Origin of the sequence: Pseudoduganella sp. R-31, assembly GCF_049913235.1 — a bacterium.
Lineage (GTDB): Bacteria > Pseudomonadota > Gammaproteobacteria > Burkholderiales > Burkholderiaceae_D > Rugamonas.
The window spans coordinates 1,980,485-2,095,827 of the sequence record NZ_CP183986.1; the positions used below are offsets into that span (position 1 = coordinate 1,980,485).

Genomic DNA, 115,343 nt, shown 5'->3' on the forward strand with positions numbered 1-115,343 from the left:
TGGAGGAAACCACCCTGGAGATCTGGCAGCGCAACCAGGACATCCTGGTCAAGGGCTACTTCCTGGTCAGCCGCGGCGCCTTCCGCGTCATGAAGCAGCAAAAGCTGGGCGGCAGCATGGTCTTCGTCGCCAGCAAAAACGGCTTGGTGGCTTCGGCCGGCGCGTCGGCCTACTGCACCGCCAAGGCGGCGGAAATCCATCTGGCGCGCTGCGTGGCGCTGGAGGGTGCCCCGCACGGCATCCGTGTCAACGTGGTCAATCCGGATGCGGTGATCCGCGGCTCGCGCATCTGGGATGGAAAATGGAAGCAGGAACGGGCACAATCGAACAAGATCGATGCGGACGACGTGGAGGCCTTCTACCGCGACCGCAGCATGCTGAAACGCAGCGTGCTGCCGGAAGACATTGCGGAAGCGGTGTATTTCCTGGCTAGCGACAAGGCTGGCAAGAGCACCGGCAACGTGCTCAATGTCGATGCCGGCAACGCGGCAGCCTTCACACGATAAGCAGCGCAACAAGGAGACATGATGACGGCAGTAGTCAAGCAGGACCAGGTGGCGGAACATAACGCCACCCAGCAGGCGGGACTGGATGCGGATTACGCAGCCCTGGGCGGCATGCTGGGACGGCGCGGCGTGGATATCGAGCAGCTCACCGCCGTGGCGCAAACCTTTGCGGTGGCCTTGCCCAGCTGGGGCGCCGGCACCGGCGGCACGCGCTTCGCGCGTTTCGCGGGCAAAGGCGAGCCGCGCAATGTGGTCGAGAAGATGGAAGACTGCGGCGTGATCCACCAGCTGACGCGCGCAACGCCGACCGTTTCGCTGCATTTCCCCTGGGACCGTACCGACGACCCTAAAGCGCTGCGCGAGCAGGCCGCGTCATATGGCCTGGGCTTCGATGCGGTCAACTCCAATACTTTCCAGGACCAGCCGGGCCAGCAGCATACCTACAAGTACGGCAGCCTGACTGCGCAAAGCGCTGAAGCGCGCGCGCAGGCAGTTGCGCACAATATCGAGTGCATTGAGCTTGGCAAGGCGCTGGGCTCGAAGGCGCTGACGGTATGGGTGGGCGATGGCGCCAACTTCCCGGGGCAGCATAACCTGCGCGGGGCGCTGGAGCGTTACCTGGACAGCATGCGCGACATCTACGGCGCGCTGCCGGCGGATTGGCAGGTATTCATCGAGCACAAGCTGTTCGAGCCGGCCTTCTACGCCACCACCATCGCCGACTGGGGTACCAGTTTCGCCTGCGCGCAGCAACTGGGCGAGAAGGCGAAATGCCTGGTCGACCTGGGGCACCACGCGCCCAATACCAATATCGAAATGATCGTGGCGCGGCTGGCGCAGTTCGGCAAGCTGGGCGGATTCCACTTCAACGACAGCAAGTACGGCGACGACGACCTGGATTCGGGCAGCATCAACCCGTTCCAGCTGTTCCTGGTGTTTAACGAGCTGGCCGATGCTGCGCAGCGCGATGCGGCATTGCAGCCCGCCTATATGCTGGACCAGTCGCACAATGTCACCGATCCGATCGAAAGCCTGATGAATAGCGCGGCCGAAGTGCAGCGCGCCTTCGTGCAGGCGGCCCTGGTCGACCGCGCGGCGCTGCGCCGCTACCAGGAAGCGAACGACGTGCTGCAGTCCGCGCAGACGCTGAAGCAGGCCTACCGCACGGACGTCAGCCCGATCCTGGCCATGGCAAGGCTGCGCTCCGGCGGCGCAATCGATCCGGTTGCGGTATACCGTGCTTCCGGCTATCGCGAACAGGCGGCGGTGCGTCGCCCGGCCAAGGCCGGCGCCAGCAGCAGCGGCATCGTTTAAGGCGTGCTGCGCTACCTTGCCGCCGTACTGCTGGCCTTGGCCCAGGCCTGTGGCGCTGCGCACGCGGCAAGTGCCGCCACGGTGGCCGAATTTGGTGCGAAAGGCGACGGTGTCACGCTGGATACGGTCGCTATCCAGCGCGCTATCGATGCTGCCGCGTCGAAGGGCGGCGGCACCGTCAGCTTCCGGCCCGGCACTTACCTGACCGGCTCGATCTTCGTCAAATCCGGCGTCACGCTGTACATCGGCAAGGGCGTGACCTTGCTCGGGTCCCAGCGCATCGAGGACTATCCCGTCATGCCGACCCGCATTGCCGGAATCGAAATGAGCTGGCCGGCCGCGCTGGTCAACCTCTATGGGCAGAAGGGCGCGGCGATTGAAGGCGAGGGCACGATCGATGGCGACGGCAAGGTTTTCTGGGACAGCTACTGGACGCTGCGCAAGCAATATGAGCCGCGCGGCCTGCGCTGGGCATCGGATTACGATGCCCGGCGCCCGCGCCTGGTGCAGGTTTTCAACAGCAATGACGTCAGGGTGGGCGGCGGCCTGCTTCTGCGCCGTTCCGGCTTCTGGACCCTGCATATCTGCTATTCGGAGAACGTGACGGTGGACGGCGTCACCATCCGTAACAATGAGGGCGGGCGCGGGCCGTCGACGGACGGCATCGACATCGATTCGTCGCGCAAGGTGTTGGTGCAGAACGCTGATATCGCCGTCAACGACGATGCACTCTGCATGAAGGCTGGCCGCGACGCGGACGGCCAGCGTGTGGCGCGGCCGACGGAAGACGTGATCATTCGCAATTCCATCGTGCGCGACGGCGCCGCCGGCATCACGTTCGGCAGCGAGACTGCCGGAGGCTTCCGCAATGTGGAGGCCTACAACATCACCGTGGAGCGCGCGGTACCCGTCGGCATCCTGTTCAAGTCGGCCCACACACGCGGAGGCTTCGGCGAGAACCTGCGCCTGCACGACTTCACGATGAAGGACGTTGCGGTGGTTCTGCGCATTACGATGAACTGGAACCCCAGCTACAGTTACGCCGCCATACCGCCCGGGATGAAAGACGTGCCGCCGTACTGGAAAGTGCTGGCGACGCCGGTGCCGCGCGAAAAAGGCATCGCGCATTTCCACGACGTGGAGGTCAGGAAGATCAAGGCAACCGGCGCTGCCACGGCCTTTGAAGTCAGTGGCTACAAGGAGGCGCCCCTGCAGCGCTTTACCCTCGACAAGCTGGAAATTCAGGCTGCCAAAGGCGGCCATCTGTACGACATCGACGGCTGGCGCATCACCAACAGCCGGCTGGAACTGGGTGCGCCGCTCGAGATGGAAGACGCCCGCGGCGTGCAAGGCCTGCCGCAAGGGAGCTTCATCGTGCGTCCGGCTGCGCCGAGGGTGGATCCATCGAAAAGGAGTTTTGAGGAACAGGACAAGACATGACGACGACCCGAGCATTCCGCATGAAGCTGAAACCCGGCATGGTGGAAGAATACCGCCGCCGCCACGATGAACTGTGGCCAGACCTGGCGCAGGCGCTGGAAGAGGCTGGGATCTACGACTATTCGATCTTCCTCGACGAAGAGACGCTGCACCTGTTTGCGGTCCTCAAACTCAGGCCGGATCACAGCATCGATGCACTGCCGCAGCAGCCGGTCATGCGCAAATGGTGGGATTACATGGCGGACCTGATGGAGACGGTGCCCGGCAACCGTCCCCGCGAATGGCCCCTGCAGCCGATGTTCTACTTCGCTTGAGGCGTCGCCAGCAGGCCGCGTGCGCGCAGCCACTCCTCGGCGCGCCTTGGCCAGGCCGAAGCCGTGCCAAGGTTGTCGCGCATGCCCATGCCGTGCGAGCCCTGTTCGAACAAATACATTTCAGTCGGCACCTTGTGGCGGGTCAGGGCCTGGTAGAACAGGACGCTGTTCTCGACCGGCACCGACTGGTCAGCCTGGGTGTGGATCAGCAGTGTCGGCGGCGTGCGCGGGTTGACCTGCTTCTCAAGCGACATCAGCTCGATCAGGTCCGGCGACGGTGCCGCGCCAAGCAAGGCTTTGCGCGAACCCTGGTGGGCGGCTGGGCCGTCCAGCGTGATCACCGGGTACATCAGGACCAGGAAGTCGGGCCGCGCGCTGACGGCGTCGAGCGCTGCGCCGGTGCGGCCGGCGGGATGGTCGAACAGGGTGCCGGCGCTGGCCGCCAGGTGGCCACCGGCGGAACTGCCCATGACGCCGATGCGGTTCGGGTCGATGCCGAATTCGGCTGCGCGCGAGCGCACTAGGCGGACTGCGCGCAGCACGTCCTGCAGCGGGGCCGGGTGGCCGAACTCCTGCATCCGGTAATTCAGTACGAAGCTGGTGACGCCGAGGGTGCTGAGCCAGTTGGCATATTGGTAGCCTTCGCGCATGGCGGACTGCCGCACGTAGCCCCCGCCCGGCGCGATGATGACGGCGGTGCCGTTGGGGCGGTCGATCGCGGCGGGAACGACGGTCAGCGTCGGCACGCTGGTATTGGAGATATAGCCGTCCTTGCGCACTTCGGCGCCGATATTGCGTGCACCCGGCACGCCTTCGGGCCACAATGGCAGTTCGGCGGCTTGCGCGAGCAGGGCGCCGGCGGACAGGATCAGGAACAGCAGTGTTTTCTTCATAGGGAGTCCAGGTGGTGAATCGACGAATTCTTGTTGCGGCTTTGGCGCTGGCCCTGGCCGGCGACGCGGCGGCAGCCGATATGTTCAATGGCCGCGATTTCAGCGGATGGGAACTGCGCACGGAGCCCGCGGCGGCAATCGATAGTGTATTCAGCGTCCAGCCGGGCGGTGTCATTGCGGCCAGCGGTTCGCCGCTCGGTTTCCTGGCGACGAAAGCCAGCTACCGCAACTACAAGCTGCACGTGGAATGGCGCTGGCCGGGAAAGACCGGCAATGGCGGCGTGCTGCTGCACATCAGCGAAGGCCCGTTGGACCGCGTCTGGCCTCTGAGCCAGCAGGTCCAGACCAAGTTCGGCGCTGTGGGCGACCTGCTGCCGATGGCGGGCGCCAGCTTCGCCGAACCACTGACCGGCGACAAGCCGGCGCTCAAGGCACATATTGCGCCAGCAAGCGAGAAGCCGGCAGGGGAGTGGAATGCCGCCGATATCGTCAGCCGCGACGGCGTGATCGAAGTGGCCATCAACGGCGTGCTGCAGAACCGCATCAGCGGCGCGGCGCCGCGCGAGGGACGCATCGGCTTCCAGCTGGAGGGCACGCCGTACGAGCTGCGTGCGGTGACGGTGACGCCTCTCGACTGAGGCGGCGCCACGCCTCATTTCCGCTTCAGCCATTCCTCGGGCACCGGCACCACCACGATATTCATCGAGCGTCCGTTGGGTGACAGCATGGCCGACTGGATCTCGATCTTCGTCCCGTCGGCATTGAAGGTCGGATGGGGATGATCCTGGGCGGTGTCCTTGTGGCCGGTGGTCAGCATGATCATCTCGCGCGTACGGCGGTCGATCAGGTAAAGGCTGCGGCTGAAATCGTCGCCGACGGCAAAGCGGCCGTCGGGCGAGCCATGCACGTGCCACAGGCCGCTGCCTGAAGGGGTTTGGCCGGCGATGGTCATTTCACGGGTGCGCAGGTTGACGATGGCAAGGCCGGTTGGTTTTTCGCGCGTGCCGCTGTTGCCCCAGCCGGCATCCTGGCCAGGATTTGCGCCATACACACCGGTGGCCGGCGCCGCGACACCGCCTCCGCCGCCCGCCACGGGCCGATGGCCCATGATGGCCATCGCCACCTCGTCCTTGCCGATCACCGCCTCGTGCGTTACCCATTCATACGGCGCTTCCGGATACAGCGGGCGCAAGCCGCTGCCGTCGGCCTGCACGGTCCAGGTGCGCTGCGGCGACTTGCCGCCGGTCTCCCAGCAGAAGACGATCTCGCCCGCCTGCCACAGGTTGGCCTGGATATGGCCGATCTGGAAGGGGACCGACACTACGTGGCGGATTTCTCCCGTCTGCAGGTTCATGCGCGCGATGCCGTTCGGCCCGGCGCCCATATTGCGCGGGCCGAAATTGGGTTCGATCCTGGTGCCTGGCTTCAGGTGGGGGGCTGCAGCCTCTTTGCCGACCCTGAAATAGACCCATTCCTCGTCCGCATCCAAGGCCATGTCGCCGCCGGCCTCCAGCTCTGCGGGCGTGATCCCTGCCACGCGCTGGTAGCTGGCTGCAGGCTGCATGGCGCCTGCCTGGCTGTCGGCCAGGACCCGTCCCAGGTCGACTTCAACGATCTGCACCCGGCCCGGCGTGCCGTCCTTGCGCATGAAATACAGCTTCATCGCCTTGCGGGCCAGGTTCAGCATGCCGAGGTAGCCGCCTTCGGTCACCTGCACCAGGTCCCCGGTCGCTTCGTTGACGGCCATCGCTTCGCCGTGCACACGGTTGGAACGGAACACCAGCCATTTGCCGTCGGACGTCCATTGAGGGTGCGTCGGGTAGATCTTGGCGTCGCCATGCGGCTGGCTGGTGAGGAAGGTCAGCATGGTGCCGGTAACCGGGTCCTTGACGACCTTGCGCTCGGAAGCGAAGCGCTTGCCGATCTGCGCCTGCGCAGTGGTGGAGAGGAAAAACGCCACGCACAGCATGGCGCAGGTGGTCAATCGTTTCATCTTGGTCTGGTTCGCCTGTTGAAGGAATTTGATTGTCGGCGCTTTCTTTTGATCATATTGCTCATTTTCTTGATTCTTTAAACCGGGGGCGTTTTGGCCGAAACGCGCTCGCTTAGAATTGGCCGCATGAACAGCTTCCAGAAGGCGCTTGCCAGCGCCGCCGCCTACATCCTCCTGCTGGCGGGCTGCGCCCAGCAGCCTCCCGCTGCCGTCAACACCGACCCGGCGCGGGCTCAGGTCACGCTGCCGGAACCTGCCAACCCGGCATTGCCGTCGCTGATCCTGATCGGGGATTCTACCGTGCGCAATGGCCGCGACGATGGCCAGGGCAAGGGACCGCAAGGGCAGTGGGGCTGGGGCAATCCGATTGCCGCCTATTTCGATCCCGCCAGGGTGAATGTGGTGAACCGCGCTGTTGGTGGGTTAAGCAGCCGCACCTACCTGACGAGCGGTCACTGGGCGAACACGCTGGCGCTGGTCAAGCCGGGCGACGTGGTGATCATGCAGTTCGGGCACAACGACAGTTCGGCCATCAACGATACCTCGCGTGCGCGCGGCACCATCCGCGGATTTGGCGACGAAAGCCAGGAGATCGACAACCTGTTGACCGGCAAGCACGAAACGGTGCGCAGCTACGGCTGGTACCTGCGCATGTACATCGCCGCCATCCGCGAGCGTGGTGCGACGCCGGTGGTGGCGTCACCGATCCCGCGCAAAGCCTGGGATGCGGAAGGCCGCGTGGTGCGGGCGCGCGGCGATTACGCCGGCTGGGCGGAGGCTGTGGCGCGCCAGCTGAATGTCGGTTTCATCGACCTGAACGAACTTGTGGCGCGCCAGTACGATGCACTGGGCCGCGACGAGGTGACGAAGCTGTTCCCTCAGGTGACGCCGGATGAGCGGGTGCACACCAACCTTGCCGGCGCCGAACTGAATGCGCGCACCGTGGTGGCAGGCATCAAGGCGCTGCGGCTGCCGGTACTGCTTGCCGCGCTGTCGAACCGCGCGGACAGCATCGCCGCCGCCGAGGACGAGCGTCCGGTGGTGGATGCCGCCAGGATCAAGGGCGAGCAGCCGCGCGATCCGCGCCTGCCCAGCATTTTCATTGTGGGCGATTCCACCGTCAGGAGCGGCGGCCAGAACGGCGCTATCGGCTGGGGTGAACGCATCGCGGCTTACTTCGATACTTCGCGTGTGAACGTCGTGAACCATGCGATAGGTGGGCGTAGCAGCCGCACCTTTTTCACCGAAGGGCGCTGGGAGCGCGTGCTGGGCCAGTTGAAGACGGGCGATGTGGTGCTGATCCAGTTCGGCCACAACGATGGCGGCCGCATCGGCGACCCGGCCAACAAGAACAGGGCATCGGCTACCGGTACCGGGCCGGAAACCGTCACCGATACACGTCCGGACGGCAGCCAGGAACAAGTGCATACCTTCGGCTGGTATATGTCGCGCTACGTGCAGGACGCGAAGGCACGCGGAGCGCGCGTGGTGCTGCTGTCGCCTGTGCCGCACCGGGATGCCTGGGAGCAGGGACGCGACTTTGCCAATTTTGCCGAATGGGACCGCGAAGTCGCTGCGCGCGAAGGCGCATTGTTCGCAGACCTCACCATGACGGTCAGCGACGGCTACCGGCGCCTGGGGGCTGCAGCGGTCAATACCTTCTTCTCCGACGCCCGTACGCATACCAATGACGCCGGCGCGCGCTTCAATGCCGAAAGCGTGGTCGCGGCCCTGAAGTCCTTGCCCGAAAATCCGGTTGCCGCCTGGCTCTCCCAGCGGGAACCGCAAGTCTGCACCTTTTCCGGCGAGCGCGGGAAGCTGCTGTATGCCGACGATTTCACTAGGGGACTGGCGCAGTGGCAGGCGGAGTACAGGCGCGGCGCATCCGGGGCGCCGGCGGCTCGCATCGGCGCCGCCAAGGGCCTGTTGGTCATGGACCTGCCGGGCGACGCCACGCTGTGGTTCAAGCCAAAGCTGAAGGGCGATATCCTGGTCAGCTACAAGCGCAAGGTGGTCATGGCCGGTGGGACGAACGACCGCCTGTCCGACATGAACCAGTTCTGGATGGCCAGCGATCCCGCCAACCGCAAGCTATTTACCCGCGACGGCACGTTCGCGCAATACGACAACCTGTCCCTCTACTACGCTGGCATTGGCGGCAACGGCAATACCACAACACGTTTTCGTAAATATGACGGCAAGGGCGAACGCGTCTTGCTGGCGGAGCGCAACGATGCCGCGCACCTGCTGCAGCCGAACAGGGAATATGCCATCGAGATCGCGGTGCGCGATGGCTGCACCCGCATGACGGTGGACGGCGAAGAATACTTCAACTGGCGCGATGCCGAGCCGCTGCGCGAGGGCCACTTCGGCTTCCGCAGCACGCATTCGCACCAGCAGATCCGCGATTTCAAGGTTTACCTGCTGAAGTGATAACAACGAGAGACAAACGAATGAACCGAAAGAACCACCTGCTGACCGCTATCCTGGTTGCGCTGGCGTTGCCGGCGTATGCTGCCCCGCAAGCTCCGCTCAACGACGTGACAGCGCCGCTGCACCTGATGAAGCCGGACTACCCGACCCCGTACGGTGCGCCGTCCGTGGCGGACGTGAGCAAAGTGCTGGACCGCGTCTTCACCTACCTCGACGCGGTGACCCCGGCCAAGGTGATCGACCAGAACACCAAGCAGGAGATCAGGGATTTCAGCAAGATCGACGACAATACGGTATTCGCCCAGGGCGATTACCGGCTCACCAGCTACGAGTGGGGCGTCACCTACGCGGGCATGCTGGCAGCCGGCGCCGCCACCGGCGAACAGCGCTACGTGGATTACACCAATAAGCGCGTGGCCCTGCTGGCCGGCCTGGCCAGGCCGACCCTGGCGCGCCTGAAGGCTAATCCGCAAGCCAAGTCCCCGGTGCTGCGCACGCTGGAACCGCACGCACTGGACGATATCGGGGCGCTGTGCGCAGCCTTCGTCAAGGCCAAGCGCAACGGCCTGCAAGCTGATGTAACGCCGCTGCTCGATGCCTGCCGTAATTTCATCGGCAGCAAGGAGCATCGACTGGCCGACGGTACGCTGGCACGTTTGCGCCCACAGCCAGATACCCTTTGGCTGGACGATATGTTCATGGGCGTGCCGGCTTGGGCGCAGTTGGGCAAGCTGACCGGCGAGCGCAAATACTTCGACGAGTCGGTCAAGCAGATCCTGCAGTTTTCGCAGCGCATGTTCAATCCCCAGAAGGGTATCTACATGCACGGCTGGGTGCAAGGCATGGAGGTACATCCGGAATTCCACTGGGCCCGCGCCAACGGCTGGGCGGTGATGACGATGGTGGAAGTGCTGGACGTTCTGCCGGAAGACCATCCGGGACGCGAGGCGGTACTCAAGCAATTGCGCGCGCACGTCAAGGGCCTGACGTCATACCAAGATGGCACCGGCTTCTGGCACCAGCTGCTGGACCGCCCGGACAGCTATCTCGAAACCTCCGCCACCGCCATCTACGCCTATTCGATGGCGCGCGCCATCAACAAGGGCTATGTCGACCGCATGGCTTACGCTCCGGCCGTCATGCTGGCCTGGAATGCTGTCGCCACCAAAGTCAACGCCAAGGGTCAGGTGGAGGGCACTTGCGTCGGTACCGGCATGGGATTCGATCCTGCCTTTTATTATTACCGCCCGATCAATGTGTTCGCTGCTCACGGGTATGGGCCGGTGCTGCTGGCCGGTGCGGAAGTCATCAACATGCTGAAATCGCACAAGTTCGAAATCAACGACAGCTCGCTGCAGCTGGTCACCCGCAAGTAAGCGGGGAAAGCACTGCGGCCGCGAGCCGCAGTGCTTATTTCCTCGATTTTTCGTAGAACTCTGCCTCGATAATCGACAGCACGCCGCGTGGCGCGCGATTGGCGCCGGTATCCGGCACGGCGTTCGCGTCGACTTCGATCAATTTCAGGGCGTCGCTGTCCACCGTGGGCCCGGTCAGTTCGATTTTTACGCTGGAGCCGTGGACCGGCCGCAATGGCAAGGTGACGTAGCCCAGGCTTTTCGGCGTGTCGCCGGCAAACACTTCTTGACCATCGACCGTGATGCGGATCGGGTAGCTGCGCTCGCGCCAGCCGGACAGGCGCAGGCTGGCTGCCGTCAGCGTGGCAGGATTTTCCAGCTCATAAGCGATCCAGCGTTTGCCCGCCTCCTGGCTGCTGGTCCAGCCGGTGGTCTCGTCGTCGTCGATGGTCCTGGCGGCGGCCGCGTCGTTGCTGCCTGCCGTGGTGCTGGCCACGCCGACCGATACGCGCGACACCTTGAACGATGGACCGGCCGGCGTCGGGCCGCGTTCCAGGTAGGAGGGCAGGCCGTCAGCGGCGCTGCCGACAACCAGCCCGCCTTGCTGTGGAACCGCATGCGATTGCAGTGTGACGGCTGCTGGCTGCATTCCCTGGGCGCTGGCGCGCAGGGTGATGGCGCCGGGCCGGGTCGTGCTGCGCACCAGGACTCGGTTGACGCCGCCCTCGACGGGGAGGCTGGTCTTGAGGATGTAATTGTCCGGACCTTGCGCGATGCCGCCGCGCCATTCGGCCGGCCCTTCCAGCCTGAAGTCGACCATGTCCAGCGCGACCGGGTTGCGGCGGCCTTCGGCGTCGATGGCTTCCACTTCGAACAGGGCCATGTCTGCCCCGTCGGCGCGCATGCCGCCAGGACCGGTGACGGCCTTCAGGCGCAGCGCGACCGGCGCTCCGGCTGTGTGCAAAGTCGCCTCGGCGACCGGCCTGCCGTCGGTCGAGTAACCGATGGCTTTCAGCTCGCCCGCTTCGTAGGCCACGGAAGGGAAGGTATGCAGGAAGCCGGCGCTGCGCTGGCCCCTGCCAAGGGAGCGTCCGTTCAGCAGCAGTTCGACTTCCGCCGCGCTGGAGACGACCGTGACGTCCTTCTTTGTCGCAGGGGCGTAGTTCCAGTGACCGATGATATGGAGCCGCGGCTTCTCGACATCGACCCAGCCATCCCACATGACCTGGTGGGCAAAGTAGCCGTCCTTCGGAATGCGCATGGCGTCGACCTCGCCGCTGCGGCGGTAGTTCTCCGCGCCCCGATGATGGGTATTGGTGTCCGAGAACACGATATTCACGCCGCCGCTGTTGACGCGGCGCCCGGTGCCAGGACGTTCGGCGTAATAGTCGTACCAGCGCAGTACGTCCTCGATGGCGTGCGTGTCCTGGTTTCGGTTGTAGGCGCTGGCGTCTTTCCCTTTGTGCAGGGGACCGTCGCCATTCTTGTGGAAAGGCGGAGAAAAATCGTCCCAGTACTTGCGCAGCGCTTCGTCGCGCGAATACTCCATCGACCAGAAAGGCTGGCGCGCGCTCTTGTTCACGTAGAGCATTTCGCCGCCGTATTCGTTGAAGCGGCTGCCCAGCATGTCGCGGCTACCGGAAGCGCGGCCGCCGTGCGGATCGAACTGGTTGCGCAGCGCCTTCATCTCCTGCATATGCTCGTCCGAAACACCGCGGTTACCGGATTCATAGAAGACGATGCTGGGATTGTTGCGGTTGTAGATGATGGCGTCGCGCATGAGAGCGATGCGCTGTTCCCAGCGGCGCCCCGTCACGTCGGCTTCGGAATCGCCAGCCGGCATGGCCTGCATGATGCCGAGGCGGTCGAGCGATTCAACGTCCTGCTTCCACGGCGTGGTGTGCATCCAGCGCACCAGGTTGCCGTTGCCTTCGACGATCAGGCGGTTGCTGTAGTCGCTCAGCCAGGGCGGCACGGACATGCCCACCGCCGGCCATTCATTGGAGGTGCGCTGGGCGTATCCCTTGAGCTGGATTACGCGGTCGTTCAGCTTGACTACACCGAAGTCGAATTCGGTCTTGCGAAAGCCGGTGCGGGTGCGCACCGTGTCGACCGCCTTGCCGTTGACCTTGAGCGTCGTATCGACGTCGTACAGGTAGCCGTAGCCCCAGCCCCACAGGTTCAGTTGTTCGACACGACCTCCGGCGCTGACGGTGCCGGTGGCGCCGGCGGCAAGCGTCTGCACCGGGCCGTTGAAGCTGGCTACCTGCCTGCCGTCACGGTCGCGCACTTTCACCTCATAGGCGAAAGTGCGCGGCCGTCCCGTTTCATTGCGGACCTGTGATTCGGCGTGGATATTGGCCGTGCGCGCCGCGACGTTGATGCCCTTGGCATAGACATACACGCCAGTGGTGCCGAGCGACGAGTAGAGGGGCAAGGTCTGGTAAAGCTTGCCCGCCACGTGCAGGCGGACGTTCTTCGGGATGCCGCCGTAGTTGGCGTTGAAGTTCTTGTCCGACCACTGGAAGCGCTGGTTGCTGGCCTTCTCTCGATAATCCCAGGCGTTGTCCGTGCGGACGGCGATCACATTGTCGCCAGGCCGGATGGCATCGCTGATGTCGACGCCAAACGCCATCACGCCATTTTCATGCAGAATCAACTGCTTGCCATTGACATACACCTCCGCCGCCTGCCGCACGCCTTCGAACTCGAGGAAGATCTTGCCGCCGGCAGATCCGGGCGGAAGGCGGAAAGACTTGCGGTACCAGGCGATGCCGGTGGAAAGGTCGGCGATGTCCTTCTTGAAGGCGTCATCCTCATTCCAGGCGCGCGGCAGCGTAACCGGCTTCCATGCCTGGTCGTCGAAGCCGGGCTGGCTGGCGCCGGCAGGGTCGCCCACCAGCAGGCGCCATCCGGGATTGAAGTCGTAGACGCTGCGCTGTGACGGCGCCGCCTGCGCGACAGCTGCCGCCACGCAGGCGGCCATCAGGGTAAGGTAGGGGAGTGTGCGGAATGTCATGGCTTGGCGGCGGCAATGGTGGAGAGCAGGGATTCCAGTTCGGCCGCCCACGTGGCGTAGCCTTCGGTGGTCAGGTGCAGCTTGTCGCGGCTCAGGCCTTTCCAGTTGTCGCCTTCGGGCGTGAATTTCGATGCGAGGTCGAGGTAGAGCACATTGCGCCCGTCGGCCATTGGCACCAGAAGCTTGTTGGCGGCGGCCATCTTGTCGTTGGCGCGCGCATTGGGCAGGATGCTGCACAGGACTACTTTCACGCCGGGGAATTTGTCCTGGATCGCTGCAATCACGGCGCGCACACCGGCGGCAATGTCTTCCGGCGAATCGCCAACATTATTGGTGCCGATCATGAGCACGGCAATTTTCGGCTTCAGGAAGGACAGGTCGAAGTTCTGCAGGCGCCACAGCACGTGCTGGGTTTTGTCGGCGCCAAGGCCGAAATCAAAGGCGCGGTCTTCGAAGCGCTGCTTCCAGACCGGAGCGCCCGCGCCCCAGCGCCATTGCTCGGTGATCGAATCGCCGATGAAGATCAGCTCCGCCGGCCGGCCCTTGCACAGCGCCAGGTAGTCGGCGAAATAGCTCTGGTAAGGCACGCGCGCTTCGTAATTCTGGGCGCTCGCGACCGTGGTAGCCGGTCCGGCTGCCGCGTTGAGCGCCGCGATGGCGCTGGCCGGTGCGGCGAATACGGTACCGTGGCGCATGCGCTGCAGCGTGCCCTCGTCGGGGAAGTGCATGCGATCGCTGACGTCCTCCCAGTTGACCAGGTCGCGCGAGCGCATGCCGCCATAGCGCTTGGCCTGGTAGGCGTCGTAGTAGACCAGGTATTCGCCGTTGGCCTTGATGGCGGTTGGTCCCTCGACCCAGAGGCCGGGCGGGGTGAAGGGCTTGCCGAGCGTGCCAAAGGGCCCTTGCAGGTCGGGCGCATCGGCCAGTTGAAGGTATTTGTGGGCCGGGACACTGGTTTCATCCTTCACCAGCAGCAGGTTGCGGCCGTCCGCACGCAGGAAGGTCGCGTCGATCACGCTGAAACCGGGATCGTAGAACAACCGGGTGGGCGTAAAGGTGACGAAGTCCTTCGTAGTGGTGGCGTACATGCGGTGGTTGTACTTGCCTTCCGGCGAGGCTGCCGGCGCAGGGAACTTGCCCGGCACGGTGGAAGCCCAGAACAGCAGGAACTCGCTGCGCTTTGCGTCCCACACGATTTCCGGCGCCCAGGTATTCAGAACGCCGGGTTCGTGAGCCATCACCGGCAGCTCCTTCTGCGCCGACCAGTTGACCAGGTCTTTCGAAGAGGCGTAGCCGATATTGTTTTCGTTCCAGCCGCTGGTCCAGACCATGTGGTAAGTGCCGTCCGGACCGCGCACGATGCACGGGTCGCGCATCAGTTTTGCCTTGCCCACCTTCGGCGCCAGGTAGCTGCGCCCGAAGCCGACTTTCTCCCAACGGTAGCCGTCAGTACTGCTGGCGAAGTGCAGGCCGTCTACTCCATTGCCGGTGAAATAGGCGAACAGCCAGGCGTCGCCGGCATTGGCATCGTCGCCAGGTGGCCGTTCTGTGGCCCGGTTCGGGCTGGCCGGGACGGCAAAGCGTTCGGGCGGCGCAGGATGGGCTGGGTCGATGACCGCGACATCGGAAGCGATATCGGTTTGCAGAGGAAGCCGGTTGTCGCGAATGCCCTTGATCACCAGCCTGGCCAGCTCGTAACTGCCGTAGTTATTGTGGTGGGTGTTGTCGATCTTGCCGGGAGCAGGGGAAGCAAAGGCCGCCTTCGAACCTTCAGGGCCGAGCGCTTCGTAAAACACCTTGCTCATCGCGTTCAGGTCGATGAAGGGCGTCTTCAGTTCCGTCGCGGACTGGCGCGCCGCCTCGGCATAGTCGGCGAGGGAAGGGACGATCTTGCCGCTGGCGTCGAAGTTGCGGCGCTCCATCGGCGAAATGATGACGGGCAGGCCGCCACGCTTGCGGATGGCTTGCACGTACTCGCGGATCTCTTCCTTGTAGGTAGTGAAAGGAGCGCCCTTGCCATCCTTGATCTGCTTCTGGTCGTTGTGCCCGAACTGCATCAGCACCACGTCGCCCGGATGGAGCTGGCTCAGGACCTTGTCGAGCCGGCGCCGCGCCAGCGAATCGCGGTAGGTTTCGCCCGACTCGGCATAGTTGGCGACTGCGACGCTGCCCGGCTTGAAGAAGCGGGGCAACATCTGGCCCCAGCTGCTATACGGCTCCTGCGGCTGGTCGCTGACCGTCGAATCTCCAAGCAGGAAAACCGTGCGGCCGTTTGCCGGCTCGATATCCAGCGATTGCAGCGATGGGTTGTTGCCATTGAATTCAAGCGTCAGGCGGTTATCCCAGGCCCAGGCCTCCTGCACGGTCTCGCGCGGGACTTTCAACTGGACTTCGCCGGCGGCGACATCGTTTGCTGCGGCGATGGGGGGAGTGCGGATATTGACGGCGAAAGTCTTGACCTGAGACTGGCCGGGGGCCGTCTGCACGTTCTCCAGCATCAGGCGGCGCAGCTCGGCCTTGACCGTGGTGCTGGCGGCAGCGGCGCCGCCAAGCCTGACGGTGACCTTGTAGCTGCCTTCGGGCAGGTCGACTGAAAAGTAGAACGGCTTGCCGCCGCCGGGCGCCGCACCGGGTTCGAAGCCGTAGCCGTGCGCAGCGGTGTAGGCCATATCGGGAGTAACGGCAATGACAGCGGCGCTCCTGGCGGCAACGGGGGCGTCGCCGAAAGCGAAGTGCCGGGGCTGCGGCGCAGCGGCGCTTGCAGCCTGTGCGAACGTGCCGGCGGCAAGCAGGATGGTGGCAGCAAGGCGTGGCGCGGGCATCATTTCCTCCCCGCCGCGATGCTGACGGACCCCGCTGCGATGCCCGGAGCGGAAGCCCGCAGCGTGATGGCACCGTTGGCGGCGCTGGCTTTCACTACCGCCAGGCAGCGGCCAAACTGCGGTTTGCACTGGTTGGACTGGTAGGAATCGTGGCTCGTGTTATCGCCATTATCGACGGCAGCCAACATGCCGGGACCGTCAATGCTGAAGGTGATGGCGGCCGTGGCATTCGGATGGGGGACGCCTTTGGCATCGACAACCTGCGCCCAGACGAAGGCCGCGTCGTCGAAACCATCGCCCAACTCGCTGCGGCTGGTGGTGAGCTCGATGCGCGTAGGCGCGTCGGCGGTCTGCAGCTCGTCCGAGGCCACTTCCTTGCCGCCGTTCCGCGCCACGGCGCGCAGTTTGCCGGGGGCGAACGTGACGTCCCTCTGGCGCGGGGAATCGTTCTTCGGTTTGGCTTTCACGCCCAGCGAAGCGTCGTTGAGGAACAGTTCGACCTCCTCGGCATTGCTGTAGACCTGGACCTTGGCATCGTCGTAGGTATGGATGTCGGTCGGGGTCCAGTCAGCGCGCAGCGGCCCGACGCCGCTGTTATCCTGGCTGCGCACAATATGCACCACCGGCTTGCCGGACCACCAGCTGCGGCGCTGCAGGCCGCGCGGCTTCCAGTTGCCTGCGCGGTCGAACAGGCCCTGGTCGTAGGTCGTCATCGGCCAATCGGCTTCGCCCAGGTAGTCGAAGCCGACCCACAGGAACTGGCCTGCCATGAAAGGATTGTCGCGCAACGCCAGCCAGGCCGAAAGCGCATGGTTGTTTTCGGTGCCGATCACCTTGCGCGCCGGCTTGGCCTTGTGCGCCGCCACCAGTTCGTTCTCGCGATAGTTCTGACCGACGATATCCATCATGTCGGCAAAGCCGTTCTCATACACCTTGGAGAGGCCGGGGCGGAACAACGCCATGGTGACGGGGCGGGTCGGGTCCAGCTGGTGCACCAGGTCCTGCTGTTGCTTGTATTTGCGGAAGCCTTCCGGATTGTCCAGGTTGTCGTGGATCTCGTTGCCCACGCTGTACAGGATGATGCTCGGGTGGTTGCGGTCGCGCAGGACCATGGCGCGCGTATCGGCTTCCCACCAGTCGGTGAAGAAGCGGTTGTAGCCTTGCTCGCCGTTGTGCTTTGCCTCGTTCCAGGTGTCGAAGGTCTCGTCCATGACCAGGAAGCCCATCTGGTCGGCCAGGTCCAGGAATTCCGGCGCCACGGGATTGTGCGAAGTGCGGATGGCGTTGACGCCCGCCTCGCGCAGCAGCTCGAAACGGCGCCGCCACGCATCCAGCGGCACGGCAGCGCCCAGAGCGCCGGCATCATGGTGCAGGCAAACGCCTTTGATTTTGAGGTTGACGCCGTTCAGCCAGAATCCGGTATCGGCATCGAACCTGAAATCGCGGATGCCGAGGGTGCTGGTGTGCTGGTCCAGCACCGTGCCGCCATTGCGCAGCGTGGCCACGGCGCGGTACAGCTTTGGCGATTCGAGCGACCAGCGCTGCGGCGCGGCCACTGGGAGGTCCAGCGCGATGTCGGCGGAGGCGCCGGCAGCGATTTGCCGGCGCACCTCGCCGTCCTGCACCGCCTTGCCATCGGGGTCGTAGATGGTTACCTGCAGCGTGTATTCGCCGGCGGCGCTGCCGGTGTTCCGGACGTCGGAACGCAGACCGAGCGTCGCGCCGGCGGCACTGATTTCAGGCGTGGTGACATACACGCCGCCGTCGCCGAATTGCACGGCCTCGGTGCTGACCAGCCGTACGTGCCGGTATATGCCGGCGCCAGTGTAGTAGCGCGAGGCCGGCTGGGCGGAGTTGTCGGCACGTACGGCGATGGTGTTGGACTGGCCTTTGCCGAACCTGAGGTGGGGCGTCAGGTCGTAGCTAAAGCTGCTATAGCCGTAAGGACGCTTTCCAAGCAGTTTGCCGTTGATCCAGACTTCGCTGTTGGACATGACGCCATCGAATTCGATGCGCACGCGGCGCTTCGCTTCCGATTGGGGGAGCGTGAATGTCTTGCGGTACCAGCCGACGCCGGCGGGCAGGTAGCCGCCGCCACGGCCGCTGGGATTGGCCTGGTCGTACGGACCTTCGATGCTCCAGTCATGCGGCACAGCCAGGGTGCGCCATTTGCCGTCGTTGAAGGCCTGCTTCTCCGCCCCTTTGGCGTCCGCCTTCAGGAAACGCCAGCCGGCGTCGAAGTTGACGGTGGAACGGCCGTCGGCCAGGGCGTGGCCGGAAAGCGCAGCTGCCAGCAGCGCTGCAAGTAATCTGGTCTTCATGTCTCGTTGGCTTGTTATGATTTGGTTGGAAGCTGTGCGCCAGCGAGCGCCAGGTTCTGGATAGCCGCGAGGCCCCATTGCGCGGTGTCGTTGGTGGTCATCCATGGCACTTCGCTGACCGGCACCAGCACGTCGGGACCCTTGATCGTGGTGCAGCGCAGCGCTGGCGTGCGGCCGCTGAAGAACTCCTGCCACGCCCTGCGCGCAAGTTCCGCATCGTTGCGGCGCCAGGCCGCGTAGGCAGTCAGGCGCGAATGGCCGACCCGCAAGGCATTGGTGCCGCCATGCGGCCCGCCAAGTTCGCGTTGCTGCTCCGCAGGATTTGCGTTGTAGAGGGCGCAGTAGCGCAGCCACGCTTGCTCGAAGCGCGGCTGGTCGAGCATTGCAATCAGTTCGGCGAAGATTTCCGGCGCGCCGAAGGCGACGTTCAGGTGGCTGGCGGTGACTTTGCCGCCCTGGGTGTTGTGCAGATGGCCGCTGCTGCGGTCGTAGCCCATGGCATTGGCGCTGAAAAAGCCTTGCGGCATGGCGGCGATGTCGCGCATCCCGGCCAGCAGCATGTCGCGCCAGCGCTTGTCGCCGGTGCGCTCCCATTCCACCAGCCAGGTGCCGGCCAGCGAGCTCCAGTCGGTGCCGAAACTGGCGCGCGCCGTGTACGGTCCTTGCAGCGCGCCGGCGCGTTTGCGCAGCGGGTCGACGGCGGCCAGGCTGGCGTCGGCATCCAGCAGTTCCCGCATGATGTCGCCGATGCGTTCGTCGGCTGTCAGGTAGTAATAGTAGCGGCGGTACAGGGCCTGGCTGATGCGCAGCTGCTTGGCGCTGCAGCCCCAGTGCTGCACGTTGTGGCGCGAGCCTAGGCCGGCGAAGCGGCCCAGATGGTAGGTGTCCACTTCGCTGGTGTGGCGCGCCATGGCTTCGGCCAGGCGGAAGATATCGGCTCGGCCGGTGCGAAGGAATGAGTACCAGAGCCACAGGTCGGGCGACAGTTCGGAATTGTCCCAGGCGTAGCCGCCGACGTCGTAGCGCCAGGTGTGGCGGTCGGCGTCGTAGGTGTGCATGACGTCGCCGTAGTCCCAGAAGCCGTACCAGTGGCGCTGTTCGACCTCGTTGCGGTAGAAGTCGAAGCGCTTGTCCAGCTCATTTTCGAGCTCCGCGCGGGCGGGGGAGGAGCGGTCGGGCAGGTCCCACATCGGGCCAAACACGCCGGTCGCCAGGTAGCGGGCGGGCGAGACCACCAGTTGCGGAGGCGTTTGCGCGGCGGCGGCCATGCGCACCATCTGCTCGCGCTGCGGCGTCGCGGCCAGCGCCCACAGCGTGATCTCGCTGCTGCGTGCCACGCCGACCGGTGTGCCGAAGCCTTTTTCGTAATCCTCGTAATTGATCTCCAGGCCTTCCAGTTCCTGCTCGTGGGTTTCCATGCCCATGCCGTCGTGATAGAAGCGCAGGTCCATGGCCGGGGCGTCGGGAGACCACATCCACATCGTCACTTCGGCTTTTTCCGTGTGGGCGCTGCGGATGTCGAGCTGGGTGGGGTGACGCTGCCAGAAGTCGCGCAGGCCGAATACGACGCCGCCGCTGGCGCCGCCAACGTAGCCGCAACCGGCGGCGCGACGGCCCCACGCGGCGTTGATCCAGCCGTGGCCAGGCTTGGTGCGCTTGCGGATCTGGAAACCGTCTGCCGACAGTTGCGACAGCGTGTAGTCGCCCCAGGCAGGGATCAGTTGCAGGCGTTCGCTGACCTGCTTGTTCATTTGCCCTAGCGGCGGCACGGGCAGGCCGGCTACCTGGGCCTGGCGGAACGCTGCGCCGGGATCGCGCCGCAAGCCAGTCAGCCCGCGCACGCCTTCACCCCATAGGCCGCCGTCCTCGCCGCTGAAGCGCACGTGCCGGTCGTGCGGGGCGTCGCGCATAGGAACTTCAAAGCGAAGGCCGATCCCGCGCAGGAAGTCCTTGTTTTCGTCTCCGTCGAACACGAAGGTGTGCATGATGCGGATGGATTCGGCGCCAGCGTAGAAGTACAGGCGCACGGTGAAGGGCAGCCAGGCGCGGTTGGCGCTGCGGTGGCGGCCTTCGATCTTCGCGACGGTGCGCAGGGGGCCGCGCTGTTCGATAGTAGTGCGTTCGATGGCGCTGGAGAAATGCTGCTGCCGGGTGGCGCCGTTGCCGGCGTCGGGCTGGTCGTCGCAGAGCGCCACCAGGCGGCACGCCTGCGCGATGGACCTGCCGTCGCGCGTGATGCTGCGGATCAGTTGCTCGCCCCTGCGCGGCAGCACGCAGCGGATGATGCCGGTGTCGATCGTGAACGCGTCCTGCGCTTCCTGCACCACGATGGCGGCGGCAGGACGGGAAGCGGGCTTGCCGGGCCGGACGCTCAGGGAGCCGCCGACGAGGAGGGAGGGCTCGGCCGGCATCGCATGGGCGGTCCACTTCAGCGAGCCGTCGGGCCAATAGGCGAGCGGCCAGCTTTGCATGGGGTGTTCACCGGCAGCGCTGGCGAGGACGAAGGTTTGCTGTTGTTTCTGTTGGCCGCGCGGCCACGGAACGGTAAAGGTCGTGCCAAGCGACAGCGCTGGAGCGGCGCCTTCGAGCCAGCGCAGGGGGACGTCGGGTTCCGAGGCAGCGGCAAGTGCCGCGGCATTCGCGGCCGTGTCGGAACTGTGCGCCGCCCCGCCGGCCCCGCTGGCATCGCCCGCACCGGCAGGGCCGGCGATGCCGGCCAGCGAAGCGAGCGCGGAGGCCTGGATAAACTGTCGTCGTGTCAGCTGCGCCATATCATTGAGCGCCCTTGTACGAGACCTTCAACGGCGACTTGATGCGCGCGGTCTCGGCGGCGATATGGCGATCCCAGTCAGCCTTGCTGGCGAACGGGCTGCCGCGCGACCATGTCGCGCCGGCGTAATAGCGCAAAGGCTTGCCTGAAACGACAGGCGCGGTGACCAGTTCATTCAGGTCGTCCTGCGCGTAACCCTCGGCGGACGGCAGGATGACGGCCACGCCAAACGCACCATTACTTTTCTGCTCGACCCACTGGCTTAGCGAGCCTGCGGCGCGTCCCGTCGTCACGACGGCCTCCTGGCCCTTGTCGGCCGGATTCCGGTTCAGCCCCAGGGCCGCCGTCAGCGAGGGAACGCCGTTGAACGTGAAAGTGCTTTCAACCTGGTCGAAATAGTGTCCCGCGTCGACGGTGAAGCGTTTTGCTTCCGAGACCTTGACGCCGGCGGCATCCCAGCTGTCATAGGAGAGTTCGAAGACTGCTCGCACCGGTCCGTTTGCCAGCACCTTCCATTTTGCATAATTGCGCGCGGTGGACAGTGTCATGCCATCCCAGATCCCGGTACCGCCGGCCCCGCGCGAGCGGCCGACGTTGTACATGTCCATGCCTTCGCCTTCGTCATGGTGATAATGGTCGTGCCCCTTGTTGTACCAGCGGTCGACGATCGGGTATTCCACGCGTTTGAACCAGATATCGAGACCGCTCGTGACCAGCACTTCCTTGCCGCTGCCCGGTTCTGCCGGCGCGCCCAGCGCTGGCCCGTAGGTGCGGTGCGCCACCTTGTCGTTCTCCCACGCGAAGTCGTCCAGGCGTTCCGGCACGTAGCGCGCAAACACCTTGGAAGGGAACGGGGGCGACACGGCGCCGCTTTTCTCGACGGTGAAGGTAGCGCTACGCTCACCAGCCGCGAAGTCGTGCTGGAAGATCAGCTCACCGTAGGCGATGCCTTTGCCCTCGGGATCTTTCGCTTCCGGCAGAACGTTGGTCACCTGGTAGGGCAAGGCCTTGCCCGACGCATCACGCACCGTGATCTTCTGCAGCAATGCCCCGGGCAGGGCGCGATTGACTTCTGCCCATGGCACAGCGATCGTCTCGGAGGGGCGCGCCTGCGCCAGTTCATGGCTGGCAGTGATGGTGAGGCGTTCGGCGGCATGCGCGCTGCCGGCAGCGGCGAGAATAAGGAACAGTGCTTTGGCGCGCATGGTAGGCTGTGTTAAGGTTGATGTGATCACAATAGTGTTCCGAGTATTGGATTTCGCGCAGGGAGTGTCAACGGAGCAGGGCATAGTAATCATGTAAATGATCAGATACACGCTGAGGGAGAATTGCATGGCCGACCAAACCAACCTTGCAGCGCAAGCAGTGGAGTACTGGACCGACGCCTGGCAGCGTTCGATCCTCTTCATGGACGTGCTGTATCGCCGCGGGACCGAGCGCAATGCGCGCGAACGCGAGACCGCGCCGCATGTGCTCAATTTCGAATTCGAGACCGTTATCGATGGCCGTACGCTTCCGCGGCCGGTGAATTATTCGCTGATGCGGATCATCCCGCCTGAGGGCGTGGAGATCGACGAGAGCAAGCGACCCTTCATCGTCGTTGATCCGCGCGCCGGGCATGGCCCGGGCATCGGCGGCATGAAGCAGGACAGCGAGATCGGCGTCGTCCTGAAGGCGGGCAATCCCTGCTACTTCATCGGCTTCCTGCCGGCGCCGGTGCCGGGGCAGACCATCGAGGACGTCTGCCATGCCGAAGCCCAGTTCATCGAACAGGTGGCCTACCTGCACCCGCAGGCCGAAGGCAAGCCGGCCCTGATCGGCAACTGCCAGGCCGGCTGGCAGATCATGATGACTGCGGCGTTGCATCCCGAGCTGGCTGGGCCTCTGGTGCTGGCTGGCGCGCCCTTGTCTTACTGGGCCGGCGTGCGCGGCAAGAATCCCTTGCGCTACCTGGGCGGCCTGACCGGCGGCACCTGGATGACGTCCCTGGCGGGCGACCTTGGCAACGGCAAGTTCGATGGCGCCCACCTGGTCAGCAACTTCGAAAACATGAACCCTTCCAATACCTACTGGAAGAAGGGCTACCACGTGTATGCCAATGTGGACACCGAGGAAAAGCGCTTCCTCGAGTTCGAGCGCTGGTGGGGCAACCCGGTGCTGCTGAACGCGGAGGAAATCCAGTTCATCACCGACAACCTGTTCGTCGGCAACCGACTGAGCAACGGCACCATCCACGACACGGCCGGGCGCCGCATCGACCTGCGCAATATCCGCTCACCGATTGTAGTGTTCTGCTCCTGGGGCGACGACATCACGCCGCCGCAGCAGGCGCTGGGCTGGCTGCTTGACCTGTATGAAGACGATGCGGCGCTGGTGGCTGGCGGGCAGACCGTGGTGTACACATTGCACGAATCGATCGGGCACCTTGGCATCTTCGTGTCGGCTTCCGTCGCCAACAAGGAGCACGATGAATTCGCGCGCTCGATGGACTTGATCGACGTGCTGCCGCCGGGGCTTTACGAAGCGGTCTTTATCGACAAGGCCGGTGACGGCGTGCACAGCCCCGAGCTGGCAGCGGGTAATTACGTTGTACGCTTTGAAAGGCGCGACTTGAACGAATTGCGCGCGCTGGGCGGCAACGACGATGAAGATGAACGCCGCTTTGCCGCGGTGGCGCGGCTGTCAGAAATCAACCAGGGGCTGTATCGCACTTTCGTCAGCCCGTTCGTGCAGGCCGCAACCAATGAGCAGTCGGCAGAGTGGATGCGGCGCATGCATCCCTACCGCATGCGCTACGAGCTGTTCTCAGATATGAATCCTTTCCTGGGCGGGATCAGCGCCCTGGCCGAGCAAGTGCGCGGGCAGCGCAAGCCCGTTGCGCAGGATAACTTCTTCCTGAGGATGCAGGAGGCGGCTTCCGAGCAGATCGTGGCGGCGTTGGATCAGTACCAGGTGATGCGCGACCAGTCGGTGGAGCAGTTCTTCCTGTCCACGTATGGCCAGCCGCTGCTGCAGACGCTACTGGGCTTGCGCGCCGATTCGGCCAATATTCGCCGCCGCATCGGGCGCGATATTGCGCGCGAGTCGGTGGTGGCCGCGCGGCGCACCGAAGCGGCCAAGCGCCTGGCGAGCGGCGGCGAAAGGGAAGCGGTGGTGCGGTCGATCCTGTATATCGCCCGTAGTCCCGAAGTGCGCGTGGCCGACGAGCGGGCCTTTGGCGTGCTGCGTGAACTGCGCACACTGCTGCCGGCGAAGGAGCGCGTATCGCTGGCCCGCTTCAAGGAAGTGGTGCAGGAACAGAACATGATCCTGCAACTGGATGAAGAGCGCGCCATGTCGGCGGTGCCAAAGCTGCTGGCCGACGTCGACCGCAAGCGCGCGCTGGAAGGCATCCGCCAGATCATGACCGCCTCCGGCGCCCTGTCAGGCGAAGCGGCCCGCCGCATGTCCCGCGTCGAAGAACTCTTCGCTTGAAAGTCGGGGTCAGGTCTGGCAATCCGCCAAAATGGCGGATTGCCAGACCTGACCCCGACTTTCGCTATAATATGCGGCCCTTCTTGTTGACCTTTGCATTATGACCACCCCGATCGCCCCCAAGCCTTCCCGCCGCCTGTCCGTGGCGCCGATGATGGATTGGACCGACCGCCATTGCCGCCATTTCCATCGCCTGATCTCGCAGTACACCTGGCTGTACACGGAGATGGTGACGACCGGGGCATTGGTGTACGGCGATGTGGAGCGCCACCTGCGCTTCAATGAGGAGGAGCATCCGGTGGCGCTGCAGCTTGGCGGCTCCGATCCGAAGGATCTTGCCATTTCCGCCAAACTGGGCGAGAAGTGGGGTTACGATGAAATCAACCTGAATTGCGGCTGCCCGTCGCCGCGGGTGCAGAAGGGCGCTTTCGGCGCTTGCCTGATGACCGAGCCGCAGCTGGTGCGCGATTGCGTCAAGGCGATGAAGGATGCGGTCGATATCGAGGTCACCGTCAAGCACCGCATTGGCATCGACCATGAGGAAAGCTACGGCTTCGTGCGCGATTTCGTCGGTACCGTGGCGGAAGCCGGCTGCACGACCTTCGTGGTGCATGCGCGTAACGCTATCCTGAAGGGCTTGTCGCCCAAGGAAAACCGCGAGATTCCGCCGCTGAAGTACGAATACGCTTACCAGCTCAAAAAAGACTTCCCCCAGTTCGAGATCCTGATCAACGGCGGCATCAAGACCCTCGAAGAAATCGATACCCACCTGCAGCACGTGGATGGCGTGATGCTGGGCCGCGAGGCTTACCATAACCCTTATCTGATGGCTGCCTTCGACCAGCGCTACTACGGGGCGAGCGAGCCTCCGCGCAGCCGCCAGCAGGTGCTCGAGGCGATGATCCCGTATATCGAGGAACAGCTTGCGAAAGAGGGCGGCAAGGGCTTGAAGATCAACACCATCACCCGTCATATGCTGGGCCTGGCCCAGGGTTTGCAGGGCGCGCGCCAGTATCGCCAGACCTTGTCCGATGCCAGCAAACTCGCGGCAGGCGATCCGGCAATCCTGCTCGACGCTTTCAGTCGAACCAAGTAAACGCGAGTTGTCCTGCGTATTCACTTCCGATTTGCGCTGCTGCTGAGCTGTTTCTCCGAAGGAAGTTCAATTGCCAACAGGGTAAGCAAAATTTGCTTGCCCTGTGGAAACCTCACGTCTATAATTTCCTTGATACACACTTGCAATTTGCGGTTCCTACCGCGTTTTTGGGATGAAATACGACAGGTTTCATCCCGCGGCGATAGCGGTCTTTGCATTCGCAGTCATAGTTTGCTACTGTCGATACTTGCGTAGCAGCAAGGGTCAGTGGATGTGGTTAATGTTTCACTAAAGCATCCTTCAGGCAATCGAAAATCTTCTAATTAAGAGCCGAAATGAATTTGAGCAAAATGAAAGTAGGGGCCCGCCTCGCCCTCGGATTTTTCCTGGTACTGGCGTTTCTCGTCATTATCACCATCGTCGGCATCTGGCGCATGGCTCAGATTCAGGACCGCCTGGATCATGTGGTGAGTGTGAATGCTGTGGCTACCCGGCTGGTGGTCGACATGCGTAACAACGTTGAAAACGTCAGCGACCTGAAGATCCTGACGCTGATGTCCGAACCTTCCGACATGGAGCCGGAACTGGCCCGCATCAACAAAGAGCTGAAGGATTACCAGGACGCCGATGCCAAGCTGAGCGCCCTGTACGCCAAGGATGCCACGCCAGAAGAAAAAGCACTGCTGACGCAAGTGAAGGCGCAGGAAGCGCTGGTGCTGCCTGCCGTGAAGAAGGCATCCGAACTGTGGCTGGCCAATGATGCCCTGGCCGCAACCAAGATCTACCTGAAGGAAATCAAGCCGGCGCAGAAGAAGTGGACCGAAGCATTGGTCCAACTGGCTTCGCTGGAAGACAAGATCAACGAAGAAATGAAAGTGGAAGCCGCTGAAGGCTTCTCGTCGGCACGCCTGTTCATGATCGTGGCAGGCCTGGCCGCCACGGTAGTGTCGATCTTCGCAGCCTGGGTCATCACCCGCGGCCTGCTGAAGCAACTGGGCGGCGAGCCTGACTACACGGCGTCGATCGCTGGCGCCATCGCCAATGGCGACCTGTCGGTGCAGATCGACACCGCGTCCACCGACAAGGATTCGCTGCTGGTCGAAATCAAGGAAATGCGCGACAGCCTGGTGGATATCGTTGGCCAGGTGCGCCAGGGTACCGAAACCATCGGCACCGCTTCGCGCGAAATCGCTGCCGGCAATATCGACCTGTCGTCGCGTACCGAAATGCAGGCTTCGTCGCTGGAGAAGACTGCTTCCGCGATGGAAGAACTGACCTCCACCGTGAAGCAGAATGCCGACAACGCCCGCGAAGCCAACCAGCTTGCAGCATCGGCTTCCGACGTGGCGCTGAAAGGCGGCCAGGTGGTATCGCAAGTGGTCGAGACCATGAGCTCGATCAATGCTTCCGCCAACAAGATCGTCGACATCATCGGCGTGATCGACGGTATCGCCTTCCAGACCAATATCCTGGCGCTGAACGCCGCTGTCGAAGCAGCGCGTGCCGGTGAACAGGGCCGCGGCTTCGCCGTGGTGGCATCGGAAGTGCGCAACCTGGCCCAGCGTTCCGCTGGCGCCGCGAAAGAAATCAAGTCCCTGATCGGCGACTCGGTCGAGAAAGTGGAACGTGGTTCGAAACTGGTCGGCCAGGCTGGCGTGACCATGGATGAAGTGGTTGCTTCCGTGCGCCGCGTCACCGACATCATGAGCGAAATCGCCAGCGCTTCGCAGGAACAGAGCGCCGGCATCGAGCAGGTGAACCAGTCCATCATCGAGATGGATGCCATGACCCAGCAGAACGCTGCGCTGGTGGAAGAAGCTGCTGCCGCTGCGCAGTCGCTGCAAGACCAGGCTGGCGAGCTGTCGCGCGTGGTGTCGATCTTCAAGCTGGACGCTGAAACCGAATTTGCGCTGACCGCCGCCAAGCCGGCCGTCACCCAGACCGCTGTTGCCGTGGTGCCGAAGGCTCCGGCGAAACGCGCGGCTCCCGCCAAGCCGGGCGAGCGGCATGCCGCGAGCGCGCCAGCGCCGAAGAAAGTGGTGGCCGCCACCGCCGGCAGCGACGAGTGGGAAGAATTCTAATAATCGGGGACACACCCGCAGTCTTTTATAAATTTTGATTGGGATTTGAAATGAACAAGCGTCTGATTGGTTTTATCGCAGCATCCATCGTTTCCGTTTCCGCATTCGCGGGCGAAACCCCAGCAGTATTCGATGCCAAGAATTGCAAGGCTGAATACCCGAAAGCTTCCTTGATGAACGAGGAACAGGGCCAGGTCACCATGTCCTTCCTGATCTCGGCTTCGGGCGAGGTGATGGATTCCAAAGTGGATAAATCCAGCGGCTTCAAGAACCTGGACAAGGCGGCAGTCAAGGCCATTACCGCTTGCAAATTCAAACCAGGCACCAAGGACGGCGCCGTAGCCCAGACCTGGACCAAGGTCGACTACGTCTGGTCCCTGTAAATCATTTCTTTTCTCATTCGGTAGGGGAACATCATGATGACCAAGTTGAGTGTTATCACTGCAGCGCTCGCAATGGGCGCATCGGCCTTCGCGGCCGAAGTACCAGCATCGTTCGATGCCAAGAATTGCAAGGCTGAGTATCCAAAAGCGTCCCTGATGAATGAAGAGCAGGGCACCGTGAGCATGTCCTTCCTGGTTGCCGCCAACGGCGACGTCAAGGATTCCAAGCTGGACAAGTCATCCGGCTTCAAGAACCTGGACAAGGCTGCAATGAAGGCGCTGAGCGCCTGCAAGTTCAAGCCGGGCACCAAGGACGGTGCGCCGGCCGAGACCTGGACCAAGGTGGACTACGCCTGGAAGCTCGACTGACCGGTGTTCCTGTACAAGAAAACGGCCCCTCGTGGGCCGTTTTTTGTTAATCTGCGGGTATTACGTCTGGATAGCCCGTATGAAAGTTCTGTTTCTCGTTCCACTAGCCGGCATTTTGCTATCCGGTTGCGCCATGTGGCGCGACCCGAATGACCCGGTGCGCAACAAGCAGTATGTTGTTGTCGTCAATTCCATGACCTGGCCGAATGCGGCGAGCGGCAAGCTGGACGGTACTCGCACCGCCTGGCAGCTCCAGGAATTGAGTAATAACGAGGAAATCTTCCCCTTGGCCCAGCTCAAACATTGCCCGGATGCCCTGCCTTGCGCCTGGGGCGTGCTGCTTGCCTCGCGCAACGTCACGCGCTACGCCTTCGAGCGCGGCGGCATTACGCTCGACTTGGGGCTGAACGTCGACGTGCACCGCCGCCAGCAAGACCGCCGCCGCAACTTCCATACATCGATCGCGGTGCCGGCCGACGTGCCGGCCCTGAGCTACCAGCACGTGTTGCAGGAGACGGTATCCCTGCCGTATGGCAAGGTGTACCGGGTCGACATGGATTATGGGATCACTTACCGGCTATGTGCCCAGCGCGTCGATGCGGCGGGCAAGGCGGTCGACAATTGCGACATCCCGTATATTTGAGTTGCCCGCGGTAAGCATTTGTAAAACCTGCGACATGCGCGCGATTTTTCCCTATAGTTGAATCCTGGGAAGGAGAATGCCATGAAAACCTTGATGATCTTGCCGGTGCTGGCCCTGGGCCTGGCCGGTTGCGCCACCCAACAGCCGGTGCGCTATGCCTCCAGCAATCCATATGAATGGCGGACGGTGTCGGTGACGCCGGTGCCGAACGGTACCGCTGCGCGTTCCGGTTCGCAGGTGACCTATTCGAGCGAGCCGGTGTATGTTGAACAGCAGCCTGTGTATGTTGCGCCGCAGCCAGTCTATGTGGCGCCTGCGCCTTACTATGCGCCAGCGCCGGTGTATGCTTACCCGCCGGTGACAATTGGCTTTGACTTCCTGTTCACCAACCGCCATCGCCACGGCTATCGTGGCCGTCGCTGGTAATCAGTGGAAGAAGAGGGGGATGTGCGTCAGCACGTCCGCCGAGCACAGCAGCCAGGTTGCAGAGGCCACCAGGCTAAGCAGCACAGCGCTGCTGGCAAATGGATGGTGGGACATGGGATGCTCCTGCCTAAGATTATGATCTCATCTTAATCAAGTGCAAACAAAAAAGGCATCGGAGAGCTGCCGATGCCTTTGTAGGACTATTGCTCGTCCGCTATTTTTTACCCCATAACACGACAGGCGCTTCCGGCGCGGTATCCAGGGCGTTGGACAGGTTCAGCCAGTCGTTCAGGCGGTCCGGCTCCTTCAGCGTAATGCCGGCGCCGTCGATATAGCCAACCTGCTCCAGGAACCGGGCATCCATCTTGGCTTTGGAAACGGTCGGCGCCACGGCGACCATGCGATCGTATGCCTTGCGCGCCTTGTTCTCCCATTTGTGCAGGGACGAGTCGTCAAAGCGGTTGACTTCGAAGTAGACAGTCAGCGAACCGTCCGGGTTGCCAAAGCCGACAATGCCGGCCCCCTTGCGGATGGTGGTGGAATTGGCGAGGTCGAACAGGTCGGTCGGGACGAACACGCCGGCGCGCCCGCCAATGGCAGGGAGGCCAACCGGGGTGTCCTTGCTGTAAGTGGATAGTTCTTTCAACTCAGACATGACTTTTTCCATATTTGCAACGTTCTCTGAGTCGATATTCTATCCCCAAAACAAATGCTGTAGCACAACGAATGTTGCCTAAATTTTCGTGTGGTAACGCAGGCGTGAACGATGCGTCGGCCGCAGCAGGATGCGTTCGGGCGGTTCGCGCAGCAGGTCGCGGGCCGGGTCAGGGAGTGCTTCCAGCGCTGGCGGCTGGCAGCCCGGTGCGGCGCTGCCCAGCCAGACCAAGTGCGGGCCATCACCGCGCACCGGCAACTGCGGGAAGTTGTTCGGCATGTCGAGCGTGACAAGGGTGCCGGCATCGCGCCAGCCGGAATCACGCCAGGCTGCGAAGGCCGGCGCTGCCAGTGCGGAAAAGCGCTCCAGCTGGCCGGGCTTGACCGTACAGAGGACCGCTACCGCTTCGCCCTGTGCGCCTTCGGACTCCAGCACCGGATCGACGGCGGGCATGACCGGCACGCCGCTGCCGGGTTGCAAAGGGCGCAGCAGCAGCACATTATCGCTGTCGGTCATCAACCCGTTCAGCGTGGCTTTGTGCTCCTTCCACACCGGGCCGTAGTAAAACGCGGCGTTGACCACGGCGCGCTGCTCCCAACTGGTGAAGCCGCGCATCCAGAGGAAGCTGTTCGGGTTGCCGCGCTCGGTGAACTGGCCGAGCGCCAGCGCGCCCAGCTGCTGGAAGGCTTCCGGGAACAGGTTTTCGAAATAGCGTGAGAACGCTGCCTGCCCGCCTTCTACAGTCGTGTAGCGGCGGAATTCAATGACGGGGTAGGTATCCATGCCGCCAGCTTAGGCGGCAATGCGGTCGGAATGCGCCCTATTTTCCAGTTCGAATGTGTTGCCAGGTCGGGCCGTACGAGCCGAGGACCACGGGCAGGTTCGTGAGGCTTTGCAGTTCATCGACGTATGCGTCGGCGTCGGCGATGGGCATGTCGGCGTAATTGGGGCTCGCAGCGCGCAGCTGCGCGCACAGCGCTTCCTGGTGACCCAGGTCGGGCTGGCTGGCGAGGGAGAGGTCGCGGATTTCACCGCCGTGCAGCTTGTAGCTGTGGGCCCAGCGCAGTTCGGCCCCGCCCCGGAATGCGTCGAGGTGGCTGACCAGCAGGCCTTCGATGCGGCCCGCGGCGGCAAGCGCGTAGCGCAGCAGGACGGCGTCTGGATGGCCGCGGCGGAAGCGGCCTTGCCAGCCGCTGTCGGCGTTATGCGGTTCTGCCAGGGTTTGCAAAGCCCGGTCCTCGGTTGGCATGGGGCCCTGGCCGTGGCGGGTGAGGTAGCTGCGCATTGCGCCGAAATGGGTAATGCGTTCCGCCAGGCCGTAGCCGGCCAGAGCGGCTTCGGCGGCAACGGGGCTGGTGCTGCTCCAGGTCGTATGCGGGTGGAAGCCGTGCCACTCATCGAGCAGCATTCCCTGGGCGCCTTCCATCACAATGCTGCCGGGTCGCGTGAGTTGTGCGGCGACCTGCTCGGGCGCGGAGGGCGCTACCTTGGCGATAAGGCGCTGTACGTGTTCGAGCCACAGCAGCCCGAAACCTGGATCATCCAGGATTGCTGCGTCTTGATGGTCCAGCGCCGCAGCGCGGGTGGGTAGCGCAGCGCGCAGGTGGTGGCGCATGGCTTCCAGCTTTTCGCGGACGCGTGAGTGATGCAGCAAGTCGCCATAGCGCAGCGCCTGTTCGGGCTGGGCCAGCGCATGGCCAACCGTTTCGCCGAAGCCTACGCCACAGCTTCCGTGTGCAGCGGCGCCGCGCGCGCGTTCGCGCAGGCGGCCGGCTGCTTCGTGGTATGGCGTCGTGACGAGGCAGCGGGCGTCGATGAGCAGGCGGTCCAGCGCATCGCTGATGCCCGCGCGCTGCAGGTAGGTTTCTTCGACCAGCAGCGCGGTCGGATGGACCACGACTGGCGCGGACAAGACGGTCGCAACGCCGGGATTGAACGTTCCGGCGCCGAACTGGGAGAAGGTGTGATGGCGGCCGTCAGGCAGGACCACATTATGCCCGGCCTGCGCGCCACCGTTGAAGCGAACTACCGTGTGTGCCGACCTGGTACGGCAAAGGTAATCCGTGAACAAACCTTTGCCGCAGTCGCCAAAGGCTAGTCCGATGACCGATACGATCCTGCCCTCAGCCAAACAGACGCCTCCACCAAGGGCGTTCGCCGAGCGCCACGGCCGGCGACGATACCGGAATGTCGTGCGCCGTGCCCTTATCCAGCAGCGCTGCATATGGGCGCAGGGCGCGGACGATAGCGGACACGCGGCCGCCGTCGATGCCTTCGCCGGACAGCACGCCTGGCAAGGCGTCCAGCTTCGGCAAGGCGCCTTCGGTCAGGGCCACGATGGAGGCGGCAACTGCGCAGGCATCTTGCGGCGCTTCCATGCAGATCACATGATCGCCCAGCAGCTCGCGCCAGCGCGCTTCGCATCGCTGGCGGCGCTGCAGGTCGGGAATCAGGAAGAACAAGTGGAAAGTCTCGGAAGCGGCTGCGATCACCTCTTCAATCGGCAAGTCCTGGTCAAGGCGGTCGCCGACCAGTGCTTCGACCTGGTGGCGCGACACCGCAGGGTAGGGCAGTTCATCGCCGGTCAGGAACAAGTAGCCTTTCTTGCGGCGCTTGGCCCAGCAATCGAGGTCGGTGTGCTGGGCCGCCATGTAGAAGGCCAGTTCATAGCTCTCCTCGCCCGAGCCGCCCCCGCCGCCTTCGATATAGCTCCAGGTCAGCCACTGGTCCATCAATTCCGCGGTCGATTCGAACTGGCCGACCTGCAGAGGCGCATGGTCGGATACCGCATCGCCGATTGCCATGAATTGGATTTGCGGGTCCGGGACGCCGCAAGCCATCAGCAAGCGCATGAAGGTCGGCAGCTCTTTCGTCGCCAGCTGCTGCGGGATGTCGCCCATCGAACCGGTGACGTCGAGCGCAAAGACAATGCCCAGCGAGTTCGGATGGTCGGCATTGTCGCGCGACTCGCGCATCTTGATGCCCTTGGGGTTCATCAGGGGATGGCAAGCACGTTGCTGGAATACTTCGGTGCGCGACGCGGATGCGCGGTCGGCGACCAGGGCAGCGTGGGCTGCGAAGGAGTAGTTACCGTGTCCCAATTTGGCTCCTTTGGATACGATTAATGCGTTGGGTGGAAATGCAGGAAGCGCGGCGGGCCGAAAGCGGCTGCCGCTGCGCTGGTGACTTCGTAGTGCAAACCTGCTGCGCCTTGCGCCCGAAGCCAGCGGGCGTCGGAACAGGCGCGCTGCAGCAACTCCGCCAGGGGCGCCGGAACCGACGCCGGCAAAGCTGGCGCGTCATCGCCAGCACGCTGGCCGGCGAGCAGGGCGCGCATGCTCCACGCCGACTGCAGCAAGTCGCGCGACTGGTCGCCAGCCCGCTTCGCGCCTGACCAGCCGATCAGGAAGACGCCATGGTCGGCAGGGTGCACCAGCATATGTTCCAGACTTACCGCGCCATGGCTCCAGCCGATACTGTGCACGTGCGCCAGAACTTCAAGCACGCGGCGCCACATCCAGACCACATGGCGCGCATCAAGACCGGTTCCATAATGCCGGTGGACTTCGGCCAGGCTTCCCCAATAGCCCGGTGGATGGCGCAGTATATGTACCGTGCCGCCATTGCCGTCCGGGCCCAGTGCGATCGATTCGGGCAGGCGCTGCGAAAAATATGCGGAGCCCGGCGAGGTGTCCGCCTGCAGTTGGCGCAGGATGTCGTGTTCGCGCCCCAGCTTGGCCGCGTCGGCGTATTTCAGCACCACGTGTTCGCCCAGCCGCCCGCAGCGGCGTGCCAGCACGACACGCGAACCAGCGCCTTCGTATAACAGACGGATGATGCGGTAGCGCCGTTCGCCGCAGCGGGCATCCTGGCCGACCGGGTCGTTCTGGAAGCGCAGGAGCGCTTCGCGGAAGCGCGCCACGTCGACGACGGCATCGGAACGGGTGACGGTGGCGGCGCAATATGGGCACTCGACGGTGCGCCAAATGGCCTGGCGTGGCAGCACTCCGCCACACTGCGGGCAACTCAAAGACTGGAAGTCCACACGAATCCTGGAGGGTTGTCTGAAATCAGCAAAATCCGCAACCGGACCTTTTGGGGGGCAGAAGGCTTGAACTTAACTGGGAGAATCCCCCACGATATGGTCTGGTCAATCGCTGTTCGTTACTGTAACACAGCGAATCATTCCGGAAATTTGCGCCTGCGATACGATGTGGCCACCAGCTGCAGCCTTCGCAATCCACATCAGCCCTAAATTGTCGTCCTTGGGAACACCTGTGCCCTCGACGTAAGCCCGGCCCATCCAGTGCATCGCGCTCACATCGCCCTGCTTTATCGCGAGTTCGAGCCAGTACAGCGCCTCCTTGTGCTTCTCTAAGTCACGAAAAAGTAGTGCCAAATCGGACTGGGCCTGCGCATGGCCCGCATCTGCATCTAATACAAGCTGTAAATCCTCGGCTGTTAGCGTCACCCATAGGTGCGGAAGTATTGAATCCAGCACAACTGTCGAAACTTCATTTGCTTTTACATGGTTCTCGGCGCCCCGTTCCACCGAACCATCGGCAAATCTGCGCCAAAACGTGCGCTTGCTCCAACCGGTCAATGTGATGGCGGTGCTAATTTTGATCTGTTGGTTCATTTCTCATCTTCAGTAAAGTTTGCTAGCGAACATTTCAGGAATATTCTGGGCAGAAACTTACGGGGTAATAGTTGCCGTGGCGCATCAAAAGGCTGTGCCAAGCCCGGATGATACGCTGATTGTCGTGCCACGCCAAAACTGTGGCGCAGCATGGACCTGCGCCACCGGGCGAGATGCACCAAAGATATTGCCAAAAAACGGCAAAAACATCGCGAATTTGGCCTGGCACGCTCATTGCATAGTATGCGGTGTGCAGCAAAACTTTGAGCCGATGAGGCTCCCAACACTCAACAGGAGAGAAGCATGAAATTCGCACAATACAAGAAGCAAGCACAGCAGGGTTTCACCCTGATCGAACTGATGATCGTTGTGGCGATCATTGGTATTCTGGCAGCTGTTGCCCTGCCTGCATACCAGGACTACACCGTTCGTTCCCGTGTTGCTGAAGCAATTACTGCTGCTGATGCCGCTAAAGTTACCGTAGCCGACAACGCTGCCAATGGCACTCCGTTTGCAACTGGCCTGAATCCAGGTAAGGCGACGCAAAACATTGCAACCCCACCTGCAATCGACGCTAGCGGCGTTATCACCGTCGTGACGACTGATAAAGCAGGTGCTTTCACTATCACCATGACCCCGTTTGATGGCGCTATCGGCACCGGTCTGACTGCAGGTACTCCACCAGTCAACCAAATCGTATGGGCCTGCAGCATTAGCGACGAGAAGAAATATAAGTACGCACCAGCAAACTGCCGCCAAACTGAAGCTAAAGCTCTGCTGTAATTAGCGGCTAGCTCGACTAAAAAAATGCCCGCTCTTTGCGGGCATTTTTCATACAATTGGTGCCAAATCCATAATGTCGTGCATGGCTTTTTGGTAAGCACCGCTAATGCATTTTGCTGCCCAGTGGCTTCACTTTCATTACGCTAAGTCAGGCATGCATCCTTTTAGCCTGTTGGTGTTGACCGAGCTTGTGAGTGTTGCTTATATGCGAAGCGCCCGTCTTGTTCGTGCCGGTAGCTTTCATAATTCGGATGCCAGGCACACCCTGCACGGCAAAAACCGTCTAGATGCCTGGCACGCTCATTGCTGAGCATTCTGTGTGAAGTAAAACGTTGAGTCGTCGTGATTCGCAATACTTAGTAGGAGAGAAGCATGAAGTTCGCACAATGCGAGAAGCAAGCGCAGCAAGGTTTTACCCTGATCGAGCTGATGATCGTCGTGGCGATCGTTGGTATTCTGGCGGCAGTTGCTTTGCCGGCATACCAAGACTATGCCGTTCGCGCTCGTGTGACCGAAGCAATGGCTGTTGCTGATGCTGCTAAAATTGCGGTTGCCGACAATGCTGCCAATGGCACTCCGTTTGCGACTCCTCTTAATGTAGGTAAAGCGACGCAAAACATTGTATTAGTACTTAGCGTCGACATTGGTGGTGTGATTACTGTCAAGACAACCGAAAAAGCCGGGAATGTAACGCTCACCATGACTCCCTTCGATGGCGCAGGCGCCAATGGTGCTCTTGGCAGTCGACTAACCCAGGGCATTATTCCAACCCACCAACTCACCTGGGCTTGTAGCGTAGATTCGATGAGTAAATTCAAATACGTGCCAGCAAACTGCCGCCAGACTGCTGCTAACGCATTGTTGTAATTGGCGACTGAGATAGCTTCCTGAATCGCCGGACACAGTCTATGCATTATCCTTACGACTAGCAATAGGACTAGGCATATGACTAAGAGCAGGCAATCAATCGAGTTGGTGGCGGTCAGCGACGAGAAGCGTTGTCGATGGTCCGCAGCAGAAAAGGCAGCACTGGTGCGCGAAACGTACGAGCCAGGAATGAGCGTTTCGCTGGTGGCGCGCAAACACGGAATCAGCGCGAGCCAGCTATTCAACTGGCGGAAATTGGAGCGCGAAGGCGCCCTGGTGGCAGTCCATGCCGGCGAATCGGTCGTGCCAGCCAGCGAGCTCGCAGCCGCCCGCGCCCAAATCGCACACCTGCGGCGCATGCTGGGCAAAAAAGCCATGGAGGCTGAAATTCTGAAGGAGTCCGTGGACTTTGCCCGCGAAAAAAAAGTGGCTTGCCCGCGCCCTTGTTGCCGAAGGACGACCAGTGAAACCGGTCTGCGAGGCCTTGGGCGTGGCGCGCTCTCACGTGATTGAGTTGATAACGCGGTCGCCGGATTGGGTTGATGGCCGCACGGTGCGCGAGATGGACGTACTTGCCGACCTTGCCTTGGTCGACGCGATTCGCGCGGAGATTGGTCAATTGCCGACGTACGGCTATCGACGCACTGGGCGCTGGTCAACCGCCGGCGCATGGCAGCGGGCCTGGCGCTGTTTAATCACAAGCACTTCTATCGAGTCATGAAGGCTTATAGGCTGCTGTTGCCGAAAGCGCCGAAGCGAATCGTTAGCGCTCGCGTGCACAACGGCACTATGGCAGAATTCATCGCGGATTGCCGGGAAACGTTGCTTTGACCTTCAGGAGGAAGAGTTCAGAGTCGCGGTAGTCATAGGTCACCCGTTTCATGACCCTTATCTTGTTGTAAATCCCTTGAGCTGACCGGTATTCATGGAGCAGCGCATGCGCACTAAGTTCCAGTACAGGGGTAGTTTTAGGGCGGGGAGTAGGAAAGGTTGGATGGCGTTGCTGCGTGCCATCGCTTGCTCCTTGCTCCACGGTGTTACGAACCCCGGCTATCGGCGCGACACTCGCGAACGGCGATTAAGCCAACTAATGCGCTGGGTACGGCAACGACTACAACCGTAGCAGCGTAACCCAGCTTCCCAAATGGGAGGCTGAGTCTATGATTTGGCATGAGAGCAGTGGGTTAGTTAGAGGGTTTGGAGGTACAAACACAATAACTCTTACTCATTGCTCTCTTGCGTTTAAAGCATGGTCATTCCGGAAATCCGCGATAACCCATTTTTAGGCCACAGTGAACTGGTCATGGAAATGGTAAGCGTAAATTGCCTGACACTTTGCGTGCCACCCTGCGGCGATGATCTGGATGAAAAAAAAGCCGCAAATGCGGCCATTTTTATCGTTCATTTTCAGCTAAGAAATTTGGGGTGGCTGATGGGGCTCGAACCCACGACAACAGGAATCACAATCCTGGACTCTACCAACTGAGCTACAGCCACCACTGAAAACTTCTTTTCCATCGCACCGTAGCGCGACAGAGCCGAGATTATATAGGGACTCCGATAATCTGGCAAATATATTTCAAACGGCCACGGAATCGACCTGAGGGTGCAGTCCGAGCAGGCTGGCAAACTGCTGCTTCAGAGCCTCTGCGTTGCCGCTGGTGTAGCCATGCAGGTGGGCTGGCGTGCCTCCTGGACGCAGCAGGCCGGCGCCTTCCAGCAGGCGTGCCAGTTGGCGGGCTACGGCGTCGCCGGTGTCGATCAGCGTGACCGCGGCAGCGTCGCCGCGTGCCGCAACTAGCTGTGCGATGGCGTCCCGCACGAACGGGTAGTGCGTGCAGCCGAGGACCAGCGTATCGGCGCCTTGCTCCAGCAGCGGCTCAACATAGCCCTTCAGCATGGCTGCTGTTTCGTCACCGGTCAGATCGCCCTGTTCGATGCGTTCTACCAGTCCGACGCAGGGCTGCAGCAGGAAGCGGGTGCCGTTCGAGCCTGAGATCTGTTCGCGCAACGCCAGGAACTTCTCACCGCGGAGCGTGCTTGCCGTCGCCAGGACTGCGACCGTGCCATTGCGGCTAGCCGCAGCGCCAGGCTTCAGGCCCGGCTCCACGCCAACCACGGGCAGCGAAGGATAGGCGGCGCGTACTACCTTGATGGCAGCCACGGTGGCCGTATTGCAGGCCACTACCAGCGCCTTCGCGCCCTTATCGAGCAGGAAAGCCGTCACCGCAATCGCGCGCTGCACCAGCCATTCGTCCGTCTTGGCGCCGTAGGGGGCAAAGGCGGAGTCGGCGAAGTACAGCACGTGCTCGTGCGGCAGCTGCGCGTGGATATGGCGCAGCACGGAGAGCCCTCCGACGCCGGAGTCAAAGACGCCGATCGGCGCGTCGGCGGAGAAGGGGACAGGATGGACCATTTATGCTGGCTGCGCCGCCTTCAGGGACTCGATCTTCACCTGCCATTCTTTCGGACCGGTGTTGTGCACGGAAGTGCCGGTAGAGTCGACGGCCACGGTGACAGGCATGTCGACCACGTCGAATTCATAGATCGCTTCCATGCCCAGGTCTTCGAAGCCGACCACCTTGGCGCCCTTGATCGCTTTCGATACCAGGTATGCCGCGCCGCCGACCGCCATCAGGTAGGCCGACTTGTGCTTCTGGATCGATTCGATCGCGGTCGGGCCGCGTTCCGCCTTGCCGACCATGGAGATCAGGCCGGTTTTCTCCAGCATCATGTCGGTGAACTTGTCCATGCGGGTTGCGGTCGTCGGGCCGGCAGGGCCAACAACTTCTTCGCGCACTGGATCAACCGGGCCAACGTAGTAGATCACGCGGTTGGTGAAGTCCACCGGCAGTTGCTCGCCCTTGGCCAGCATGTCCTGGATGCGCTTGTGGGCGGCATCGCGGCCGGTCAGCATCTTGCCGTTCAAGAGCAGGGTCTGGCCCGGCTTCCAGGACGCCACTTCTTCCTTGGTCAGGGTGTTCAGGTCGACGCGCTTGGACTTCTCGGTGTCGGCAGCCCAGGTGACATCAGGCCAGTCGGACAGCTTTGGCGGCTCGATGTAGGCCGGGCCGGAACCATCCAGCACGAAGTGGGCGTGGCGGGTAGCCGCGCAGTTCGGGATCATGGCGATCGGCTTGGAGGCAGCGTGGGTCGGGTACATATTGATCTTCACGTCCAGCACGGTGGTCAGGCCTCCCAGGCCTTGCGCACCGATGCCCAGGGCATTGATCTTGTCGCACAGTTCGATACGCAGCTCCTCCAGCTTGTTCTGCGGGCCGCGCTTTTTCAGCTCGAACATGTCGATGTCTTCCATCAGCGACTCTTTGGCCAGCAGCATGGCTTTTTCGGCGGAGCCGCCGATACCGATGCCCAGCATGCCTGGCGGGCACCAGCCGGCGCCCATCAGCGGCACGGTCTTCAGCACCCAGTCGACCAGCGAGTCGGAAGGGTTCAGCATGACGAACTTGGTCTTGTTCTCGGAGCCGCCGCCTTTGGCCGCAACGGCTACTTCCACGGTGTTGCCTTCCACCAGTTCCATATGGACCACGGCCGGGGTGTTGTCCTTGGTGTTCTTGCGCTCGAAGTGCGGGTCGGCCACGATGGACGCGCGCAGCTTGTTGTCGGAGAAGTTGTACGCGCGGCGCACGCCTTCATTGACGGCGTCCGTCACGGTGCCCTTGAAGCCTTCAAAGCGCACGCCCATGCCGATCTTCAGGAAGACGTTCACCATGCCGGTATCCTGGCAGATCGGACGCTTGCCTTCCGCGCACATGCGGGAGTTGGTCAGGATCTGGGCGATCGCATCTTTCGCGGCCGGGCTTTGCTCGGCTTCGTACGCGCGCGCCAGGTGCTGGATGTAATCGGCAGGGTGGTAGTAGCTGATGTACTGCAGCGCGGCGGCAACAGATTCGATCAGGTCGTCTTGCTTGATGATGGTCATGATTGGCTCGTTGGCTAATTAGTGGTGCTTGGAATCGTTGTGCGTCAGGGTGGTGATGCGATCGGTGTACGCAATCGCCATTGCGGACAGCAGGAATGCGATATGGATCACGGTTTGCGCGATCAGGACCTTGGGCTCGTAGTCTTTCGCGTTGATGAAGGTCTTCAGCAGGTGGATCGAGGAGATCCCGATGATCGCCATCGCCAGCTTGGTCTTCAGCACGGAGGCGTTCACGTGCGACAGCCATTCCGGCTGGTCCGGGTGGTCTTCCAGGTGCATGCGCGAGACGAAAGTTTCATAGCCGCCCACGATCACCATGATCAGCAGGTTGGAGATCATGACCACGTCGATCAGGCCCAGCACCACCAGCATGATCACGGTTTCGGTCAGCTTGGTGGGAGCGCCTTCAGCCCCGTGGAAGGTCACGGAGATAATGTGCTCCAGCGAATGGGCGTCGCCCAGCGCCGCGCCGATCAGGTCCTTCAGTTCGACCCAGAAATGGAACACATAGACGCACTGCGCCAGGATCAGGCCCAGGTACAGCGGCAGCTGCAACCAGCGGGACATGAAGATAAAGGCGGGGATAGGGCTAAGGCGTTTGCCGTTGGAGTTCTGAGGTTCGGTCATCTGGGGATATTGGTGGAGCGTTTGAAAAACAGCCGATATTCTACACTCGCAACGGTGGCGTGGTAGCGGGGCGGCTGTGCTACATTGCCGTTTTGTCTAATTTGCCTGAAGATTATGAAGCTCGATTGGGTGCAGGGCCTGCGCGGGTTCGCCGTGCTGCTGGTGGTCCTGACACATGGCCGCTTTTTCCTGGACGGTACGCCGAATGAAGGATTGGCCACCGCGCTGTTTTTGCCAGGGGCGATGGGCGTCGACCTGTTTTTCCTGCTTAGCGGCTTTATCATGGTCTACACCACCCAAGGCGCAGGCGGCCCGCGCGATGCGGCGCTGTTCGCGGCCAAGCGTTTTGCGCGCATCTGGCCGGCCTATGTGGTGGTGACGCTCGCCTGGATCTTCATCAAGCGCGATGGCCTGTGGTTCTTCCAGGATGCGGAACACCTGCAGGCACTGTTCCAATCATTGACCTTGCGCCCGGTGACGGCGCAGGATGCCCCGTTCTTTGGCCTGGTGTTCCCGCTGGCGTGGACGCTGGCGTTCGAGATGTACTTTTACCTGGTGTTTGGCGCCAGCTTGCTGGCAGGGCGCTTGCGCTGGCTAGCGCTGGCAAGCTGGATGGTGCTGACGCTGATCTTGCTGCCCTTGGCGGCAGGCGGGCCGACGCTGGACGTGCGCCAGTACCTGATGTTTGACACTCCTTACCTGCACCTGATGACCAACCCGATCATCTGGGAATTCGTGGCCGGCATGGGGATCGGCTTGCTTTACCTGAACCCTGGCATCCGCTTCCCCAATGCGGCGCTGGCCTGGCAAGCCGTGGCTTGCAGCGCAGGCTTCGTGCTGTGGTGGGGCTGGTCCGGCGTGGGCGGATTTCACGGGCCGGCAGGGTGGGGTTGGCCGCTGGCACTGATGCTGCTGGTGCTGGCCATCGCCAGCAAAACGGTGACCTTGCGCACGCCGCGCTGGTTGCAGTGGGTCGGCAACGTCTCCTACTCGATGTACCTCACTCATTTTCTTGGCCAAGTGGTCTTGACCCGCTGGCTGGACCAGCACTACCTGCACACCCGAAGCTGGAATGAGGTCTATCTCGCGCTGTTGCTGGCGATTCCGCTTGCTTCGGCTTCGCACTGGTTGCTGGAGTGGCAGTTGGGCGGATGGGCGCGGCGCAAACTGGTATTGCTGGTCGACCGCGCGCTGCCAGCGCCGCCTGTACCAGAGGGGCAGGATGTGATTAAAATGGCAAAAGTAGCGCCTCGAAAAATGTAAGGGCGCAGTAAGCGACAAGCTCTATTGTTGCAAGCAAACCATCACTAACCGGAGACAAGCATGACCAACCAGGGCGCAGACCAACAGGGACCAATGGAATCGCGTATTTTCGCGCCGCCAGCGGCATTTGTCGAAAAGGCTGCCGTATCGGGCATGGACGCATACAAGGCGCTGTGCGACGAAGCGGAGCGCGACTACGAAGGCTTCTGGGCGCGACTGGCGCGCGAGCACGTGGAATGGCAAACGCCCTTCACCCGCACGCTGAACGAAGACAACGCCCCATTCTACAAATGGTTCGAAGACGGCAAGCTGAATGTCTCCTACAACTGCCTGGACCGCAATATCAAGAACGGCCTGGGCGACAAGACCGCGATCATCTTCGAAGCCGACGACGGCCAGGTGACCCGCGTCAGCTACCAGCAACTTCACGACAAGACCTGCAAGATCGCCAACGGCCTGAAAGCGCGCGGCATCAAGAAGGGCGATCGCGTCGTGATCTACATGTCGATGTCGGTCGAAGGCGTGGCTGCCATGCAGGCCTGCGCCCGTATCGGCGCCACCCACTCTGTCGTATTCGGCGGCTTCTCCGCCAAGTCGCTGCAAGAGCGCATCATCGACGCCGGCGCTGTCGCCGTGCTGACCTGCGACGAGCAACTGCGCGGCGGCAAACAGCTGCCGCTGAAAGCCATCGTCGACGAGGCGCTGGCCATGGGCGGCTGCGACACCATCAGGAATGTGGTGGTGTACAAGCGCACCGGCGGCAATATTGCCTGGACCGAAGGCCGCGACATCTGGCTGCATGACCTGGTCGAGGGCCAGGCCGCAACCTGCGAACCTGAATGGGTGGAAGCGGAGCATCCACTGTTCATCCTGTACACCTCCGGCTCCACCGGCACCCCGAAAGGCGTACAGCACTCGACCGGCGGCTACCTGCTGTGGGCAGCGCTGACCATGAAGTGGTCCTTCGACATCAAGCCGGAAGACGTGTACTGGTGCACCGCCGACATCGGCTGGGTCACCGGCCACACCTATATCGCTTACGGCCCGACCGCCGTCGGCGCGACCCAGGTTGTTTTCGAAGGCATCCCGACCTTCCCGCACGCCGGCCGCTTCTGGGAAACCATCGCCAAGCACAAAGTCAACATCTTCTACACCGCACCGACCGCGATCCGCTCGCTGATCAAGGCATCCGACGTGGACCCGAAAGTCCATCCAAAGAACTTCGACATCTCCTCGCTGCGCCTGCTGGGCACCGTGGGTGAGCCGATCAATCCGGAAGCCTGGATGTGGTACTACAAGAACGTCGGCGGCGAGAAATGCCCGATCGTCGACACCTTCTGGCAGACCGAAACCGGCGGCCACATGATCACTCCGCTGCCAGGCGCCACCCCGATGGTTCCGGGTTCGTGCACCTTGCCTCTGCCAGGCATCATGGCCGCCATCGTGGACGAAGCAGGGCACGACGTACCGAACGGCAGCGGCGGCATCCTGGTCGTCAAGCGCCCATGGCCATCGATGATCCGCACCATCTGGGGCAACCCGGACCGCTTCAAGGCCGGCTACTTCCCGGAAGAACTGGGCGGCAAATACTACCTGGCAGGCGACGGCGCAATCCGCAACGCCGAAACCGGCTACTTCACCATCACCGGCCGTATCGACGACGTGCTGAACGTGTCGGGCCACCGCATGGGCACGATGGAGATCGAATCGGCGCTGGTCGCCAACCCGCTGGTGGCCGAAGCCGCCGTGGTCGGCAAGCCGGACGAAACTACCGGCGAATCGATCTGCGCCTTCGTGGTGCTGAAGCGCGCCCGCCCGACCGGCGACGAAGCAAAGCAGATCGCCACCGAGCTGCGTAACTGGGTAGGCAAGGAGATCGGCCCGATCGCCAAGCCAAAAGAGATCCGCTTCGGCGACAACCTGCCGAAGACCCGTTCCGGCAAGATCATGCGCCGCCTGCTGCGCGTCCTGGCCAAAGGCGAAGCGATCACCCAGGACGTCAGCACCCTGGAAAACCCAGCCATCCTCGAGCAGCTGAAAGAAACCTCCTAAGCCTGAGTAGGCGGTGTCAGACCCAATGGGTCTGACACTGGTTTACCGGTTTCAGGAGAAAACCTTTGCACTCTCCAGAAACGCTGCTATAATTCGGGCCTCTCGCGATCAGCGTGAGAATGCAGGAGAGATGGATGAGTGGTTTAAGTCGCACGCCTGGAAAGCGTGTATAGGTTCATAGCCTATCGGGGGTTCGAATCCCCCTCTCTCCGCCAAGGACACCTAGTGCTTGAAGCACTTAAAGAAAATGCCAGCTAGATTAGCTGGCATTTTGCATTTCAAAGGCCTTTATTTTAAGTTGGGCGAGCACTGGGCTCGCGCTCTCCCTTACCCGGCTTCCAGTGAATTCGGAACGAAGCCCTCATCTGTCAGGGCCTTGATGACGCCGCGAAGCAAAACGTTGTTGGTGAAGCAGATCGCGTATTGTCTTGCGTTGGGATGGATTGGTTGAAGCATCTTGGCAGCGACCAGCTTTTTAATTTGGTACGTCCTCTGCGCATCATTAAGTGCTGGCATCACTTTTTGGAGATCTGCGGACTTCGCGGTCTTCAGGCGAACCACCTCTGCCAGCACATGGTATTCGTCAATAGTGATGAGCTGTCGCTCGCGCGAGATCGCTAGCGCAGGGTGAAGGATTTTTTGCTGAAGGTATTCGTACTTGGTCAGCCTGTCGACTTTTTGGAGTTCGAGCAGAATGCCTTCAAGAACGTAGGTACACCACGTATCGATCCCATCGGTCGTTCCCGTGTCCGCTGCGCTCAACATCTGGTAATAGCGTTCCCTGTCATTGCAGAAAACTGCAGTAGGATTCAGCACCCGTCCGCCCTCCTTGACGTTAAATCCGTACTTGATCAGCAGTGCGTAGGTGATCAGGCGTACGACCCTGCCATTGCCGTTGGAGAATGGGTGTATCCATCCAAAGCGATGATGAGCAAGTGCAACCTTGATCAAGTCGTACTTCTGTTTCGCGGGTGTGTTGACGAAATCGGTAAGCTCCCGCATGTACTGCGGAACAGACAGCGCATCCGGCGGTAAATGGTTCGACTTCGCGATTTTGACTGGACCTTCGCGGTATGCGCCTGGGGTCTTGTCTCCCTCGCGCTTCAGATCGTCGACGGTCATGCTATGGAGTTCACGAATAAACGTTTCAGTCAGCGGAGCCCCAGGTTCCATGACATCCTCGACGAACTGCATTGCCCGTTCAATGTTCGAGATCTCTTTGATTTGATCGCTCTCGTCGCCCCCCAGAACCGTAGTCTCGACGTAGTCGGCGAGGGTAGTGTGGTTACCTTCGATTCGCGCGGACCCGAGACTTTCGAGCATGTGAAAGATGTGTTTCAATTGAAAAAACACCCCTTCAGGGGTACTGCCCTCGAGGCGCAGTCGCCTTAAGTATTCCAGCTCAGTTACAACATCGACGAGCGGCGAGTCGTACGCCGGGTTGTAGAGCTGGAGATCGAAGTGCTCAAACTTGGGGCTATCCATATCCGAAGGTTTGATTATCTAAGCAGGCCGGTAGGAGGTAACTCAAATTATTGAAAAAAATTGCTGTGTAATCAAATGGTTGTAAATATTCTTGAAGTACGTTATGTGGAATTATGGCATATGTTATGTAGAAAATCCTCCACCGATAAGTGGAGGCCCTGTTCTTGGATGCCAAGTCAGGAGTCCCGTTGGATCCATAGTCGAGTGTGGAAAAGTTGATAGAAATGCACGTAAACGTCGCTAGGGTGAAATCATGCCCCCATGTTTCCCGCACTTCTGGTGCATGGGCTCCCCTTGACACTGATTGGATAGCCTGGTTTCTGCCAACGCCATCCGTCGAAGGCTCTAATCAGACAATACCGCCGAAACAATCGATCTGCGCAGGACAGTCTTCCCGGCATCGATGCCGCGCTGCGAAAACGCCGGCGGTAAGTCGATGCCATGCGCGTCCTTAGCGGCCTCGCCTGACGCGTCGCTCGGTGGCGCCACTTCTTTTACCAGCATGGTGGCGCTGTTCTGGACCTCGAAATACTCGTCCCAATGAACAGGGACCTGATGTGAACGGCCATCTCCACCGTGGACCGAAACGTAATGGATCCGTTCAACGCTTCCGAAGCCGCTGGCCGTCACGTGCACTTTCTGGGATCCATCGCTCTCCTCTTGCGTGGATGTCTTCAGGATGCTGCGTGAAACGCAATCCGGATGGTTGAACGTCGTCTCCCCGTGGTAATTGGCAATCGCTTCATGCTCCCAGAAACAGGGTTTTTGCGAGTAGGTGTCTTTGTAAATGTCCGCGTGCGACCGATGCTGCTGGTACAGCGGGATGGCAAGCAACGGGGCGATCCCAAAGTAGAACGACTTGAAGAAATCGTTGTGGTAGCCATTGAAGAACCTCCGTGCCTGCGCGAGTTCGTAGGCATGGAACTTTTCCGGCGCGCCGCTGATATCGGTTTGTTGCATATGCCCCGATTCCAGGACGTTGATCATGTGCGCTTTGTCGAACGCAAAAGTGTCGCCATAACCAATCTGGCTATCCTTGAGTAGCTTCAGCATTTCCTGCTGCGCCAACGGCGTGAACAGCAGCCGGAACTGCACTTCATGATTCCGGTCCGTGGCGCCAAATAGTGCATCGAATTCCCGATTGGCCATTACCGTAAAGGCACTTCCATCGTTGACATCACGGGACTTTGCTTCAAGCTTCTTGATGGCGCGATTCTTCCGCCACTTGTCGAATAAGCCGTCGTCCAGCTTGGAAAGCTCCGACGGGCTACGGCTGAACACGAGATCGGGCGCTGCTTCGTTACCGTAGACGATGAAGGTCCGGTATGCGTATTCGGGGAGCGGACGTTCGATCGACGCATGCAGTGTATCGTGGTGGGTTCGCGTTTCCCATTTACCTTCCGAATTACGGTGCTGTTCTGTCCAGGTGATATGGAGGGAGCCGTGGTAGGTCTTACTGCCCATCCAGTGCGACAACGTTCGCGCAAGAATGAAGGGATTGCCGTTCAGTATGCCGCTATGGGAGAACACGATGGATTGGTCATCGCCCAGGTTTCCGGACCAGCGAAAGCTGTTTCGCAGCTCCTCCATGCGCCCGTTGCTGAAATACGAGTCGAATGCGATGCGAGGCACCGTTTTCTGCACCAGCTTGGCCACGATATCCCAGTCGAACAGGCGGTTCAATGGCGCCATCTGGCCCCACGCGAGTGCACGCTTCTCGTCACAGGCTTCCCGCAAGTGATTCAGCTGGGCGTCGGAGTCGTTGATGATGCGGTTTAGCTTATAAATTGCAAGGGCAAAAAGGACTGCTGGAACCAGCAGCCACGGCCACTGGTAATTGGCGAAGACGTAGAGCGCCGCCAGCAGCATGGCCGCGATGGTGATGCCGCGCAGAATCCGCCACCATCTGTTGCTGGAACCCGTGCCCGCAGCCTGCGTTTCTAGCTTTCGTAGTTCCTGCACCGTCTTGATGTTTGCGTTCTCGTCTACCCCGGAACGGCGTACGAGGTCTTCGAAAAAGTCCGACGTGTTCTGGACGTGAGCAGTCTTGAACTGGGAAGAATACTGCTCCAATGGTTCATGGACGTCGTCGATCAAAAGAAGACGCTCCGTGCAGCTGCCTTGGTTTCGGCGGAGGCAGTGAAAGGAATGCGCGTGGTATAACCTGCGCGCGCCGCAACGATCTGCTTGGTCGGCCAGGCAAAGATGTCCTGGTTCCACATTGCGACGGTGTCGTTATAGAGCGTGCGAGCCGCGGTAACCTCCTTTTGAAGGTAACTGTTCTGGCGCATGGCATCCGCGATGACGGCTTGCGCTTTCAGGTCCGGGTAGGACTCGCAGGCCAAGCTGATGCGGGAAAAAATGCTGTCGATTTGCTGGGAAGCCTGGTTGCGTTCAGCATCGGCATTGTGTCCGCTCCGGTAAGCTGCTACCGACTTCATGACATCCTTGTCCAGGTCGATTGCTTTTGCAACCAGGCCAACCACATTGTTCAGGATGACGACGCGCTGCTCGAGGTAATTGTCGATCTCCGACGCATCGGCCTGGATCTTCTGCTGCAGCTTGCGCAGGTACGCCAGGGCGTTGATCTTCATGAACAGGAAAATCAAACCGGGCAGGGTACCCAAAACGAGGAGTCCGAGGCAGTATTCCCGCGGCAATGCGCCGGTCAGCAGTGCCAGGGCGCCGATTGCCGGAATGACAGTCCACAGGGCGATTTCGAAGATCAGCGACCCGATGCCAATTTGAACGGGGATTTGCTTGCTGATGACGTTGATATCGCGCCCATCCTCATTGACCGGGCCAGTTACTTCGTCCAAATCGTTTGCCATGCGTGTCGATCCTTTGTCGTGAGCGTCTTTCGCTCGGTTGCAAAATTTTTCGCTTCCGCCTTACGGCGCTCGGGCGAAATGCAGGTGCGTCGTGAAAGTTGCCAATAATTACTTTTCATTATCATCATATCTTGCTTAATAGGAAACAATCAAGTGCGGCGAAGCCTTTAAACAAAATCCGCGCGGGGATTCCAGCCGATCCCGGAGCGCGCGCGGGCTGCTTGATCTGCAAGCCCGTTCAAGCTGACTACCGGCAGCAGCAAAGCATTGGAACTGCACTCTGGTGTGATCAATGCCGTATGCCGTCGCGGACGTGTGACGCTGGAAGCAGGAATCCCCGTCCGTTAGGGCGGGGTGACGTCAATGCATAGATAGTGCGCATCTGGAGAAAGGCCGCCTTGATGGGCGGCCTTTTCATTCTTATCGATTTATACCAGGTTGATGGCCACATCGATATTCCCGCGCGACATTTTCGAGTACGGGCAAATCTGGTGCGCAGTCTCAACCAGCTCTTGCGCGACTTCGCGCGCCAGGCCAGGCAAGCTCACATTGAGGCGTGCCTGCAGCTGGAAGCCGCCCTCATTGGTACCCAGGTCGACATCAGCGTCGACAGCCGTATCGGCTGGCAGCAGCACGCGTTTGTCCTTGGCCGCGCGTCCCATGGCGCCGATGAAGCAGGCCGACCAGCCGGCCGCGAAGAGCTGTTCCGGATTGGTGCCCGGGCCGTTGGAGCCTGGTGGCGAAAGTTTGATGTCGAGGCGGCCATCGTTGCTGCGTGCGGCGCCATCGCGGCCGCCGGTGGTGCGGGTCTTGCCGGTGTAGAGAACGTTCTCAATCTTGTTCATGGTGTGTGTTCCTTTCGGTTGGTTGGGGGGAATCAGAAATGGTCGACTGCGATCACGGCATCGGCGAAGGCGCGCGGTGCTTCCTGCGGCAGGTTGTGGCCTACGCCGCCCGAGATCAGCAGGTGCTTGTATTTGCCGGTGAAGCGCTTCGCATAGCTCGCCGGATCGGGATGCGGTGCGCCGTTGGCGTCGCCTTCCATGGTGATGGTCGGCACGGTGATGGCAGGGAAGGTCGCCAGCCGCGCTTCCATTGCTTCGTATTGCGCTTCGCCCTGTGCCAAGCCGAGGCGCCAACGGTAGTTGTGGACCGTGATCGCGGCGTGGTCCGGATTTTCCAGAGCGGCGGCGCTGCGGTCGAACGTCTTGTCATCGAAGCGCCATTGCGGTGATGCGGTCTGCCAAATCAATTTGGCGAAGTCGCGATGGTTCTTTTCGTAGCCGATGCGGCCGCGCTCCGTGGCGAAATAAAACTGGTACCACCATTGCTGTTCTGCGCTCGGGGGCAGGGGATTCTTGCCGGCTTCCTGGCTGCCGATCAGGTAGCCGCTGACCGAAACCAGTCCTTTCACGCGCTGCGGCCACAGCGCGGCGACGATGTCGGCGGTACGCGCGCCCCAGTCGTAGCCGGCCAGGATGGCTTTGTCGATCTTCAGTGCATCCATCAGTGCCACCGTATCGGCGGCCAGCGCGGCAGGTTCGCCATTGCGTACGGCATTCGGATCGCGGAAACGCGTCGTGCCGTAACCGCGCAGGTGCGGAATGATCACGCGGTAGCCTGCCTTGGTCAGCCTCGGGACCACTTCGGCATAGCTGTGGATGTCATAAGGCCAGCCGTGCAGGAGGAACACGACCGGGCCATTGGCCGGGCCTTCATCCACATAGCCAACATTCAGCGGGCCGGCGTCGATCTGCTTGATGGCCTCGAAGGTAGCCAAAGCCGGTTTTTCGGCCTGAGCCTGGGCTGCGGCGGGGAAGGAGAGTTGCGTGCTGGCCAGGGCGAACAAGGCGGCGACGATGTGCTTTTTCATCTGCGTGCTCCAAAATTCGTTATCGAGATAATGATTTGTGAGATAACTATATCCCGGTCTGCGCAGCTTTTCAAGTACGATAATCATTATTTCGATAATTAATTTGAGCGGGGTGTCAAATGAGCAATAGGGCCAGGCTCGGCGACTTCATGTGCTTTGCCATTTATTCAACCAACCTGGCGTATTCGCGCGTGTACAAGCCCGTGCTGGAGGAGCTTGGGCTGACCTATCCGCAGTACGTCACCATCATCTGCCTGTGGGAAGAGGACAAGCAGACTGTCAAGGGCTTGAGCGAGAAGCTGTTCCTCGAGCCAAGCACGATGACGCCGATGCTGAAGCGGCTCGAGGCGATGGGCTACGTAACGCGGGAACGTGATAGCGAGGACGAACGCAGTGTGCGCGTATCGTTGACCGAGGCTGGGCGCCAGCTGCGGGAGAAAGCCTTTGACTATCGCGAGACGACGGCAAAGGCGGCCGGACTGTCGCCTGAGGAGTTCCGTGTGCTGCAAAAGGCGATCGTCAATCTGCGCACAAACCTCATGAACGCTGCCGGCCCTTAAGCCTGGATCATTGCAGGCCGGAGTGCTGGCGGGTTACCGCCAGGCGTTGGGGCTATCGGCTCAGGCCATCCAGAAGAAGACCGCCGTCAGGCGCTTGTCTGCGTGGTCGAAACCAAAGTATCCGGTGGCGGAGTGCACCAGGTTTGCCTTGTACAGCAGGATGCGATTGAAGCGATTCTCCACGCGCACGTCCTCCTGCCATGCTTCCGGAGGCAGGCCCTTTACCTTCAAGGCTTCGCGCAGGTTGGCATGCGGCGGCATGCACAGGTTGCCGCCCAGCGTGCCGTTAGGCTGGCGCTGGCGGTAGAACGAGGTTCCGCAATCGGGATCGGGGTCCGGCGTCAGGTAGATCACGCTGGCGTAGCGGCAAAGCTTGGTCGAGTCGGTGTGCGGGCGTGCGCCGGAATCGGGCATGCCAACCAGCTGCGCGTAGTTGTGGTTCAACGACGTGCCTTCGGGCGTCGCTTCCTGCCACAGGCGCTTGGCGCCGGTCATCTTCTTCACCCACGTTTCCACGTACTCCATCTCGGCTGGTGTAAGCGCGTTCGGTGTGCGCTTGCCGGGCCAGGGCTCGTTGGCGTAGGGCGCGCCCAGTTCCCAGTATTCCTGGGTGTAGCAGCGCTGAGCGATTTCTTCGGCGTTGGGCAGGAAGTCGTCCTGCACCCAGTAGTCACGGCCTAACTGGGGTTTGCGGTAGGGGAGGATTGGCAGCATGGCCAAGAGCGTAGCAAGAAAACAGCGTTTTAACGTCTTCTTAACGCGCGTACTGTGTTCGGATTGACACGCCGGTGCGTCGGATTGCAAGATTTGCATGCAATATCGTCCATAACCAGGCCTCACGAGGGCCTTTCCAAGGAGATGACGCACTATGATGAAGTGTTCATTTGCAGCGCTGGCCCTGCTGGCCGCCGCCCATGCCCAGGCAATCACCTACGGCCAGGCCGACGGCAGCAAGCACCCGCAGGTCGGGGCCCTGGTCGATTACGACAGCAAGGGTACGGCTTACGCGTTCTGTACCGGCACCATGATCAGCCCGACCGTCATGCTGACGGCTGCGCACTGCAATCCCGGCGTGGCAACGGTGAAGGTGACGTTCGACAGCAAGGTGCTGAATTCGGCGCTCATGTACATGGGGCAGTATCACGCTCATCCCGAATACCGCGCGCAGCAGAATGATCCGCACGATATTGCCGTCATCGTGTTCGACCGGCCGATTCCGGACGTGGCGCCTGCGCAGTTGCCCACCCTGGGCCTGTTCGATACCCTGAAAGCCAACGGCCTGCTGGCCAACACCAGCTATACGGCGGTCGGCTACGGTGGCCAGGAACGGACTTTCGACGGTAAGGGCGGCTGGACCATCGCCTACCAGGATACGCGTGAATGGTCGGTGTCGGGCTTCGGCACCTTAAACGATAGCTGGTTGCGGCTGTCGCAGAACAATGCGGTCGGCAATGGCGGCACCTGCTACGGCGATTCAGGCGGTCCGAACTTCTTTGGCAGCGGCACGGCCGAATCGAAGATGCTGGCTGGTACCACCATCACTGGCGATACGCCCTGCGTGCAAAGCAATGTGATTTATCGGCTCGACACCCCGTCGGCGCGTTCATTCCTGGGGAATTTTGTGGTGCTGCCATAAGCTAGGCGGCGAGGCGGTCAGGCCCGCGCCTTGCGTTGTCCTGCACCAGCACCTGTGCGCCGGTGCGGGCGGCTGCTTCACGCAGGGCGGGAGTGTCGTCCTTGACCAGCACTTGCACGTTCAGCGATGCGACCTGTGCGAGGACTTGCGTCAGTTCGGCGGCGCCCGCCCCGTGCAGGCTGGCGATGCGTATGGCGTCGACCCGTGCTGGGCCGAGGACGGCCGGTAACTGGGATGGGGTGGCGACTTTCACTGATATACGGAAGCCGTTGCGGCGGTAATTGTCGGCGACGTAGTTCAGCATCCAGTTCTGCCGCGCATTCACTGCGGGCAGTTGCAGGACGATCTGGTCCAGCGGCAGGCCCAGGGAGTCGAGGATGCGGCGGAACGCCATGCCGTGGTTGCTGCTCACGGCGCTGAGAAGGCGGTCATGCACATTCAGGTGCAATGCCTGGCCGTCGACGGTTTCCTTGCTGAAGAAATTGATTGCGTGGAGCGTGCGGCACATGCGATCCAAGGCAACGGACTCGTCGTCGCTTGCTGCGCCATCGAGGTAGGTCCACAAAGGCAGTCCCTGGTCTTCGTCCGTGACGGCTCGTACGCGGCCGGCATAGCCGCTTACATTTCCGCTTCCGAGTTCGCGGAGCGGGTGGAAGGCGCTTCCCAGCCAGCAGTTGAAGATATGTCCCTGTACTTCGTCGTCGCCGCTTAGGCGCAGGCTGCTGGATGGCGTCTCGTCGGTCGCAAGACGATCCAGGTAGTCATTCAAGGCTGGGTAGCGCATTTGAGGCTCCTCGGGATAACGGGGGAGCCCAGTCTACGCCGCAGCCATCACCCAAGTGAACGAAGGTTTCGGCATATCCAACTGCACAATACTCAGAACGAGCCTGTGCAGGACCGTGCTTGTGGGAGAATACCGCCTGCAATGAAACAGAATCCCCTCACAGAAATCTACCGCGACCAATGGCTGCTGGCGGTGCACAAGCCGGCCGGCCTGCTGGTGCATCGCAGCCCGATCGATCCGCATGAAACCGAATTCGCCTTGCAGTATGCGCGCGAGATGAATGGCGGGGAGTACGTCTACGCCGTGCATCGCCTGGACCGGCCGACCTCCGGCTTGCTGGTCTTTGCGCGCGACCAGCAAACGGCCAGTGTGCTCGGCAAGGCTCTCATGGCGGGCGACGTGCATAAGCGCTACCTCGCCATGGTGCGCGGCTGGGCGCCGGAAGAAGGCCTTATCGACCACCCGCTGCGGGAAGAGCCGGAGGACCGCCGCTGCAAGGATGAGGAGGCGCCGATACGCGAGGCAGTGACTCGCTTCCGCCGATTGGCGACGACGGAAATCCCGGTCGCGATTGAAGGCTACAGCAGCAGCCGTTACAGCCTGGTCGAGCTGTTCCCGGAAACCGGCCGTCGCCACCAGTTGCGGCGCCATATGAAGCACATCAGCCATCCGATCATCGGCGACGCCAATCATGGACGGGGGCGCCATAACCGCTATTTCGCCGAGCGCTTCGGCTTTGGCCGCCTGATGCTGGCGGCAGTCGGCATGTCGTTCAGGCACCCGGCGACGGGCGAACTGCTGGAGCTCAGCGCCGCACCGGAAGCCAGCTTCCTGCAGGTGCTGTCAATTTTCCCCGGCGACAGCGGCATTCGCGATGCCGTAGGGGACGTGCCCGGTTGGGACGAACTCCCGCGCTGAATCGCAGTGCATGGTCTGGTCGTCGAAGAAGATATCGGCGCCGAAGGCCTTGAGGAACGCACCCTTGGGCATCCCGCCGAGGAACAGCGCTTCATCGATGCGGATGTCCCAGGCACGCAAGGTGCGGATCACGCGTTCGTGCGCCGGCGCCGAGCGGGCAGTGACCAGCGCAGTGCGGATTGGCGCATCGTCGGCGCCATGCGCCGCCTGGATCGCGTGCAGTGCCCCGAGGAAGTTCTTGAACGGGCCGCCCGGCATCGGGTTGTGCGCTGCTTCCCGTTCATTACGGGCAAAGGCGTCAAGGCCAAGCTGCTTGTAAATGCGCTCGGAGTCGTCGGAGAACAGCACTGCATCGCCATCGAAGGCAATGCGCAACTGGCCGGTGTCGTCTTCACGGTGCGAAGGCAGGATGGTTGCCGCGGCGTGGCCCTGGGCCAGCGATTCGCGCACGTCGTCCGGGTTGGTGGACAGGAATAGCTGCGCGCCGAAGGCTTCCACATAACGGTGCGTGCTGGCGCCGGAGCAGAAGGCGGCGCGCTTGATGTCGAGCTGGTAGTGCTCGATGGAGTTGAAAATGCGGATGCCGGTGTCGGCGCTGTTGCGCGACAGGAGCACCACCTCCACCAGCGGCGATGCCGGCGCGCCCTTGTTCAGGGCCAGCAGCTTGCGCACCAAGTTGAAGGCAGGGCCCGGCTCCAGCACCACATGTTCGTTTTCGCGCTGGTGGGCGCAATACGCCGCCACGCCCTGGGATTCGAAGATGGCATGGCTCTCGTCCAGCTGGAACAGGGCGCGCGATGAAATGGCAACGACTAGCTTCATGTTTTCCTCCTTGCGCCTATTTTCGCAGACGCTGCGACAGATTGTGTCGCAGCGTCTGCGACATGGGCTGTCGGAAGCGCGCCCGATACTGCGGCATCTTCATTGAATAGAGGGAGCGCAGTTTGGGAGACGGGAAATTCACGATGAACGAGATCGCAGGGGCCATCGATTTTGTGCGTGCGCTGGAGGCGGCGCGCGGCGGCTTGCTGGCCTGTCCGGTATCGCGCTTGCAAGTCCGGTTCCGGCTTGGCTACCGGCGCGCCTGCGCACTGGCCGGGCGGCTGGAGGAGCTGGATGTGTGGGAGATCGTCGTGACGCCAAGCGGCATGCGGGGCGCGCGGCTTAAATAATTGCTACAATGAAATTCTTGATAACTGAGCATTCATCGGATGGCTTCCAAGGACTCCATGTTCCGGCAATGGAATATGCTGCGGCTGGTGCCGCGCGCACCATTGAGCATTACGGCCGCAGAGATTACCGAACGCTTGGCGCAGGCGGAGTACCCGATCGACAAGCGCACGGTCGAACGTGACCTGAAGGCGCTGGAATCGGTGTTTCCGCTGATGGTCGATGAATCGGCCAAGCCATTCAAATGGAGCTGGCGGCGCGATGGCGCAATTTTCAGCCTGCCCGGAATGTCGGTGCCGGAAGCGCTGACGCTGACGATGGTGGAGCAGTACCTGCACCGGCAGCTTCCGCCTTCGACACTGGATGCGCTGCAGCCGCACTTTTCCGCAGCGGCCCAGACGCTGGCGGCAATTGATGAAAGCACGCAAACCAAGGCATGGCTTGGCAAGGTGCGCAGCATTCCGTCGGCGCAGCCTTTGCTGCCGGCGGAAGTGGACGAGCAATGCCAGCGCACGGTCTACGATGCGCTGATGAAGGATCGACAGCTCAAGCTGCATTACCAGAAGCGCGATGGCAGCGCGCCGACTGTCTACGAATCGGTGCATCCCCTGGCCATCGTGCAGAAGGCCGGCACGGTCTACCTGGTTTGCATGTTTTCCGATTATGAGGATGCGCGCACGATTGCGCTGCATCGTGTGAAGCAGGCGGAAATGCTGTTCCTGCCGGCGCGCCGCAAAGCCGGCTTCGATATCGATGCCTTCATTGCCGAAGGACAGTTCGGCATTGCGAACGGCGGCGAGATCCGCCTGCAAGCGGTGTTCGCTCGCGCGGCCGGCGAACACCTGGCTGAAACACCTTTGAGCAAGGATCAGGTGCTGTACAGCGAATCGGCAGACCATTTGCGCCTGATCGCCACTGTACCGCGAACCCGCGCACTGACCTGGTGGCTGCTGGGTTTTGGCGATGGCGTGGTGGTGTTCGAACCGGCCGACCTGCGGGAAGAAATCAAGCAGACCGCCGAGCGCATGGCTGCCGCATATCAGGACCGGCGCTGAGCTGACTTGCCCCGTAGCCGCCGCCACAGGCCGATCAGCCACTCGATGAGGGCCGCCATCGGCTTGCGCAGGAAGGGAATGTCGTAGGACAGCAGCAGCAAGCCGATTGGCACGTCTTCCACACCAACCACCGGCATATACGGCGCAAGTATTCCGACTGCGATCAACGCCAGGGCGAGGGGAATCCGCACCCAGCGTGCACGGTCCGAGCGCGCCCATTCGATGAAGCGCTTCGCCTTGCTCGGCACCTCATGTTCAAGATCGTCGACCGCATGGTCGAGCTGCTGTTTGCCGTCCTTAGCCATTCCAGAATGCTACCCCTCCTGGACTTTTCAGCGCGCCCGGCTATAAGTACTGAAATGAGCTATATGCTTTTGATCTAGAAACTTCGAAAGAATATATAGGTTTCATATTTCTAATTGCATAGAATGATTTCGGCTTATTTAACGATTGCAACTCGACCATGAAATCATTCGCGAGGAAATGGAAGGCAATAGCTGCGGCGATGCTGGCCGCGCTGTGCATTCCGGCCGCGCAAGCAATCGACATCAAGCAATCCACCATTGGTCCCGGATGGGCCAATAATTCGGTCAACGTGACCGTATTCCGCAAGAATTCCCTCGTTACGCATGATGGCATGCAGTACGCCGCCTATTACGACGCCGAGCGCTACGTGGTGCTGGCCAGGCGGCGTGTGGACAGCAGCGACTGGACGGTCCAGCGCAGCCCATTCCGGGGCAAGGCCGAGGACGCGCACAACGGCATCAGCATCATGGTTGACGGGGCGGGCTACCTGCACGTGGCCTGGGACCACCACGACAATCCCTTGCGCTATGCCCGCAGCAAGGCGCCGGGTGGACTGGAACTGGGCGACCCGTTGGCAATGGTGGGGCGCGACGAACAGGCCGTGAGCTATCCAGAGTTCTATCGCCTGCCCGATGGCGACCTGCTGTTCCTGTACCGCGATGGCGCGTCGGGACGCGGCAACCTGGTGATGAACCGCTATCGCCACGCCAGCGCGAAGTGGGAACGCCTGCAGGACAAGCTGATCGACGGCGAGGGCCGGCGCAACGCGTACTGGCAGGCGCACGCCGACGGCCGCGGCGTGCTGCACCTGTCCTGGGTGTGGCGCGAGTCGCCGGACGTGGCGAGCAACCATGACCTGGCCTATGCCCGCTCGCGCGACGGCGGCAAGAGCTGGGAACATTCGGACGGGACGCCATACAGGCTTCCCATTACTGCGGCCAGCGCGGAATATGCCTTGCGCATCCCGCAGGGCAGTGAGCTGATCAACCAGACTTCGATGGCCGCCGATGCGGAAGGCCGTCCTTATATCGCGACATATTGGCGGGATGCCGGCAGCGCGATTCCCCAGTACCGCGTGGTATTCAATACGGGGCAGCGCTGGGAAGCGCGCACCCTACCGCTGCACAAGACGGCTTTCAGCCTGTCAGGCGGCGGCACCAAACGTATTCCGATGGCACGGCCGCAGTTGCTGCTGGCCGATAAAGGCGGCCTGGTGGTATTTCGCGACGAAGAGCGCGGCAGCAAGGTGTCGGTCGCAGTCATCGAGGATTTCCAGTCTTTCCAGTGGTCTGTGCACGACTTGTCCGAAACTTCGGTCGGCGAATGGGAGCCGACGTTCGACAGCGAGTTGTGGAAATCGCGCGGCATCCTGAGCCTGTTCGTTCAGAAGGCGTCGCAAGTGGACGGGGAGGGCGTTGCGCAGCGGCCGGCAGAACCGGTGCGTGTGCTGGACTGGGAGGTGTCAAAGCAGGTTCGTTAAAAAAGAAGTTAACAAGGGAGACATAAGAAATGAGGAAGAAAGTTCTTGCAACGCTGGTGCCCCTGGCATTGGCAACAGCATATGGCACTGGGGCCATGGCGCAGGAGGCGGCAGAAGCTCCGGCAGCACCGGCCGCACCCGCGGCAGCTGCTGCTTCGGGCGACGTTGCGGCAAACGTGGATGCGGCCAACACTGTGGTGGTGACGGGCTTCCGTTCCAGCCTGCAGAAGGCCCTGAACCTGAAAGCCCAGGCAATCGGCGTGCGCGATTCCATCGTGGCGGAAGACATCGGCAAGTTCCCGGAGTCGAACGTGGCGGAATCGCTGCAGCGCGTGCCGGGCATTATCCTGAACCGCGATGAAAGTTCGGCCGAAGGGCAGCGCATTTCGATTCGCGGCTTGCCGACGGAGTATTCGGTCACCACGCTGAATGGGGCTCCGGTGAACACCACCAGTACCGGTTCCATCGGCAACGCAGCGCGCGGCTTCAACTACGACGTGTTTGCTTCCGAACTGTTCGGCCGCGTGGACTTCTACAAGTCGCCGCTGTCCGAACTGCCGGAAGGGGGCATGGGCGGCGTGGTGGACCTGCAGTCCCCGCGCCCGTTCGATAATCCCAAAGGCGCGGTGCGCTATTCGGTAACGGGCGCGTACAACACCATGTCCGAGAAGACCGATCCGGCGGCATTCGGCCTGTTCTCCAAGACCTGGGGCAACTGGGGCTTCCTGGTCGGCGCTGCGCATTCGAAGGCGATGAACAATCGTTCCGGCTTCGAGGCGACCGGCGGCTATAACAGCTCGGCGCGCGGCAGCAAGACGCCGGTGCAGGGCAACTTCGCGATGCAGCTCGATTACGACGATCCGCGCGCCAACCTGTCGGGCTACACGCGCGACCAGGTGGACAATGCGCTGCTGCCGCGTATCTACCGCTTCTACGGCTCGTCCAATGACCGCAGCCGCGATGGCCTGGTCTCTTCGCTGCAGTACAAAGACAGCACGCTGAACGTCAGCCTGGATACCATGTACTCCAAGCTGAAAAACTCGCGCGACGAGCTGTATTACGGCATCCTGGTCCGCAACAGCAAGACCACCAACCCTAGCGCGCCTCCGGGCACGGCCGGCCACAATGGCCTGGTGCCGATCAACGTCCACATCGATCCGGGTTCGAACCTGTTGACCGGCACCTTCGGCAATACCTCGTACAGCAGCGGCGTCACCTACACCGAAGACGAGACGAAGTTCAGCTACGCGTCGCTGAACGCGAACTGGAAAGCCAACGACAGGCTGTCGCTGACCGGTCAGCTGAGCGTCAACAGCAGCAAGGCGCAAAGCTACCAGGACACGCTGTCCGGCCAGATTTTCGGCATCACCTCCACCATCGACTATGGCAGCGACCACGTTTATCCGTCGCTTTCGTCGACCAGCGATTACCTGAACCCGGCCAATTATGCCGGCTTCGGCATCGGCACCGGCCTGACGCGCGAGACCGACCGTGGCCGCCAGGGCCGCGTGATCGCGGACTGGGACTACAACCTGTGGGGCGATTGGACCGGCCACCTGAAAACGGGCCTGGTGTACGTGGAAACCGAGAAGGGCGTCCACAAGCGCAATGCCACGTCAGATATGACGGCCAAGCTGAATAGCCTGGGCAACACCGGCATGCGGCAGGGCATGGTGTTCGACCTGCCGATCAGCAACCTGGACATGAGCGCCGGCTGGCCGCACCAGTTCGGAACCTTCACCCGCAATTACACCTACTCGACTTTCGATCCGCTGGCGTACAACACCGAGGCGACCTTTACCCCGGCACAGAGCTTTACCGCGACCGAGAAAGTGACCTCCGGTTTCGTGCAGTCGGACTTCAAGGGCGAAGTGCTGGGCCACGGCCTGCGGATCAACGCGGGTGTGCGCTATTCGCGCACCGAGCTGGATATCGACAACTTCAAGAAGACCGGCGCCGGCGGCACCTACCAGCCTAACCAGGAAAGCGGCTCTTACCATAACCTGCTGCCGGCCATCAGCGGCGCCTTCGACGTTACCGAAGACCTGATGTGGCGCGCCTCCTTCGGCAAGACCATTTCCCGTGCTTCGCTGTCGATCATCGCAGCGCAGACCGTGGTGCCGAACCCGTTCGACAACTCGGCCACGGCGGGCAATCCGAACCTGCGTCCGCAGCAGTCGAAGAACATGGACACCAGCCTGGAATGGTACTTCCGCAAGGGCAGCCTGCTGTCGGCGGCATACTTCCGCAAGGTGCTGACCGATGCCACCGTGTCCAGCACGACCCAGACCACCTTCGGCGCTTTGGGCCTGCCGGATACCGCGATGGGCGCGATCTTCTACGGACCGGATGGCCGCGTGGACCCGAACCTGCCGATGACGCTGCGTACGTACAGCAACGCCGGACGCCAGGTGCTGAAGGGCTACGAGCTGTCGTACCAGCAGGACTTCGATTTCCTGCCTGCGCCTTACAAGGGCTTCGGCATGCTGGCCAGCTACACCCACATCGATCCGTTCAACAGCGCAAAGTGGATCACCAATGCGGGCAGGGAGATCGAGGTCAACTCGGTGCCGAAATATGCCTACAGCACCACCGCCTATTACGAAAACGGTCCGCTGGCGATTCGCTTCTCTTACAACTACAAGGGACGCAGCCTGCACGGCGACAATCCGAAGAATAACGGCGATGACCTGATCCGCTGGCGCGCGGCACGCGGCTACCTCGATGGCAATATCAGCTACAAGATCAACGACAACCTGGAACTGCGCCTCGACGCGCTGAACCTGTCGAACACCTTGTCGTACGATTATTTCGAGGATGCCACCGGCCAGTACGGCAGCGGCAAGAAGACCCGGATGGACTACGCGAAGTACGACGGCCGGACGATCAAGATCGGCCTGCGCGGCAAGCTGTAACAAACCTGGGGCGGTCTACTCTCTCTCCCGCTCCCGGTCTCCTTCGCCGAAGGCACGCAAGTGTCTTCGGCTTTTTTCGAATATGGACTATCGAAAACATGAAGCTAATCCACACAGTTTTTCTGTTTTTTGCGGCCGCTCTGGGCGGCTGCGCTTCCACACCGACGGCGCCGCAGCGGCAGGAAGTTGTCGGCATCATCGACAAGGTCAACACCTATTGGCAGTCCAACACGCCGGCCAGGGAATGGTCGTTCTGGAATGTGGCGGCCTACCACACCGGCAATATGGAGGCTTACCGCATCACCGGCAACCAGGCCTACCTGAAGTACTCGCTGGACTGGGCGCAGCATAACCAGTGGCAGGGCGCCAAATCGACCGACAAGGGACAGTGGAAGCTGACCTACGGCGAGACCGACGATCACGTGCTGTTCGGCGACTGGCAGATTTGCTTCCAGACTTACGCGGACCTGTACCAGCTCGACAAGGACCCGGCACGCATCGCCCGCGCCCGCGAGGTGATGGAGTACCAGATGTCTACCGTCCGCAACGATTACTGGTGGTGGGCGGATGGCCTGTATATGGTGATGCCGGTGATGACCAAGATGTACAACATCACGGGCAATCCGCAGTACCTGGAGAAGCTGCACGAGTATTTCCAGTATTCGAACAGCATCATGTACGACCAGGATGAAAAGCTGTACTACCGCGACGCACGCTACGTGTACCCGGCCCACAAGAGCGTCAACGGACGCAAGGACTTCTGGGCGCGCGGCGATGGCTGGGTGTTTGCCGGGATGGCGAAAGTGCTGCACGACCTGCCGAAGGACGCGCCGCATCGCGAGGAATACGTGCGCAAGTTCCAGGGCATGGCGGCGGCACTGAAGAAGGCGCAGCAGGCGGAGGGCTACTGGACGCGCAGCCTGCTCGATCCGCAGCATGCTCCTGGTCCCGAGACCAGCGGCACGGCCTTCTTCACTTACGGCTATTTGTGGGGCATCAATAATGGCCTGCTGGACCGCGCCGAATACGCGCCGGTCGCACTGAAGGGCTGGGGCTACCTGGCAAGCGTGGCACTGCAACCGGACGGCAAAATCGGCTATGTGCAGCCGATCGGCGATCGCGCCATTCCGGGGCAGGTGGTGGACAGGAATTCGACCGCACACTTCGGCGTCGGCGCATATTTGCTCGCGGCCGCCGAAATGGTGCGCTACATCGATAAAAGCAAATAGAAGGAGACACAGGATGGAACGACGTAATTTCATGCGCGGCCTGCTGGCTGGGGGAGCAGCGGCCGCAGCTCCGGCGATGGCTCTTGCGGCTGGCGCTGGCGCGGCTGCTGCTGGGGCGCCGGGCGGCGATCGCGCGTACATGGCCGGGCTGCTGCAAAAGATGGCCGATCCGGTGCTGGCCAGTATGTCAAAGGGGGAGCTGAAGAAGAAATTCGCCCTGGAACTTAGCCCTACCTGGGACGGCCGCGATTCCGGTGTGGCCTACCTGGAGTGCTTCGGCCGCCTGATCGCCGGCATGGCGCCCTGGCTGGCGCTTCCCGACGACGACAGCGCAGAAGGCCGCGCCCGCAAGCGCCTGCGCGAACAAGCCCTGCAAAGCTACACGCACTCCGTCGACCCGAAATCCCCGGATTACCTTTCGTGGAAAGTGCACGGGCAGACCCTGGTCGATTCCGCCTACTTCACCAATGCCCTGATGCGCGCGCCAAAAGCGCTGTGGGAGCCGCTGGACGCCGCCACCAAACAACGCATCATCGATGAAATCAAGGGCCTGCGCCGCATCGAGCCGCCGTACATCAACTGGATGCTGTTCGCGGCCATGAATGAGGCCTTCCTGCTCTCCATCGGCGAGCAGTACGACCCGATGCGCATGAACGTGGCGATCCGCAAGGTCAATGAATGGTATGTGGGCGATGGCTGGATCAAGGATGGCGAAACCTTCCACTTCGACTACTACAATTCCTTCGTGATGTATCCGATGCTCGTGGAGATCCTCGAAGTGCTCGCCCGGGCCAATGGGCCGTTCTGGAACGGCAAGCCGGCGGACCTGCTGGCGCAGGCGCAAAAGCGCATGCAGCGCTATGGCGAACACCTGGAACGTTTCATTTCGCCGCAGGGCACCTTCCCGCCGATCGGCCGCTCGCTGACTTACCGTACCGCCGCCTTCCAGCCGCTGGCGCTGCTCGCCTGGCGCAAGCAGTTGCCGGCCAGCCTGCCGGAAGGCCAGGTGCGCGCTGCGATGACGGGCGTGCACAAGGCGATCTGGACGGAGCCAAGCAATTTTACGAAAGAAGGCTACCTGACCATTGGCTTTGCGGGACACCAGCCGGAACTGGGCGACTGGTACTCGAACAACGGCAGCATGTATATCGCCGCATCGAGCTTCCTTGCGCTTGGCTTGCCAGCCGACGATTCGTATTGGACCTCGGCGGCGCAGGACTGGACGCAGAAGAAGGCCTTCGGGGGCAAGAAATTCCCGAAGGACTACCACGTCAGTTATTGAAGGAGACTTAACGCCGGTAGCGCGCCTGCGCGGCATCGCGCAGGGCTACCAGCATGGCTTCCGCGCCCGGCGACAAGCGGTGGCGCTTGCGGGTGACGATGCCGTACATGTCCATGCGCAGGCCAAGGTCCCAGGGCAGCACGGCCAGCAGGCCGGCATCCAGGTAGGGGCGCACGGTTTCCTCCGGCATGGCCGCGATCATGCGACTGCCGGGCAGCAGGTTGACCACCACCGGCATGGCCAGTGTTTCCACCACTTCGGTTGGCGGTTCCAGGCCTTGAGACAGGAACATCGATGTCAGGCGGTCGCGCAGGATACTGCCGGCCGGCGGCAGCACCCAGGGTTCGCGCGCCAGGTCGGCCAGTTGCAGGTCCTTGCGTCCCACGAAGGGATGGTCGGCTGCGGCGATCAGGCTATGCGGCTCGTCGGTGAGCGGCTCGAAATTGAACTCGGAAGCGACGTTGGAATCGAGCAGGCGCCCGATCACCAGGTCGAATTCGCCGGCACGCATGCGTTCGACAAGAATCTTGGAAGTGTCGACGGTAATCGATACCTGCACCTTGGCGGTGCGGTTCTTCAGCAGCTTGACGGCGTCGGTGACCAGGCCGGCGGAAGGCGTCAGCACCGTGCCAATGGAAACGCGGCCGGAAAGGCCCGAGACCAGTTCCATCACTTCCTGGTGCGCCGCATCCATTTCTGCCAGCGCGGTGCCGGCGCGCCGTATCATTACTTCGCCGTACCACGTCGGCACTACGCCTCGCGGCAGGCGCTCAAACAACTGGACGTTCAGTGCGTGTTCGATCTCGCCCAGCAGCTTGGATGCCGCGGGCTGGGTGAGGTTTGCCGCCTGTGCTGCATGCAGGATCGAGCGGTGCCGGCCCAATTCGACCAATAGCACCAGGTGGCGCGTTTTCAGGTGGGACCTTACAAATCGGTCCGAGCGTGGATCTGACATGCGGACAATAATAGGGCCGCTTCCCGGCAGCGTCAATCAGCGGCGTCGTCAAACAGGGACGGGGCCAATCCCTGCACGCCGGGTATCTCGATGGCGTGCAAGCCGCCGTCAAGGGCGCCTGCTGCCAGTTGTTCCAGCCCCAGTCCACCGAAGACCGGGCGCGAGGGTTGTGTTGCCGACAACGGCAGTTCGCGCAACGGCGTGCCGTCGGCGGTGAATTGCGCCAGGCGGCCGCGCCGTCCTTCTTCGCGCAGCGCAATCCATACGTTGCCGCCGGCATCCAGCGCCAGGCCGCCGGCACGGGCATCTCCCAGGCTGGCGAACCGTTTGATTCTACCGACTTCGGCACCTGCCGGGTCATACGTAGTTTCCAGTACTTCGCGGCCGTCGCCGCTGGCGAAGTACAGCGTGCCGCCATCGGGGCTGAAGCCGATTCCATGCGCGGCAACGACTGTCGGCAAGGCCAGCCGGCGCAGGCCGAAACGCCGCGAGAACTGGTAAAAGCTGCCGATGGGAGGAGAGTCGGGATTCAGGTTGGCAGTGCCGAGGACGAAGTTGCCGTGGCGGTCGGCACAGCCGTCGTTGATGCGAGTGCGTGCTTCGGCGGGATCGACGGCGGCGATGGCGAGGGGCAGGCGGCGCGCCAGTTTCAGGGCGCCCGGCGGGGTGCGTTCTGCCAGGTACAGCCATTTGTCGAGGCCAAGCAGCAGTTTGCCGCTGCGGCAGAAGGCGAATGCGGCAAGATGTTCCGGCAAGCGGCTGTTTTCCGGGGCGCCCTTGCCGCCCCAGGCCTTCAGGGCCGGCGTGGCGGCATCGCTCCACCACCAGCAGCTGTCGTGCCAGAGCAGTGCGCCAATGAGGGCGTTGGGCAGGAGCGTTTCAGGCTGGGCGTGCTGTTCCATCCTGCCTCCAGGCGGTGACGAAGGCGTTGGCTCGTTCGGCTACGGCTGCGGCATCCAGGCCTGGCTGGTACAGCGCCGAACCCAGGCCGAAGCCGCTGGCGCCGGCGGCACGCCAGGTGGCCATGCTGCCCGGCGTGACGCCGCCCACCGGCAGCAGCGGCAAGGCAGGCGGAAGCACGGCGCGCATGGCGCGCATGACAGTCGGCGTCACCAGTTCGGCTGGGAACAGCTTGAGCGCATCGGCGCCGGCGTGGGCGGCCGCGAAAGCTTCGGTCGGCGTGGCGGCGCCTGGTACGCAGAACATGCCGGCTGCCTTGGCGGCGCGGATCACGGACGTATCGGAATGCGGCATCACGATCAGCGCGCCACCGGCGTCGCGCACTTCCTGCACGGCGGTGGTAGTCAGGACGGTGCCTGCGCCCAGCACGGCGTCGGCCGGCAGGCTGCGCGCCAGGCGGGCAATGGAATCCAGCGGCTGCGGGGAGTTGAGCGGAACTTCGATCAGGCGGAAACCAGCTTCATACAGGGCGGCGCCGATGGCTTCCACCTCGTGCGGCTGGACGCCACGCAGGATGGCTACAAGGGGCAGCGTCTTGAAGGCGGTTTCGAAAGGTGTGGCGGAAGGTGCGGTCATTTCAATCCTTGAGCATGCCGGCGGCGCGTGCCAGGTGGTACAGGCCGGCGGGAGCGGTGTTATCGAGCAGCAGCGGCGCCGCGGCGTGGAAGCATTGCAGGGCAAGCGCGTAGCGCCGGCACAGGACCTGGCTGCCGACCAGTGCCAGCGGCGCACTCGCCAGGCCGGCCGCATCGCGCCAAGCCAGGCCGGCGCGCAGTTCGTGGCCGACCAGCAGGCCGGAAAGGTAATCAGCCAGGTCGCTGGCCGGCGCGCGGCCGGTGACGCCGAGGGTGCGTGCTGCAAAAATCTGGTGGCTCATGCCGAGATGGCCGTAATCGCGCGCGGCTTCGACGCCGGCGACGAAGGCATGTTCGGCGAAGGTTTCGCTGTTGCCCATCAGGCGGCCCAGCACGGAATGGGTGCGCAGCACGGCAAACAGTTCGCCCGTCATATGGGTCGCGAAGCGCATCAGGCGGCCGTCGTTCACTTGCGCCCATTTGGAATGAGTGCCGGGCATGACGATGCAGGATGAGTCGCGCAGCGCGGGTTGCAGTTGCAGGGCGCCAACCACCTGAGTTTCCTCGCCGCGCATCACGTCGGGGGGCAGGGCGCCGTCGTCGTACAGCATGCCGGGAACGATGGAGATTTCGGCGCCAGGGCTGGCCAGCATGCCGGCTGCCAGCGCGCTGGCGTTGGCGGGGCAGGCAGCGTATGGCACGTCGCGCCAGCCGTGCTGGCTGCCGATCATGCCGCAGGCCAGAACCGGCAAGCGCCGATGCGCGGCCAGCCAGTCGCCGGCAATGCCGTCCAGCGCGGCCGCGAAGGCCGTCGCGCCGGACAGCGTGGACGCACCTTTGCCGTTGCTGCGTTCCGCCAGCACTTTGCCGCCGGGGCCCAGCAGGAAGGCGCGCAGGCTGGTGCTGCCCCAGTCAAGGGCGAGCAGGCTGGCGGTGTTGGCGTTGCTTACCATTCCGCTACGCTGCCGTCAGGATGGCGCCACAGCGGATTACTCCAGTCGGGCGCATTGCGGCTGGCTTCAATCACGCGCTGTTCGTCGACCACCACACCCAGGCCTGGCTTGGGCAGCGGCTTGATGTAGCCGTTCTCGATCTTGAAGTCTTCCTTGTTCACCACGTAGTCGAGCAGCTCGCCGCCCTTGTTGTAGTGAATGCCCATGCTCTGCTCCTGCAGCACGGCGTTGTACGACACAAAGTCGACGTGCAGGCAGGCGGCCAGCGCAACCGGGCCAAGCGGGCAATGTGGGGCCAGGGCAACGTCGTAAGCTTCCGCCATGCCGGCGATCTTCAGGCATTCGGAAATGCCGCCGGCGTGCGACAGGTCGGGCTGCACGATCGAAATGCCGCCGGCCTGGAAGACGTTCTTGAATTCGAAGCGGGAGAACATGCGTTCGCCGGCCGCCAGCGGAATCGAAGTCGATTCGGCCAGGCGCGGATAGTACTCGGCCTGTTCCGCCAGCACCGGTTCTTCGACGAACAGCGGGCGGTAAGGTTCCAGTTCGCGCAGCAGCACCTTGGCCATCGGCGCAGCGACGCGACCGTGGAAGTCGATGCCGAATTCGATCTGGTTGCCGAAGGCTTCGCGGATCTCGGCGATACGGGTGACGGCGGCATCCACGGCGGCGGAACTTTCGATGATGCCGAATTCCTCGGTGCCGTTCATCTTGAAGGTATCGAAGCCTGCTTCGCGCAGCGTCTTGATGCCGGCGATGACGTCGGCCGGGCGGTCGCCGCCTACCCAGCTATAGGTCTTCATGCGGTCGCGCACCAGGCCGCCCAGCAGCTCGTACACCGGCACCCCGAGGGCCTTGCCCTTGATGTCCCACAGCGCCTGGTCGATGCCGGCGATGGCGCTCATCAGGATGGCGCCGCCGCGGTAAAAGCCGCCGCGGTACATGACCTGCCACAGGTCGTTGATGCGGCGCGGGTCCTGGCCCACCAGGTATTGCGAGAACTCGTGGACGGCGGTTTCCACGGTACGTGCCTTGCCTTCGATGACCGGTTCGCCCCAACCGACTACGCCTTCGTCTGTTTCAATCTTGAGCAGCATCCAGCGCGGTGGAATGCGGTAGGTGGTCAGTTTTGTGATCTTCATTTTTGTTCGTTTGTGAAGTGGTAAGGCAAGTCTATCTTGGCGAGCTAGTTCAGAAATATGAGAAATTTATCGTCTTGTATATCGATTGGGCATAACGTCGACTTATTCCCCCGGGTCCACCAGCTGCGCGCCAACGTAGGCGTTGAAGCGCTTGATGCGGCCCGTCACCTTGTCGTCGCCCTGGCGGGGCGTATAGCGGATGCCGGCCACTTCGACGGTCTTCTCGAGGTCGATCACCAGGCGGTGCGGGTGGGTTGGCGCCGGGGTCTTGCCTGCGAACGCGGTGTGCCAGAAATCGCTGGCCTGGCCATTGATGGCGTTCAGCGCCTGCCCGTCTTCGCGCTTGCCTTCCTCGCTGCTCACGTAGGCGATGGTCCAGGCGGACTGGTTGATCGGCTGCCCCTTGGCGTCCAGCAGCGAGATTTCGGCCACGGCTGCGTATTGCTTGCCGTCGAAGGCATCCAGCGATTCGAGGCAGAACTGGCGCCCGCTGACCGGGGCGGCGAAGCGCAAGTCCTGCGTGGCGCTGCCGGGCTGGAACTGGCCACTGTAGGCAGGCGTGACGCCTTCCAGCTTGGGCTTGGCCTTGTTCGGAGGGCGGGGCAGGTCGCGTTCCGGTTGCAGGCGGTCGAGAATCGGGGTTTCCAGGCCGCGCAATTCGGCGCGCTGCGGGCCGGTCAGGTCAAGCACCACGACTTCATTGCGGCCCCGTTTCAGCCATGGGCCGGGCAGGTACATGGTTTGCGTCGGGCCGATGCTCCAGTAGCGGCCCAGGCAGCGGCCGTTGATCCAGACAACGCCCTGGCCCCAGGCCGACATGTCGAGGAAGGTATCGGCGGTTTTGGCCGCGTCGAAACTGCCGCGCCAGAAGGCGGGCCCGCGCGCGCGCTGCTGTTTCCATTGCAGCGGCGGCAGCACGCCGTCGGCGTCGAAGTCGATGGCGCGGATCTCCCAGTTTTCCAAGGCGACCGGCGCGCCGCCTTTCGGCTGGAATTGCACCGGGCCGTGCAAGCCTTTGCGGTCGTGCACTTCGGGACCGAAATTGACGCGGGCAATGGTGTACAGCAGGATTTCCAGCGTGGCGGGCTTGTCGCGCGCGGGCAGGTCGATGCTGAAGCGGCGGTGTCGGGTGTCGAAGGTCCCGGCCAGCTTGCCGTCGACATGTACCCAGGCCAGGTCGCGCACCTTTGCGGCGGTCAGCTTGCCGGCCGGGCCGGCAGGCAGGGTAACGCGGTAGGACACCATGCCGCGGCTGATGTCGTATTGCTCGATCGGCTGCGGCGATTTGTCGCGTATCGCTTCCTGCGGCAGGCTGGCGAAGACCGCAGCCGATTCCTTGAGCGTAAAGGCGGGAATCGCCATCACAGGCTGGCGCGCCGGTGGCGAAGGCAGTGTTTCGCCGGGCTGCAGGAACGGCTCGATGCCTTTGCGGTAGGCCTGGAATTTTTCGCCGGTCCATCCCGCTTCGCCGATCGGGGCGTCGTAGTCGTAGCTGCTGGTGTCGGGGCGGAAGGGACGGTCGCAGCCGCCCCACAGGCCGAAGGTGGTGCCGCCATGCGCCATGTACAGGCTGAAGGAGCCGCCCACTTTCAGCATCTGCTGGATATCGGCTACGGCCTTGGTGGCGGCGCCGCGGCGGTGCGGGTTACCCCAGGTATCGAACCAGCCGGAATAGTATTCGCCGCACATCAGCGGGCCTTGCTGCACGGCTTTCAGTGCCTTGAAGCCTGCATCGGGATCGGTGCCGAAGTTCGCTACCGAGAACAGTTCCGGGATATGGGTGCGTGAGACGGCATTGGTCGGATTGCACTGGAATAGCGGCACGTCGAACTGGGCGTCGAGCAGGGCCTGGCGCATGCCGCGCATGTATTCCAGGTCGTCGCTGAAGAAGCCATATTCGTTTTCGACCTGCACCATCAGGATAGGGCCGCCGCGCGTGACCTGCTGCCCACCCAGCACGCGGCCGACTTCCGCCAGCCAGCGCTTGGCCGGCTTCATGAAGGCTTCGTCGCGGGTGCGCAGGAAGGCGTCGCTGCTGCTCTTTTTCAGCAGCCACCAGGGCAGGCCGCCCATCTCCCATTCGGCGCAGGCGTAAGGGCCGGGGCGCAGAATGACCCACAAGCCCTCCTGTTGCGCCAGGCGGCAGAATTCGGCGGCGTCGCGCTGGCCGCCCCAGTCGTAGCGGCCTTCGCGCCATTCGTGGTAGTTCCAGAACAGGTAGGCGCAGACGGTGTTCAGGCCCATGGCCTTGATGGCTTTCAGGCGGTGCTGCCAGTATTCGCGCGGCACGCGGGCGAAGTGCATTTCTCCGCAGCGGATCTGCAGCGGTTTCCCGTCGAGCAGGAAATCGTCCTTGCCGATGCTGAAGCGCGCGCTGGCGGCAGCATGCACGGTGGCGGACATGGGCAGCAAGGCAGCGCCGGCGCTTGCTGCGGCGCCGGCCAGGACGCGGCGGCGGGTTTGGTTTGTCATTGCGCGGCTCCTTGCGGCGTGATGGTGAACTGGTAGGTGGTTGGCTCCAGCTTGATGCGGTATTGCGTGTGCGGACGGCCTACCTGGCTCCAGCCGGTGTCGCCGCCTACGCCGGTCTGCACCGCGTCAACCAGCAGCGAGCCGTCGCCGTGCGGGCGGATGTCGGAACTATGCCAGGTGCCGCGCGGGCGCGGGTACAGGTCCTCGTATGGGAATGGCAGGGCGTTGACCGAGAGCGCCTGCGTGCCGCGCAGTTGCAGGCCGCTGCCGCCACCTTTCAGCGTCAGCCAGCGCACGCCGGTCTTGTTGCCGCTTTCCTGTGGACGGATGTAGTTGTGGTACTGGTCGGCCAGCTTGCCGCTGTATCGGCCAAGCGGCGCGCCGGTGATGCGGTCGCTATACGATTCCTGTGGGCCGCGGCCATACCATTCCACCGTGTCCAGGGAAGGATTGCTGTCGAAGCGCATGCCGATGCGCAGCGGGTCCGGCAGGTCGCCGCGCAGTGGGGCGAAGGTGGCGGTAACCTGCACGGCGCCCTTGCTGTCCATGCGGTAGGTGGCGTCCCAGCGCGCGGAGCCGGCGCCGAAGATGTATTCGATGCGCACGCCGTCTTTCAGGACATCGAAGGAGCGCACGTTGCGTTCCTCGCTGAACTGCTTCCAGATGGTATGGGTTTTGTTGAGGCCAGTGCCGAGGTCGTTCTCCGTCAGCGCGCGCCAGAAGTAGGGCATGCCGCCGGCCAGCAATTGCTTGCCGCCTGCAGAGTAGGCCAGCTTGCCGCTAGCCGCATCGACCTCCAGCACTGAGCCTCCCGCGCGCAGCTCGACGCTGTTCCCGGCGCGTACGGGCACAACCCAGGCGCCGTTGCCCGCCGTAACGGCGGCAGCGGTTGGCGACTGCAGCACGAACTGGCTGAAGCCGAGCACCATGCCGGCCGGAACGCCGCGAATGGCGCCGTCGCGGGCCTTGGCGCGCAGCGTCAGCACGTACTCGAAGCGCGGATCGCGTTCCAGCCTCGGCAAGTTCAACGATACATCGGCAGACGTCTGTGCGGCTGCCTTGACGCCAGCAAGCGATCCGCCCGCGACTTGCGTGCCGTCGCGCGCAATCGACCAGTCAAAGTCGAACCCGGACAGGTCTGCGAAGTCATAGCGGTTGACGACTTTCAGGCGCCCGGACGCCGGATCGCCTTCAAAGACCACCGGCGAGTAAACCTTTTGCACCTCGTAATACTCAGGATCGGGCGTGCGGTCCGCCTGCACCAGGCCATCGCCGACTTCCGACATGTCCTTGCGCGGATTCGGGCCGTAGTCTTCGCCCTGCGCCCAGTAGCTGCGGCCCTGCTTATCCTTGAGCAGCATGGCCTGGTCCACCCAGTCCCAGATAAAGCCGCCCTGCAGCTTGCGGTGCGAGCGGATCACCTGCCAGTAGTCTTCAAAGTTGCCGAGGCTATTGCCCATCGCATGCGCATACTCGCACTGGATCATCGGCTGCTTGTAGCGTGGGTCCTGCGCGTAGTCGATCATTTTTTCGATCGGGTCATACATCGGCGCGTAGATGTCGACGTAATCGTTCGGCAAATGCTCCTCGCCGATGGTGCCATGACCAAGGTAGCTGATCAGGCGTTCCGGATCCTGTTCCCGGATCCATTTGGCCGCGTTCTCGAAGTTCGGCCCGGTGCCCGCCTCGTTCCCCAGCGACCACAGGATCACGCTCGGGTGGTTGCGGTCGCGCTGTACCATGCGGCTCACGCGGTCCAGGTGGGCGGCCGCCCAGTGCGGCTGGTAGCCCAGCTGGATCTTTTCGCGCTGGCCGGGGATGTTGCGCGCGTGGTCGCCCATGCCCATGTACTCGTGCGACTCGATGTTTGCTTCGTCCATCACGTACAGGCCGTACTCGTCCGCCAGGTCGTACCAGCGCGGATCGTTCGGGTAATGCGAAGTGCGGACTGCATTGATATTGGCCTGCTTCATCAGCTCTATGTCCTTGCGCATCGACTCTTCCGACATGACGTGGAAGGTTTGCGGGTCATGTTCGTGGCGGTTGACGCCCTTGATCATGATGCGCTTGCCGTTGACGCGCACTTCGCCATCCTTCACCTCCACGGTTCGGAAGCCAACCATGCGCGACGTCGAGGACACCAGCGCGCCCTTCGCATCATGGAATTCGAGCAGCAGGCGGTACAGGTTGGGCGCCTCGGCCGACCATTGGCGCACGCCGGGCACGGTGCCGCGCAGCGGCGCAGCCTTGCCGCCGTGGACGCCGCTTTCGAGCGACAGCACGGCCTTGTCGCCGTCCAGCAAGGTGGCGGTCAGCTTGCCCTGTGCGGCGCCCGTAAACTCGGGCTGCAGGGTGAATTCGCCGTCGCGGTAGGCGGCCTTGTCCAGGGTGGCGCGCACCACGTAGTCGCGCAGGTGAGCCTTCTGCTCGGCATACAGGTAGACGCTGCGCTCGATGCCGGAGACGCGCCAGAAGTCCTGGTCCTCAAGGTAGGAGCCGTCCGCGAAGCGATACAGCTCGATGGCGATGGTATTGCTGCCGGGGCGCAGGAAGCGCGTCAGCTTGAATTCCGACGGCAGCTTGGAGTCTTCCGAATAGCCGACCCGCTGGCCGTTGACCCAGATGTAGTAGGCGGCGCCGGCCGCGCCGATGTGCAGGAAGACATCGCGCCCATCCCAGTTGGCCGGAAGGTCGAAGTTGCGGCGATAGGAGCCCACCTCGTTCATGCTGTGCAGGATGTAAGGCTGGTTGGGCGGGAAAGGGTAGTCGCTGTTGTTGAACAGGGGCTGGCCGTAGCCCTGCGCCTGCATCATGCCAGGCACCTGGATGGTTTTCCAGCGGCTCACGTCGAAGCCGGGCTTGTAGAAATCGACCGGCCGCGATTCCGGATTGCGGGAGTAGGCGAACGACCAGGTGCCGTCCAGCGAGAGGTAATACTGCGAAGCCGCCTTGTCGCCCTTCAGCGCAAGGTCGCGCCGTTCGAAGTTGAAGAAGGTGGTTTTCATCGGCTCGCGGTTCACTTGAACCACTTCCGGTTGCTCCCATTCGGCATACTTGCTTGCGGGAGCGGCGCTGGCGGCCAGGGGGAAGGCTGTCGCCAGCGCACTGGCCAGGGCCAGCAGGGCGGGGAGTCGCGGTGTCGTCATTGGTGCTTGTCTCGTAGTTTTGTGTGTTGGACGGTATCCGGCAGCACAATCCTACGGTTGGCAGCAATAGCTTACCAATGGCTTATTTCGCGGCTCCTATATCGGTTTGATATACCGATCCCTACAACTTGAAGGTCAGGCCGGCATACACCGAACGCCCCATGCCGCGCACCCCGATTCCATAGGGAACGCCGTTCAGCGCCATGGTCATGCCCTGGCCGACATAGGCCCCGCCCAAAGGCAGGTCGTAACGGCGGTCGAACAGGTTTTCCACGCCAAAGTCGAGCTCCACCTTGTTCCACGCATAACTGGTGCGCAGGGCGGCCAGGGCGTAGCCGCCGGTGCGCAGTTCGTTGTGCAGCGACGAGACGCGGTCCTTGGCCTTGACGGCCCGCAGTTCCAGCGCGTTGCTCCACGCACCGAGGCGATGGTTCAGCGCCAGGCGGGTGTTCAGCGGCATCATGTTGTACAGGTTGTCGCCCGTGCTGCGGTTTTCGCCGCGCACGTAGTTGACCAGCATGTCTCCCGACAGCGTGCCGTAGCTGCCCGAGGCCAGCGCCGCGTGCGCCGACACCTCGGTGCCGTACAGCTTCCCATCGACGTTGGCAAAGCGCAGGTTGACGAAGGCGCCGGCCTTGCAGGTGGTGAGGCAGCGCGCGTCGATGTAGCCATCGACCCTGGTGTAGTACGGGGAGATGGCGAACGACCATTTTTCCTGCGCCGGATCGTGCCATTCGATGCTGCCTGTGGCCATGTGCGCCGTTTCCGGACGCAGCGACGGGTCGCCGACATAGCCGTTGCCGTCGCCGGCGATATTCACCATGGCCATCGCCATGCCGCCGGTGGACCAGGTATAGCGCTCGTACAGGTTCGGTGAGCGGGTCTTGCGGGCGTAGCCGAATTTGACCGTCATGTCCTGGGAGGGCACGTAGCGCGCCTGGGCGGTCAGGTCCAGGTTATGGTCGTTGCGTTTGCGGTCAAGGGCGTTGAAGACCGATGCATCCTTGCTGTAGCCGGCGTTATAGCCCTGCACCGTGCCGGTGTCGCTGGTCACCAGTTCGCCGCGCACGCCGAATTGCGTGAACCAGGCCGGATTCCAGCGGCGGTCCCATTCGGCGAAGGCGCCCAGGCGGTCGCGCTGGCCGTCGCGGATGTTCCAGAACGTGTCCGGCGCCATTCCGCCGCCTGAGGGATCCCACCAGTCGTCGAGCCGGTAGCGGCGATAGTCGGCGCCGACGCGCAAGGTGTCGGGCTGCGACAGCGGGATGGTGGCTTTTACCGAAACGCCGGTGTTCTTGCCTTCGGTATCCATCGGCATGCCGGGGATGTTCTTCTTCGCGCCGTACCAGAATTGCTTGTCCGGGCCGAAGTTCATGGCGTGGCGGGTGTGTTCGTGGTAGGCGCGGCCTTCCAGCGTGCCCCAGCCGAAGCGCTCAAGGTAGCGCAGGTTGACCTGTTCGCTGTCGTTGCGGGTGAGGTCCATACGCTGGTTGGGGAAGCCCTGGTAGGGCATGCGCTGCAGGCCGAGCTTGAGCTCCAGCAGGCGCGCTTCGGAACGCATGGCCAGGGTTAATGAATGGTTGCGGGATTCGTAGGCGGAGGAGCCGATTTTTTTGCCGTCGCCATCTTCGTAGTTATGGGCCTTGATCGCGGCGCCGCGATAACTGGCGGAGAACGTGTCGCTGGCCATGGTGGCTGCCAGGCTGGCGTCGCGCACATTGCCGTTGCTGCGGTAGACGAAAGTGGCCTGGCCTTCAAGCAGTTGCGCGCCGGCTTCGGCGAACTTGGGGTCGGCGGAGCGCACGCGGATAGTGCCGCCGATGCTGTCGCCGCCAACGCTGACGGGCGTAATGCCAGGCAGGACCTGGATCGATTCGACTTGCGATGGCGCGATGTAGGACAGCGCGGGATTCATGTGGTTGGCGCAAGCCGAGACCAGATCCATGCCGTCGACCTGGATGCGCAGGCGGTCGTCAGCTAGGCCGCGGATCGACGGCAGGCCGGACACGCCGCCGCCGCTGACCATGCTGACGCCGGCCACGGATTGCAGCAGGTTTGCGGTATCGCTGGGGAAGCCTTTCTTGCTGACGTCTACTTGCATGACGTCGGGATTGGTGCCGGTGATGATGACGCTGGGGAGGGTGGTTTGCGCGTAGCAGGGAAGGGCGGTGGCAACAGACATTGCAAGCAGGTGCTTGCGTAACTGCGGATTCATTTTTATTCTCCGGTGTGACGAGTCGTGCGCCGCCGGGGGCGGCGGCGCATTGGAATAAGAGCAGGTGTCACACTGCGGATGGAGGCCCTCGCGCCAGGTGCGGCAGATGGGATTCGCCATCGTACTGCGCCGCGATGATGGCGGTCCGAGGACCTGTGAGGTCATGCGGTGCGGGAGCAGAGGGCTTGCTGTAGCCGGGAGCCATGGCCAGTGCGCCGCACAGCGTGCACTGGGTGAAGCAGTCCGCCATCCCATGTTGGTCGTGGCCTTCATGATGTTCAGCGCATGCAGCGTGATCCATCATCGGCATCGCTACCTGCGCTGCGGCTGCGTAGCCTTGCAGTGCTACATACAGCAGCAACAGCAGTGTTACGAAGCGGCGAGTGGTGCGGTGCGAGAACATGTGCCCATCGTAGCGATTGGGCTGTTGTCAAACCATGAACTCGGTCAAGTTTTTGCGATCAGCGCATTTTCTCGATCAAGGCCGGCGTGATAACACCGGAGTGGGCCACACGCTGGCCCTGTGCGTCGTACCAGTAGCTGCGCGGTTTCTCGCCGCGCCAGCGTGGATCGATGGCGTAGCGCAGGCGTTCCGGGGCAAGGCCTCCGAAGCTCCAGGCATCGGCCAGCAAGTCGATGCCGGACAGGCGCTTTGCCACCAGTTGCGACAGCGCTGCATCGGACAGCGGGTCGGTGGTGATGGTGACGATGTCGAAGCCAGGATTGGCGGCGCGTGCTTTGGACAGGACGTCCAGGCTGTGCTGGCAGAATTCGCATTCCATGGACCAGACCAGGACCACGAAAGGCTTGCCTTTGTGGCTGGCCGCGATCTGCTCCACGCTTTGCGGTGCGAAGGCTTTCAGGCCCGCATTGCCGGCGGCGTAGGCGCTGGGGGATGCCGCCAGGGCGGAAAGGGCGGCGATGGCAGTCGCCACGACTGCGGCGGCCAGGGGATGGAGCATTTTCATGATCATTCCTCGAGTTTGCGAACAACGATGCCTTCATCGGCGGTGCGCCACAGCAGCCAGAGTTCGGCGCCGCGGCGCATGATGTGGGGATGGTCGGAACTGCCCTCGGTGGTGGCGACGGTGTGCTTGCTCCAGCTTGCGCCGCCATCGGGCGATACCTGCGCGTGGACGCCGGTTGCCGTGCCGTCGAACTCTTTCCAGACGACGGCGACACGCTGGCCGGCTGCCGCAACCTCCGCGTGTTCCGCCTGCGGGCCGCCAAGGCGCATCAACTGTCCGTTCCCGGAATAGAACGCGCCGCCTTCATAACCGGCCGCGCTGAACCAGGCCTGGTGGCGCTGGCCCTTGGAATCGAAAGCCAGCGACGGGCCGTGATGCGGGCAGGCGTCGATCTTCCAGCCGTCCTCCGTAGCGCGCGCCGGCGCGGCTGGTTTGCCGTTGGCCGGCAGCCAGGCTACGGCATGGTCGCGGATATTCGGCTCGAAAATATGGCGCCACATGGCGGCGACCCGTCCATCCGGCGCCACGGCGGTGGCGATGCGGCAGCATTCGCAGGTGTGGTCGGCCAGCTTGGCGTCTTCGCCGAAACTGGCCCCGCCGTCGGTGGAGACGGCGTAATAGATGGCGATACCCCGGTAGGGGCGCTGGGCGGCCTGGGCGGCGTCCTTGTCGCGCTGGTCCAGCCAGGCCAGGAAAATGCGGCCCTGAGGGTCGACCTGGATGTCGTCGAAGCGGTGGCCGATCGGGGCGCGGTCGCGCTGCACGGTGTACGGGGGCGAAAAAGTCCGCCCGCCGTCCAGTGAACGGGTGAAGCGGATGTTGCCGGTGTGGCGTTTGCCCAACGTTTGGGTGTAGCTCAGATAGAGCTGGCCTTGGGGGCCGAAGGCGATCTTGGGGCGCGCTTCGCCGTTCGCCTCCACCGTTTCCGGCTTGGGCAAAACCAGGCGCGGCGGGGTCCAGCTGCGGCCCTCGTCGGCGCTCGATTGCAGCACGATGCCGTTGTCGCCAGTGTGCGCCACCCACAAGCGGCCCTGCTGGTCAAAGGCCCCCGAGGTTCCGAGGGTGGAAGCGGCAAGGGCCGCCAGGAGTGTCAGGTTCATGGTCTGGAGGGCGAGAAGGGTCACTGCCAGTCATAATCCTGCATTTTCCTTACCTCTTTCCATGACCCAGATCAACCAGGGTGACATATCGGTTTTGATATCGAACTTTGATAAAAATTGATTAGTTCGATCTCAATGATTTACCTAAGATGAGTTCAAAGAACAGGTAACTTACAAAAACTATAGTCAGGAGACCCTATGAAGCGCCAAGCATTCGCGCCTGGGCTGGTTGCACCGCGCCGTCCGATCGCACTTAAAGTATCCGTAGCTGCATTGGCCGGCATTGGCTTGTTCAGTACCGTTCCCGCCCTTGCGCAGCAGGCTGCCGAAACCGAGATCGCAGTGGTGCAGGTGAGCGGCGTGCGCGCCGCGGCCCAAAGTTCGCTCGATATCAAGCAAAAGGCCGACAATGTGGTCGATTCCATCGTCGCGGACGATATCGGTAAATTCCCTGACACGAACGTTGCCCAGACCCTGGCCCGCATTCCGGGCATCCAGGTGCGCCGCGACGCGGGCGAGGCGAACTCGGTCCTGATCCGCGGCCTGCCCGGCATCGCCACCATGCTGAATGGTCGCGAAATGTTTACCACCACCGGCCGCTATATCCAGCTGGCCGATATTCCGTCCACCATGCTGCAGCGGGTGGACGTTTACAAATCCCAGAGCCCTGAATTGGTTGAAGGCGGCATTGCCGGCGTGATCGACGTGCGCACCAACCGCCCATTCGACTTCAAGGGCTTCACGCTGAGCGCCAACGGCGGCGTGAAAAACCAGGACAAGGCGCACAAGACCGATCCGGAAGCCAATGGCCTGATCTCCAACCGCTGGAAGACCGAATACGGTGAAATCGGCGCGCTGTTCGGCGTTTCGTATGTGCGCAACAATTTCCACGAAGAGCGCAGCTTCAATACCTTCCCGGTCGAGAAAAGCTGGCTGCTGCCGAACCTGACCGGCCCGGACCTGGTCGGCCTGCAAGGCATCTACGGTGAGCGCAAGCGCACGGCCGAGAACTTCGCCCTGCAATGGCGTCCGAACAAGGATACCGAGATCTACGCCGAAGGCCTTTATTCCCGCTACAAGAACCAGGACGAAACCGACTTCTTCGTCGGCCTGCCATGGTGGGCGCCGGGGGGCGGCATCAGCGGCACCAAGATCCCGGGCACCGACCAGCTGGACGAGCTGACTTCGCATGATGCCAACACCATCCTGTCGACCCAGGCGCGCGCATCGCAGAACACCACCTGGCAGACCGCTGTCGGCGCCAAGTGGCGTGCCGCACCGGGCCTGCGCCTGAGCACCGAGCTGGCCCGCACCAAGTCGAAATACGACTGGCGCAACCCGATCATGGACACGATCGTTACCGTGCCTGACGTCTTCCTGAAGACCAATGTCAACGGCGGCGCCTTCATGCGCTACGGCGGCATCGACATGACCGATCCGAAAAACGTGTACCTGTTCCAGTTGTTCGACCGTTACGGCGACGACAAGGGTGCATCCACCGATTGGCGCGCCGACGCGACCTATACGCCTGACGGCAACGGCATCTTCCAGGAGTTCAGTGCCGGCGTACGCTTCAACAAGCGTAGCGCCGAATCGATCAAGTCGATCGAAGGCAGCATGGGTGCGCCGGATGCTTTCAATGCCGCGACGCGCGTTTCGGCTGCGACCCTGCCTGGCATGAGCTGCACCAACCGCGAGCTGTCTGAAGATTACGGCACGCCATACTGGTACACACCATGCGCCAGCTTCCTGCTGAATAACACCAGCGAGGTTCGCAAGGCAGTTACCGGCTCCACCGCCGCCAAGGCGCTGGACCAGGGTTCCTTCTTCTCCGTCAACGAGAAGAACTACGCCTTCTACGGCAAGGCGCGCCTGGGTTGGGAGTGGGGCAGCGTGCCGGTCGACGGCGTGGTTGGCGTGCGTGTCTCCAAGACCGATTCGGACCTGCTGGGCTACAGCATGGTGAATGGCGTTCCAGTCGCTACGCCGAAGGAAAGTTCGGGCACCGATACCCTGCCTAGCGCCAGTTTCAAGGCGACGCTGCGCAAGGACCTGATCGCGCGCCTGGCATACGCCAAGACGCTCAGCCGTCCTGACTTCGCCCAGTTGAACCCGGGGACAGCCTATGTGAACTCGAACGGCAACACCGTGCAGGCTTCTGCGTCGGGCGGCAATCCGGACCTGAAGCCGGTCACCGGCCAGAACGTCGATGCGGCGCTGGAGTGGTATTTCGCGCCGGCGGCAATGGTCAGCGGCACCGTGTTCCGCCATAACTTTGACGGCTATATCGTCAGCCGCGCCCAGCCCGAGGTGTACCAGGGTGTGACCTACCAGACGAGCCGTCCTTTCAATACCGACAAGGGACACCTGCAGGGCGTGGAGCTGTCCTACCAGCAGTTCTACGACAAACTGCCTGGCTGGCTGAGTGGTTTCGGCACCCAGTTGAACTACACTTATATGGAAGGCGGCGTGACGTCGTCGTCCATCGGGCCGGGCGACCTGCCTTTCCCCGGCATGTCCAAGAACTCGTATAACATTGTTCTGCTGTATGAGAAGAATGGCATCTCCGGCCGCCTGGCCTATAACTGGCGCTCGAAGTTCACGCAGATTTATGGCGACGGGTCGGCAATCCAGGGGGCTGCGCCGAGCCGCAACCTGGTCGCAGGTGCCACCAGCAGCCTGGATGGTTCCCTCAGCTACAAGTTCACCCCGAACCTGTCTGTGACGCTGACCGGCACCAACCTGCTGAACTTCAAATACAAGGACTACTGGACCGACGCGAACGTGTATCCACGCGATATCCGCCGCTACGACCGTACCGTTGGCCTGATGTTGAACTGGAAGAACTGATTTACCATGCAAAACCAAAAGATGTCGGTGCTCGAAAAGGCGGGCTTCGGGGCAGGGGATGCGGCACTCAATGTCGTGATCTCGTCCATGATGCTGATTATTACTTTCTTCTACACCGACATCTACGGCTTGCGAACGCAAGACCTGGCGCTGTTGTTCGTGCTGGTGAAGATTGTCGGCGCGGTGGCCGACCTGACGATGGGGCAGATCACCGACCGTTTCACCAGCCGCTTCGGCCGCTATCGCCCCTACCTGCTGTGGCTTGCGGTTCCTTACGGCGTAAGTATTCTCTTCGTGTTCTCCACGCCGGACTGGAGCTACGACGCCAAGCTGGTGTGGGCTTACTCCACCTACATCATCATGACCGTGATGACGGCGGGTGTTGGCATTCCGTATATTTCCCTGCCAAGTGCGCTGACCAGCGATCCGAAGGAAAGCCTGTCGGCCAACGGCTACCGCCTGTTCTTTGCCAAGATTGGCGCTTTCCTGGTGACCATCGTGGTGCCGCTGCTGTCGGAGCGCTGGGGCGAGGGTAATGCCGCCCACGGCTACCAGATGGCGATGGCGGTGATGGCGGTGCTGGGCGTGGCGCTGTTCCTGTTCTGCTTCTTCACCACCACCGAGCGCGTGCACCATGTGGTGGTGCGACAGTCGCTGGGCGAGCAGTTGAAGGTGCTGATGAAGAACGACCAGTGGCTGATCCTGTGCGGCGTGTGCGTGACCGGCACCATCGGCTATGTGGTGCGAGGTTCGGTGGCGATCTATTACGCCAAGTACTATCTGGGCCTCAATACGGCGCAGGTATCGGCCTTCCTGTCCACCGGCGTGGTGGCCGCCATCCTGTCGATGATCGCATCGACTTGGATCACGAAGGTCTACTGCAAGGTCAAGCTGTTCCGCTGGACGCAGTTGATCGTGGCGGGCATCAGCCTGGCGATTTACCTCCTCGTCAAGCCGGGCGATGTGATGCTGGCCTTCATACTGTTCTTCGCACTGTCGTTCATCGTCGACCTGCATGCGCCGGTATTCTGGTCCGCTATCGGCGAGACGATCGACTACGGCCAGGTCAAGACCGGCAAGCGCGTTTCCGGGTTTGCTTTCGGCGGCATTTCGGTCTGCCAGAAGGCGGGCATGGCGATCGCCGGCGGCCTGGTTGGCATCCTGCTCACCTATTTCCATTACGTGCCTAATCAGGCGCAATCCGAATTCGCACTGAACGGCATCGCCCTGATGCTTTCGGTGATTCCTGGCTTCTTCCACCTGCTCATGGGGCTGTTGATGTTCGCCTATCGCATCAGCGATGAGTATTACGGCACCGTGAAAGAGAGCATGAAGTCCAACGGCTATGTAAGCGCTTGAACATGCAAAAACTGTCTCCCTTGATCGAGCAACGCGCCGATCCCTATATCGTTCGCCACAGCGACGGCTATTACTACTTCACCGCCTCGGTGCCGCAATACGACCGCATCGAACTGCGTCGCGCCGCCACCATAGAAGGCTTGCGCGATGCGCAGACCGTGGACGTATGGCACAAGCCGGACACCGGCGCCTACAGTGAATTGATCTGGGCGCCGGAACTGCACTACAACCAGGGCGCCTGGTACGTCTATTTTGCCGCCGCACCGAGCCGCGAGATCAAGTACAAGCTGTTCCAGCACCGCATGTACGCGATCCGCAACCAGAACGCCAATCCGCTGGAAGGGGAGTGGGAGTTCATGGGGCAGGTCGATTCCGGCATCGACACCTTCTGCCTGGATGCGACCACCTTCACCCACAAGGGCAAGCTGTATTACCTGTGGGCGCAGAAGGACAATGAAATTGAAGGCAATTCCAATCTCTACATCGCAGAGATGGAAACGCCGTGGCAGATCAAGGGCAAGCCGGTGATGCTGACCAAGCCGGAGTTCGACTGGGAGATCCGCGGCTTCTGGGTCAACGAAGGCCCGTCCGTCCTGCAGCGCAACGGCAAGGTGTTCATCAGCTATTCCGCCAGCGCCACCGACGAGAATTACGCCATGGGCCTGCTGTGGGCCGATGCCGATGCGGACCTGCTGGACCCTGCCGCCTGGACCAAGTCGAAGGAGCCGGTACTGCAGACCTGCTTCGAGCACGGCATCTACGGCCCTGGGCATAACAGCTTCACCGTGGACGCGGACGGAAACGTGCTGCTGGTGTACCATGCCCGCACGTACACGGAAATCGTCGGCGACCCGTTGTGGAACCCGGACCGCCATACTTTCGTCAAACCGCTGCGCTGGGATGCGCAGGGCATGCCCGTCTTCGGACGGCCCTCAGTTATCGAGTAAGCACACATGATCCAGAGCGCGCCATTCGGCCACGCACCGGACGGCACGCCGCTGTCCCTGTTCACCCTGACCAATGCCCAAGGCATGGAGGTCAGGATCACCAATTACGGCGGGATCGTCACCCATATCCTGGCCCCGGATCGTGACGGCCGCTTGGCCAATGTCACGCTGGGCTTCGACACGGCGGCTGAGTATTTCGGCCGTTCGCCTTATTTCGGCGCGCTGATCGGACGCTGCGGCAATCGTATCGCGCAAGGCCGCTTCACGTTGGACGGCGCCGAGCACCAGTTGGCCGTCAACGATGGCGCCAACCACCTGCATGGCGGCGCGCAAGGTTTCGACAAGGTGGTGTGGGATGCCGACGTGGAAGGCGAGGCCCTGGTGCTGCGCTACCGCAGCCCGGACGGGGAGCAGGGCTATCCCGGCAATCTTGACGTGCAGGCAAGCTACACGCTCAGCGACGATGGCGCGCTGACTGTGGACTTCCGCGCCACCACAGACCGCGCAACGCCGGTCAACCTGACCCACCACGCCTACTTCAACCTGGCCGGCAGCGGCACCATCAACGATCACGAAATGTGGATCGATGCGCCGCATTACACGCCGGTCGACGACGGTTTGATACCAACCGGCGAACTGGCCGCCGTGGCGGGAACGCCGTTCGATTTCCGCGAGCCGCGCGCCATCGGCGATGCGGTCTACGACCATAACTTTGCGCTGGCGCCGGCCGAGGGCATGCGCTGCGCGGTACGGGTGCGCGAACCGCGCTCCGGGCGGCAGTTGGAAGTGCTCACTCACGAGCCGGGCATCCAGTTCTACAGCGGGAATTTCCTTGACGGCTCGCTGGGTTTCCCGCATCGCGGCGGCTTTTGCCTGGAGCCGCAACACTTCCCTGACGCGCCCAATAAACCGCATTTCCCCAGCGTGATCCTGCGCCCGGGAGAGGTCTATCGGAACACCCTGGCCTTCCGTTTTTCTCGATATTGATTTTGATATTGATAGGAACAAATAAGTCATTAGAAATATATTGCTCTGAGCCGTAACATTTCCTCCATCAATAAGCGGAGGAATCCATGTCAGAGACAAAGAAAACGATAAAACTTCGCTCGGCCGAATGGTTCGGGACGCAGGACAAAAACGGCTTCATGTACCGGAGCTGGATGAAGAACCAGGGCATTCCTGATCACGAATTCCGCGGCAAGCCAATCATCGGCATCTGCAATACCTGGTCCGAACTGACCCCGTGCAACGCACACTTCCGCCAGCTCGCGGAACACGTCAAGAAGGGCATCCTGGAAGCGGGCGGCTACCCGGTCGAATTCCCTGTGTTCTCCAACGGCGAATCCAACCTGCGCCCAACCGCCATGCTGACCCGTAACCTGGCCAGCATGGACGTGGAAGAATCCATCCGCGGCAATCCGATGGATGCCGTGGTACTGCTGGTGGGCTGCGACAAGACCACCCCGGCGCTGCTGATGGGCGCCGCCTCGGTCGACCTGCCGACCATCGTCGTGACCGGCGGCCCGATGCTGAACGGCAAACTGAACGGCAAGGACATCGGTTCTGGCACCGCCGTCTGGCAACTGCACGAGCAGGTCAAGGCCGGCGAAATCACCATGCACCAGTTCATGTCGGCCGAAGCGGGCATGTCCCGTTCCGCCGGCACCTGCAACACCATGGGTACCGCATCCACCATGGCCTGCATGGCCGAATCGCTCGGCACCTCGCTGCCGCACAACGCTGCGATTCCTGCCGTCGACGCGCGCCGCTACGTGCTGGCGCATATGTCCGGCATCCGCATCGTCGAAATGGTGTGGGAAGACCTGCGCCTGTCCAAGATCCTCAAGCGCGAAAACTTCGAGAACGCGATCCGCGTCAACGCCGCCATCGGCGGTTCGACCAACGCCGTGATCCACCTGAAAGCCATCGCCGGCCGCATCGGCGTGCCGCTGGAGCTGGAAGACTGGACCAAGGTTGGCAAAGGCATGCCGACCATCGTCGACCTGATGCCTTCCGGCCGCTACCTGATGGAAGAGTTCTACTACGCCGGCGGCTTGCCGGGCGTGATCCGCCGCATGGGCGAAGCAAACCTGCTGCCGCATCCGGATGCGCTGACCGTCAACGGCAAGACCATTGGCGAGAACTGCTCCGAAGCGCCGATCTACAACGATGAAGTGATTCGCAAGATCGACAACCCGCTAATCGCCGATGGCGGCATCTGCATCCTGCGCGGCAACCTGGCGCCGCGCGGAGCAGTGCTGAAGCCTTCCGCCGCCTCGCCGCACCTGATGCAGCATCGCGGCAAGGCCGTGGTGTTCGAGAACTTCGACCACTACAAGGAGCGCATCATCGATCCGGACCTGGACGTCGACGAGAACTCGATCCTGGTGATGAAGAACTGCGGCCCGAAAGGCTATCCGGGCATGGCGGAAGTCGGCAATATGGGCCTGCCGCCAAAGCTGCTGGCCAAGGGCATCAAGGACATGGTCCGCATTTCCGACGCACGCATGAGTGGTACCGCCTACGGCACTGTGGTGCTGCACGTGGCGCCGGAAGCGATGGCCGGCGGCCCGCTCGGCGCCGTGAAGGATGGCGACTGGATCGAGCTCGATTGCGCCAACAACAAGCTGCAGCTCGAGATTAGCGACGAGGAAATGAAGGCGCGCCTCGCCGAGCGCGCCGCGCAGCAGGAGCCGCCGAAGTCCGGCTACCAGCAACTGTATATCGACCACGTGTTGCAAGCCGACGAAGGCTGCGACTTCGACTTCCTGGTTGGCTGCCGCGGTTCGGCCGTGCCGCGCCATTCGCACTAAGGAGAACCCATGCTGCTCGTACAATTCACCAATGAAGCCGGCTCGCGCCGCGTAGCCTCGCTGGACGGCGACGTGCTGCGCGTGCTGGACGGCGTGTCCACCACCTATGAACTGGCGCAGCGCGCCATCGGCAGCGGAAAAGGCCTGGCCGCCGTTGCGCAAGCTGCCATCGGCACCAGTACCGAAAGCTACGAAGCCGTGGCGACCGCCGGCCGCATCCTGCCGCCGCTGGACCACGCCGACCCGGCGCACTGCTACGTCACCGGCACCGGCCTGACCCACCTGGGCAGCGCCGATGCGCGCGACGCCATGCACCGCAAGATCGGCGGCGACGTCGAGTCGCTGAGCGATTCCATGAAGATGTTCCGCCTCGGCGTGGAAGGCGGCAAGCCTGCGGAAGGCCAACGCGGCGTGCAGCCGGAATGGTTCTACAAGGGCGACGGTTCGATCGTTGCCGCCACCGGCCAGGCGCTGACCATGCCCGAGTTCTCGCTGGACGGCGGCGAAGAGCCTGAGATCGCCGGCCTGTACGTGATCGGCGAAGACGGCCAGCCTTACCGCCTCGGTTTCGCCATCGGCAACGAGTTTTCCGACCACGTGACGGAACGCCAGAACTACCTCTACCTGGCGCACTCCAAGCTGCGCAACTGTGGCCTCGGCCCGGCCCTGCGCGTGGGCGAACTGCCGCAGCATATCGACGGCGCCTCGCGTATCGTCGGCAAGGATGGCGCGGTGCGCTGGCAAAAGGCCTTCGTCAGCGGCGAACAGAACATGTCGCACACCATCGCCAACCTGGAATACCACCACTTCAAGTATGGCCTGTTCTGCCGCCCTGGCGACGTGCACATCCATTTCTTCGGCACCGCCACCCTGAGCTTCGCCGACGGCATCTCCGTGCAGGCAGGCGAGACCTTTGAAGTCGAGGCACCGGCATTTGGCCCGGCCCTGCGCAATCCGCTGCGCATCCAGGAATCCCGCTACAAGAAAGTGAACCAACTATGACCATTACCGGCGAAGCACTCATTGGCGGCGTGGCCGTGCGCGGGGAGGGCGCCGCACAGCGCGCCTTCAATCCCGGCCTGGAGCAGCAGTTCGGCGAAGAATTCAACGCTGTCAGCGTCGAGCAGGTAAATGACGCTTGCCGCCTGGCCGGCGCCGCATTCGACACCTTCCGTGCCACCAGCGACACCGCGCGTGCGGAACTGCTGGACGCGATTGCCCGCAACATCCTCGACATCGGCGCGGAACTGATCGAGCGGGCCATGGCCGAAACCGGCCTGCCGCAAGCCCGCCTGGAAGGCGAGCGGGCGCGTACTTGCAACCAGCTCAAGATGTTCGCCGCGTTGTTGCGCGAAGGCTCGTGGTGCGATCCGCGCATCGACGTGGCCCTGCCGACCCGCACGCCGCCGCGCGCCGACCTGCGTTTCCGCCTGATCGGCGTTGGCCCGGTTGCCGTCTTCGGCGCTTCCAACTTCCCGCTGGCGTTCTCTGTAGCCGGCGGCGATACGGCTTCCGCGCTGGCGGCCGGCTGCCCGGTGGTGGTGAAGGCGCACTCCGCCCACCCTGGCACTTCCGAGCTGGTGGCGCGCGCCGTGGTGGCCGCCGTGGCCCAGTGCGGCCTGCCGGCGGGCGTATTCGCGCTGCTGACCGGCAGCGGCAGCCACATCGGCCAGACGCTGGTGGCGCATCCTGCGATCCAGGCGGTCGGCTTTACCGGTTCCCGCAGCGGCGGTACCGCGCTGATGGTTACCGCCGCAGCGCGCAAGCAGCCGATTCCCGTGTACGCTGAAATGAGCAGCATCAACCCGGTCTTCCTGTTGCCGGAAGCCCTGGCTGGCCGTCCTGACAGCATCGCTGCCGGCTTTGCGGCATCGCTGACGCTGGGCGTCGGCCAGTTCTGCACCAACCCCGGCCTGGTGCTGGGCATTGAAGGCCCGGGCCTGGAGCGCTTCTGCGCCAGCGCCGCGCAGGCATTGGGCGGCGTCGCACCTGCGACCATGCTGAGCGCAGGCATCGCCGGCGCCTACCAGCGCGGCGTGCAGGCGCTGGCCTCGCGCAACGACGTTGAAACTGTCACTGCCACCCCGCACGGCGGCTGCAAGGGCGGCGCTGCGCTGTTCCGCACCACAGCGAAGGCCTTCCTGTCGCAGCATGCGCTGTCGGATGAAGTATTCGGCCCGGCTTCGCTGGTGATCGCCTGCCGCGACATCGACGAGATGATCGCCGTGGCGGAACACCTGGAAGGCCAGCTGACCGCTACCCTGCAGATGGCCGACGGCGATGCCGCGACTGCGCGCAAGCTGCTGCCGGTGCTGGAGCGCAAAGCCGGCCGTATCCTGGCCAATGGCTATCCGACCGGCGTCGAAGTCACCAGCGCGATGGTGCACGGCGGCCCATTCCCATCCACCTCGGATGGCCGCAGCACCTCGGTCGGCACGGCGGCAATCTACCGCTTCCTGCGCGCCGTGTGCTACCAGGACTTGCCGGCCTCGCTGCTGCCGCCGGTGCTGCAGGATGAAAATCCGGGCAATACCTGGCGGCGCCGCGACGGCGTCCTCGGCCAGCACTAGAAAAACAGCAATAAAAATATGGAGACACCATGACACAAGCAGCAAACTACCCGAGCCTCCAGGGCAAGCGGGTATTTGTCACCGGCGGCGGCACCGGCATCGGCGCCAGCATCGTCGCGGCCTTTGCAAAACAGGGCGCCCGCGTGGCGTTCGTCGATATTGCGAAAGAGGCCAGCGAAGCATTGTGCGACGCTGTTGCCGCCAGCGGCGCCGAGCGCCCTCAGTTCCGCGCCTGCGACATCACCGACATCGCGGCGCTGCAGCGCACGATGAAAGAGTTTGCGGCGGAACTGGGCGATTTCGACGTGCTGGTGAACAATGCGGCGAACGACCAGCGTCATAGTGTCGAAGATGTGACCCCGGAATACTGGGACCAGCGCATCGCCATCAACCAGCGCCCGCTGTTCTTCACCTGCCAGGCAGTCCTGCCGGGCATGAAGGCCAAGGGCGGCGGCTCCATCATCAACATCGGTTCGATCTCCTGGATCGCCAAGGGCGCCGGTTATCCCGTGTACGCGACCGCCAAGGCCGCGACCCACGGGCTGACCCGCGGCATGGCGCGCGACCTGGGCAAGCACAATGTGCGCGTCAACACGGTCACGCCAGGCTGGGTCATGACCCAGCGCCAGGTGGACCTGTGGGTCGACGCTGCGGCGGAAGAAGAGATCGCCCGCAGCCAGTGCCTGCCGGGCAAGCTGCTGCCGGAACACATCGCTGCCATGTGCCTGTTCCTGGGCGCCGATGACAGCGCCATGTGCACGGCGCAGGATTTTATCGTTGACGCAGGCTGGGTTTAAAAGGAGATTGCCATGATCAAGCTCGCCCTTCCGGCATTGCTGGTGGCAGTCCAGTCGTGGTCCTTCGCGCACGACATCGCCAGCCCTGACAAGCAGGTCAAGGTGCAGTTCGAACTATCGCCGCGCGGCGAGCCGACCTATGCGGTCGCCCGCGCCGGCCAGCCGGTGCTGCTGACTTCCCGCCTTGGCCTCCAGTTGCAATCGGCCGACCTGACACGCAGCCTGCGCCTGGCTTCCGCCGGCGCAGTGCAGCGCATTTCCGAAGATTACACGCTCGCCACCGGCAAGCGCCGCAGCAACCATTACGAAGCCAACGAGCGCCGCTTCTCCCTGCGCGACAAGCAGGGACGCAAGCTCGACATCGTGTTCCGCGTTTCCAACGACGGCGTGGCCTTCCGCTACGAGACCGCCGGCGGCACTGTGCGCCGCGAGGCCACCAGCTTTGCCTTCGCGCCCGCAGCCCGCGCCTGGCTGCAACCGATGTCGGTCGCGCAGACCGGCTGGGCCAACACCAATCCTTCCTACGAAGAGTACTACCAGGCCGACATCCCGGTCGGCACCGCGTCGCCGCTGCCGTCGGGCTGGGTCTTCCCGGCGCTGTTCCGCAGCGGCGACAACTGGGTCGCGCTGACCGAGGCCGGCATGGACGGCAGCTGGCACGCCTCGCGCCTGCAGGACAAGGCGCCCGGCGGCGAATACCGCATTGGCGGCCCGAGCGCTCCGGAAGTGTTTCCCGGTGGCGCCCTGATGGGCAGCGGCGCGGCCTCGCCATGGCGCGTGCTGGCCCTGGGACCCTTGGCTACGGTCATGCAGTCGACGCTGGGCACCGACTTGGCTGCGCCTGCGATCCCGTTCGATGCCGCGCTGGTGCAGCCGGGCCACGCTTCGTGGAGCTGGGCCATCCTGAAAGACGATGCCACCGTGTTCGATGTGCAGAAAAAGTTCATCGACTATGCGGTGCAGATGAAGTGGGATTACACCCTGGTCGACGCCGACTGGGACCGCAAGATCGGCTACGACAGGATGCGCGAGCTGGCCCAGTACGCGGCAGGGAAGGGCGTCGGCCTGCTGGCCTGGTACAACTCTTCGGGCAGCTGGAACAAGACAGAGTATTCGCCCAAGGGCAAGCTGCTGACCCGCGAAGCGCGCCGCGCCGAATTCGCACGTTTGCGCGAAATGGGCATCAAGGGCGTGAAGATTGACTTCTTCGGCGGCGATGGCCAATCCTTCATCGCCTACTATGTCGACATCCTGAAGGACGCGGCGGAAGCCGGCCTCCTGGTGAACTTCCACGGCGCCACGCTGCCGCGCGGCTGGAGCCGTACCTACCCCAACCTGATGACGGCGGAGGCGGTACGCGGTTTCGAGTTCTCCACTTTCGAGCAGGACGGCCAGGACAAGGTGGTCAAGCATGCAGCCATGCTGCCTTTCGCACGCAACCTGTTCGACCCGATGGACTTCACTCCCATGGCTTTCGGCGACATCCCCAAAATCAAGCGCGCCACGCGCAACGGTTTCGAGCTGGCGGAAGCGGTGTTGTTCACGTCCGGCATCCAGCATTTCGCCGAAACCCCGGACGGCATGGCAACTGTGCCGGCCTATGTGCAGGACCTGCTGCGGCAACTGCCACGCAGCTGGGACGACGTACGCTTCGTCGACGGCGTGCCGGCACGCTACGTGGTGCTGGCGCGGCGCGCCGGCGACACCTGGTATGTGGCGGGTTTCAATGCGCAGGACAGCGCGCAGGAAGTATCGGTGGAACTCGGCGCGCCCGGCACGCTGATCACCGATGGCGCCGGCGAGCGCGAATTCAGCCAGCGGGCGGTTGCCGCCGGCAAGCAGAAGATCACGATGCAGCCACACGGCGGCTTCGTTGCGGTATTCAAACAATAAACTAGGAGATGCTATGAAGAAGACGATGATCGCGTTGGCCTTGCTCACCGCAGGCCTGGCGCAAGCTGCCACCACCGTAAAGATCGACACCGCCAAACCCGGTCCGGTCATCAACAAGGACGTCTACGGCCAGTTCGCCGAACACCTTGGCACCGGCATCTACGGCGGAATGTGGGTCGGCCCGCAATCGAAGATCCCGAATACGCGCGGCTGGCGCAACGACGTGATCGGTGCGCTGAAGAAGCTGAACGTGCCGCTGGTGCGCTGGCCAGGCGGCTGCTTCGCCGATGAATACCACTGGCGCGAAGGCATCGGCCCGCGCAACAAGCGTCCGGTCAAGATCAACACCACCTGGGGCGGCGTGGACGAGAACAACGCGGTCGGCACTCATGAATTCTTCGACTTGGTCGAGCAGCTGGGCGCGGATGCCTACGTGAACGGCAACCTGGGCACCGGCTCGCCGCAGGAAATGGCGGAATGGCTGGAGTACATGACCTCCGATAACAAGTCGACCCTGCCGGAATTGCGCCGCAAGAATGGCCGCGACAAGCCGTTCAAGGTAGCCTACTTCGCCGTTGGTAACGAAGCCTGGGGCTGCGGCGGCAATATGAAGCCGGAGTACTACACCAACCTGTATCGCCAGAGCGTCACCTTCCTCAAGACCCCGGCCGGCGCGCGTCCGAAAATGGTCGCCAGCGGCGGCAACGACAACGACACCAGCTGGACCGAAGAACTGAGCAAGTCCGCCAAGAATATGACGGACGGCATCAGCTTCCACTACTACACCATCCCGACCGGCAAGTGGGAAGTGAAGGGCGCGGCCACCGGTTTCCCCGACAATGAATGGTTCTCGACCCTGCATGCCACCATGCGCATGGAAGACCACATCCGCAACAACGTGAAGGTGCTGGACAAGAACGATCCGGAGAAGAAGCTGGGCTTCTATGTCGACGAATGGGGTACCTGGTATGACGTGGAGAAGGGCACCAACGCCGGCTTCCTGTACCAGCAGAACACCCTGCGTGATGCAGTGGTGGCCGCGCTGAACTTCAACATCTTCCACGACCATGCCGACCGCGTGCGCATGACCAATATTGCGCAGATGGTCAATGTGCTGCAGGCCATGATCCTGACCGACAATGAGAAGATGCTGCTGACGCCGACTTACCACGCATACGAAATGTACGTGCCGTTCCAGGGAGCGACCACCCTGCCGCTGTCGCTGGAAGGCAACCGCAAGTACAGCTCCGGCGACAAGAGCATCCCGCAGGTCAGCGCTTCCGCCGCACGCGGCAAGGATGGCAAGATCTACGTGGCGCTGGTGAACACCAATCCCGGCGAGGCTGAAGAAGTGAACATCGATGGCGTGGGTGCAGGCAAGGCCAGCGCACGCGTGCTGACCGCCAACGCGATGGATGCGCACAACACCTTCGCCAAGCCGGACGCCGTGAAGCCGGCGCCGATCGCCGTGCAGTCCAGCGGCGGCAAGCTGACCGTGAAGATGCCGGCCAAGTCGGTCGTCGTTGTGGCCGTCGGAGACTAAGATGGAAAACATCTCCGTGCAACGCCGGGCGTTTCTGCGCTCGGCGGCGGCCGGTGTCGCCCTGGCGGGCCTGGGCGGCTGCGGTGGCGGCGGCGGTGGCTCGTCCACCGCCGTGGCCCCGGCGTCGGCGCCACCCGCGGCGTCGCCAGTGCCGCCAACTACGCCATCGGTGACGACGGTCGCCTTCGCCAACGTATCGGTGCATGACCCTTCGGTGATCAAGTCGGGCGACTCCTATTACGTATTCGGTTCCCACCTGGCGGCGGCAAAAACCACCGACTGGATGAACTGGACGAAGATTGCCGATGGCGTCAACGCCGGCAATCCGCTGTTCAACAACGTTACCGTGGCGCTGACGGAAGCGCTGACCTGGGCCCAGTCCGACACGCTGTGGGCGCCGGACGTGGCGAAACTGGATGACGGCAAGTTCTACATGTACTACTGCGCCTGCAAGGGCGACTCTCCGCGCTCCGCACTCGGCGTGGCGGTGGCGGACAAGGTGGACGGTCCTTACGTCAACAAGCAACTGCTGCTGAAGTCCGGCATGTGGGGCGAGGTCAGTCCCGACGGCACCATCTACGACGCCACGAAGCATCCCAATGTGGTGGACCCCAACGTCTTCCGCGACAGCAGCGGAAAGCTGTGGATGGTGTACGGCTCCTACTCCGGCGGCATCTTCATCATGGAGATGGACCCGGCGACCGGGCTGCAGAAGCCCGGCCAGGGCTACGGCAAGCACCTGATGGGCGGCAATCACGCGCGCATCGAGGGCGCCTACATCCTGTACAGCCCGGACAGCAAGTACTACTACCTGTTCGTATCGTTTGGCGGGCTGGATGCAAATGGCGGCTACAACATCCGCGTTGCCCGTTCGCTGAACCCGGATGGCCCGTATGTGGATGCTGCGGGCACCGACATGGCGACCGTCAAGGCCAACCCGGCGTTGCCGCTGTTTGACGACGCCAGCATCGCACCGCACGGGCAGAAGCTGATGGGCAGCCACCAGTTTGCGCTGGCGGCAGGCGAGAGCGGGACGGCGCTCGGCTACGTATCGCCGGGCCACAACTCGGCGTACTACGATGCGGCTGCCGGCAAGTACTTCCTGGTGTTCCATACCCGCTTCCCGGGTCAGGGCGAGGTGCATGAGGTACGCGTGCACGAAATGTTCATCAACGCCGACGGCTGGCCGGTGGTGGCGCCATTCCGTTATGTTCCGCTGTCGAAGAATGCCACCACGCTGTCGGCAGACGTTACTGCGGCCGATGCGGCAGGCACGTACAAGGTGATCAACCATGGCAAGGACATTTCGGCAACCATCAAGCCATCGCAGGTCGTGACCCTGGCGGCCGGCGGCGCCGTCAGCGGCGCGCTGGCAGGCACCTGGACGCACCAGGGCGCAAACAAGGTCGGCATCGTGCTGGCCGACGGTACAGCCTACAATGGGATCTTGTCGCGGCAGTGGAATACCAACGCCGGCGCCTTTGAGGTGACCTTTACGGTGCAGTCGAAGGCAGGCGTATCGCTGTGGGGCGCGAGAACGGGAACTTGAGATGACGATGAAGTGGATATTTGGCGCGGCCCTCGTGCTGGCGCAGGCGGCGATGGCTGCGCAGGTTAGTGTGCATGATCCGGTGATGGCGAAGCAGGGCGATACCTATTACCTGTACTCGACCGGGCCTGGAATTACCTTCTACAGCTCGAAGGACATGCTGAACTGGCAGCCGGAAGGCCGCATCTTCGCGGGCCATCCACCGGCCGCCGCCAAGGCGGCGCCGGGCTTCGACGACCATGTCTGGGCGCCGGACATCCAGTATCACAATGGCAAATACCTGTTGTACTACTCCGTTTCGGCTTTCGGCAAGAACACCTCGGCCATCGGCGTGACGGTGAACAAGACCCTCGACCCGCGCTCCCCAGACTACAAGTGGGAGGACCAGGGCATCGTCGTGCAATCGGTGCCGGGGCGCGACATCTGGAACGCGATCGATTCCAATGTCATCGAAGACGACAAGGGGACAGGCTGGATGGCCTTCGGCTCGTTCTGGGGCGGCATCAAGCTGGTCAAGCTGAATGAAGCCTGGACGCGCCCGGCCGAACCGCAGGTCTGGAGCACCATCGCCGCCCGCGAGCGTCCGGCTTTCGTGAAGGATGACAGCGGCGGCCCGGCGGAGATCGAGGCGCCCTTCATCTTCCGCAAGAACGGCTGGTACTACCTGTTCGTCTCCTGGGGACTGTGCTGCCAGAAAGAGAAGAGCACTTACCACGTTGTCGTCGGCCGTTCGCGCACGGTCACCGGCCCTTATCTCGACAAGGATGGCAAGGACATGCTGCTTGGCGGCGGATCGCTGGTCGTGCAGGGTAACGCGGACTGGAAGGCCCTCGGCCATAACAGCGCCTACACTTTCGACGGCATGGATGTGATGGTGCTTCACGCCTACGAAACGAAAGACAAATACCTGCAAAAGCTGAAGGTGATGGAAATGCGCTGGGATCGCGCAGGCTGGCCTGTGGTCGACACCGCAGACCTGGACCATTACCAGAGCGTCCAGAAATGATCGCGCCAAAGTTGGCCCGGGCATTGCAGCGCGGCTTTGCTGTGCTGCTCGCGGCTGGCGCAAGTGCAGCGGCATTGGTGCCGGATGCTGCGAGCGCCGCCGAACTATTCCCCCTGCAGCACGTCCGCCTCCTGCCTAGCCCCTTCCTGCAGGCCCAGGAAACCAACCGGCGCTACCTGCTGGCGCTCGACGCAGACCGGCTGCTGGCGCCGTTCCGCCGCGAGGCCGGCCTGCCGCTGCCAAAACCATCCTACGGCAACTGGGAATCCAGCGGCCTCGATGGCCACATGGGCGGGCACTACCTCTCTGCGCTGTCCCTGATGTGGGCTGCCACCGGCGACGGCACCGTGCGCGAACGCCTCGACTACTTCGTGCAGGAGCTGAAGAAAGCACAAGCGCCGGACGGCTACCTGGGCGGCATTCCCGGCGGCCGCGCGGCCTGGAACGATATCGCCAACGGCAAGCTCCATGCCGACAACTTCTCGGTCAACGGCAAATGGGTGCCTTGGTATAACCTGCACAAGATCGCCGCCGGCCTGCGCGACGCCTGGCGTTATGCCGGCAACGAAGATGCGCGGCAGATGCTGGTCAGGTTTGCCGACTGGACCGTCGCGATGACCAGCTCCCTGAGCGACGAGCAGATGCAGTCGATGCTGCGCGCGGAGCATGGCGGCATGAACGAGGTGCTGGCGGACGTCTACCAGTTGACCGGCGACCAGCGCTACCTCGCTGCCGCCAGGCGCTTTTCGCACCAGGCCATCCTGCGGCCGCTGGCGGAGGGCCGCGATGAGCTGACCGGCCTGCATGCCAATACGCAGATCCCGAAAGTGATCGGCTTCGAACGCATTGCCGAACTGACCGGCGAGCAGCAATGGCACAACGCCGCCAGCTTCTTCTGGCGGACCGTGCACGACCACCGTACCGTCGCCATCGGCGGCAACAGCGTCAAGGAGCACTTCCACGACGATAAGGACTTTTCCTCGATGAGCAGCGAGGTGGAAGGGCCGGAAACCTGCAACACCTACAATATGCTCAAGCTCACCGAGCTGCTGTACCAGCGAGACCCGAGCGCGGCGTATGGCGACTATTACGAGCGTGCGCTGTACAACCATATCCTGTCCTCCCAGCGCCCGGAGAGCGGCGGTTTTGTGTACTTCACGCCGATGCGGCCCAACCACTACCGCGTCTATTCGGAAGTGGACAAAGGCATGTGGTGCTGCGTCGGCTCCGGCATCGAGAGCCACGCCAAGTACGGTGAATTCATCTACGCCCGCGACGGCGATGCCTTGCTGGTCAACCTGTTCATCCCCTCACGGCTCGAATGGCGCGAGAAAGGCGTCGTGCTGACCCAGTCCAACAGTTTCCCGGACCAGGCCAGCACCCGGCTGTCCATCGACAGCGGCGGCAAGTTCACCATGAAGATCCGCTATCCAGGCTGGGTGGCGAAAGGAGCGCTGGCCGTGCGCGTCAACGGCAAGGCGGTGACGGTGCAGGGCGCACCTGGCGGCTACGTGGAACTGGCCCGAGTGTGGCGAAAAGGCGACACTGTCGACGTGCGGCTACCGATGCGCACCACGCTTGAGCAGATGCCCGACAAGTCGAACTATTACGCCGTGCTGCACGGCCCGATCGTGCTGGCGGCGAAAACCTCGCCTTTCCCCGGCGAGCAATTGAATTTCATGGCCGACGACTCGCGCATGGGCCATATTGCGCAAGGCCAGGTCTGCCCGCAGGAGGCGGCGCCGGTATTCGTCAGCGATCGCAAGGATTTCCTCGACAAGTTCAAGCCTGTGCCGGGGCGGCCCCTGACATTTACTGCGCCGGGCCTGGTGCAAGGGCAGGGCGCAAGCGTGCTGCGTTTCATTCCGTTCTTCCGCCTGCACGATTCGCGCTACATGATCTATTGGCAGGAGACCACGCCGGCCGGCCTGGCGGCGATGCGCACGAAAGCAGCGGCCGCCGAGGCTGAGCGGCTAGCGCTCGACGCACGGACTGTCGACCAGGTGGCGCCCGGCGAACAGCAACCGGAATCGGATCACTCCTTCAAAGGCGAAGGGGCGGACGCGGGCCTGAATGGCACCCGGCATTGGCGCCATGCCAGCGGATGGTTCAGCTACGAGCTGAAAGACCTTGAAGGCGCGGGCCGCGTGCTGCGCCTGACCTTTGCATCCGGCGACGCTGGCCGCAAGTTCGACGTGCTGCTGAACGGCCGGCTGCTACAGCAGGTCATCATCGAGCGTAAAGGCGATGCATTCTATTCCCTGGACCTGCCGGTTCCGGCCGGCGCCGCGCGCGATGGAAAGCTGGAAGTGAAGTTTGTCGCCCATTCCGGCTCGATGGCTGGCGGCCTGTATGGCCTGCGCCTGCTGAGATAATAAAAATGATATGAGTCCTGCGAAAAAATGAATTAGATCGGCATGACGGATTCTCCTAATATTGATCTACTATAATTTTGGAGACCGGCATGAAAGTCACCCGCAGGACTATCCTCGGCGGCGCGTTCGCCCTCGCCTTTGCTGCTTCGGGCAGCGTGTTCGCAGCCAAGCCTCTGGTAATGGGCTTTTCCCAGGTTGGCGCCGAAAGTGAATGGCGCACGGCCAATACAACCTCCATCAAGGATGCCGCCAAACAGGCCGGCATCACCCTCAAGTTCGCCGACGCCCAGCAGAAGCAGGAAAACCAGGTCAAGGCGATCCGTTCCTTCATCGCCCAGCGCGTGGACGTGATCGCGTTCTCTCCGGTCGTGGAAACCGGCTGGGAAACCGTGCTGCGCGAAGCCAAGGCAGCCAAGATCCCGGTCATCCTGACCGACCGCGCTGTGAAAGTGGCCGACAAGTCGCTGTACGTCACCCTGATCGGCTCCGACTTCGTGGAAGAAGGCCGCCGTGCCGGCAAATGGCTGGTGGACTATGCGGCCAAGCAGAGCAAGCCGGTACTGAATGTGGTGGAGCTGCAGGGCACCGTGGGTTCGGCGCCGGCGCTCGACCGCAAGGCCGGCTTTGAAGAAGCCATCAAGGGCAACGCCAAGCTGAAGGTGATCCGCACCCAGACCGGCGAATTCACCCGCGCCAAGGGCAAGGAGGTGATGGAAGCCTTCCTGAAAGCCCACGGCAAGGACATCAACGTGCTGTACGCGCACAACGACGATATGGCGATCGGCGCCATCCAGGCCATTGAAGAAGCGGGCCTGAAACCGGGCAAGGACATCATCATCGTTTCCATCGACGGTGTGAAGGGCGCTTTCCAGGCCATGATCGCCGGTAAGCTGAACGTGTCGGTCGAATGCAGCCCGCTGCTTGGCCCGCAACTGATGAAGGCGGCGCAGGATGTGGTCGCCGGCAAGCCTGTGGCGCCGCGCATCGTGACCGAGGAACGCGTGTTCCCGGCGGAAGTGGCAGCTAAAGAACTCCCTAACCGGAAATACTGATGATGGCCACCGCAGCGGCGGCCCCGGTGCTGGAGCTGTCCGGCATCCATAAGGCCTTCCCGGGCGTGAAGGCGCTGAGCGAGGCGGGGCTGCGGCTCTACCCTGGCGAAGTGCATACGCTGATGGGGCAGAACGGGGCGGGCAAGTCGACCCTGATCAAGGTGCTCACCGGCGTGCATGCGCCGGACCAGGGCAGCATCACGCTTGAAGGCCGTGCGATCCATCCGCGCTCGACGCTGGAGGCGCAGGAGCTGGGCATTTCCACGGTGTACCAAGAGGTGAACCTGTGTCCGAACCTGTCGGTGGCCGAGAACATCTTCATCGGCCGTTATCCGCGCAAGTGGGGCACGGTGGACTGGAAGGGAATGCGGACGCGCGCGGCTACCTTGCTGCGTGAGCTGGAGATCGATATCGATGTGACGGCGCCTTTGTCGCGCTATCCCTTGGCGATCCAGCAGATGGTGGCGATCTCGCGTGCCTTGAACATTTCCTCGCGCGTGCTGGTGCTGGACGAGCCTACTTCCAGCCTCGACGAGGCGGAGGTGCAGTTGCTGTTCCGCGTGCTGCGCCGGCTGCGCGAGCAGGGCATGGCGATCCTGTTCGTGACCCACTTCCTGGACCAGACTTACGCGATTTCCGACCGCATCACCGTGATGCGCAATGGCGAACGCGAAGGAGAGTATGCCGCGGCCGACCTGTCGCGGCTGGCCCTGGTGAACAAGATGATCGGCAAGCCGGCGGATGCGGCCGACCCGGCTGCAAGCACCGGCACAGTGGCGGAACCTGGTAGCCGCACACAGGAAGCGGCTGCGGCACGCGTTGTCCTCGAGACGCGCGGCCTGGGCCGCAAAGGCGTGCTGCAGCCGATGGACATGCAGGTGCGCGAAGGCGAAGTGCTTGGCCTGGCAGGCTTACTGGGCGCCGGGCGCACCGAGCTGGCGCGCCTGCTGTTCGGAGCCGACCGCGCCGACAAAGGCGATATCGCCATCGCCGACAAGGCCTACGGCACGTTTGCCAACCCGCGCCAGGCGATTGCCGCCGGCATTGGCTTCTGCTCGGAAGACCGCAAGCTGGAAGGCGCGATCCTGTCGCTCTCCGTGCGCGAAAACCTGGTGCTTGCGATGCAGGCCCGCCAGGGCATGTTGCGCGCCATCCCGATGCAACGCCAGCGCGAACTGGCGGAAGAATATGTCAAGGCGCTCGGCATCAAGACTGCCAGCATCGAAACGCCGATCGGCGCGCTATCCGGCGGCAACCAGCAGAAGGTTCTTCTGGCGCGCTGGCTGGCCACCGATCCGCGCTTGATGATCCTGGACGAACCAACGCGCGGCATCGATGTGCGCGCCAAGCAGGAAATCATGGATTACGTAACAACGCTGTGCAAGCGCGGCATGTCGCTGCTGTTTATCTCGTCCGAGCTGCCGGAAGTACTGCGCTGCAGCGACCGCATGATTGTCATGCGCGACCGCGCAGCATGCGGCGAATACCAGCGCGGCGAGCTCGATGAAACCACCGTGCTGCATGCCATTGCAGGGGAGGCAGCATGACGCAGAATACCGCCCACCTGGCTGCTGCGCCGGCCTCGCGCGCAGCGAACGCCGGCCCGGGCATGGCTGCGCGCCTGTTGGCCCACCCGCTGGCACGTCCGCTCGGCGCATTGGCCGTGCTGCTGCTGATTAACCTGTTCGCCGTGCCCGGCTTCTTCCACCTGGAAGTGAAGGATGGCCACCTGTACGGCGCCATGGTTGACATCCTGAACCGCGCCGCGCCATTGATGCTGGCGGCTACCGGCATGACCATTGTGATCGCCATGCGCGGCATCGACATTTCGGTCGGCGCCGTGGTAGCGCTGGCCGCTGCCGTCGCCTGCACCGTGGCCGCCGCCGAGCAGCCGCTGTGGCTGGCCTTTGCCGCAGCACTGGGCGCCGCGCTGTTATGCGGCGTCTGGAACGGCCTGCTGGTAGCCAGCCTTGGCCTGCAGCCGATCGTCGCCACCCTGGTGCTGATGGTCGCCGGACGCGGCCTCGCGCAGCTGGTTACCGACGGCCAGATCATCACCGTCTACCGCGAAGATTTCTTCGTGCTGGGCAGCGGCTACCTGCTTGGCCTGCCGGTGGCGCTTTACCTTGCGCTGGCAGTGGTCGCAGCCGTCGCGCTGGCGATGCGCAAGACCGCGCTCGGCCTGTTCACGCAAGCAGTCGGCATCAACCCGGTTGCGGCGCGGCTGGCCGGCATCCGCGCCGGGGCGCTGATTTTCGCCAGCTACGCCTTCTGCGCGGTATGCGCCGGCCTGGCGGGGCTGATCATCAGCTCCAACATCAAGAGCGCCGACGCCAATAATGCCGGCTTGCTGCTGGAACTGGACGCCATCCTGGCCGTCACCCTGGGCGGCACCTCGCTGGCCGGCGGCAAGTTCAACCTGGTCGGCAGCGTGATCGGCGCCCTGATCATCCAGACCCTTACCTACACCGTGTATTCGCTCGGCGTGCCGCCGGAAGTCAACCTCGTCGTCAAGTCGCTGGTGGTGTTCGCGGTATGCCTGTCGCAAAGGAGCAAGGCATGACCCGCGCCCCGTACTTTACTTCCCTCGTTACTGTCGGCCTGTTGCTTGCATTGCTGGTGGCAGGGGGCATCGCCTATCCCGGCTTCCTGTCGCTGCAGGTGATGCTCAACCTCCTGATCGACAATGCCTTCCTGCTGGTGATCGCCGTCGGCATGAGCTTTGTCATTCTGTCCGGCGGCATCGACCTGTCGGTAGGCTCGGTGCTGGCGCTCAGTACCATGGTCGCCGCATGGCTGCTGCATGCGGCGCACTGGCCGCCCGCGGCCGTGATGGTTGCCGTGCTGCTGATGGGCGTCGTGTTCGGCGCCGGCATGGGCGCCCTGATCCACTTTTTCCGCCTGCAGCCTTTCATTGTCACCTTGGGCGGCATGTTCCTGGCACGCGGCCTGTGCTACCTGATCAGCGTGAATTCGATCCCGATCGAGGACCCGGCCTTCGTCGCCATCTCGCAGGCGCAGGTCGGGGTCTTTGACGGCTTTATCTCGCCGGGCGTGGTGATTGCGCTGGTCCTGTTGGCGGTGGCCATGGTGGTGGCGCATATGACGCCGTTCGGCCGCGCCGTGTATGCAGTCGGCGGCAACGAGCAATCGGCCCACATGATGGGACTCCCGGTGGGAGCCACCAAGGTCGCCGTGTACGCCATCAGTGGCGGCTGCGCGGCGCTGGCCGGCCTGCTATTCGCCTTCTACATGCTGTCGGGCTACGGCCTGCACGCGCAGGGCACCGAACTCGATGCGATCGCCGCCGTGGTGATCGGCGGCACGCTGCTGACTGGCGGCTACGGTTACGTGGCCGGCGCCCTGACCGGCGTGCTGGTGCTGGGCGCCATCCAGACCCTGATCGTGTTCGACGGCACGCTCAGCTCGTGGTGGACCAAGATCGTCATCGGCGTGCTGTTGTTCGCGTTCTGCGCGCTGCAACGCCTGCTGGCCTGGAAACAGAAAAACTAAAAGGAGACTTCATGTTCAAGAAATCGGCCGTCGCATCGGCATTGGCGACGATGTGTACCCTGGCGCAGGCAGCCAATCCGCTTGTATCGAATATCTTCACTGCCGACCCGGCGGCACTGGTCGACGGCAACCGCGTCTACCTCTACGTTGGCCGCGACGAAGCGGCGCCGGAAGGCAAGGACTACCTGATGCGCGAATGGCGCGTGCTGTCCTCCTGCGACATGAAGAACTGGACCGACATGGGGTCGCCGCTGAACGTGAAGACCTTCAAATGGGCCAAGGCCGACGCCTGGGCTGCCGACGTCACCAAGCGCAATGGCAAGTACTACTTTTACGCCCCGGTCGAACACGATGCGAGCAAGCCGGGCAAAGCGATCGGCGTGGCGGTGTCGGACAAGCCGACCGGCCCCTTCGTCGATGCGCGCGGCAGTGCCCTGATCACCAACGACATGACCAGGGAAACCGATATTCCCTGGGACGATATCGACCCGGCGGTCTTCATCGACAAGGACGGCCAGGCCTACCTGTACTGGGGCAATCGCGTGCTGAAATACGCCAAGCTGAAGCCGAATATGATCGAACTCGATGGCCCGATCCATACCGTCGGCATCGACAATTTCACCGAAGCGGCGTACCTGCACCGCCACGACAAGACCTACTACCTGACCTATTCGCGCAACTTCCCGGAGGAGACTGCCTACGCCACCGGTCCTAGCGCCACCGGCCCATGGACTTTCCGCGGCAAGATCATGGACATGAACAAGGTGGTGAAGACCATTCACCAGGCGGTGATCGACTTCAACGGCAAGTCCTACATCTTCTACCACAACGACAAGCTGCCGACAGGCGGCGAATACCGCCGTTCCGTGGCGGTGGAAGAACTGCACTACAACCCTGACGGCACCATTGCCTTCATCCCGCAAACGGCTGAAGGCCCGGCCGCCAATCCTGCGCCGGGCTGCAAATGAGGCGCGACTTATTGGTCGATAACGGCGGTGGTATCATGCCTCGCATGACTACCCCGAATCCGAACTGGTTCCTGAAGGCGAGGTTGAAAACTCGTCAACTGCTGCTGATGATCGCGCTGGATGAACACCGCAACATCCACCGCGCTGCGGAAGAACTGCACATGACGCAGCCCGCCGCCTCCAAGCAACTCAAGGACCTTGAGGACATGCTGGACGTGAAGCTGTTCGAGCGCCTGCCGCGCGGCATGGAGCCGACGCTGTACGGCGAAACCATGATCCGCCACGCCCGCATGGCCCTCACCAGCCTGGCCCTGGCGCATGACGATATCGTGACGCTGAAAGCCGGCTTGTCCGGCCAGGTGGAAGTCGGCGTCATCATGACGCCGGCGATGAACCTGCTGCCCAACGCCATCACCCGCGTGAAAAAGGAAGCGCCGCTGCTGCGTATCGGCGTGCAGGTGGAAGCCAGTAACGTGCTGATGGAACTGCTCCAGCGCGGCACGCTGGATTTCATGATCGGACGCATCCTGGAAAAGGAAAGCACGGCGGGCCTGGTGTACGAGGAGCTGACCGAGGAGCCGGCATGCGCCGTTGTGCGCACCGGCCATCCACTGCTGGAGCGCGAGAAGCTGCAATTGAAGGATATCGCCAACCGCCCGTGGATCCTGCCGCCGCAAGGCAGCATCCTGCGCCACCGCTGCGACATGATGTTCCGCCGCGCCGGCCTGGAACCGCCGGTCGACGTGGTCGACACCACTTCCCAGCTCCTGATTACCGCACTGCTGCAGAAGACCGATGCCATCCACGTGATGCCGGTGGAGGTGGCGCGTTATTACGCAGAGCTGAACGTACTGTCGATCCTGCCGCTGGAACTGCCGTTCCGCATGGACGCATTCGGCATCATCACCAAGGCCGACCACCTGATGTCGCCGGGCGCCAACCTGTTGTTGCAGGCTGTGCGCAGCGCGGCGAAAGAGTTGTACTGACTTAGCCGAAGGCGTTGGCCGGCAATCCCGGCACGTCGATGCGGGCGCTGAACAGGGCGCCCGCCAGCGGTTCCTGCGCCAACTGTTCCGCCGACAGGCCTTCCCGCGCCGTGGTGATGTACAGCGTGCGCAGGTCTTCGCCGCCGAATGCCAGCGACGCAGGATGCGATGTCGGCAGCTGCACTTCCGCCAGCAGTTCGCCTTCCGGGCTGAAACGGCAAACGCGTTTGCCGCCCCAGGTGGAAATCCAGATGCATCCTTCGCTATCCGCCTGCATGCCGTCCGGCGAACCGCCGTCGGTATAGCGGCGCCAGGTTTCGCGTGGTCCAAGGCTGCCATCGGCTGCCAGCGGGTAGCGGTAGGTCACGTCGAGGAAGCTGTCCGAGTGATACAGCGCGCTGCCATCAGGCGCGAAGGTCGGGCCGTTGCAGATGTGGTAGCCCTCGTCGGCCACGCGCAGGCTCTGGTCCGGATCAAGGCGGAACAGCTTGCCCACCTTTTGCCGGTAATCGGTATTGTGCATGGAGCCCAGCCACAAGCGGCCGCTCGGGTCGACCTTGGCGTCGTTCAGTCGCTGGCCAGCGGCGCCATCGACTACGCGCACGACCGTCTCGACGCGCAGTTCCGGCTCCAGCCACAGTCGCACTACGCTGTCGCGCAGGCCGGCCATGAAGCCATCGCCGTCGCGGCGCGGCACCAGCCAGCAGATATAGTCAGGCAGCAGCCAGCTGCGGTGCTCGTGGACGCCGGCATCCCACGCATGCAGGATGCAACGCTTGAGATCCACAAACAGCAGGCGATCCTGCCCTGGCAAATAGAGTGGTCCTTCGCCCAGCTCAGCGGCAAGGGGCAGGACGCATTGGGCGGTATAGGATTTCATTCCTGCATTCTATGCGGCGAAGCGCAGGACGCGTGATTCATTTTTTCAGGCCAGCTATAACTAATTTGGCATGGGGTGACGATTGGAGAGAATCAGATGCGTTTTCGCGCACTACAATGAAATACCCAACCAAAGTGTTTAGCCCGCCACTGGCGGGCTCTTTTTTTGCGGCAGCGGAGCGGCAGCGCAAGCCAGCACGGTCAGCGTCAGCAGTCCAATCGCGGCCAGCACCAGCCAGGGCAATGCAGGCGTGTGCACGGCGCGGCTCCAGTCCAGCAGCCAGCCGCCTGCCGTGTAGCCGAACAGGCCTCCCAGCGCAAGCCCGAAACGGCTCAAGCCCATATAGCTTGCCCGCGCGGAGGGCAGCGCGTAGCGTGATACCAGCGACTCGCGCGCCGGTTCGGCCACCAGCGAACCGGTATAGAACACGGCGATACAAACGAACATCGGCAGCAACGCAGCTGCCACCGACATGGCCAGCACCGCGCCGCACATGATGCCGATGCCGGCCAGCAGACGCGCTTCCAGCGTCAGGTAGCGCTCGCCCAGGCGCGCCATCGGGTACAGCAGCATCAGCGCCAGCAGGGCATCCACCGCATACATCCAGGCCACGGTGCGCGGTGTGCCGGAAAGCTCGGTCAGGGTAACCGGCACCAGCATCATCAGCTGCACCGTCATGATGTAATAGCCGCTCAGCGTCAGCACCAGCATGATGAAAGGCTTGTCGCGCAAAGGAATGCGCATGGCTTTGACCGCCGAAGTGCCGGGAGTGGCGACGCGGTAGGCTGGCAGCAGCCAGGCGTTCGCCAGCGCCGCCAGCACGAAAGCCGCACAGCCGCCCAGACCCACCCACCGGAACTCGACGCCGAGCAGCATGGTGCCGAGCAGGGCGCCGGTCACGGCGGCCACGCTTTCCTGCATCATGAGGATGGAGTAGAAGCGGGGCCGTTCGGCAGGGCGGGTCAGTTTGACGACCAGGGCGCCGCGCGCCGGGTCAAACAGGGCACCGCCCAGGCCGGACAGCACGCAGGAGAGCACCAGCATGGCGGGATTGACGGCATAGGCCATCGTTGCGAATCCCAGCGCCCGCAGCAGCATGCCGCCGACAATCATCGGCTTGGCGCCGAAACGGTCGGACAGCGAACCGCCGAACAGCGCCATGCCTTGCTGCGCCATCTGGCGCACGCCGAGTGCGAGGCCGACCGAGGCCGCGGCCCAGCCAAGCTGGCCAACAAAGTGCAGTGCCACCACGGGAAATACAAGATAGAAGCCGGATACCACCAGCATGTGGTCTGTCATAAGGAAACGCTTGCCCAACTTCCTTGCCCGTGCCGCAGCCGCCATGCATGCCTCCGTGAGTGATGCTGACAGTTTAGATAGCGTTAAGACATAATAGAAGCAGTTATCTCATGATATTTCATATTCAAATTTGTTATGGCACTCAACTTTGATGACCTGGCCCTGCTGGTGGAAATCGTGGAGTCGGGCAGCTTCTCGCAGGCGGCGGCGCGGCGCCGCTGGTCGCAGCCGCAAGTGAGCCAGCGCGTTGCAGCGCTGGAAGAGCAATTGGGCGTGCAGCTGTTTACCCGCCATCGCCGCGGCGCCACGCCCACCCCGGCGTGCCAGACCTTCCTGCCTGCGGCGCAGCAGGCGCTCGATGCCATGGCAGCCGGCAAGCTGGCGGTGCAGGGCGCGCCGGCATTGCCGCAAGTGGTGCTGGACTGCGTGCCTTCGCTGGCCTCGCTGGTGTTCGGTCCCTTGCTGCTCAAGCTGGCCGATGCGCCCCTGGAAATCCGCTGCACCACCGATCATTCGCCCGTCATCATGGAAAAGCTGCTGACCGGCCGGGCGCACCTTGGCTTCGTGTTGAAGTGCCCAGCCATCGCAGGCATCCAGCTGGAACGCTTGTATAGTTCGCCGATTGTCGCGGTGGTCCGGCGCGGCCATCCGCTAACGCGGCGCAAAGCATTGAAACTGGCCGATGTGGCCAATGCGCGCCTGGCGCCGCAATTCTGGGGCGAGGCTTGCGACGAACTGATACGCATGCTGCGCGCCCATCGCCGCAACGACAGCGCGATCCATGCCATCCAGCCGGCCAGCGCAGCAATCGAACTGGCGCTGGAACATGGCTTTCTTACTTTCATGCCCGAGATGGCTGCCGCGCGCCAGCTCAAGCTGGGCAGCTTGGTGAAACTGGAGATTGGCGATTTGCCCCGCTGGGAGTGGGAGGCGATGGTGGCCTGGCGCAGCGGCAAGCGGCCCGATGCCGCCAAGCTGCGCGTGCTGCAGGCGGTGCGTGAATTAAGCTAGTGGACCGAAGGGCCGCAATTGCGGCGCTGCCCAGGGTAGGCCAGCACGCGCAGGATCACGCTGCGCGGCACGTGCATGGTTTGCATGTAGATCCAGGCGTTGGCCGCGCCCATCTGGGCGAGCAGTTCGATGCCCTTGTCCACCTGGACTGCCATCTGCTGGTCATAGCGCGTATCGCTCATGATGCTCGCCTCTGCGGGATTATTATCGGGTCATTATCGACCAACGGTGTCAAGCGATCAAGCGCTGGTTTTCGAGGAAGCCGAGCAGCGCCTGGTTGACGTCGGCCGCGTGGGTGATCGGCGCCATATGGCCGCCGGCGGTCAGCGTGAACTGCGCTTGCGGCAGTGCGGCAGCCAGGGTTTCGGCCACGCGGCGGGTGGAGGCCGGGCCTTTGGCGCCGGCCATCACCAGTGCCGGCAGGTCCAGTTGCGCCATGTCGGGCACGCGGGCCGGTTCGCCGAGCAGGGCGACGAAGTCCAGCTTGACCTTGGCGATGCCATTGGTGAAGCGGTGGCGCTGCACTTCCGGCAGGGAGTCGAAGGCGCCGGCGCGGTTCCAGTAATCAATGAAGGTACGGGTGGCGTCTTCCGCGCTTTCCGCAGCGTTGATATTTGCCACCACGGCCTCGATTTCCTGGCGCCCGGCATCGCTGGCTGGCAGCAGGTGGAAGGCGACCGGTTCGAACACGGACAGCGACAGGACACGATCGCGCATCTGGCGCGCCAGGCGCAGGGCGGTGGCGCCGCCATAGGAGTGGCCAACCAGGTGGAATTGCTCGCCGGCATCAAGATGGGAAGCCAGGGCCGCAGCCACTGCATCGGCTTCATGCGCCAGGGTGTAGCCGGCGGCAGCAGCTTCGGTCGGGAAGGCGGACTTGCCATAACCCAACAGATCGATTGCGATAAAGCGATAATTGGCTTCTTGCTCGGCCATCAGGGTGGTCCACTGGCTGCGCGAACTAAGCGAACTGTGCAGAAGTACAACGGCGGGGCGGGTGTCTGGCGTAGTGTGCATCTTCTTCTCTGAAACCGATATCCAAAAGACAAGCCCGCTATTATACCGCGCCGCAACATTCACCCGCCGGCTTCAAGCGTTGGATGTCGGAATTCCTTACAGAAATCGAGCAATTCCGCAACGCACGGCCCGGTTCCCCCTGACACATAAGCGTGGCATAGAAACTGCTTTGTTACTTTCAGTGACGATGGAGGCCAACGTGATCATGGAACGCTCAGCCTTGCCCGCGCTTCTACTGACGTTATTGCTCGGGTTGCTTATGCAAGGGATGCTTGCAGGGGTGCACTTTGCCACCGCCCGTTCCGAATGGGTGTACCGCGCCCTCTACCTGGTGGCACTGCTGCTGAACCTGCTGGCGGTGCGCCGCCTCAATCCCGCCAACTTGTCGGCGGCGGTATTGCCCTTGGCGCCCATTGTGATGGCGGTGGCAATCACTTACTTCTCCGTCAGCGATCCCGAAGCCCCTGCCCAGATTACCTTGCTGCTGCTGCCGATCGTGCATGGCGCAGCGGCAGGCTGCATGCTGTTGCTGCCGCTGGACGAGGAGAACGGCCAGCGCTAAGGCTGGCCTTATTTTGCGCTGGCGACCTTGTCTCGAAGCTCGAGGACTTGCCGCGCCATGCGCAAGGTCTGAACATCGATTTTCGGCGAGACGTGAACCGGCGCTTTATTCACCCACTGGCTGCGCGTCTGTTCGGATGGCGGCAGGACGAAATGCTCCTTTTCCAGCATGGGCCGGGCGCCGTTCGGCACGTTCTCACAAGGCCGGTCGGTCAGCATGACGACCCCCTGGTTGTCGACGCAGCGGAAGAAATTGTCCTCGGCGGTTGCCGGTAGCGCCATGGCGCACAAGGCGCAAAAGATCAGTAAATGCCGCATGGCCCACCTCCTTTCGCTTGGTGAGGCCAGTATGCGGCGGGCCCTGCTTATGGTCTGTGCGGCGTCTCACCGTGGGCTCGCAGCACTGCGTCCCAGGCCGGAACAGCCGCGCGCCAGAAGGCGTCGATATTGCCGGCCTTCACGTCGAGCCCGAGGAATCGCGCGGCAGGCAGCAATGCGCTGCCGAGCAGGCTTTCGGCCGGCGCACCGGTATCGAAGGCTTGCGCGCCGGTCTGCTTGGACAGCTTCTCGCCGTCGGCAGTAACCACTAGTGGCAAATGCAGGTAACGCGGCTGCGGCAAGCCAAGCAGCTGTTGCAGGAAAATCTGGCGCGGCGTCGAGTCAAGCAGGTCGGAGCCGCGCACGATGTCGGTGATGCCTTGCGCGCCATCGTCCACCACGACGGCAAGTTGATAGGCCCAGAAGCCGTCGGCGCGTCGTACCACGAAGTCGCCCACTTCAGCCGTGATGTCCTGGCTGATGTCGCCGGCGAATCGGTCGTGGAAGTGGATCACGCAGTGTGGTTCCTGCGGCGTGCGCAGGCGAAGCGCGCGCGCCGTGCGGCCGGGTGCCAGTCCGTTGCGGCAAGTGCCGGGATAGACCAGGTTGGGGTTGCCGGCTTGGCCCTGGCGCAGTTGGGAATCCGCGATTTCCTTGCGCGAGCAGCCACACGGATAGATGTTGTCGCCCAACTGGCGCAGCGCCGCTTCGTATAGACCCTCGCGTTGGGTTTGCCAGGTGACTTCGCCATCCCATTGCATGCCGCAGCGTTGCAGCGAAGCGAGGATGTGCTGGTCGGCGCCTTCCACGTTGCGGTCGCGGTCAACGTCTTCCACGCGCACCAGCCATTGGCCGCCGTGGACCCTGGCGTCGAGATAACTGGCCATGGCCGCCACCAGGGAACCAAGGTGCAGCGGTCCGGTCGGGGAGGGCGCAAAGCGGCCGATGTAAGGCTTTTGTTTCATACGGGCCGTAGCATACCACCCCGCATGCTGCGCTGCAGCTTGGCGCATGCGGCAAATCCGCTAGAATGCCCGCGCGGCCATCAGCCGCGCCCAATGGACAATCCACAAGACAAAGACATGACTAAATCCATCACCTTCGTAGCGTCCACCCTCGCGGCCAGCATTGCGCTGGCGCTGGCTCCGGCCCACGCAGCAGGCGTCAAAGGCGGCAAGGCAATGCAGCCGATTGTGCAAGAGGCGCCGCTGCGCGCCCATTTGGCGTTCCTTTCCAGCGACCTGCTGGAAGGCCGCGGCACCGGCCAGCGCGGCGGCGACCTGACCGTCGCTTACCTGGAAAACCAGGCCCTGGCCGTGGGCCTGAAGCCGGTTGACGGCGTCACCTACCGCCAGCTGGTGAAGATCGCCGGCGTGAAGACCGATGCGGCGGCTTCCAACCTGCGACTGGAAGTGAATGGCGTGGCGCTGCCTGCCAGCTTCGGCAAGGATTGGGTCTATGCTCCGGGCGATGCGAAGGCTGCGCACAGCTTCAATGCCGACCTGGTGTTCGTCGGCTACGGCATCACCGCTTCGGAGGAGGGCTGGGACGACTACAAGGGCCAGGACGTGAAGGGCAAGGTCATCGTCATGATGGTCAACGACCCGATGCCAACGGCCGAAGCGCCGAACCGCTTCGGCGGCAAGGCCCTGACTTACTACGGCCGCTGGACCTATAAATTCGAAGAAGCCAAGCGCAAGGGCGCGATCGGCGCGCTGCTGATCCACACCGATGCTTCGGCTTCGTATGGCTACAGCGTGGTGAAAAACAGCTGGGACGGCGTGGAACGTTTCCAGCTTGCGCAAGGCACGCCGGGCACCGAGTTGCAAGGCTGGATAACCAACGATACTGCGCTGGCGTTGTTCAAGGCTGCAGGCCTGGACCTGGACCAGTTGCGTGCGGCCGCTGAACGTAAGGACTTCCAGCCGGTGGCGCTGAAAGCCAGGCTGGTGGGCGACATGAAGGCTGAAGTGCGCAATGTCGAACAGTTCAATGTGGCGGGCGTGGTACCGGGCACCGATCCGAAACTGAAGGATGAAGTGGTGATCTACTCGGCTCATTGGGACCACCTGGGCAAGCAGGGCACGAGCGGTGACACCATCTACAACGGTGCAGTCGACAATGCCTCCGGCAGTGCGGCCTTGCTGGCGATGGCGCAGGAGGCGGTGAAGTCGCCTGCCAAGCGTAGCCAGATGTTCCTGTGGGTGGCGGCGGAAGAGCAGGGCTTGCTCGGTAGCGCAGCGTATGCTGAATCGCCACTGTGGCCGTTGGCGAAAACGGCTGCGAACCTGAACCTCGATTCCCTGAACTGGATCGGCACTACGCGCGATATCGGCACCGCTGGGAGTGAGCGCACGGACTTGGGCAAGATGGCGGAAGCCGCCGCCAAGGGCATGAAAATGGTGATCGCGAAAGAGAAGCCGGACCTGGCGGGCGGTTACTTCCGTTCCGACCACTTCAGCTTTGCCAAGGCGGGTGTGCCGGCATTCTCCATCACCTCGGGCAGCGATTACCTGGGCGACAAGGAGAAGGCGGAGCAGATGCGTGCAGCGTACCGCAAGAGCTATCATCAGGTCAGCGACGAATATGATCCTAACTGGTCGATGGCTGGCATGACGCAGATGGCGCAGTTCACCCTGAACCTGGGGCGTATCGTGGCCGATGCGCCGAAGATGCCGGAGTGGAAAGCTGGCGACGCTTTCGGCAAAGCGCGCGCCAAATAGGAAGATTTAATCAAGACCTCACCTGAGGGTGTCTGTCAGGTGAGGTAAACGAAAAGGAACAGTTTTGAGCGACGCCGTATCTTACTGGGCCCCGATATGCGGGCTGGTTGCACAGCTTCGTTGCTGGATTCGCGTTGCATCGACATCCGGCCTCTCAACCGAAGAGGGGGATTGGGGGCAACTTCTGACGATACCTGTAGATGGCTACCTTGAAGGGCCAAATGGGCCATATCCCTTCCGCGATGTTCAATGGATCGAGTTATCAACGAATCGCATCAAAAGCGGCATGGCAGGCCATCCACTTCAATTCGTTGATATTAAAGACCAGATTCTTGAGCAGTTGCTGAACACGCGAGTCACATGGGAAATTCGTGAGTCCATATGGTCGGTACCGCGAATTTTTGAAGATCAGCCAGTGCAGGTTGTTCGAATCGTGAACCCAGTTAGCCCTGCGATGGCGCCGTGACGGGCCAAGAGCGGGTATTCGGTAGAATTCCAACTTAGTAGCTCGCTGCCGAGATCGGTCGGCACAGGCGTGCTTCGGGGCTGCGGGCGCCTACGGCGCGCCGATTTCTCTATTTCTCCTTCTCTTTCTCCCCCTTCTCTTTATCGTGATGCCATTTGATGGCGAAGAACATGCCCGTGCCGAACACGAGAACCTTGAACGTAACTAAGACAACTGGAATCCATTCCATCTTTTTTGCGTATTTGCGAATGCTGATCAGAGAGGAGAGAGTGCCAGCGATTGCTGCACGACCTGAGGCATACTACCCAAAAGCAATTTCCATACATTGAGACAAAATGTCCCAGTTGAAATCCATGCAAGATGAAAATTCGCCGATCTGGATGCCGCGCTTGGCTGTGCATGGCGGGCCGCGTTTTTTACAGATCGCGGATGCGTTGCAGGCAGCGGTAGAAGGCGGTTCGCTGAAACCGGGAGACCGCCTGCCTCCGCAGCGCCAATTGGCAGCACAGCTGGACGTCGACCTGACGACGATCACGCGCGCATACGACGAAGCCAGGCGCCGCCACTTGTTGGAGGGCCGCGGCGCTCGAGGCACCTATGTCGCGGCGCCGAAAGTTGAATTGGACTCCATCCTCGACCTGAGCATGAATACCCCGCCGCCGCCGGATGGCGTGGACTTTGACGACATGTTGAAACAGGGTTTGTCGCAAGTATTGATGAGGGCAGATAGTGAATTGCTGATGACTTACCACTTGGCCGGGGGAAGCAACTCCGACCGCAAGGCTGGAGCCAAGTGGCTCGAACCGATGTTTGGACATCCGGATGCACGACAGCTAGTTGTCTGCCCGGGGGCGCAAGCGGCGATCGCCGCATTGATCCTTGCGCTGACGGAGCCTGGCGACGTTATCCTGGCAGAGCCAATGAGTTATCCCGGCTTGCGTGCCGCCGCGGCCCAATTCGGCCGGCGCATCATTGCGGTGGAAGCGGACAAGCACGGGATGGTGCCTGGGATGCTTGAGGAGGCGTGCCGCCAGCACAAGCCTGGGCTGGTGTACCTCAATCCGACTTTACAGAACCCGACCGCCGTCACTATTCCGGAACGCCGGCGCAAGGAGCTCGCCACCATCGCGAAGCGCTGCAATGTGCGCATCGTCGAGGACGATCCCTACTGGCTCCTTGCAGATAGCCCGCCACCGCCTATTGCCACATTTGCACCGGAACAGGTGTACTACATCTCAACCCTGTCGAAATGCCTGACGCCCGGCTTGCGTGTCGCCTTCGTGCTAATACGCGACCCGCACGAACGCGAACGTTTCCTGGTCGCGCTTAGATCATTTGCGCTGATGGTCGCTCCTCTGACGGCGGCACTGGCCACTCAGTGGATACTTTCCGGTTCGGCAGACGGATTGCTGGAAGGTGTGAGCAAGGAGGCGCGCCTGCGCCACTTGATGGCTCGGGATCTCCTGGCCGGGCGGTACAGCGGCGCAGGGGATGGCCTGCATGTATGGTTCGAGTTGCCGGCGTACTGGAACCCCTCGCAGCTTGTGCGTGCAGCCGAGAGCGAGGGCATTGCAGTCACGCCTGCAGAGGCATTTGCAATCGGCACCGGCTCTGTGAATGCAATCCGGATCTGTTTGGGTAGCATCAAGGATCGCGGGCGCTTGCAGGCCGGTCTTCAAAAGCTGTCGCACCTGCTTGCACGGCGGCCCGAAGTCTTACGCGCCGGCTGACAGCCGCCGCGTTGCCGCACTGCGGCGTTCTTCGTTCTTCAGGGTTTCGCGCATGGTCTGCTTGACGAAATCCAGGTGGTGGTGGGCAGCGTGTTCCGCCATATCCATCCTTCGTTCCCGTACCGCTTCCCAGATCGCGCGGTGCTGCACCTGAAGCTGCGCCCACAGTTCCGGGCGAGCCGTCAGGTATTCCAGGTTGCTCTGCACGTGGCCTTCCATCACCTTGTGTAGGCTGGAGCTCAAATGCCCGATCAGCACATTGTGCGAGGCCTCTGCAATCGCCTGGTGGAATTCCACGTCGGTCTTGATGCATTGCTCGAGGTCCTGCGTCGCCAACGCTCGCTCCAGTGACTCATGACATGCGCGGATGCGTTCGAAATCCTCTTCCGTTCCGCGCTCCGCCGCCAGTTGCGCGGCCTGGCCTTCCAGCATGTAGCGGAATTCGAGCATGTCGCCGTGGATATCCGGATGGTCTTTCAGCATCTGCTGCCACGGGTCGGTGAATGCCGCTTGCATCGAGTCGGTCACGAAAGTTCCGCCGCCGTGGCGCGTGATCAGCAGCCCCTTGGCCACCAGCGATTGCAGGGCGCCGCGCAGGGAGGGACGCGACACGCCCAGTTCCACTG

94 protein-coding genes, 2 tRNA genes and 1 pseudogene (2 of these 97 running past the window's edge) are annotated in these 115,343 nt (G+C 62.6%); 53 read left to right on the forward strand and 44 right to left on the reverse strand.

Annotation, left to right across the window (positions count from 1 at the left end; all coding sequences use genetic code 11):
• The 4 genes in view from ACN9MY_RS09015 to ACN9MY_RS09030 are tightly spaced (at most 21 nt apart) and all read left to right on the forward strand, a layout consistent with a single transcriptional unit that may run on beyond the window.
• Window positions 1–506, forward strand: partial view of a bifunctional rhamnulose-1-phosphate aldolase/short-chain dehydrogenase gene (locus ACN9MY_RS09015; protein WP_426321799.1) — the final stretch only. The gene continues 1,594 nt to the left of window position 1, outside the view; only the last 506 of its 2,100 coding nucleotides appear in the window; its start codon lies beyond the left edge, outside the window; the stop codon is at window positions 504–506.
• A gap of 21 nt (window positions 507–527) precedes the next feature.
• A complete protein-coding gene (gene rhaI / locus ACN9MY_RS09020; RefSeq protein WP_426337630.1) occupies window positions 528–1,820 on the forward strand; it encodes an L-rhamnose catabolism isomerase in 1,293 nt (430 codons plus the stop codon).
• Window positions 1,821–1,823: 3 nt separating this feature from the next.
• Window positions 1,824–3,260, forward strand: a complete 1,437-nt coding sequence (locus ACN9MY_RS09025) for a glycoside hydrolase family 28 protein (RefSeq protein WP_426321801.1) — start codon at window positions 1,824–1,826, stop codon at window positions 3,258–3,260.
• Window positions 3,257–3,574 carry an L-rhamnose mutarotase gene (locus ACN9MY_RS09030; protein WP_426321803.1) on the forward strand — a complete coding sequence of 106 codons (318 nt, stop codon included), beginning with the start codon at window positions 3,257–3,259 and terminating at the stop codon, window positions 3,572–3,574. The genes ACN9MY_RS09025 and ACN9MY_RS09030 overlap by 4 nt, the downstream gene beginning before the upstream one ends.
• Here the strand turns inward: ACN9MY_RS09030 and ACN9MY_RS09035 are convergent.
• The gene (locus ACN9MY_RS09035) at window positions 3,562–4,467 is read right to left on the reverse strand and encodes an alpha/beta hydrolase (RefSeq protein ID WP_426321805.1); all 906 of its coding nucleotides are present in this window, start codon (window positions 4,465–4,467) and stop codon (window positions 3,562–3,564) included. The genes ACN9MY_RS09030 and ACN9MY_RS09035 overlap by 13 nt on opposite strands.
• A 14-nt stretch (window positions 4,468–4,481) precedes the next feature.
• Between ACN9MY_RS09035 and ACN9MY_RS09040 the strand changes: the two genes are divergently transcribed.
• Window positions 4,482–5,105 carry a 3-keto-disaccharide hydrolase gene (locus tag ACN9MY_RS09040; protein WP_426321807.1) on the forward strand — a complete coding sequence of 208 codons (624 nt, stop codon included), beginning with the start codon at window positions 4,482–4,484 and terminating at the stop codon, window positions 5,103–5,105.
• Window positions 5,106–5,119: 14 nt separating this feature from the next.
• On the opposite strand, the gene ACN9MY_RS09045 is transcribed toward ACN9MY_RS09040, so the two are convergent.
• The gene (locus ACN9MY_RS09045) at window positions 5,120–6,460 is read right to left on the reverse strand and encodes a hypothetical protein (protein WP_426337162.1); all 1,341 of its coding nucleotides are present in this window, start codon (window positions 6,458–6,460) and stop codon (window positions 5,120–5,122) included.
• Window positions 6,461–6,586: 126 nt separating this feature from the next.
• Here ACN9MY_RS09045 and ACN9MY_RS09050 point away from each other — a divergent pair, with 126 nt between their 5' ends.
• Together ACN9MY_RS09050 and ACN9MY_RS09055 are read left to right on the forward strand one after the other, a co-directional pair.
• Complete coding sequence (locus ACN9MY_RS09050) at window positions 6,587–8,893, forward strand: DUF6250 domain-containing protein (protein WP_426321810.1); 2,307 nt, start codon at window positions 6,587–6,589, stop codon at window positions 8,891–8,893.
• Window positions 8,894–8,913: 20 nt separating this feature from the next.
• Entirely contained in the window at window positions 8,914–10,269 is a 1,356-nt protein-coding gene (locus ACN9MY_RS09055) for a glycoside hydrolase family 88/105 protein (RefSeq protein WP_426169884.1), read from the forward strand.
• 34 nt (window positions 10,270–10,303) lie between these two features.
• Here ACN9MY_RS09055 and ACN9MY_RS09060 read toward each other — a convergent pair whose 3' ends face one another.
• Genes ACN9MY_RS09060 through ACN9MY_RS09080 form a run of 5 tightly spaced genes read right to left on the reverse strand, consistent with a single transcriptional unit; the run spans window position 10,304 to window position 22,385 of the window.
• Window positions 10,304–13,267: a DUF4982 domain-containing protein gene (locus ACN9MY_RS09060; RefSeq protein WP_426337163.1), complete on the reverse strand. Its 2,964-nt coding sequence runs from the start codon at window positions 13,265–13,267 to the stop codon at window positions 10,304–10,306.
• Complete coding sequence (locus ACN9MY_RS09065; RefSeq protein ID WP_426337164.1) at window positions 13,264–16,092, reverse strand: GDSL-type esterase/lipase family protein; 2,829 nt, start codon at window positions 16,090–16,092, stop codon at window positions 13,264–13,266. The genes ACN9MY_RS09060 and ACN9MY_RS09065 overlap by 4 nt, the downstream gene beginning before the upstream one ends.
• Complete coding sequence (locus tag ACN9MY_RS09070) at window positions 16,089–18,410, reverse strand: glycoside hydrolase family 2 TIM barrel-domain containing protein (protein WP_426337165.1); 2,322 nt, start codon at window positions 18,408–18,410, stop codon at window positions 16,089–16,091. The genes ACN9MY_RS09065 and ACN9MY_RS09070 overlap by 4 nt, the downstream gene beginning before the upstream one ends.
• A gap of 14 nt (window positions 18,411–18,424) precedes the next feature.
• Complete coding sequence (locus ACN9MY_RS09075) at window positions 18,425–21,181, reverse strand: Tat pathway signal sequence domain protein (RefSeq protein ID WP_426337166.1); 2,757 nt, start codon at window positions 21,179–21,181, stop codon at window positions 18,425–18,427.
• A gap of 1 nt (window position 21,182) precedes the next feature.
• Window positions 21,183–22,385 (reverse strand): DUF4861 family protein, encoded by a 1,203-nt coding sequence (locus ACN9MY_RS09080; RefSeq protein WP_426169897.1) that lies wholly within the window; start codon window positions 22,383–22,385, stop codon window positions 21,183–21,185.
• A 127-nt stretch (window positions 22,386–22,512) separates the two neighbouring features.
• Here ACN9MY_RS09080 and ACN9MY_RS09085 point away from each other — a divergent pair, with 127 nt between their 5' ends.
• The 7 genes from ACN9MY_RS09085 (at window position 22,513) to ACN9MY_RS09115 (ending at window position 29,652) form a co-directional block, all read left to right on the forward strand.
• Window positions 22,513–24,654: a DUF3141 domain-containing protein gene (locus tag ACN9MY_RS09085; RefSeq protein WP_426169899.1), complete on the forward strand. Its 2,142-nt coding sequence runs from the start codon at window positions 22,513–22,515 to the stop codon at window positions 24,652–24,654.
• A gap of 100 nt (window positions 24,655–24,754) precedes the next feature.
• The gene (gene dusA, locus ACN9MY_RS09090) at window positions 24,755–25,750 is read left to right on the forward strand and encodes a tRNA dihydrouridine(20/20a) synthase DusA (RefSeq protein ID WP_426337167.1); all 996 of its coding nucleotides are present in this window, start codon (window positions 24,755–24,757) and stop codon (window positions 25,748–25,750) included.
• 335 nt (window positions 25,751–26,085) lie between these two features.
• A complete protein-coding gene (locus ACN9MY_RS09095; RefSeq protein WP_426337168.1) occupies window positions 26,086–27,831 on the forward strand; it encodes a methyl-accepting chemotaxis protein in 1,746 nt (581 codons plus the stop codon).
• Window positions 27,832–27,881: 50 nt separating this feature from the next.
• Window positions 27,882–28,214, forward strand: a complete 333-nt coding sequence (locus tag ACN9MY_RS09100; RefSeq protein WP_426169904.1) for an energy transducer TonB — start codon at window positions 27,882–27,884, stop codon at window positions 28,212–28,214.
• Between the two features lie 36 nt (window positions 28,215–28,250).
• Window positions 28,251–28,583, forward strand: a complete 333-nt coding sequence (locus ACN9MY_RS09105) for an energy transducer TonB (RefSeq protein ID WP_426172157.1) — start codon at window positions 28,251–28,253, stop codon at window positions 28,581–28,583.
• 79 nt (window positions 28,584–28,662) lie between these two features.
• Entirely contained in the window at window positions 28,663–29,226 is a 564-nt protein-coding gene (locus ACN9MY_RS09110) for a hypothetical protein (protein WP_426169907.1), read from the forward strand.
• Window positions 29,227–29,307: 81 nt separating this feature from the next.
• The gene (locus ACN9MY_RS09115; RefSeq protein ID WP_426169910.1) at window positions 29,308–29,652 is read left to right on the forward strand and encodes a hypothetical protein; all 345 of its coding nucleotides are present in this window, start codon (window positions 29,308–29,310) and stop codon (window positions 29,650–29,652) included.
• A 214-nt stretch (window positions 29,653–29,866) separates the two neighbouring features.
• Here the strand turns inward: ACN9MY_RS09115 and ACN9MY_RS09120 are convergent, their stop codons facing one another.
• The 6 genes from ACN9MY_RS09120 to ACN9MY_RS09145 form a co-directional block, all read right to left on the reverse strand.
• Window positions 29,867–30,307, reverse strand: coding sequence for a hypothetical protein (locus ACN9MY_RS09120; protein ID WP_426337169.1), 441 nt, complete (start codon window positions 30,305–30,307; stop codon window positions 29,867–29,869).
• 78 nt (window positions 30,308–30,385) lie between these two features.
• Window positions 30,386–31,090: an NIPSNAP family protein gene (locus tag ACN9MY_RS09125; RefSeq protein WP_426337170.1), complete on the reverse strand. Its 705-nt coding sequence runs from the start codon at window positions 31,088–31,090 to the stop codon at window positions 30,386–30,388.
• A 37-nt stretch (window positions 31,091–31,127) separates the two neighbouring features.
• On the reverse strand, window positions 31,128–32,438 hold the full coding sequence (locus tag ACN9MY_RS09130) for an adenylosuccinate synthetase (protein ID WP_426337171.1): 1,311 nt from the start codon (window positions 32,436–32,438) through the stop codon (window positions 31,128–31,130).
• Entirely contained in the window at window positions 32,431–33,408 is a 978-nt protein-coding gene (locus tag ACN9MY_RS09135; protein WP_426337172.1) for a VWA domain-containing protein, read from the reverse strand. The genes ACN9MY_RS09130 and ACN9MY_RS09135 overlap by 8 nt, the downstream gene beginning before the upstream one ends.
• Window positions 33,409–33,428: 20 nt before the next feature.
• Window positions 33,429–34,313 (reverse strand): protein kinase family protein, encoded by an 885-nt coding sequence (locus tag ACN9MY_RS09140; protein ID WP_426337173.1) that lies wholly within the window; start codon window positions 34,311–34,313, stop codon window positions 33,429–33,431.
• Window positions 34,314–34,457: 144 nt separating this feature from the next.
• Window positions 34,458–34,946, reverse strand: coding sequence for a tetratricopeptide repeat protein (locus ACN9MY_RS09145; RefSeq protein WP_426337174.1), 489 nt, complete (start codon window positions 34,944–34,946; stop codon window positions 34,458–34,460).
• Between the two features lie 303 nt (window positions 34,947–35,249).
• Between ACN9MY_RS09145 and ACN9MY_RS09150 the strand changes: the two genes are divergently transcribed.
• The 3 genes and pseudogenes from ACN9MY_RS09150 to ACN9MY_RS09160 all read left to right on the forward strand — a co-directional run.
• Window positions 35,250–35,729 carry a pilin gene (locus ACN9MY_RS09150; RefSeq protein ID WP_426337175.1) on the forward strand — a complete coding sequence of 160 codons (480 nt, stop codon included), beginning with the start codon at window positions 35,250–35,252 and terminating at the stop codon, window positions 35,727–35,729.
• 372 nt (window positions 35,730–36,101) lie between these two features.
• Window positions 36,102–36,596: a pilin gene (locus ACN9MY_RS09155; RefSeq protein WP_426337176.1), complete on the forward strand. Its 495-nt coding sequence runs from the start codon at window positions 36,102–36,104 to the stop codon at window positions 36,594–36,596.
• Window positions 36,597–36,674: 78 nt separating this feature from the next.
• Window positions 36,675–37,412, forward strand: a pseudogene (locus tag ACN9MY_RS09160) (transposase); the annotation flags it as partial.
• 605 nt (window positions 37,413–38,017) lie between these two features.
• Here the strand turns inward: ACN9MY_RS09160 and ACN9MY_RS09165 are convergent.
• The 4 genes from ACN9MY_RS09165 to ACN9MY_RS09180 all read right to left on the reverse strand — a co-directional run bounded on the left by ACN9MY_RS09165 (window position 38,018) and on the right by ACN9MY_RS09180 (window position 41,166).
• Window positions 38,018–38,093 (reverse strand) — tRNA-His (locus ACN9MY_RS09165).
• 82 nt (window positions 38,094–38,175) lie between these two features.
• Complete coding sequence (gene murI / locus ACN9MY_RS09170; protein WP_426337177.1) at window positions 38,176–39,012, reverse strand: glutamate racemase; 837 nt, start codon at window positions 39,010–39,012, stop codon at window positions 38,176–38,178.
• The gene (locus tag ACN9MY_RS09175) at window positions 39,013–40,539 is read right to left on the reverse strand and encodes a fumarate hydratase (protein ID WP_426337178.1); all 1,527 of its coding nucleotides are present in this window, start codon (window positions 40,537–40,539) and stop codon (window positions 39,013–39,015) included.
• Between the two features lie 18 nt (window positions 40,540–40,557).
• A complete protein-coding gene (locus ACN9MY_RS09180; RefSeq protein WP_426337179.1) occupies window positions 40,558–41,166 on the reverse strand; it encodes a TIGR00645 family protein in 609 nt (202 codons plus the stop codon).
• A 114-nt stretch (window positions 41,167–41,280) separates the two neighbouring features.
• Here ACN9MY_RS09180 and ACN9MY_RS09185 point away from each other — a divergent pair, with 114 nt between their 5' ends.
• From ACN9MY_RS09185 to ACN9MY_RS09195, 3 genes are all read left to right on the forward strand, one after another.
• Complete coding sequence (locus ACN9MY_RS09185) at window positions 41,281–42,429, forward strand: acyltransferase family protein (protein WP_426337180.1); 1,149 nt, start codon at window positions 41,281–41,283, stop codon at window positions 42,427–42,429.
• Between the two features lie 93 nt (window positions 42,430–42,522).
• Complete coding sequence (acs, locus tag ACN9MY_RS09190; protein ID WP_426337181.1) at window positions 42,523–44,481, forward strand: acetate--CoA ligase; 1,959 nt, start codon at window positions 42,523–42,525, stop codon at window positions 44,479–44,481.
• 124 nt (window positions 44,482–44,605) lie between these two features.
• Window positions 44,606–44,696, forward strand: a tRNA-Ser gene (locus ACN9MY_RS09195).
• A 112-nt stretch (window positions 44,697–44,808) separates the two neighbouring features.
• Here ACN9MY_RS09195 and ACN9MY_RS09200 read toward each other — a convergent pair.
• From ACN9MY_RS09200 to ACN9MY_RS09220, 5 genes are all read right to left on the reverse strand, one after another.
• A complete protein-coding gene (locus ACN9MY_RS09200) occupies window positions 44,809–45,966 on the reverse strand; it encodes a Fic family protein (RefSeq protein WP_426321855.1) in 1,158 nt (385 codons plus the stop codon).
• A 345-nt stretch (window positions 45,967–46,311) separates the two neighbouring features.
• The gene (locus tag ACN9MY_RS09205; RefSeq protein ID WP_426337182.1) at window positions 46,312–48,063 is read right to left on the reverse strand and encodes an MAG1210 family protein; all 1,752 of its coding nucleotides are present in this window, start codon (window positions 48,061–48,063) and stop codon (window positions 46,312–46,314) included.
• Window positions 48,060–48,797 carry a LemA family protein gene (locus ACN9MY_RS09210; protein WP_426321859.1) on the reverse strand — a complete coding sequence of 246 codons (738 nt, stop codon included), beginning with the start codon at window positions 48,795–48,797 and terminating at the stop codon, window positions 48,060–48,062. Before ACN9MY_RS09210 ends, ACN9MY_RS09205 begins: the two co-directional genes overlap by 4 nt.
• A gap of 428 nt (window positions 48,798–49,225) precedes the next feature.
• Entirely contained in the window at window positions 49,226–49,642 is a 417-nt protein-coding gene (locus ACN9MY_RS09215; protein ID WP_426321861.1) for an organic hydroperoxide resistance protein, read from the reverse strand.
• Between the two features lie 32 nt (window positions 49,643–49,674).
• Window positions 49,675–50,670 carry an alpha/beta fold hydrolase gene (locus ACN9MY_RS09220; RefSeq protein ID WP_426321863.1) on the reverse strand — a complete coding sequence of 332 codons (996 nt, stop codon included), beginning with the start codon at window positions 50,668–50,670 and terminating at the stop codon, window positions 49,675–49,677.
• Window positions 50,671–50,789: 119 nt separating this feature from the next.
• Here ACN9MY_RS09220 and ACN9MY_RS09225 point away from each other — a divergent pair, with 119 nt between their 5' ends.
• Window positions 50,790–51,230 (forward strand): MarR family winged helix-turn-helix transcriptional regulator, encoded by a 441-nt coding sequence (locus tag ACN9MY_RS09225; RefSeq protein ID WP_426169962.1) that lies wholly within the window; start codon window positions 50,790–50,792, stop codon window positions 51,228–51,230.
• Window positions 51,231–51,290: 60 nt separating this feature from the next.
• On the opposite strand, the gene ACN9MY_RS09230 is transcribed toward ACN9MY_RS09225, so the two are convergent.
• Entirely contained in the window at window positions 51,291–51,944 is a 654-nt protein-coding gene (locus tag ACN9MY_RS09230; protein WP_426169964.1) for a DUF6445 family protein, read from the reverse strand.
• A 154-nt stretch (window positions 51,945–52,098) separates the two neighbouring features.
• Here ACN9MY_RS09230 and ACN9MY_RS09235 point away from each other — a divergent pair, with 154 nt between their 5' ends.
• Window positions 52,099–52,866, forward strand: a complete 768-nt coding sequence (locus ACN9MY_RS09235) for a S1 family peptidase (RefSeq protein WP_426321866.1) — start codon at window positions 52,099–52,101, stop codon at window positions 52,864–52,866.
• Window position 52,867: 1 nt separating this feature from the next.
• Here ACN9MY_RS09235 and ACN9MY_RS09240 read toward each other — a convergent pair whose 3' ends face one another.
• Window positions 52,868–53,650, reverse strand: coding sequence for an EAL domain-containing protein (locus ACN9MY_RS09240; RefSeq protein ID WP_426337183.1), 783 nt, complete (start codon window positions 53,648–53,650; stop codon window positions 52,868–52,870).
• A gap of 141 nt (window positions 53,651–53,791) precedes the next feature.
• Here ACN9MY_RS09240 and ACN9MY_RS09245 point away from each other — a divergent pair, with 141 nt between their 5' ends.
• The gene (locus ACN9MY_RS09245) at window positions 53,792–54,568 is read left to right on the forward strand and encodes a pseudouridine synthase (RefSeq protein WP_426321870.1); all 777 of its coding nucleotides are present in this window, start codon (window positions 53,792–53,794) and stop codon (window positions 54,566–54,568) included.
• Here the strand turns inward: ACN9MY_RS09245 and ACN9MY_RS09250 are convergent.
• Window positions 54,494–55,390 (reverse strand): 5'-nucleotidase, encoded by an 897-nt coding sequence (locus ACN9MY_RS09250; protein WP_426169974.1) that lies wholly within the window; start codon window positions 55,388–55,390, stop codon window positions 54,494–54,496. The genes ACN9MY_RS09245 and ACN9MY_RS09250 overlap by 75 nt on opposite strands.
• 143 nt (window positions 55,391–55,533) lie before the next feature.
• Between ACN9MY_RS09250 and ACN9MY_RS09255 the strand changes: the two genes are divergently transcribed.
• Both ACN9MY_RS09255 and ACN9MY_RS09260 read left to right on the forward strand, forming a co-directional pair.
• Window positions 55,534–55,740, forward strand: a complete 207-nt coding sequence (locus tag ACN9MY_RS09255; RefSeq protein ID WP_426169977.1) for a hypothetical protein — start codon at window positions 55,534–55,536, stop codon at window positions 55,738–55,740.
• A 39-nt stretch (window positions 55,741–55,779) separates the two neighbouring features.
• Window positions 55,780–56,793 carry a helix-turn-helix transcriptional regulator gene (locus ACN9MY_RS09260; protein WP_426321873.1) on the forward strand — a complete coding sequence of 338 codons (1,014 nt, stop codon included), beginning with the start codon at window positions 55,780–55,782 and terminating at the stop codon, window positions 56,791–56,793.
• Here the strand turns inward: ACN9MY_RS09260 and ACN9MY_RS09265 are convergent.
• Window positions 56,778–57,098: a hypothetical protein gene (locus ACN9MY_RS09265; RefSeq protein WP_426321875.1), complete on the reverse strand. Its 321-nt coding sequence runs from the start codon at window positions 57,096–57,098 to the stop codon at window positions 56,778–56,780. The two genes, ACN9MY_RS09260 and ACN9MY_RS09265, sit on opposite strands and share 16 nt — an antisense overlap.
• A gap of 158 nt (window positions 57,099–57,256) precedes the next feature.
• On the opposite strand from ACN9MY_RS09265, the gene ACN9MY_RS09270 reads away from it, so the two are divergent.
• The 4 genes from ACN9MY_RS09270 to ACN9MY_RS09285 all read left to right on the forward strand — a co-directional run bounded on the left by ACN9MY_RS09270 (window position 57,257) and on the right by ACN9MY_RS09285 (window position 64,005).
• Complete coding sequence (locus tag ACN9MY_RS09270) at window positions 57,257–58,579, forward strand: BNR repeat-containing protein (RefSeq protein WP_426321877.1); 1,323 nt, start codon at window positions 57,257–57,259, stop codon at window positions 58,577–58,579.
• 29 nt (window positions 58,580–58,608) lie between these two features.
• Window positions 58,609–61,494, forward strand: a complete 2,886-nt coding sequence (locus tag ACN9MY_RS09275; protein WP_426337184.1) for a TonB-dependent receptor — start codon at window positions 58,609–58,611, stop codon at window positions 61,492–61,494.
• A 98-nt stretch (window positions 61,495–61,592) separates the two neighbouring features.
• The gene (locus tag ACN9MY_RS09280; protein WP_426321880.1) at window positions 61,593–62,723 is read left to right on the forward strand and encodes a glycoside hydrolase family 88 protein; all 1,131 of its coding nucleotides are present in this window, start codon (window positions 61,593–61,595) and stop codon (window positions 62,721–62,723) included.
• Window positions 62,724–62,736: 13 nt separating this feature from the next.
• Window positions 62,737–64,005, forward strand: coding sequence for a DUF2264 domain-containing protein (locus ACN9MY_RS09285; RefSeq protein WP_426321882.1), 1,269 nt, complete (start codon window positions 62,737–62,739; stop codon window positions 64,003–64,005).
• Between the two features lie 7 nt (window positions 64,006–64,012).
• On the opposite strand, the gene ACN9MY_RS09290 is transcribed toward ACN9MY_RS09285, so the two are convergent.
• From ACN9MY_RS09290 to ACN9MY_RS09340, 11 genes are all read right to left on the reverse strand, one after another.
• A complete protein-coding gene (locus tag ACN9MY_RS09290) occupies window positions 64,013–64,960 on the reverse strand; it encodes a LysR substrate-binding domain-containing protein (RefSeq protein WP_426169996.1) in 948 nt (315 codons plus the stop codon).
• A 32-nt stretch (window positions 64,961–64,992) separates the two neighbouring features.
• Window positions 64,993–65,862: an SMP-30/gluconolactonase/LRE family protein gene (locus ACN9MY_RS09295; protein WP_426321884.1), complete on the reverse strand. Its 870-nt coding sequence runs from the start codon at window positions 65,860–65,862 to the stop codon at window positions 64,993–64,995.
• Window positions 65,840–66,496 (reverse strand): 2-dehydro-3-deoxy-6-phosphogalactonate aldolase, encoded by a 657-nt coding sequence (locus ACN9MY_RS09300; protein ID WP_426321886.1) that lies wholly within the window; start codon window positions 66,494–66,496, stop codon window positions 65,840–65,842. The genes ACN9MY_RS09295 and ACN9MY_RS09300 overlap by 23 nt, the downstream gene beginning before the upstream one ends.
• 1 nt (window position 66,497) lies before the next feature.
• Entirely contained in the window at window positions 66,498–67,448 is a 951-nt protein-coding gene (locus ACN9MY_RS09305; protein WP_426337185.1) for a 2-dehydro-3-deoxygalactonokinase, read from the reverse strand.
• Window positions 67,442–68,590 carry a galactonate dehydratase gene (dgoD, locus tag ACN9MY_RS09310; RefSeq protein WP_426170006.1) on the reverse strand — a complete coding sequence of 383 codons (1,149 nt, stop codon included), beginning with the start codon at window positions 68,588–68,590 and terminating at the stop codon, window positions 67,442–67,444. The genes ACN9MY_RS09305 and dgoD overlap by 7 nt, the downstream gene beginning before the upstream one ends.
• A 102-nt stretch (window positions 68,591–68,692) precedes the next feature.
• Window positions 68,693–71,062, reverse strand: coding sequence for a beta-galactosidase (locus ACN9MY_RS09315; RefSeq protein WP_426337186.1), 2,370 nt, complete (start codon window positions 71,060–71,062; stop codon window positions 68,693–68,695).
• A complete protein-coding gene (locus tag ACN9MY_RS09320) occupies window positions 71,059–74,208 on the reverse strand; it encodes a glycoside hydrolase family 2 TIM barrel-domain containing protein (RefSeq protein WP_426337187.1) in 3,150 nt (1,049 codons plus the stop codon). Before ACN9MY_RS09320 ends, ACN9MY_RS09315 begins: the two co-directional genes overlap by 4 nt.
• A gap of 121 nt (window positions 74,209–74,329) precedes the next feature.
• Window positions 74,330–76,423, reverse strand: coding sequence for a TonB-dependent receptor plug domain-containing protein (locus ACN9MY_RS09325; RefSeq protein WP_426337188.1), 2,094 nt, complete (start codon window positions 76,421–76,423; stop codon window positions 74,330–74,332).
• 67 nt (window positions 76,424–76,490) lie between these two features.
• Complete coding sequence (locus tag ACN9MY_RS09330; RefSeq protein WP_426337189.1) at window positions 76,491–76,826, reverse strand: hypothetical protein; 336 nt, start codon at window positions 76,824–76,826, stop codon at window positions 76,491–76,493.
• 58 nt (window positions 76,827–76,884) lie between these two features.
• Window positions 76,885–77,391, reverse strand: a complete 507-nt coding sequence (locus ACN9MY_RS09335) for a TlpA family protein disulfide reductase (RefSeq protein WP_426337190.1) — start codon at window positions 77,389–77,391, stop codon at window positions 76,885–76,887.
• Between the two features lie 2 nt (window positions 77,392–77,393).
• The gene (locus ACN9MY_RS09340; RefSeq protein WP_426321900.1) at window positions 77,394–78,491 is read right to left on the reverse strand and encodes a sialidase family protein; all 1,098 of its coding nucleotides are present in this window, start codon (window positions 78,489–78,491) and stop codon (window positions 77,394–77,396) included.
• 198 nt (window positions 78,492–78,689) lie between these two features.
• On the opposite strand from ACN9MY_RS09340, the gene ACN9MY_RS09345 reads away from it, so the two are divergent.
• The 19 genes from ACN9MY_RS09345 to ACN9MY_RS09435 all read left to right on the forward strand — a co-directional run bounded on the left by ACN9MY_RS09345 (window position 78,690) and on the right by ACN9MY_RS09435 (window position 104,712).
• Complete coding sequence (locus tag ACN9MY_RS09345; RefSeq protein ID WP_426170022.1) at window positions 78,690–81,341, forward strand: TonB-dependent receptor; 2,652 nt, start codon at window positions 78,690–78,692, stop codon at window positions 81,339–81,341.
• A 6-nt stretch (window positions 81,342–81,347) separates the two neighbouring features.
• Window positions 81,348–82,700: an MFS transporter gene (locus ACN9MY_RS09350; RefSeq protein WP_426170024.1), complete on the forward strand. Its 1,353-nt coding sequence runs from the start codon at window positions 81,348–81,350 to the stop codon at window positions 82,698–82,700.
• A 2-nt stretch (window positions 82,701–82,702) separates the two neighbouring features.
• Window positions 82,703–83,647, forward strand: a complete 945-nt coding sequence (locus ACN9MY_RS09355) for a glycoside hydrolase family 43 protein (RefSeq protein WP_426170027.1) — start codon at window positions 82,703–82,705, stop codon at window positions 83,645–83,647.
• Window positions 83,648–83,653: 6 nt separating this feature from the next.
• Complete coding sequence (locus ACN9MY_RS09360; RefSeq protein WP_426337191.1) at window positions 83,654–84,634, forward strand: aldose epimerase family protein; 981 nt, start codon at window positions 83,654–83,656, stop codon at window positions 84,632–84,634.
• 86 nt (window positions 84,635–84,720) lie between these two features.
• A complete protein-coding gene (locus tag ACN9MY_RS09365) occupies window positions 84,721–86,460 on the forward strand; it encodes an IlvD/Edd family dehydratase (RefSeq protein ID WP_426170032.1) in 1,740 nt (579 codons plus the stop codon).
• A 9-nt stretch (window positions 86,461–86,469) separates the two neighbouring features.
• On the forward strand, window positions 86,470–87,462 hold the full coding sequence (gene araD1, locus ACN9MY_RS09370; protein WP_426321907.1) for an AraD1 family protein: 993 nt from the start codon (window positions 86,470–86,472) through the stop codon (window positions 87,460–87,462).
• Entirely contained in the window at window positions 87,459–89,030 is a 1,572-nt protein-coding gene (locus ACN9MY_RS09375; protein ID WP_426321909.1) for an aldehyde dehydrogenase (NADP(+)), read from the forward strand. Before araD1 ends, ACN9MY_RS09375 begins: the two co-directional genes overlap by 4 nt.
• A 29-nt stretch (window positions 89,031–89,059) precedes the next feature.
• Window positions 89,060–89,827, forward strand: coding sequence for an SDR family NAD(P)-dependent oxidoreductase (locus tag ACN9MY_RS09380; RefSeq protein WP_426321911.1), 768 nt, complete (start codon window positions 89,060–89,062; stop codon window positions 89,825–89,827).
• A 12-nt stretch (window positions 89,828–89,839) separates the two neighbouring features.
• Window positions 89,840–91,720, forward strand: coding sequence for a glycoside hydrolase family 97 catalytic domain-containing protein (locus ACN9MY_RS09385; RefSeq protein WP_426337192.1), 1,881 nt, complete (start codon window positions 89,840–89,842; stop codon window positions 91,718–91,720).
• 13 nt (window positions 91,721–91,733) lie between these two features.
• Complete coding sequence (locus tag ACN9MY_RS09390; protein WP_426337193.1) at window positions 91,734–93,263, forward strand: alpha-N-arabinofuranosidase; 1,530 nt, start codon at window positions 91,734–91,736, stop codon at window positions 93,261–93,263.
• Between the two features lies 1 nt (window position 93,264).
• A complete protein-coding gene (locus tag ACN9MY_RS09395) occupies window positions 93,265–94,812 on the forward strand; it encodes a glycoside hydrolase family 43 protein (protein WP_426337194.1) in 1,548 nt (515 codons plus the stop codon).
• A 7-nt stretch (window positions 94,813–94,819) separates the two neighbouring features.
• Window positions 94,820–95,818 (forward strand): arabinan endo-1,5-alpha-L-arabinosidase, encoded by a 999-nt coding sequence (locus ACN9MY_RS09400; RefSeq protein WP_426337195.1) that lies wholly within the window; start codon window positions 94,820–94,822, stop codon window positions 95,816–95,818.
• Window positions 95,815–98,193, forward strand: a complete 2,379-nt coding sequence (locus ACN9MY_RS09405) for a beta-L-arabinofuranosidase domain-containing protein (protein ID WP_426337196.1) — start codon at window positions 95,815–95,817, stop codon at window positions 98,191–98,193. The genes ACN9MY_RS09400 and ACN9MY_RS09405 overlap by 4 nt, the downstream gene beginning before the upstream one ends.
• 89 nt (window positions 98,194–98,282) lie before the next feature.
• Complete coding sequence (locus tag ACN9MY_RS09410) at window positions 98,283–99,245, forward strand: ABC transporter substrate-binding protein (RefSeq protein WP_426321923.1); 963 nt, start codon at window positions 98,283–98,285, stop codon at window positions 99,243–99,245.
• Window positions 99,245–100,792: a sugar ABC transporter ATP-binding protein gene (locus ACN9MY_RS09415; protein WP_426337197.1), complete on the forward strand. Its 1,548-nt coding sequence runs from the start codon at window positions 99,245–99,247 to the stop codon at window positions 100,790–100,792. Before ACN9MY_RS09410 ends, ACN9MY_RS09415 begins: the two co-directional genes overlap by 1 nt.
• Before the next feature lie 62 nt (window positions 100,793–100,854).
• Entirely contained in the window at window positions 100,855–101,808 is a 954-nt protein-coding gene (locus ACN9MY_RS09420; RefSeq protein ID WP_426323718.1) for an ABC transporter permease, read from the forward strand.
• Window positions 101,805–102,758, forward strand: coding sequence for a galactofuranose ABC transporter, permease protein YjfF (yjfF, locus tag ACN9MY_RS09425; protein WP_426170059.1), 954 nt, complete (start codon window positions 101,805–101,807; stop codon window positions 102,756–102,758). Before ACN9MY_RS09420 ends, yjfF begins: the two co-directional genes overlap by 4 nt.
• Before the next feature lie 11 nt (window positions 102,759–102,769).
• A complete protein-coding gene (locus ACN9MY_RS09430; RefSeq protein WP_426170062.1) occupies window positions 102,770–103,726 on the forward strand; it encodes a glycoside hydrolase family 43 protein in 957 nt (318 codons plus the stop codon).
• A 44-nt stretch (window positions 103,727–103,770) separates the two neighbouring features.
• Window positions 103,771–104,712, forward strand: coding sequence for a LysR family transcriptional regulator (locus tag ACN9MY_RS09435; RefSeq protein WP_426172160.1), 942 nt, complete (start codon window positions 103,771–103,773; stop codon window positions 104,710–104,712).
• Window position 104,713: 1 nt separating this feature from the next.
• Here ACN9MY_RS09435 and ACN9MY_RS09440 read toward each other — a convergent pair whose 3' ends face one another.
• Together ACN9MY_RS09440 and mdtH are read right to left on the reverse strand one after the other, a co-directional pair.
• Window positions 104,714–105,592 carry an SMP-30/gluconolactonase/LRE family protein gene (locus tag ACN9MY_RS09440; RefSeq protein WP_426337198.1) on the reverse strand — a complete coding sequence of 293 codons (879 nt, stop codon included), beginning with the start codon at window positions 105,590–105,592 and terminating at the stop codon, window positions 104,714–104,716.
• A gap of 138 nt (window positions 105,593–105,730) precedes the next feature.
• Window positions 105,731–106,936 carry a multidrug efflux MFS transporter MdtH gene (gene mdtH / locus ACN9MY_RS09445; protein ID WP_426337199.1) on the reverse strand — a complete coding sequence of 402 codons (1,206 nt, stop codon included), beginning with the start codon at window positions 106,934–106,936 and terminating at the stop codon, window positions 105,731–105,733.
• A 90-nt stretch (window positions 106,937–107,026) separates the two neighbouring features.
• Between mdtH and ACN9MY_RS09450 the strand changes: the two genes are divergently transcribed.
• Window positions 107,027–107,902 carry a LysR family transcriptional regulator gene (locus ACN9MY_RS09450; protein WP_426337200.1) on the forward strand — a complete coding sequence of 292 codons (876 nt, stop codon included), beginning with the start codon at window positions 107,027–107,029 and terminating at the stop codon, window positions 107,900–107,902.
• On the opposite strand, the gene ACN9MY_RS09455 is transcribed toward ACN9MY_RS09450, so the two are convergent.
• Window positions 107,899–108,084, reverse strand: a complete 186-nt coding sequence (locus ACN9MY_RS09455) for a hypothetical protein (RefSeq protein WP_426170071.1) — start codon at window positions 108,082–108,084, stop codon at window positions 107,899–107,901. The genes ACN9MY_RS09450 and ACN9MY_RS09455 overlap by 4 nt on opposite strands.
• A 49-nt stretch (window positions 108,085–108,133) precedes the next feature.
• Window positions 108,134–108,919 carry an alpha/beta fold hydrolase gene (locus ACN9MY_RS09460; RefSeq protein ID WP_426337201.1) on the reverse strand — a complete coding sequence of 262 codons (786 nt, stop codon included), beginning with the start codon at window positions 108,917–108,919 and terminating at the stop codon, window positions 108,134–108,136.
• Between the two features lie 259 nt (window positions 108,920–109,178).
• Here ACN9MY_RS09460 and ACN9MY_RS09465 point away from each other — a divergent pair, with 259 nt between their 5' ends.
• Window positions 109,179–109,481 (forward strand): hypothetical protein, encoded by a 303-nt coding sequence (locus ACN9MY_RS09465; protein WP_426170075.1) that lies wholly within the window; start codon window positions 109,179–109,181, stop codon window positions 109,479–109,481.
• Between the two features lie 8 nt (window positions 109,482–109,489).
• On the opposite strand, the gene ACN9MY_RS09470 is transcribed toward ACN9MY_RS09465, so the two are convergent.
• On the reverse strand, window positions 109,490–109,798 hold the full coding sequence (locus ACN9MY_RS09470) for a DUF4124 domain-containing protein (protein ID WP_426337202.1): 309 nt from the start codon (window positions 109,796–109,798) through the stop codon (window positions 109,490–109,492).
• A gap of 47 nt (window positions 109,799–109,845) precedes the next feature.
• Window positions 109,846–110,763 (reverse strand): tRNA glutamyl-Q(34) synthetase GluQRS, encoded by a 918-nt coding sequence (gene gluQRS / locus ACN9MY_RS09475; protein ID WP_426170079.1) that lies wholly within the window; start codon window positions 110,761–110,763, stop codon window positions 109,846–109,848.
• Between the two features lie 117 nt (window positions 110,764–110,880).
• On the opposite strand from gluQRS, the gene ACN9MY_RS09480 reads away from it, so the two are divergent.
• The 3 genes from ACN9MY_RS09480 to ACN9MY_RS09490 all read left to right on the forward strand — a co-directional run bounded on the left by ACN9MY_RS09480 (window position 110,881) and on the right by ACN9MY_RS09490 (window position 114,717).
• Complete coding sequence (locus ACN9MY_RS09480) at window positions 110,881–112,521, forward strand: M28 family peptidase (RefSeq protein ID WP_426337203.1); 1,641 nt, start codon at window positions 110,881–110,883, stop codon at window positions 112,519–112,521.
• A 64-nt stretch (window positions 112,522–112,585) separates the two neighbouring features.
• On the forward strand, window positions 112,586–112,987 hold the full coding sequence (locus tag ACN9MY_RS09485) for a hypothetical protein (RefSeq protein ID WP_426337204.1): 402 nt from the start codon (window positions 112,586–112,588) through the stop codon (window positions 112,985–112,987).
• A gap of 353 nt (window positions 112,988–113,340) precedes the next feature.
• Entirely contained in the window at window positions 113,341–114,717 is a 1,377-nt protein-coding gene (locus ACN9MY_RS09490) for a PLP-dependent aminotransferase family protein (RefSeq protein WP_426337631.1), read from the forward strand.
• Here the strand turns inward: ACN9MY_RS09490 and ACN9MY_RS09495 are convergent.
• On the reverse strand, window positions 114,703–115,343 hold the 3' portion of the coding sequence (locus ACN9MY_RS09495; RefSeq protein WP_426337205.1) for an FCD domain-containing protein. It continues 109 nt past the right edge of the window; only the last 641 of its 750 coding nucleotides appear in the window; its start codon lies beyond the right edge, outside the window; it ends in the stop codon at window positions 114,703–114,705. The genes ACN9MY_RS09490 and ACN9MY_RS09495 overlap by 15 nt on opposite strands.

Excerpts from the sequence above, each read along its gene's own strand:
- rhaI (WP_426337630.1), top strand. The coding sequence starts at position 528 with ATGACGGCAGTAGTCAAGCAGGACCAGGTGGCGGAACATAACGCCACC.
- ACN9MY_RS09030 (WP_426321803.1), top strand. The coding sequence starts at position 3,257 with ATGACGACGACCCGAGCATTCCGCATGAAGCTGAAACCCGGCATGGTG.
- ACN9MY_RS09035 (WP_426321805.1), bottom strand. The coding sequence starts at position 4,467 with ATGAAGAAAACACTGCTGTTCCTGATCCTGTCCGCCGGCGCCCTGCTC.
- ACN9MY_RS09045 (WP_426337162.1), bottom strand. The coding sequence starts at position 6,460 with ATGAAACGATTGACCACCTGCGCCATGCTGTGCGTGGCGTTTTTCCTC.
- ACN9MY_RS09050 (WP_426321810.1), top strand. The coding sequence starts at position 6,587 with ATGAACAGCTTCCAGAAGGCGCTTGCCAGCGCCGCCGCCTACATCCTC.
- ACN9MY_RS09055 (WP_426169884.1), top strand. The coding sequence starts at position 8,914 with ATGAACCGAAAGAACCACCTGCTGACCGCTATCCTGGTTGCGCTGGCG.
- ACN9MY_RS09060 (WP_426337163.1), bottom strand. The coding sequence starts at position 13,267 with ATGACATTCCGCACACTCCCCTACCTTACCCTGATGGCCGCCTGCGTG.
- ACN9MY_RS09065 (WP_426337164.1), bottom strand. The coding sequence starts at position 16,092 with ATGATGCCCGCGCCACGCCTTGCTGCCACCATCCTGCTTGCCGCCGGC.
- ACN9MY_RS09070 (WP_426337165.1), bottom strand. The coding sequence starts at position 18,410 with ATGAAGACCAGATTACTTGCAGCGCTGCTGGCAGCTGCGCTTTCCGGC.
- ACN9MY_RS09075 (WP_426337166.1), bottom strand. The coding sequence starts at position 21,181 with ATGGCGCAGCTGACACGACGACAGTTTATCCAGGCCTCCGCGCTCGCT.
- ACN9MY_RS09080 (WP_426169897.1), bottom strand. The coding sequence starts at position 22,385 with ATGCGCGCCAAAGCACTGTTCCTTATTCTCGCCGCTGCCGGCAGCGCG.
- ACN9MY_RS09085 (WP_426169899.1), top strand. The coding sequence starts at position 22,513 with ATGGCCGACCAAACCAACCTTGCAGCGCAAGCAGTGGAGTACTGGACC.
- dusA (WP_426337167.1), top strand. The coding sequence starts at position 24,755 with ATGACCACCCCGATCGCCCCCAAGCCTTCCCGCCGCCTGTCCGTGGCG.
- ACN9MY_RS09095 (WP_426337168.1), top strand. The coding sequence starts at position 26,086 with ATGAATTTGAGCAAAATGAAAGTAGGGGCCCGCCTCGCCCTCGGATTT.
- ACN9MY_RS09100 (WP_426169904.1), top strand. The coding sequence starts at position 27,882 with ATGAACAAGCGTCTGATTGGTTTTATCGCAGCATCCATCGTTTCCGTT.
- ACN9MY_RS09105 (WP_426172157.1), top strand. The coding sequence starts at position 28,251 with ATGACCAAGTTGAGTGTTATCACTGCAGCGCTCGCAATGGGCGCATCG.
- ACN9MY_RS09110 (WP_426169907.1), top strand. The coding sequence starts at position 28,663 with ATGAAAGTTCTGTTTCTCGTTCCACTAGCCGGCATTTTGCTATCCGGT.
- ACN9MY_RS09115 (WP_426169910.1), top strand. The coding sequence starts at position 29,308 with ATGAAAACCTTGATGATCTTGCCGGTGCTGGCCCTGGGCCTGGCCGGT.
- ACN9MY_RS09120 (WP_426337169.1), bottom strand. The coding sequence starts at position 30,307 with ATGTCTGAGTTGAAAGAACTATCCACTTACAGCAAGGACACCCCGGTT.
- ACN9MY_RS09125 (WP_426337170.1), bottom strand. The coding sequence starts at position 31,090 with ATGGATACCTACCCCGTCATTGAATTCCGCCGCTACACGACTGTAGAA.
- ACN9MY_RS09145 (WP_426337174.1), bottom strand. The coding sequence starts at position 34,946 with ATGAACCAACAGATCAAAATTAGCACCGCCATCACATTGACCGGTTGG.
- ACN9MY_RS09150 (WP_426337175.1), top strand. The coding sequence starts at position 35,250 with ATGAAATTCGCACAATACAAGAAGCAAGCACAGCAGGGTTTCACCCTG.
- ACN9MY_RS09155 (WP_426337176.1), top strand. The coding sequence starts at position 36,102 with ATGAAGTTCGCACAATGCGAGAAGCAAGCGCAGCAAGGTTTTACCCTG.
- murI (WP_426337177.1), bottom strand. The coding sequence starts at position 39,012 with ATGGTCCATCCTGTCCCCTTCTCCGCCGACGCGCCGATCGGCGTCTTT.
- ACN9MY_RS09175 (WP_426337178.1), bottom strand. The coding sequence starts at position 40,539 with ATGACCATCATCAAGCAAGACGACCTGATCGAATCTGTTGCCGCCGCG.
- ACN9MY_RS09180 (WP_426337179.1), bottom strand. The coding sequence starts at position 41,166 with ATGACCGAACCTCAGAACTCCAACGGCAAACGCCTTAGCCCTATCCCC.
- ACN9MY_RS09185 (WP_426337180.1), top strand. The coding sequence starts at position 41,281 with ATGAAGCTCGATTGGGTGCAGGGCCTGCGCGGGTTCGCCGTGCTGCTG.
- acs (WP_426337181.1), top strand. The coding sequence starts at position 42,523 with ATGGAATCGCGTATTTTCGCGCCGCCAGCGGCATTTGTCGAAAAGGCT.
- ACN9MY_RS09200 (WP_426321855.1), bottom strand. The coding sequence starts at position 45,966 with ATGGATAGCCCCAAGTTTGAGCACTTCGATCTCCAGCTCTACAACCCG.
- ACN9MY_RS09210 (WP_426321859.1), bottom strand. The coding sequence starts at position 48,797 with ATGGCAAACGATTTGGACGAAGTAACTGGCCCGGTCAATGAGGATGGG.
- ACN9MY_RS09215 (WP_426321861.1), bottom strand. The coding sequence starts at position 49,642 with ATGAACAAGATTGAGAACGTTCTCTACACCGGCAAGACCCGCACCACC.
- ACN9MY_RS09220 (WP_426321863.1), bottom strand. The coding sequence starts at position 50,670 with ATGAAAAAGCACATCGTCGCCGCCTTGTTCGCCCTGGCCAGCACGCAA.
- ACN9MY_RS09225 (WP_426169962.1), top strand. The coding sequence starts at position 50,790 with ATGAGCAATAGGGCCAGGCTCGGCGACTTCATGTGCTTTGCCATTTAT.
- ACN9MY_RS09230 (WP_426169964.1), bottom strand. The coding sequence starts at position 51,944 with ATGCTGCCAATCCTCCCCTACCGCAAACCCCAGTTAGGCCGTGACTAC.
- ACN9MY_RS09235 (WP_426321866.1), top strand. The coding sequence starts at position 52,099 with ATGATGAAGTGTTCATTTGCAGCGCTGGCCCTGCTGGCCGCCGCCCAT.
- ACN9MY_RS09240 (WP_426337183.1), bottom strand. The coding sequence starts at position 53,650 with ATGCGCTACCCAGCCTTGAATGACTACCTGGATCGTCTTGCGACCGAC.
- ACN9MY_RS09245 (WP_426321870.1), top strand. The coding sequence starts at position 53,792 with ATGAAACAGAATCCCCTCACAGAAATCTACCGCGACCAATGGCTGCTG.
- ACN9MY_RS09250 (WP_426169974.1), bottom strand. The coding sequence starts at position 55,390 with ATGAAGCTAGTCGTTGCCATTTCATCGCGCGCCCTGTTCCAGCTGGAC.
- ACN9MY_RS09255 (WP_426169977.1), top strand. The coding sequence starts at position 55,534 with ATGAACGAGATCGCAGGGGCCATCGATTTTGTGCGTGCGCTGGAGGCG.
- ACN9MY_RS09260 (WP_426321873.1), top strand. The coding sequence starts at position 55,780 with ATGGCTTCCAAGGACTCCATGTTCCGGCAATGGAATATGCTGCGGCTG.
- ACN9MY_RS09265 (WP_426321875.1), bottom strand. The coding sequence starts at position 57,098 with ATGGCTAAGGACGGCAAACAGCAGCTCGACCATGCGGTCGACGATCTT.
- ACN9MY_RS09270 (WP_426321877.1), top strand. The coding sequence starts at position 57,257 with ATGAAATCATTCGCGAGGAAATGGAAGGCAATAGCTGCGGCGATGCTG.
- ACN9MY_RS09275 (WP_426337184.1), top strand. The coding sequence starts at position 58,609 with ATGAGGAAGAAAGTTCTTGCAACGCTGGTGCCCCTGGCATTGGCAACA.
- ACN9MY_RS09280 (WP_426321880.1), top strand. The coding sequence starts at position 61,593 with ATGAAGCTAATCCACACAGTTTTTCTGTTTTTTGCGGCCGCTCTGGGC.
- ACN9MY_RS09285 (WP_426321882.1), top strand. The coding sequence starts at position 62,737 with ATGGAACGACGTAATTTCATGCGCGGCCTGCTGGCTGGGGGAGCAGCG.
- ACN9MY_RS09290 (WP_426169996.1), bottom strand. The coding sequence starts at position 64,960 with ATGTCAGATCCACGCTCGGACCGATTTGTAAGGTCCCACCTGAAAACG.
- ACN9MY_RS09295 (WP_426321884.1), bottom strand. The coding sequence starts at position 65,862 with ATGGAACAGCACGCCCAGCCTGAAACGCTCCTGCCCAACGCCCTCATT.
- ACN9MY_RS09300 (WP_426321886.1), bottom strand. The coding sequence starts at position 66,496 with ATGACCGCACCTTCCGCCACACCTTTCGAAACCGCCTTCAAGACGCTG.
- ACN9MY_RS09305 (WP_426337185.1), bottom strand. The coding sequence starts at position 67,448 with ATGGTAAGCAACGCCAACACCGCCAGCCTGCTCGCCCTTGACTGGGGC.
- dgoD (WP_426170006.1), bottom strand. The coding sequence starts at position 68,590 with ATGAAGATCACAAAACTGACCACCTACCGCATTCCACCGCGCTGGATG.
- ACN9MY_RS09315 (WP_426337186.1), bottom strand. The coding sequence starts at position 71,062 with ATGACAAACCAAACCCGCCGCCGCGTCCTGGCCGGCGCCGCAGCAAGC.
- ACN9MY_RS09320 (WP_426337187.1), bottom strand. The coding sequence starts at position 74,208 with ATGACGACACCGCGACTCCCCGCCCTGCTGGCCCTGGCCAGTGCGCTG.
- ACN9MY_RS09325 (WP_426337188.1), bottom strand. The coding sequence starts at position 76,423 with ATGAATCCGCAGTTACGCAAGCACCTGCTTGCAATGTCTGTTGCCACC.
- ACN9MY_RS09330 (WP_426337189.1), bottom strand. The coding sequence starts at position 76,826 with ATGTTCTCGCACCGCACCACTCGCCGCTTCGTAACACTGCTGTTGCTG.
- ACN9MY_RS09335 (WP_426337190.1), bottom strand. The coding sequence starts at position 77,391 with ATGAAAATGCTCCATCCCCTGGCCGCCGCAGTCGTGGCGACTGCCATC.
- ACN9MY_RS09340 (WP_426321900.1), bottom strand. The coding sequence starts at position 78,491 with ATGAACCTGACACTCCTGGCGGCCCTTGCCGCTTCCACCCTCGGAACC.
- ACN9MY_RS09345 (WP_426170022.1), top strand. The coding sequence starts at position 78,690 with ATGAAGCGCCAAGCATTCGCGCCTGGGCTGGTTGCACCGCGCCGTCCG.
- ACN9MY_RS09350 (WP_426170024.1), top strand. The coding sequence starts at position 81,348 with ATGCAAAACCAAAAGATGTCGGTGCTCGAAAAGGCGGGCTTCGGGGCA.
- ACN9MY_RS09355 (WP_426170027.1), top strand. The coding sequence starts at position 82,703 with ATGCAAAAACTGTCTCCCTTGATCGAGCAACGCGCCGATCCCTATATC.
- ACN9MY_RS09360 (WP_426337191.1), top strand. The coding sequence starts at position 83,654 with ATGATCCAGAGCGCGCCATTCGGCCACGCACCGGACGGCACGCCGCTG.
- ACN9MY_RS09365 (WP_426170032.1), top strand. The coding sequence starts at position 84,721 with ATGTCAGAGACAAAGAAAACGATAAAACTTCGCTCGGCCGAATGGTTC.
- araD1 (WP_426321907.1), top strand. The coding sequence starts at position 86,470 with ATGCTGCTCGTACAATTCACCAATGAAGCCGGCTCGCGCCGCGTAGCC.
- ACN9MY_RS09375 (WP_426321909.1), top strand. The coding sequence starts at position 87,459 with ATGACCATTACCGGCGAAGCACTCATTGGCGGCGTGGCCGTGCGCGGG.
- ACN9MY_RS09380 (WP_426321911.1), top strand. The coding sequence starts at position 89,060 with ATGACACAAGCAGCAAACTACCCGAGCCTCCAGGGCAAGCGGGTATTT.
- ACN9MY_RS09385 (WP_426337192.1), top strand. The coding sequence starts at position 89,840 with ATGATCAAGCTCGCCCTTCCGGCATTGCTGGTGGCAGTCCAGTCGTGG.
- ACN9MY_RS09390 (WP_426337193.1), top strand. The coding sequence starts at position 91,734 with ATGAAGAAGACGATGATCGCGTTGGCCTTGCTCACCGCAGGCCTGGCG.
- ACN9MY_RS09395 (WP_426337194.1), top strand. The coding sequence starts at position 93,265 with ATGGAAAACATCTCCGTGCAACGCCGGGCGTTTCTGCGCTCGGCGGCG.
- ACN9MY_RS09400 (WP_426337195.1), top strand. The coding sequence starts at position 94,820 with ATGAAGTGGATATTTGGCGCGGCCCTCGTGCTGGCGCAGGCGGCGATG.
- ACN9MY_RS09405 (WP_426337196.1), top strand. The coding sequence starts at position 95,815 with ATGATCGCGCCAAAGTTGGCCCGGGCATTGCAGCGCGGCTTTGCTGTG.
- ACN9MY_RS09410 (WP_426321923.1), top strand. The coding sequence starts at position 98,283 with ATGAAAGTCACCCGCAGGACTATCCTCGGCGGCGCGTTCGCCCTCGCC.
- ACN9MY_RS09415 (WP_426337197.1), top strand. The coding sequence starts at position 99,245 with ATGATGGCCACCGCAGCGGCGGCCCCGGTGCTGGAGCTGTCCGGCATC.
- ACN9MY_RS09420 (WP_426323718.1), top strand. The coding sequence starts at position 100,855 with ATGGCTGCGCGCCTGTTGGCCCACCCGCTGGCACGTCCGCTCGGCGCA.
- yjfF (WP_426170059.1), top strand. The coding sequence starts at position 101,805 with ATGACCCGCGCCCCGTACTTTACTTCCCTCGTTACTGTCGGCCTGTTG.
- ACN9MY_RS09430 (WP_426170062.1), top strand. The coding sequence starts at position 102,770 with ATGTTCAAGAAATCGGCCGTCGCATCGGCATTGGCGACGATGTGTACC.
- ACN9MY_RS09435 (WP_426172160.1), top strand. The coding sequence starts at position 103,771 with ATGACTACCCCGAATCCGAACTGGTTCCTGAAGGCGAGGTTGAAAACT.
- ACN9MY_RS09440 (WP_426337198.1), bottom strand. The coding sequence starts at position 105,592 with ATGAAATCCTATACCGCCCAATGCGTCCTGCCCCTTGCCGCTGAGCTG.
- mdtH (WP_426337199.1), bottom strand. The coding sequence starts at position 106,936 with ATGGCGGCTGCGGCACGGGCAAGGAAGTTGGGCAAGCGTTTCCTTATG.
- ACN9MY_RS09450 (WP_426337200.1), top strand. The coding sequence starts at position 107,027 with ATGGCACTCAACTTTGATGACCTGGCCCTGCTGGTGGAAATCGTGGAG.
- ACN9MY_RS09455 (WP_426170071.1), bottom strand. The coding sequence starts at position 108,084 with ATGAGCGATACGCGCTATGACCAGCAGATGGCAGTCCAGGTGGACAAG.
- ACN9MY_RS09460 (WP_426337201.1), bottom strand. The coding sequence starts at position 108,919 with ATGCACACTACGCCAGACACCCGCCCCGCCGTTGTACTTCTGCACAGT.
- ACN9MY_RS09465 (WP_426170075.1), top strand. The coding sequence starts at position 109,179 with ATGCAAGGGATGCTTGCAGGGGTGCACTTTGCCACCGCCCGTTCCGAA.
- ACN9MY_RS09470 (WP_426337202.1), bottom strand. The coding sequence starts at position 109,798 with ATGCGGCATTTACTGATCTTTTGCGCCTTGTGCGCCATGGCGCTACCG.
- gluQRS (WP_426170079.1), bottom strand. The coding sequence starts at position 110,763 with ATGAAACAAAAGCCTTACATCGGCCGCTTTGCGCCCTCCCCGACCGGA.
- ACN9MY_RS09480 (WP_426337203.1), top strand. The coding sequence starts at position 110,881 with ATGACTAAATCCATCACCTTCGTAGCGTCCACCCTCGCGGCCAGCATT.
- ACN9MY_RS09490 (WP_426337631.1), top strand. The coding sequence starts at position 113,341 with ATGCAAGATGAAAATTCGCCGATCTGGATGCCGCGCTTGGCTGTGCAT.